We start from the raw sequence: 112,137 nt of genomic DNA on the forward strand, positions 1-112,137 counted from the left end.
ACGGCGGCCGATGAGGGCGGTCGTCGGCTGCGGCTCGACGCCGGTGGCCTCGATGCCGTCGATCGTCGCGGTGCCGAAGTGGTGCTGCACGCGCGTGCGGCCCTGCTCGGCCTGCGGCAGGATCTCGCTGATGATCGAGAGCACGCGTCCGGCGCGCAGGTCGATCACGAGGGAGACCGCCTCGTTCGGCAGGTAGCGGTGGTGGAACTGCACGTAGAACAGGTCGTCGTCGACCTCGATGGCCTCATAGGCGTCGGTGTCGGTCGCGGGCGCCGTCGGGTCGCCCTCACCCGGCGAGTAGGTCCAGGTGACCTCGTCGTCGGCGAAGCGATGCGCGATGCGGGTGCCGTTGGGGGCGGTGACGGTGATCTCGCGCCCGGACAGAGCCGTGGTGTGCGGCGCCTTGTTCGCGTCGAAGCCGGGGGCGAGGCCATCCAGCGGCAACCAGGTCGAGGTGTCGGCGGGGTTCATGGTGGTCATGATGCTCCTTGATGAGGGGTGGTGAAAGTGGATGTCAGCGGTTGCTGAACTGCTCGAGATCGGCGGCGAGGCCGTCGTAGACGGCGGGTCTGGTGCGCTTCAGGTATTGCGCGTAGACGATCCCGCCGACCACCGCCAGCACCAGCAGCAGCGGCAGGAGGTTGATCCAGAGCTCCTCGGATCCGGCCACGATGTTGAAATTGAAGATCGCGAGGATCGAGATCGCCGCGATGCCCAGGAAGCCGATCCCCGGCGCGATGAAGGTGCTCCACCAGCGAGTGTCGTGCTGCCGGCGGAAGTACACGACGATCGACAGCGCCGCCAGGCCCTGCAGGATCAGCACGCTGAGCGTGCCGAAGCCGAGCATGGCCGGGACGACCTGCACGATCGGATCCGCACCGACGACGAAGAAGACCACGGCGACGACGCCTGCGAAGCCGGCCTGCACGATGCCGGCGATCGCCGGAGACCCGCCCGCGCGGGTGCGGGCGAGCGCACGGGGCAGGATGCGGGCGCGGCCGAGCGCGTACAGGTAGCGGCTCGCGGAGTTGTGGAAGGCGAGCATCGCGGCGAACAGGCTGACCAGCAGCAGGATCATCATGACCGTCGTGAGCGGGCCGCCGAGGTAGCGCTGGGCCAGTACGAAGATGAGGTCGCCCGTGGGCAGGTGCTTCACGGCGACAGCCTGCGCGTCCGGCACGCCGATCGCGCTGACGACCGCCCAGGTGGTGACGCCGAGGATGACGCCGATCGCGATGATCGCGGTGTAGGTGGCGCGCGGGATCGTGCGCAGCGGCTGCTTGGCCTCCTCGCTGAACAGCGCCGTTGCCTCGAAGCCGAGGAATCCGGTCGCCGCGAGCAGCATGCCGATCGGGAGCGAGCCGGAGAACACCCATTCGGGGCTGAACGCGGCGAAGGAGAATCCCTTCTGCACGAACACCGACACATCGAAGACGAGCAGCATCGTCGTCTCGAGCACGAGGCAGACGCCGAGCACCTTGGAGGAGAAGTCGACGCCGATGCGGGCGAGCACGAAGCAGACGGCGATCGAGAGCAGGCCCCAGAGGATCCAGCTCATGTCGAAGCCTGTGAGCTCCTTGATGATCGACTGCATGAAGAAGCCGCTCGTGCCGATCGTGCCGACCACGAAGAAGTTGTAGCCGAGGGTGGCGATGAGGCCGGCGATCAGCCCGCCGGTGCGGCCGAGGCCCTTCACGACGAAGGCGTAGAAGCCGCCCGCGTTCACGAGCTGCTTCGACATCTGCGCATAGCCGACGGCGAACAGCAGCAGGATCGCGGCGACGAGGAAGAACGACATCGGCGCGCCGCCGCCGTTGCCCAGCGCGATCGCAAGGGAGGCGACGACGACGATGCCGGTGAGCGGCGCGACGGCGGCGAGCACCAGGAAGACGATCCCGGCGACGCCGAGGGCTCCCTGTCGCAGTGCGGTGTGGGTCTGTTGGTCTTGTTCAGTGGTCACGTCGGCTCCTTCGCTCGGTGACGGCGCGTTCTTCCGGCCAGGGTGGGCGTCGCAGCGCGGACGTGATGCTGCGTGGAAGACGGGCATTCTCGGACTCTGCCGAGTCTGCCCTTCCCGGGTGCGGCGGACTTGCTCATGAGCGAAGGACGATGGTGTCAGCGTGCACACCCGTCCCGCGCCCCTCGATCCCGCTTCGTCGGCGGAGCAGGATGGCGGAACGGAGACGGTCGGCATGACCGGCACCGCACACGGAGGGAGCGGCGATGGAGCTGCAGCTGCAGGGCAGGACCGCCCTGGTCACCGGTGCCGCCGGAGGGATCGGGCGTGCCGTCGCACAGGCGCTCACCGCAGAGGGGGTGCGGGTCGCGCTGCTGGACCGTTCGGCCGAGGGGCTCGCGGAGACCGCCGCGACCTGCCCGGGGTCCGTCCCCGTGGTCGCCGATGTCACGGACGAGATCGCGGTCGGCGCGGCCGTCTCCGATGCCGTCGCTGCCCTCGGCGCCCTGCACACGGTGGTGTGCTGTGCGGGTATCTCCGGCTCGGTCGGATCCGGGATCGACGAGACCTCGCTCGCCGAGTGGCAGGCCGTGTTCGCGGTGAACGTGACCGGGGCTTTCCTCGTGCTCCGGGCCGCGCTGCCGGCGCTGCGCGCGGCGCCCGCGGCCTCGGTCGTGCTGGTGGCCAGTGACTCCGCGTTCGTGGCGTCGCCAGGCATGGCGCCGTACTGCGCGTCCAAGGCCGCCCTCGTGCAGTTCGGGCGCGCGCTCAGCGTCGACCTCGCGGACGATGACGTGCGGGTGACGACGGTGTCGCCGTCGGTCGTCGACACTCCGATGAGCCGGGGCGATCTCGGCGACGAGGCGTTCGCCGCCCCGGCCTTCCCCGTGCAGAGCGCCGAGGAGATCGCGGCGCACGTGGTCTATCTCGCCTCTCCGCGCGCCCGCGCCGTGAACGGATCCGGCATCCTCAGCGACTTCGGATACAGCGCCCGCTCCGGCTTCCCCGCCTGAGCCTCGACATCAATCCGGCCCCTTCTCTCTCGCATCCCCGCTTCCCCGACAGGAGACCCCATGACCACCAACGGATCGACCGGACGCGTCGTCGTCATCACGGGCGGCGGCACCGGCATCGGCGCCGCGATCGCCGCCCGCTACGCCGCGGAGGGCGCGCACGTCGTCGTCGTCGGACGACGCGAGGCGCCGCTGCGCGAGGTCGAGCGCGCGGTCGGCGCGCATCCCGTGATCGCCGACGCCGCCTCGACCGAGGACGCGAAGCGTGCGGTCGCCGAGGTGCTGGCGACGTTCGGCCGCATCGACGTGCTGGTCGCGAATGCGGGCGGGCACGGGTTCGCCCCGGTGGGGGAGACGGACGACGCCGGCTGGGAGGGCGCGATCCGCGCGAACCTCACGACGGCGTTCGTGATGGCGCGCGAGGCGCTCCCCGCGCTCATCGAGGCCAAGGGGCAGATCGTCGTGATCTCGTCGCTCGCGGGACTCTTCGCCGGCCCCTCGGTCGCGGGGTACACCGTCGGCAAGCACGCGCTGATCGGCCTCACTCGCACGCTCGCGCGCGACTACGGCAAGCACGGGGTGCGCGTGAATGCGGTCTGCCCCGGATGGGTGCAGACGCCGATGGCGGACGAGGAGATGGACGAGTTCGCGGAGCACGCCGGCCTCGCGTCGCGGGAGGAGGCGTACGCCACGGTCACCGCGGACGTGCCCCTGCACCGCCCCGCGCAGCCTGCCGAGATCGCGGCCGTCGTGCGGTTCCTGGGATCCAGCGAGTCGTCGTACATGACCGGATCGGTGCTGGTCGTCGACGGCGGCGCGCACATCGTCGACCTGCCCACGACCGCGTTCGAGCACGCCGGGATGTAGGGCGGGTGGATCCGGTCTCTGAGCCTGTCGAAGGGCCCGGATCCGCGTTCGAGGCGTTCAGTTCTTCGACGCGCGCGGATCCGAGCCGTCCGTCTTCGCGGCGGTCGGCGCTGTCGCCGTGGTCGGGGCGGTCGGCGCGGCGCTATCGGCGGCACGCGGGCCTGGATCCGTCCGGGCGAGCACCGTGCGCAGCTCCGCGATCTCGGCGCGCAGCGCATCGACGTGCGCGACCGTGGCGGCCTGGCGACTGGTGTTCTCGGCCGACACCTGCTCGACGATCCATGAGGCGAACGTCGCCGAGACGACACCGAGCAGGGCGATGCCGCTGAGCATGAGACCGACGGCGATCATGCGGCCTTCTCGTGTGACCGGTGAGAGGTCGCCATAGCCGACTGTCGTGATGGTGGTGAACGCCCACCAGATCGCGTCCGGGAACGTGGAGATCGTGCCGCCGCCGGCGCGCTCGGCGTCCAGCACCGCGAGGGAGGCGACATAAACGACGAGCAGTGTCGCGCCGGTCACGTAGATGACGATCTGCCCGCGCACGGCGCGGCCGGCCGTGCGCTGAAGCACGGCGAGCAGGGTGACCACGCGCAGTACGCGCAAGGGGCGGAGCATCGGCAGCACGACGGTCGCGAGGTTGAACAGGTGCGTGAGGAACCAGTGCCAGCGCCGCGGCGCGAGCACGAGGCTCACGATGTAGTCGATGAGGAAGGTTCCCCACGAGACCCAGAGCAGGTCTTCGAGCAGGGCGCCGAGTTCTCCCCGGGGATCCACGATCACCTGGATCGAATAGGTGACGAGGAACAGCACGGACGCGACGATGAGCGGCCCCTCGGTGATCTGCCGCCAGCGCTCCAACGTCATGCGCGCATCGTACGCCCGGACGGGTCGGCACGGGATGGCCGCGCGCGCCCGGATAGGCTGGGCGCCGTGACCCGGAGGACGAGGTGGACGACGATCGTCGTCGTGGTGATCCTCGCCGCGCTCGCGACGCTCGCCGTCGGGAGGGGATGGATCCCTGCTGATCAGCCCGCGGTGGTGGCTCCGTCCACGGCGACCTCAGGACCGGCCGCCGTCGGACCGGCCGCCTCTGGATCTGCCGGCGGAAGCTCCGACGATCCCGTCCGCGCGCTGTTCGATGAGCACCGCAGCGGAGTGGAGGTGCAGGGCGCCGGCGTGGTCTCGCGCGTCTTGGCGGATGACACCGAGGGCTCGCCGCATCAGAAGTTCATCCTCACCACGCCCGGGGGCGTCTCGATCCTCATCGCGCACAACATCGACATCGCCCCGCGGCTTGACGGACTGTCGAAGGGCGACCGTGTCGACTTCCTCGGCGACTACGAGTGGAGCGACAAGGGCGGCACGGTGCATTGGACGCACCATGACCCGTCGGGGCAGCACCAGAGCGGCTGGCTTCGCTGGAACGGCCGCACGTTCTCCTGAGGTCCTGCGCGCGGGGCTTCCGCGACCTGTGCAGGCCCTTGAGACTGCCGTGGTGACGCCGTCGGCGTTCGTTGCGCTGACAGGCCCCGGGGTCTCATCCGTCATGAGCCGGCAGGATGCGTCCCGAATTGACGCGGATCCGCCTACCCGCCCAGATACGCCCGGTGCAGCAGCTGCGGATCCGCGTGCAGGTCCTCGGCGGTTCCCTGGAACGACACACGCCCACCCGCCACGACCACGGCCTCGCGCGCGATGCCGAGCGCGAGCTGGGTGAACTGCTCCACGAGCAGCACGCCCACGCCGGACTCGGCGATCGACTGCACGATCGGCACCAGCCGCATGAACACGACCGGCGCAAGGCCCAGCGACATCTCGTCGATGAGCAGGATCTTCGGTTTCGCGGCGAACGCGCGGGCGAGGACCACCATCTGCTGCTCGCCGCCCGACAGCAGCGCCGTGGCGGAGTCGATCCGCTTCTCCAGCTCGGGGAAGGGCGCGAGCGCCGCCTCGAGCTCGGCCGGGGTGCGCGCGGTGAGCGACAGGTTCTCGCGCACCGTCAGCGACGGGAACACGGCTCTGCCCTGCTCGATGTGCACGATGCCCCTGCGAGCCCGCGACACTCGGGAGAGTTTGTCGATGCGCTCCCCGTCCAGCGTGAGCGAACCCGCGGAATGACCCACGACGCCGGAGATCGACTCGATCAGGCTGGTCTTGCCCGCGCCGTTGGGGCCGACCAGGGCGAGCACCTCGCCGCCGCGCACGGTCAGCGACACGTCCGAGATCACCGGGCCCGCGCCGCGGCTGACGGTGATGCCGTCCAGCACCAGTTCGCTCATGACAGCAGCTCCGTCTCTCCCATGTAGGCCTTGACCACGTCGGGGTTCGCGAGCACCTCGTCCTGCGGCCCGGTGGCGAGCACCGTGCCGAAGTTCAGCACGGTGAGCATCGGGCACACCGAGCGGACCAGATCGAGGTCGTGCTCGATGATGATGAGCGCCGTGCCGTAGCGCTCCGGCAGCTCGCGCAGCCGGGCGGCGAGCGCGAGGTGCTCGTCGTGCGAGAGTCCGGCGGCGGGCTCGTCCAGGATCAGCAGCCGCGGCTGCGAGAGCAGCGCCGCCGCGACCTCGACCAGCCTGCGAGTGCCGACGTCGACGCTCGACAGCCGCGCCCTGGCGGGCGGGCAGCCGAAGAACGCGAGCGTCTCGTCGATGTCGGCGGCGGACAGTCGGCGCCGTGCGACGAACCGCACGTAGCCGCCCACCGTGAGCAGCGGCGGCACCCGGTCCTGCTGGAAGGTGCGGCGCAGCCCGAGCCGGGCGCGGCGCGTGGGGGAGAGACCGGCGAGATCCCGTCCGCCCAGCAGCACGCGTCCGCCGTGCTTGGGCAGGAACCCGCTGATCGCGTCGACGAACGTCGACTTGCCCGCGCCGTTCGGGCCGATCAGACCCATGATCGACGCGGCGGGAACGGAGAACGACACATCATCCAGGGCCTTGAGGGCGCCGAACTGCACGGTGAGGTGCTCGACGGTGAGCACGGGCTCTCCGTTCAGCACCGCGGGGTCGAGCACGGCGGTGGTCGTGGTGCGGATCTCCTCGGCATGCTCGTCCGCGTCCGCCGGCAGCGCCGTGAGCACCGCGGCGGACGCGGACGCGTTCTTGCGGTCCTGCCGCTTCCAGATCGCCGAGCGGATCGTCTGGCCGAGGTTGGATCCGCTCGTGAGGGCCTGCACGCCCAGCACGCCGAAGATCACGAAGCCCCAGTCCTGAGGGATGCCCCATCGCTTCAGCAGCTCGGGGACGAGTACCCAGAGGATGCCGCCGAACACTGCCATGTCGATGAGGTGCGCGCCCGACATGATCGCCAGCACGTACAGCGCGAGCGACTGCAGCGGAGTGAAGCTCGATGCGAACGGCAGCTGCACCTGACCGGCGAGCAGGCCGCCGGAGATGCCGCCGAGCGCGGCTGACACGGCGAAGGCGGTGAGCTTCGCGCTCTGCACGCTCTGCCCGGCTGCGGCGGTGCCGCGCTCGGAGAAGGCGACGGCCTTCCAGCTCGCGCCCCAGCGGCCGCGCTGCAGGAAGAAGACGCCGAGACCGCACACCACCAGCACGATGATCGAGAGGAAGAAGAACTGCTTGTCACTCGTGAAGCCGGCGGGGCGGTCGATCGAGATGCTGTCGGCGGATCCGGGGAACTGGATCTGCACGAGCGTCACGTCCGCCGCAGCCGCGAAGCCGAGCGTGACGACGGCCAGGTTCACGCCGCGGAGGCGCAGGGCGGGCAGACCCACGAGCATGCCGACCAGGCCCGCCGCGATGCCGCCGGCGATGAGCCAGACGATGAAGCCCCCCGGCACGTGCCAGAGGTTGAACAGCGCCACGATCCACGCGCCGACGGCGGCGAAGGTGAGCTGGCACAGCGCGATCATGCCGGCGGAACCGGTCACGATCCCGAGCCCGAGGATCGCGATCGCGGCCGTGACGGCGCTGATCGCGAGGAAGACGAAGTACCCGGAGAGCGTGTTCGAGAGCACGAGGCCCACGAGTACGCAGACGACGGCGACCGCGAACGGCCACGTGTTGCGGAACAGAGGGTTCCCGGTCAGGCCCCGGCTCGGGGCGAGCGGGCGGTCAGCGTGCGGCATCCCACACCTCCTTGCGCTGCGTCCAGAGCAGCAGGATCACGATGAACAGGAACGGCAGGAAGTTGCGCACCAGTGCGACCTGGTTGATCTGCGCGACCAGGCCGCCGAGCACGCCGAGGACGAGCCCGCCCACGACGGTGAGATCGAGGCGCTTGAACCCGCCGAGGAGCGCCGCGGCGGCCGCGGGGATGATCAGCATCGCGAGCCCCGTGGCGTCGTTGGACTGCGAGGGGGCGACGATGATGATCGCGATCGCGCCGATCACGCCGGTCACGAACCAGACCGCGATCGACAGCGGACGGGAGCGGATGCCGAGGAGCTCGGCCGTGGTGGGACGCTCGGACAGTGCGCGCAGCTGCACACCCACCCGGGTGCGGCTGAGCACGAGCTTGACCAGCAGCGCGGTCACGATCGCCATCAGCACGGTCGCGACGGTGACCTGGCTGACCACGACGCCGCCGATCGAGAAGGCGGGGCCGGCGATGATCGGGTCGAACGGCTGGGGCTTGTTGCCGAACAGGATGAACGACAGCGAGATCAGCAGCAGCAGCGGCCCGACGGTCATCGCCGAGCGCGTCGTGGTGGAGGCCTCGGACAGCCAGGTGGCGGCGATCCAGCCGATCGCGACCGCCAGAACTCCGGCGACGAGGACGCCGAGAACCGAACCGAGCCAGATGGGCAGGCCGGCCTGGCGCACCAGCCAGACAGCGGTGAACGCGCCGAACATGCCGGTGGCGGCCTGCGCGAAGTTCACCACCCGCACCAGCCGCGACATCAGGGTGAGGCACACGCCCAGCACCGCGTAGAGGCCGCCGGCGGCGAGGCCGGCGATAGCGCCCTGCAACATGGCGTCGTCCTTTCTGTGTTCCGGTCGCTGAGCTCGTCGAAGCGCCCGGAAAGGGGTAGGCGGATCCGGTCTGCTCGGGCCCTTCGACAGGCTCAGGGACCGAGCAGACCGGATCCTCGGATCACTTGGTCAGGCGCAGCCAGTCGTCCGAGACCTTCTCCCACTTGTGGGTGCCGCTCTTCAGCACGATCGGCCAGCCGGCCGTGTTGTCGACGCCGAAGGTGTACGGCGTGCCGATCATCTTGTCGTCGATCGGCTTCATGCTCTTCAGCGCGGCGCTGACGCTCTCCCGGGTGACGTCGCCCTTGATCGTCTTCAGAACCTCGATGAAGTGCGTGGCGGCGAGGTAGCCGCCCTGGCTGAACGAGGTGAGCGGGATCTTGTTCTTCGTCATCAGGTCGCGCCAGCCCTTGTTGATGGCGTTGTCGTCGGTGAACGGGTAGAACTCGGCGGGCACGTAGACCCCGGCGCCGGCGTTGTCCACCGCCTGGGCGAAGTTGTCGCTGTAGACGCTGGTCAGGTACAGGAACGTGACGTCGTTCCAGCCCTGCGCGTTGGCGGCCTTGATCTGGCCGATCGCGTCCGGCTCGATCGGGTTCACGGCGAGCGCCTTGCAGCCGGCCTGACGGGCCTTCACGATGTACGGCGTGTAGTCGCTCGCGCCGTACGGCAGGGTGTCGTCGACGTACGAGGGCTTCTTGCCGGTCGCCTTGGTCCACTTGTCGATCGCCGCCTGGTAGGTCGGACGAGTGGAGCCGGCGATCTCGAGCAGGACGCAGATGTTGTCGAGGTGCAGCACTTCGGAGCCGTAGGTGAGGGTGAGCGTGAGGTCGTTGTACGGGCCGACGTTGGCGGGCGAGATGCTCTTGCTGTCGAAGCAGCCCGTGTCGACGCCGATGCCGGGGATCGAGAGGATCCCCTCCTGCTCGTAGTACTTCTTGTTCAGGTCGCACTCGATCAGGCTCGCGGAGCCGACCATCGCGACCGCGTTGTCGCTGCCGACGATCTCGCGCGCGTTGGCGGTCGCCGTGGCAGGGTCGCCCTTGTCGTCGAGGGCCTTGTAGTCGATCTTCTGGCCGTTCAAGCCGCCCGCGGCGTTGAACTGGTCGAACACGGCCTTCGCGGCCTGGGACGCCTCGGGGAAGGTCGCAGGACCCGAGATCGTGTTGACGGACCCGACCACGATCGGATCCTTGGATCCGCCTGATCCGCCGGATCCGGAGCAGCCGGCCAGAGCCAGCACACCCGCGGTCAGCAGCGCTGCCGCGGCGGTGATGCGCTTGTTCATGTGATTCCTGTCTTTCGGGTTGCGGGGCGGACCCCCGCGCTGTGGTGCAGGTCTGTGCGAGGCGTTCGTCAGTCGCGGGTGGCGCGGGAGACCATCTCGGTGTCGGTGAACTGCTCGAAGGCCACGACTTCGCCGCCTTCGAGCCGCCACACGTGAGCGACGCGGGCGGCGAAGAAGCGTCCGGTGCTCTTGTTCGTGCCGGAGTAGGTGCCGATCCCGATCACGGTGTCGCCGCCGTCGATGACCTCGTCCACCGCGAGCGTGTAGTCATCCCAGTCGTCCTGGAGACGGGTGAACACGTTCTCCACGATCGCGTCCGCGCCGACGTAGGTGCCGGCGTAGGGGAAGCCGGCAGCCTCGGTCCAGCGCACATCGGCGGCGAGCGGGGCGAGCATGCCGTCGAGGTCGCCGCGATCGCTCGCCTCGTAGTGCGCGCGGATGATGTCGGCGTTGCTCATCGTGTGTGCCCTTTCGCGGTGTCGGATTCTGGAATGGAGGCCCCCGGGGCTCTGGAAGGGAGTCGTGAGCCTCGGGGACCGGTCTGTCAGACGGGCTGGGCGTCGGGGTAGACGACCGCCCCGAGCGGGTAGATGTGGCCACCGGCGCGGGAGTGCTCCGAGGCGCCCTCGCCGTTCAGGCCGAGGAAGATGCCGGTCGTCCTGAGCTGGTAGCCGAGGTCGTGCAGCCAGACGCTCGCGACCGCGATCCGGAACTCCCGGAAGCAGAACAGGTACAGGCCGTCCGCGAACTTCCACACGGTGGAGAGGTCGGTGTCGCCGTGCCCGCGCTGCACGCCCTCGAGGCACTGCCAGGCGTAGCGCTGGCTGGACAGGTACACGTGCTCGTACAGGTGGTGCGGACTGTACCGGTAGACGTTGCGCTTGCCGATCAGGTCGCGGCTCGGACCGGGTGCCTCGCCGCTCGGCTCGCCGCCGTCGGTCGTCGCGGCCCAGAACTCCTGGCCGACCTGCGGGGTGCCCTCGATCGCCTCCGCGGCGATCCGGGAGCGGATCACGGTCGCCCGGTGTGTGGTCGTGGAGTAGACGACGGTGAGCGCCTCGCGTTCGCGGGAGGCGAGCGGCACGTTCACGAAGACGACATCGTCACGTACGGCGACAGCGTCGTAGGGGTCGGCGCCGGAGGAGCCGAGGCCGGACCAGTCGACGGTCCCTGAGCCTGTCGACGGGCCGAACGAGAGCGCCAGTGTCTGGCCGTCGTCCAGCGTGAGGGTCAGCGCCGTCCCGGCGAGGTCGGTGTTCGGCAGGCGGTAGGTGTCGATGCCGGCGGCGAACTCGTCGTAGGTCCGCCACTCGTCGCGCGCCGGATCGGCGGCGGATGCGGTCACATCGTCGGTCACAGTGGGACTCCTTCGACCCAGCCCCGCCGGACTGCGGGGTGAGGCAATGCTCCGCCGTACTCGATCCAGCGCTCAACAACCCGACGCGGATCGCGCACCGAGAGTCAACCGGCGTGCCCCCAGGAGCAAGACGCCGGTCGGGGAGATTGCTTGCTAAAAACAAGTAACGGGATCAGACTGCAACCATGACAGTGAGCGAGCGGAAGCTGATCCTGAGTTACTACGTGTCCGTCGACGGCAAGAGCGTCGGCGCGGAGAACGGGATGCGCGGCGTCATGGAGTCGATCGACGACGACGTGCAGGAGAACGAGTATGTCCGGCAACTCTGGGAGGCGGGGGCCTTCCTGATGGGCCGGGCCTCGTACGACGCGATGAAGGGTTTCTGGCCGGTGGTGGAGCATCCGTCCGCTGCGCCGATGAACGCGATCCCGAAGGTGGTGTTCTCACGCACGCCGGTCTCGGTGGAGGAATGGGGCGAGGCGAGCATCGCCGCAGGAGATCTCGCCGGAGAGATCGCGCGGCTGAAGTCCGAACCCGGCAAGGACCTCTTCGCGATCGCAGGCGACACCTTCCAGCGCGCCCTGATCGCCGCCGACCTCGTCGACGAGTACCGCCTCTGGGTTCTGCCGGCGGCGGCCGGCACGGGCACGGCCCTGTTCCCGGAGCAGAGCGCGCCGCTGCGGCTGCGACTCGTGCAGAGCACGCCGTATCCCAGCGGGATCGTCGAGCTGCGTTACGCGCGCCAGCCGTAGAACGCGACCTCCTCGAGGGGGCGTCGGAGGCGGTGACCGCGAGATCAGTGCGTGGAGCGGTACTCGCTGGGGGAGACGCCGTAGGCGGTCTTGAACGCGCGGCTGAAATGCGCAGCGTCGACGAAGCCCCAGCGGGCGGCGATCGCGGCGACGGGACGATCGGCGAGGATCGGATCCAGCAGATCTCTGCGGCACTGCTCGAGTCGGCGGGTGCGGATCCACGTCGACACGGTGGTGCCCTGCTCCTGGAACAGGCCGTGCAGGTGCCGCGTGGAGATGAAGTGCGCGGCTGCGATCGACGTGGGACCGAGCTCGGTGGATGCGAGGTTGCGGTCGATGTGCCCGCGGATGCGCTGGATGAGGGCGCGGTGCGGGTCGCCGGCCGCCTCGTCGAGTCCCAGCTCGCGGGTGAACACGGTGGAGACGAGGTCGAGGGCGCTGTGCGCGAGGCGCGCTCCCGTGGCGCCGGCGAGCTGGTCGAGGTTCGTGGCGAGCTGACGCAGGTACGGCACGACCATGCCGCCCAGGCCTTCCTGGCCCGAGATGCGCACGGCGGTGAGCTGCCCGACCATCTCCGGCGGCAGGCTCAGCAGGTGCTTCGGGAACATGACGACCATGGTGCGGAAGTCCTCGTCGAACACGAGCGAGTACGGCCGGTCGGTGTCGTAGACGGCGAGGTCGCCGGGGGCCAGGACAGCCTCGCGGTCGTCCTGGATGAGCAGGCCGGTGCCGGCCAGCATCAGGCTCACCTTGAAGTAGGAACGGTCGCCGCGGGCGATGAGCTCGGGCGTGCGCTCGACGACATGGCTCGTGGCGCGCACGTCGGTGACATGCACCTCATCGACCGAGGCGCCCCGGATCATGCCGCGGAACGGGTCGGCTCCGGTGCCGCTCACCTGGAGCGGCACGAACGAGTCGGAGACCGCGGAGCGGAACTCGCTGATGTTGCGCGCGACGAGCGTCGAGACGGACTCTGCGGAAGCGACGGGGACTGCTGCCACGGCTGATCACCTCGGGAAGATGAAGGGTGGATCGACGACTTTGTATACGATCCGTTGAGGCACTCTACCACCGCGGCCCGTCCGGCGGGTGAGTTCCCTCCTGACGGGCCGCGGCGATCGAGGATCCGGCGCTACTCCACGAGCTTCCCGGCGGTGTCCACCTCGCGGATCAGCGCGTCGATCTCCGCCGGGATCGACGGGATCTCCTCGCGTACGACGCCCGTGGACGGCGACCACACCAGGTTCACCTGCAGGGCCGGATCCATCGCGGGGTAGTCGCTGCGGTTGTGGCAACCGCGGGTCTCGCGGCGCTCGAGCGCCGCCTCCAGCGTCGCCCGTGCGGCGAGGACGGAGGAGCGCAGGTCGAACGCGTGCGCGAGATCCTGGAACCCGGCGATGTCGGGGTGGATCCCGATCCGCGTCATCCGCTCCTCGATCGCGTCGAGTTCGGCGAGGCCCGCGACCAGTCCGTCCTCGTTGCGGACGACGCCGGCGTGCGCCGTCATGGTGTCGCGGATCGCCCGCTGCAGGGCTCGCACGTTCTCCGGGCCGTCGGCGGCGAGCATGTCGTCGATCTCCGCCCGCGCACGGCGCACCGCGACGGTCGAGCGGCGCTGCGCGTCGAGTCCGTAGGCGTGCGCGACGGCGGCGCGGCCGGTGATACGGCCGAACACGAGCAGCTCGATGAGCGAGTTGCCGCCGAGCCGGTTCGCGCCGTGCAGACCCGAAGAAGCTTCGCCGATCGCGTACAGCCCGTCCACGTCGGTGCGGTGGTCCTCGGGGCGCACCCAGACTCCGCCCATCGAGTAGTGCGCGGTCGGTGCGATCTCGATCGGGTCCTTCGTGATGTCGAGCATCTGCAGCTCGAGCATCGTCTGGTACACGCGCGGCAGGCGGGTCATGATCGTCTCGCGGGGCAGGTGCGAGACATCCAGCCAGACGCCCCCGTTCCGGGTGCCCCTGCCCTCCGCGATCTCCGTGTACGCGGCCAGCGCCACGCGATCGCGCGTGGAAAGCTCCATCCGCTCCGGGTCGTACTTGCTCATGAAGCGCTCACCGAGGCCGTTGCGCAGAATGCCGCCCTCGCCGCGCGCCGCCTCGGAGACCAGTGTTCCCGCCTCGCTTTCCGGTTCGATAATGCCGGAGGGGTGGAACTGCACCAGCTCGGGGTCGCGGATCCGCCCGCCGGCCTCCACGGCCAGACGGAACGAGTCGCCGGTGTTCTCGTCGCGGCGCGACGACGTGCGCCGCCAGATCCGGTTGTGGCCGCCGGCGGCGAGGATCACGGCGTCGGCGTGGATGAGGTAGCGCTCGCCGGAGACCAGGTCGAAGCCGTAGGCGCCGAAGATGCGGGGCGCGGTGCCGCCGTCGGGTGCGGCGACGTCGTCGACCAGCAGGCGCGTGATGTAGACGGTGTCGAGGATCGGGATCTCGAGCTGTTCGGCGCGGTCGACGAGTGCGCGCTGGATCTCGAGCCCGGTGTAGTCGCCCGCGAACGCGGTGCGGCGAAAGGTGTGCGCGCCGAAGAAGCGCTGCGAGATGCGGCCGTCGTCCTCGCGGGCGAAGCCCATGCCGTAACGCTCGAGGTCGCGGATGCCCTCTTCCGCGCCTCGTGTGACGATCTCGACCGTGCGGGGATCCGCGAGGAAATAGCTCTCCTTGATCGTGTCGGCGGCGTGCTGCTGCCAGCTGTCCTGCGGATCCATGGTGCCGAGGGCGGCGTTGATGCCGCCGGCCGCGAGGGAGGTGTGGGCGTCGTGGCGCGGGCGCTTGCCGACGGCGAGCACGTCGACGCCCTGCTCGGCGACCTCGATGGCCGCGCGCAGTCCGGATCCGCCGGTGCCGATCACGAGCACAGTCGTGGAGACGAGGCGCTCGTGGGTGGTGTTCTCAGTCATGGCTTCCACGCTAGGAATCCGCCGACGATTACTCCAATGCATAATGCCGCTGGACTGAATGCCTCTAGGCTATGGTCATGAACCTCGAGCAGCTCCGCGGATTCGTCGAGATCGCCCGGCTCGGCAACTTCACCCGGGCTGCCGAGGAGCTGCATCTCGCGCAGCCTTCCCTGAGCCGGCAGATCTCGACGCTGGAGCGAGAGCTCGGATCCGAGTTGTTCCATCGCGCGCGCGGGCACATCTCGCTCACAGCCGCGGGCGAGGTGCTGCTGCCGTACGCCCGCCGCATGCTCGCCGATGCCGCCTCGGTGCGCCGGGAGATGGCCGAGATCGCGGGACTGCGCCGGGGACGGGTGCGCCTGGGCGCTCCGCCGTCGCTGTGCGCGAGCATCGTGCCGGAGGTCGTGGGCGCGTTCCGTGCCGCACACCCCGGGATCGAACTGGAGATCACCGAGCGCGGCTCGCGGGGGCTCGTGTCCGCGCTGGCCGAGGGCGCGCTGGACCTTGCGCTCCTCGCCTCCTCGGATGCGGCGGCGGCCTCTCCGGTGAGCCTCACCCGTACCGCGCTGCTGGAAGAGGATCTCGTGGTGATCTCGTCCGCCGCGCAGTCGCCGGTGAGCCACGGCCGGGCGATCGCGCTCGCCGCGGTCGCGGATCTGCCGCTCATCGCCTTCCCGCGCAGCTACGAACTGCGCGCCGCGACCGATGCCGCCTTCGCCGGATCGGGGCTGACCGCGGAGGTGGTCGTGGAGGGGCCGGAGATGGACACCGTGCTGCGCTTCGTGGAGCGCGGAGTGGGCGTCGCCGTCGTCCCCGCCATGGTGGCGCTCGACCGCCCGGGCTTGCGCGCCGTGCCGCTGGCCTCGCCGAAGCTGACCCGCACGGTGAGCCTGGCGCACCGCGCCGACATGGCGCCGACGCGAGCGGCCGCAGCCCTCCGCGACACCATCATCGCCACCGCCGATGCGCTCGTCGGATCCGGCGGCTTCGTCGCGAAGGCGGTCTGAGTCCGCTCCGGCTCGTCCTCTCCGAGCGTCGCGCGGATCAGGATCCGGAGAGCACGTCGCCGAGGACGCGTGCGGCCTCAGGGAAGCGCTCCGGGGCCGCTCCGGAGTAGTTGAGTCGGACGAACGCACCAGACGGCTCTGCGGGGAACCACTCCGACCCCGGCGCGAGGATCACGCCGCGCACCGCGCACTCGCGCACGACCTGCTCGGCGTCTCCGCCCTCGGGCAGGCGCACCCACAGATTGAGCCCGCCGCGCGGCACCGTCTCGACGCTCGCGGTCGGGGCGTGCTCGTGGAGCGCGTCGAGCAGCAGATCCCGGCGGGCCCGCAGCTGCTCCCGCAGGCCGCGCAGATGAGCGCGCCAGGCGGGCTGTGTGACGACGTCGAGCGCCGCGGCCTGCAGCAGCCCGCTGACGTACATGGACTCCGCGGCGCGATCGGCCAGGATGCGCTCCCGCGCAGGCCCGCGGGCGATGACCGCCGCGACGCGCAGGGCGGGCGACACGCTCTTGGTCAGCGAACGGAGGTAGATCACATGGCCGTCGTCGTCCTGGAGGGCGATCGGACGGGGATCCGCGTCGATCGCGAGGTCGTGCGCCCAGTCGTCCTCGATGAGGAACGCGCCGTGCTGTCGCACGATCTCGAGCACGGCGGTCCTCGTCGTCTCGGACCACATCGCGCCCGTCGGGTTCGCGAACGTCGGCTGGGCGTAGAACCCGCGGGCGCCGGTCTCGGCGAAGGCGCGTTCGACGGCATCCGGATCCGGCCCATCCGGACCGGCGGGGACGGGCACGAGCTCGACGCCCGCCTGCGCTGCCGCGAGGATCGCGCCCCAATAGGTGGGTGATTCGATGAGCAGAGGCTGGCCGACGCCGACCACGGCGCGGAAGATCGAGCTGAGCCCGCTCTGGCTGCCGGAGATGATGAGCGCGTCTCGGGCGGACGCCGGGGTCACACCGACCGGAGCGGCAGCGGCGAGCTCCCCGGCGAACCATGCCTGCAGCTCGGGGGATCCCGCCGCGGGGGAGCGCAGCACGGCCGCCTCCAGGCGGGCTGCGCGGGCGAGCGCCTGCCGGACCAGGCGTTCGGGCAGCAGTTCGGGAGCCGGGTAGCCGGAATGCAGTGCGATCGCATCGGGGGCCGCGGAGCGCTGGGTCGAGGAGAGCAGAGGCATCCGCGACGGCAGCGCCCCGAGGGCCGCGGTCTGCCAGGAGTAGTCGGCGGGTCGTGCCGTGCGCATCGCGCGGGCGAACGTGCCGACCCCGGGCCGGGTCTCGATCAGGCTGAGTGCGGACAGTCGGCGCATCGCCTTCTGCACCGTCACCGGGCTGGCCCCGTGCTGGAGCGTCAGCTCCCGATTCGAGGGGAGACGGGCGCCCGGCGCCGCACGTGCGATCCACTCGCGCAGCGCTGTCACGATGCGCTCGGTGCTATCCTGACTCATGAAAGAACAGAGTAGCGTTACTCATCCGCCACGCCAAGCGTTATCCCTCCCTTCTGGGCTCGGCTGGGGTCTTCTCGGGGTCGTGGCGTTCTCGTTCACGGTGCCGTTCACCCGGGTCGCCGTCGGCGGGCTCTCTCCGCTGTTCATCGGCTCCGGCCGTGCCGTGGTCGCCGCTGTCCTCGCCGCGTCCGCCCTCGCTCTCACACGGCAGAAGCGGCCGACGGCGCGGCAGTGGCTGCGCGTGGCGGTCGTCGCCGGCGGCGTCGTCGCGGGCTTCCCCCTGCTCACGTCCTTCGCCCTCACGTCGGTGCCGGCGAGTCACGGTGCGGTCGTCATCGGGTTGCTCCCTGCGGCGACCGCCGTCGCCGCGGTGGTGCGCACGGGGGAGCGCCCCGCCCGGTCGTTCTGGCTCTTCGCCGCCCTGGGCGCCCTGACGGCCATCCTGTTCGCGGCGCTGCAGAACGGAGGCCTCGGTGAGCTGCGGCCGTCCGACCTGCTGCTGTTCGGCGCGGTGCTCGCCGCCGCGATCGGCTACGCGGAGGGCGGGCTGCTCGCGCGGGAGCTGGGGTCCTGGCAGACCGTGTCCTGGGCGCTCGTGCTCTCGGCGCCGCTCATGCTCGTGCTGGCGACGTTCGCGCTCGTGAACCGACCGCCCGACGCGACACCCGTGCAGTGGCTCGCGTTCGCGTACCTCGCGGTGGTGAGCATGTTCCTCGCCTTCTTCGCGTGGTACCGGGGACTCGCGATCGGGCCGATGGCGCAGGTCAGCCAGATCCAGCTCGTGCAGCCCGTGCTGAGCATCCTCTGGGCGGGGATCCTGCTCCGCGAGCAGCTCGGCTGGGCCACCATCCTCGGCGGACTCGCCGTCATCCTGTGCGCCACGCTCGCGGTGCGCACCCGCCTTCGGAAGGACTCCTGATGCGTCACACCCCTCGCTACCTGATGACCGAACCGGACGAGGTCAAGCGGCTGATCCGCGCGCACCCGTGGGCGACGTTCGTCTCGCACACGGCGACCGGGCTCGTCGCCTCGCACTACCCCGTGATCCTGGACGAGGCCGCCTCCGCCGGCGATGAGATCGTGATCGTCAGCCATTTCGGTCGCCCCGACGAGCAGCTGCACGAGCTCGGTGCGCACCAGGTGCTCGTGATCGTGCAGGGTCCGCACGACTACGTCTCGCCGAGCTGGTACGCGCCGGGCGACCTCGTGCCGACCTGGAACCACGTCACGGCGCACCTCTACGGCACGCCGGAGATCCTCTCCGACGAGGAGAACTACGCGATGCTCGGCAGGCTCACCGATCATTTCGAGCAGCACCGGCCTCATGGCCGCAGCCTGTCCGAGGACGAGGAGGGCACCCGCCGGATCGCCCGGGGCACTGTCGGTCTGCGGATGTCCGTCGATCGCTTCGACGCCCGGGCCAAGCTCAGCCAGAACAAGACGCCCGAGGTGCGCGACACGATCGCCGCCCGCCTGGACGAGAGCAACCCCGCCCTCGCCGTCGCGATGCGGCGCCGGCGGGGTTGATCCGTCCGGTCAGTGTCCGCAGGTGCAGGCGTCCCCGCCGCCGCAGCAGGCGGATCCGGATCCGGTCGCGGCGTGCGCCTGCGAAGACTCGGGCACGTCCATGCCCGGGTTCTGATCGAGGAAGCCGTACGGGCGGAACGCGAAGCCGGCGGTGTCGACGGGCATGATCGGCCAGTCCTCGGGGCGCGGGAAATGCGTCAGACCGAAGGTGTGCCAGAGCACCAGGTCGGCGCCCTCCGTGCCGTCGAGCGGGGCATCGCCGGCGGAGTACTCCGGCAGTCCGGATCCGCCCTGGTGCGCGTTCGGGTAGCGGCCGGCCGGCCACAGCTCTCCCTCGCGATGCGCGGTGGCCCAGAGGTGCTTCGTCGCGAACGCCGCGCGCGCGGCCACGGAGGAAGCCGGATCCGCCATGAGCAGCGCGGTCGGCTGCGGCACCAGCTGATAGGCGGTCGCACGGCCCACGGCATTGGTGTGGGAGGCGCTCTGCACCTCCCACACCCGGGCGACCGAGGTGTCGGCCTCGCGCTGCGCGGCGGACTCGGAGGCCAGCACGGTCTCGGTCCAGCTGAACGCGTTGCCGAACGGGTTCTCCGGGCCCATCGGCACGCGCTGGGCATCGACCTCGACGAGGCGGTTGTCGTTGCCGTCGATCGCGACGTCCAGTCGTGCGGAGAAGAGATGCTGGTGCACCGGTGCGAACACACCCGGGGCGAGCTCGGTGGCGTGTCGCTGCGGGATGCCGGGCTCGCCGGCGCCGACGAACACGATGCCGGTGGCCTTGGCGATCACCTCGATCGTGCCGTCCAGGCCGAAGTTCCAGTAGAACCCGTAGTCGTAATTGCCGATCGTGGAGAAGTAGGACACGACGAAGCGGCGGGCGCGGCGCACGTCTGAGCGGCCCTCGAGATTCGTGTGCTTCCAGAGGATCCCGGTGTCCTCCTCGTGCATGCAGATCACGTTCGGGATCCGCACCGGGTGGCCCTGGTCGTCGGCGACGTAGCCGTCGAGGTAGCGGATCACGCCCAGGCAGTCGCAGCCGAGCGCGAGGTGGTTGGCGTTCTTGCCGAGCAGGTACTCGCCGGCGTCGAAGTAGCTGATCCAGAAGCGTCCCGGCGCGGTGTCGCCGTACGGCACGACCATCTCGGGCACGCTCGCGCGGTTCAGCACCGGCCGGCCGTCGAAGCGCACGTCATGCAGCACGAGCCCCTCGCGGGCGTTGAAGCTCACCCGCATCGACCAGTTCTCCCACTCGACGAGGGATCCGGAGACCGAGAAGCTCGGGCCCTCGGGCTGGACGATCTCGATGGGCTTGAGGGACGTGCGCGCTTCGCCCTGCACCTCGGGGTAGTAGTTGCCGTGTCCGGCGGGCACGGGGACGTCGCCGATGTCCTCGACGCGGATCACGCTGTTCGACGTGAGGTCGATGTGCACGATGAGCCCCTCGACCGGGTGCGCCCAGGGCGAGTCGTTCTCGTCGTAGCGCAGGAACGTGAGCGATCGGATCACCCGGCGCCCGACCTCGTCGGCGCGGCCCGTGTAGCCCGGGGCGAGCGGCCCGCAGAAGGCGAGGTCGATGTGCGCGGCGAGTCCGCGGCGCTCCATCGCGGCGCGCCACTCGGGGGAGGCCTTCGCGATCGCCTCGGCGCGCTCGTACTCCTCGAACAGGTACTGCGGCTGGCCGTAGGGCGGGGCGTCGTTGGGTACCCGTTCGGCGCGCAGCACCTCGCCGCGCGTGATCGACACCACGACTTCGGTGGCGACGCCGGTCGTCATGTCGAGCAGGGTCGCGTCGACGCGGCGGTCGATCGGGGCGCCCGGCGTCCACGCCGCGAGCTCCTGGCGGGTGGGCTCGTCGGGCAGCAGCATCGGCACCCGCACGGTGTCGCCGAGCAGGCCCGCTGATGCGAGGATCGCGCGGGCGGCTGCGATCTCGGGCCCGGTGAGGGGATCCAGCGGATGCGGCGTCGGGATGGCGTCGAGCGTGATCGGCTGCGGGGCGTGGTGGGGCATCGTCGACCTCTGCGGTTTAGTTGAGCGATTGCTCAAGAAACTGGTTGGCTCGATGATAGGCCGCGCAGGGGCGCGGGCGCAACGGGCGGATCCGCGCGCCGTCACGGGGTGCAGCGTGTGACGATCGGCACAGCGTGTGGCGATCAGCACACGGATCGGCGCCATTCCTGTGCTGATCGTCACGGAGTGTGCCGATCGTGACACGGCGTGGGCCGGCTGTGGTCCCTCAGGCGCGCCAGGGGTGCAGGATCGCCGCGAGCACGCGCAGGTGCGTGGCAGCGTCCGCCGGCTCGGCGACCTCGACGATCTGCTGCCCGTACGTGATCGCGCGCAGGAGTGCCAGTATGTCGTCGAGTGGCGTGTCCGCCCGCAGTTCGCCGTCGGCGACGGCCTGTTCGAGTGCTTCGGAGGTCTTCGTGCGCCAGAGCGGGATCGTCGGAGCGGACGCCTCGGCGGTGGGCGCGATCGAGGCGAGGCGCCCCCAGAACCCCACGACGACGTGCGCTTCGGTGCGCGTGGTGGCGTCGACCGGCAGAACCTCGCGCATGATCGCCTCCAGGCGTGCGAGCCCGCGCAGGCCTTCGGTCGCCGTGCGGATCCGCTCCTCGGTACGGCGGGTGACTTCGGCCGCTGCGGCGCGGATCACGTCGTCGAAGCCGTCGAAGTAGTGCCACAGGGACCCGACGGCGACGCCCAGCTCGCGCGCCACGGCCCGCGAGTTCACCCCGTCGTGGCCGTCACGGGCGGCGACGGCCAGCAGCGCCGCGGCGATGTCGCGCCGGCGCGCGTCGTGATCGACGACTCTGGGCATGCATCCATCCTGGCGCAGATTCCGCGATGGTCGTCCGCGCATCCGGGTGGCGCCGCGGATGGATCCGGTCTGGCCAGTCACCGATCGGTCGTCGAGATCCGGATGCCTCCCGGGGGTATTGTTTTTGAGCGTTCGATCAATAACACTGTTCGGATGCTCCACATGGCAGCGACGGTGCTGATGATCGGATCCGCGATCGCCGCGGCGGCGTGCTGCCTCGGTGCCGGACGCGTCGTGCCCAGCGCGGTGCCATGGCAGGCGCGGCAGAGCGCCGTGGTGATGGCCCTCGGCATGGTCGCCTTGTGTGCGGGCGGCCACGACGCCCGCATCCTGCTGCTGGTCGCGGTCTCGGGGATCGTCTCCGCGATGCTGGGCGTGGCGGGAACGCGCGGGCGGACGCACGCCGACGCCTGCTTCCACCGCGCGCTCGGCGGCGTGGTGATGGCGGTGTGCGCTCTGGCGATGCTGCGTACCGAGGTCGTCACGGGCGCGAATCCGGGCTCGACCGGCGGCGTCGCCGCGGCGGCGGCCGCGGGTCCTGGGCATGCCGGTCACGGCGGGATCGTGCCGCTGTCCGTGGTGGCGGCGACCGGAGTCACCGTGCTGCTCGGGCTCATGCTCTTCGCGCGGGTGCGGCACCGTACGGTTCTGGGCCGTGCCGCAGCGGTCGGTGCTCGCGCGACAGCGAGCGTCGTGGCTGTCGCCGCCGGTGGCGCGTCTTCCGGTCGCGGGGTGACGCGGGGGAGCGGGGTGCTCAACGGGCGGATCCTGCTCGAGGCGGAGGGCGCGGCGATGGCGGTGTCCATGGTCGTGATGGGCGCGATGGTGCTCGTGATCTGAGGTGCATGCGGCGCCTCGCAGCCCGGCTTCCCGCATATCGTTCGGATCCCGTACATTCTGATGCATGACCTTCTCCGGCACGGCTGCGATCGACCTGGGTAAATCGCTGTGCCGCGCTCGGCTGACGAACGACGGGGACGGGATGCGCCGCGAGGGCGGGGGCGCGCCGGGACTGGCGGCCCGCGACGGTGTGGCGCTGGCTCTGGCCTCGATCCTGCCGCTGCTGGCCGACCTCCGTCCGCAGCGGATCGGCGTGGGTGCGGCGGGAGCGCTATACGCACCGACGGAGGCCGGCGCGCTCGCCCGCGCGATCGCCGACGACCGTGGTGCGCCCGTCGCCGTCACCTCTGACGTGGTCACGGCGCACGTCGGCGCTCTCGGCGGCGAGGCGGGCGTGCTGCTCATCGCCGGCACCGGCGCGGTCGCGCTGGGCGTCACCGCCGACGCGTATCGCAGCGTGGATGGCTGGGGGCCGGACCTGGGCGACTTCGGCAGCGGGTCCTGGCTCGGACGCGAGGGCGTGCGAGCGGTGCTCCGCGCCAGGGACGGGCTGGGGCCGGAGACGGTGCTGACAGACGTGCTGACCCTGCTCATGGGCGAGGAGACGTCGCCCATCGCGTGGCTGGGAGGCGCCGCGGCGCCGGCCCGGTTGCTGGCGACCTTCGCACCCGCCGTGCTCGACGCCGCCGACCAGGGCGACGCAGCCGCGCGCACGATCCGCGACGAGGCCGCCCGGTTGCTCGCCGAGACCGCGCTCGCCGCGTCCGGTGGATCCTCCCTGGTGGCCCTGCACGGTGGCCTGACCTCGCACGACGGATTCCGCGCTGCAGTCTCATCCGCACTCGAGACCCGCGGGCTCGAAGCCGCCCCCGCCCGCGGCGATGCCCTCGACGGCGCCGCCATGATCGCCGAGGGGCGCGCCCCTCTCCACGAAAGGTTCGTGCACCGTGCCGAATGAGAGCCTGCCCGACGAAGCCCTGCCGACCGATGCCGCGGCGACCGACGATGCCCGACTCGCGGCGCTGATCGGGGAGCTGTCGCACCTGTCCACCGAGCAGGCCGACACCTCTCGCGGCGATCTCGATCTGCTGTCGACGCTCGACCTCGTGCGGGCGATGAACGCCGAGGACCGGCGGGTGCCGGAGGCGATCGCCGCCCAGGCCGATCGGATCGTCGAGGCCGTCGACGGCATCACGGAGCGCTTCCGGCGCGGCGGACGGCTGATCTACATCGGGGCGGGGACTGCGGGGCGCGTCGGGGTGCTCGACGCCTCCGAATGCCCGCCCACGTTCGGCACGGATCCGAACATGGTCGTCGGCATCATCGCCGGCGGCGAGACGGCGATCCGCAACGCCGTGGAGAATGCGGAGGACGATGACGCCGCTGCCGCGGAGTCGTTGCGCGCCCTCGGACTGGGCGAGAACGACACCGTCGTCGGGATCTCGGCCTCGGGGCGCACGCCCTACGTGCTCGGCGGACTCAGCTATGCGCGCGAGGTGGGCGCCTTCACCGTCGCGATCGCTGCGAACGCCGGATCCGCCATCGGCGCTGCCGCCGACGTGCCGATCGAAGTCGTCGTCGGCCCCGAGTTCGTGACGGGGTCGACCCGTCTCAAGGCCGGTACGTCGCAGAAGCTCGTGGTGAACATGCTCACTACGCTGTCGATGATCCGCCTCGGCAAGACCTATCGCGGCGTCATGGTCGATCTGCAGGCCACGAACGAGAAGCTGCGGGCCCGGTCGGTGCGAACCCTCATCCAGCTCAGCGGCGCGGCGCAGGACGATGCAGTGCGCGCACTTTCGGAGGCGGGCGGATCCGTCAAGCTCGCCCTGCTGATGCTCTTCACCGGCACGTCCGCAGAGGTCGCCGCCCCTGCGCTCGCCGCGTCGGGCGGCGTGCTGCGCGATGCGATCGCCGCGCTGAGCTGAGCTGAGCTGAGCTTCGGCATTCAGGTCGCAGTTTCTGCGCCAAAACGGGCGTCCAAAGGACCAAAAGTGCGACCTGAACACCCTCGACGGGACGCTGGGGACGCGCAACGGTCGCGAGAGCAAGCGATCTCAGCTCGACCGTCGTGCCGCCGGGCGCACGGCGAACCACGCGATCAACGCCGCCACGAATGCAGCGGCAGCCATCGTGACGCCCATCGTCATCGCGTTCGCACCGCCGATGCCGACGGCGAGCGGTGACAGCAGCGGCCCGACCAGGAACGTCGACATGCCGAGCAGGGCGGAGGCCGTGCCGGCGCGGGCTCCGTGATGCGCGAGCGCGAGGGCCGACGAGTTCGGACCTCCCAGACCCGCACAGAGCATGAATCCGACGAGCGCCGCGGCGAATCCCCAGACACCTGCACCGAGCAGGGCGAGCGTCGCGAGGACGACGGTGGCGATCGCCGTCGCGGTGACGCCCAGCAGGTAGACGCGCAGCGGGCCGGTGCGGCGCACGATCAGCCGGCTCGCCTGGCTGCCCGCGATGTTCGCGAGTGCGCCGAGTGCGAAGGCGAGGCTGAACCCTTGCGGATCCAGCCCGAACTCATCCTGCAGCACGAACGAGGTCATCGACAGGTAGGTGAAGAACGCCACACCGCCGCCGGCCCCCGCGCACAGCACCGCGAGGAACAGGCGATCCCGCAGGACGGCGCCGGTGTGCGCGCCGAGCTCTCGAACACCGCCCGCGTGACGATCGGAGGGTTCGAGCGTCTCGGGCAGCGCGAGGAGCACGACCAGCAGGAGGGCGACGCCGATCCCTGCGAGCACGCCGAAGATCCCGCGCCAGTCCATGATCCGTGCCAGCTGGCCGCCGACGACGGGCGCGACCACCGGGGCGGCCCCGGAGACGAGGAACAGCAGCGACAGCATGCGGCTGAGCTCTGCGCCCGCGAATTGGTCGCGGGCGATGGCGAGGCAGATCACGATGCCGGCGGATCCGGCGAGTCCCTGCAGGAAGCGAGCGATCAGGAGCACTTCGATCCCCGGAGCGACCGCGCACACGAGCGACAGCACCGCGAAGGCCGAGACGCCCACCAGGAGCGGACGGCGCCGGCCGAAGCGGTCGCTGAGCGGCCCTGCAGCGAGCTGGCCGAGTCCGAGACCCACCATGCACGCCGACATCGTGGCCTGCGCCAGCGCGTCGCTCGTGCCGAGTGCTGTGGCGAGCTGCGGCAGCTGCGGCAGGTACAGGTCCATCGACAGCGGGCCGAACGCCTCCAGCAGGCCGAGCACGAGCATCGCGCGCAGCGTGCTCATGCGGGGGCGGGCGAGCACCCCGCTCATCCGTCGAGCCGCAGCACGCGGCGCAGCCAGCTCTCGCGTGCCGCGTTCGCGGCGACCGACACCACGGCGTCGGGGGAGAAGCCGTGGAACCCGTGATAGCCGCCGGCCCAGACGTGCAGTTCGGCCTGCCCGCCGGTGGCCCAGATCCGGGAGGCGTAGTCGACGGCCTCATCGCGGAACGTCTCGGCCGCCCCGACCTCGATGTACGCCGGGGGGAGGCTTGCGAGATCGGTCGCGCGGGCCGGCGCCGTGTACGGCGACACCAGGTCGGTGAACCGGTCCTCGCCGGCGATCGCGGTCCAGGCGGTGTCGTTGTTGTTGCGGTCCCAGGCGCCGATGCCGTCGTACTGCCGAGCGGACACGGTCTCGTTGCGGTCGTCGAGCATGGGGCAGCCCAGCAGCTGGCCGGCGAGCCGCGGGCCGTTGCGGTCGCGGGCGAGAAGGGCCACCGCGGCGGAGAGGCCCCCGCCGGCGCTCTGCCCGGACGCGATGATGCGCGCCGAGTCGATCCCGAGCTCGCCGGCGTGCGCGGCCATCCACTCCAGCGCCGCGTAGCAGTCCTCCGCCTGTGCCGGACCGGGATGCTCCGGGGCGAGGCGGTACTCGACCGCGACGCCCACGACGCCGTGCCGCTCGGCGAGGTCGATGAGCTCGGGCGTGCCGAAGAACCGAGTGCCGAGCACCATGCCGCCGCCGTGGATGGACAGCACGGCGGGGGCCGGGTCCGCCGCGGGGGCCGCGGGGGCCGCGGGGCGCACGATCGTGATCTCGACGTCGGGGGCGCCCGCAGGCCCGGGGATCGACCGGTCCTCGAAGGTCACGGCCCTGCCCTCGGCCTGCACCGCGATCGGCGGGATGATCGTCGCGAAGTGCGCGCGGTTGGCGAGGATCGTGTCGGCGCGCAGCGGGATGATCTCGACGAGGTCGAGGAACGCCGCGAGCCCGTCGACGAGCTCGGGGTCGTAGGGCACGGGGGCGACGGATCCGATCGCGGTCTCGCTCGCGGCCATCATGCGCCCCAGATCCGGCGCAGCCAGCTGGCCCGCGCGGCCAGCGCCGCCCGGGAGATCTCGGCATCGGGCATGTACATGTCGAAGCCGTGCGCGCCGCCGCCCCAGACGTGCAGCTCGGCCTGTCCGCCCGTGGCCCAGATCCGCAGTGCGTACTGGGTGTCCTCGTCGCGGAACATCTCCGCTTCGCCGACCTCGATGAACGCCGGGGCGAGGTGCGAGACGTCGGCGGCGTGGGTCGGCGCCGCGTAGCCGGAGGCCTCGGGACTGAACGCCAGGTCCTCGCCGAGCAGGCACGACCAGGCGAGCAAGTTCGCCTCGCGCTGCCAGGTGCCGATGCCGTCGTACTGCAGGCTCGACACGGTCGTGTTCGTGTTGTCGAGCATCGGGCACAACAGGAGCTGCCCGGCCAGTGCGGGTCCCTGCCGGTCGCGGGCGAGCAGGGCGACGCCGGCGGCGAGGCAGCCGCCCGCGCTGCCGCCGCCGACGATGATCCGGTCGGCGTCGACGCCGAGCTCCGCGGCGTGGGCGTGCAGCCAGAGCAGCGCGGCGTAGCAGTCCTCGAGCCCGGCCGGGGAGGGGTGCTCCGGTGCGAGCCTGTACTCGACGTTGACCGCGACCGCGCCGTGCTCCGCCACGATGTCGACCACGCGGCCGCTCTCCCAGCTGCGGTGTCCGACGATCTGGCCGCCGCCGTGGATGTTGACGAACCCGGGGCGGAGCGATCCGGCCGCGCCACGAGGCCGGAAGATCGTGATCTCGATGTCGGGCGCCCCGGCAGGACCCGGGATCACGCGGTCCTCCCAGTCGATCGGACGCCCGGCGATCACCGTGTCGTTGTCGGGGAACATCGCGTCTGTGCCCTCGCGGGGCAGGGTCTCGCGGGTGAGGGCGGGCGGCGGGTTCAGCGCGATCGCGTCGAGCACGATCTGCACCTCAGGGTCGAACGGGACCGGGGGCACGGTCGGATAGCCGGCGGCGGTGACGGTCATGCGGTGCTGCCTTTCGGTGGATACGGGAAGTTCAGGGACCTTCGGGATCGACGACGTCGCGGTCGGCCCAGAAGGGTTCGACGAGGCGGCGCAGCTCGGCCGATCCGACTCGGTCGACGAGCGCCGCCGCATCGAGGTTCGCGCGCAGCTGCGCGATGCTCGAGGCCCCGAACAAGGTCGTGGTGAGCGCAGGGTGCGTGAGCGTGAAGGCGATGCCGAGCTGCGCCGGCGTCACCTCGAGCGACTCCGCGAGCGTCGTGAACGCCGGGACGTCGTCGACGATGCGCTGCCGGATGCCGCCCGGATCCCGGCCGATCTGCCGCTCGCCGTTCACCTTGCCGGCGAGCACTCCGCCCTCCAGGCAATCCGAGGCCTGCAGGGTCAGCCCCTGCTCCCAGAGCCGCGCGAACGGCTCGCCATCGGGAATGGACCGGCGCGAGACGCTGTACTTCAGCTGAGCGATCTGCGGACCTGCGACTCCCTCCGCGGCGGCGATGTCGATCAGCGCGTGGATGGATCCGGCCGACCAGTTGTTCACGCCCCAGGCGCGGATCAGCCCGCGATCCGCGAGGCCGGCGAGATCGAGCACGAGGTCGCGCAGTTCCAGGTCCTCCCGGCGCAGGTCGCCGAGGATCACCAGATCCGCGTGCTCCGCGCCGACGCGGAACAGGGCGTTCTCGAGCTGCGGGCGGAAGCCGTCCGCGCCGAACGCCTCGAGCCACAGCTTCGACGACAGCAGCCACTCGTCGCGGCGGAGGCCCGCCGCGCGGACCATCGCGCTGAAGATAACGTCGGTGAAGGCGGGCGGCATACCGGGCCCGGTGTAGACGCCGACGTCGAAGAGGTTCACGCCGCGGTCGACGGCCTCGCGGAGCATGGCTGTGGCGTCGCCGAAGTCCATGCGGTCATAGGTGTGCCAGGACCCCAGCGAGAACAGCGAGGCGTGGATGCCGCTGGTGCCGATCTCGCGGCGGGGAAGTGTCGTGGTCATTGTGGTCCTCACAGCCGGGGGTCGATGACGGCCTTGACCTCATCGAGGTGGTGCATGTTCGCGATCTTCTCGGAGGCCTGGGCGAGTCCGACGGGGGTGCTGAACAGCTCGTCCCACGGGTAGCGGTCGGCGAAGGCCTGGAAGAAGTCGATCGAGCGGGCGTAGTCGGCGATGTCGCCGTTGAGCGAGCCGACCATGGTCAGTTCCTTGCCCATGAGCGTGCTGACCGGGAAGGCGTCCCCGACGGGGCCGGTGGATCCGACGATCACGACGGTGCCGCGCTGCGCGGCCATGCCGACGGCGTCCGGCCCCACACTCGGGGCGCCGGCGAAGTCGAACACGTGGTCGGCGCCGCGTCCGTCGGTGAGCTCCATGACCTGGGCGACGACGGGGCCGTCGCGGAAGTCCACGACCGCATCCGCGCCGAACCGCGCCGCGAGTTCGAGCCGCGCAGCCGGTGCGCCGACGGTGATGACACGCCCGGCGCCCGAGATCTTCGCCACGGCGGTCGCGAAGATGCCGAGTGCGCCGGCGCCCTGCACGACGACCGTGGAGCCGGGCCGGATCCTCCCACCGCGTTCGAACGCGCGCAGCACGGTCTTCGCCGCGCAGCCGGCCATCGAGGCCCAGGTGTCCTTGACCGCGTCCGGCAGCAGCAGCTTCGCCGCCCCCGGCGTGACGTAGGCGTACTCGGACAGGCCGGCGGTGGCGAACGGCGGCACGTCGGAGCGCTGCAGGAAACCGTAGCCGCGCCGGGAGCAGTGCACGGGCTCGCGCAGCACGACGCAGCCGTAGCACTCGCCGCAGGTCGACTCGGACCACCCGATCCGGTCGCCGATGTGCAGCGACCGGCCGAGCGCGTCGACGGTGCCGTTGCCGAGGGCGACGATCTCGCCGACCATCTCGTGGCCGAGTACCATCGGCAGCATGCCGGGGAAGGTCATCCTGCCCTCCCAGATCTCGATGTCGGTGCCGCACAGGGTCGACACCGCGATCCGCACCAGCGCGGCGCCGGGCGCGACCTCGGCCGGGAGCGGCAGATCCTGCAGGGTGAGGGGCTGACCGTGCTCCGTGAGCACGGCCGCGCGGGTGGTGGTGGGGATGGTCATGCGGATCCTTCCGGGATCAGGCGCTTCGACAGGCTCAGCGACCATGTTTCAGACGAGCAGCTGGCCGCCGTCGACGGGGACGGAGACGCCGGTGATGTGACTCGCGGCGTCGCCCGCGAGGAAGACGACGAGCGGCGCGACCTGCTCGACCTCGGCGATCGTGCCGAGCGGGATCCGCGCCTCCCAGGCGGCGCGCGCCTCGGGGTCGGTGGCGAAGCCGGCGGTGAGCGGGGTGAGGATCGGTCCGGGTGCGACGGCGTTCACGCGGATGCGGCGTCCCGCGAGCTCGATCGCGGCGGTGCGGGTCATAGCGTCGACGGCGGCCTTGGTCATCTCGTAGTGCCCCATGCCGGGCGTGGGCTGGCGCCCGCCGATCGACGAGGTGTTCACGATCGCGCCGCCGTCGGGCAGGCGCGGGGCGAACTCGCGGAGCATGAGGAACGTGCCGCGGATGTTCACGGCCACGGCGGCGTCGAAGACCTCGAGCGGGACCTGCTGCTGGGTGCCGCCGCCGAGCACGACGCCGGCGTTGTTGACGAGCACGTCGATGGTGCCGAGTGACTCTCCCGCCGCGGCGACCGAGGCGGGATCGGAGATGTCGAGCGCGAGTGCGGTGGCGTCGAGCTCCGCAGCCACCGCGGCCGCGGCGTCGGCGTTCACATCGCCGATGATCACCTCGTCTCCGGCCTCGCGGAAGGCGGCGGCGATGCCGCGGCCGAGCCCGGAGGCTCCTCCGGTGACGAGAATGCGGCGGGGGGAGATGGTCATCTCACGTCCTCTCTGACGGGGCATCTCCGTTATATTCTACAAGCATAGAAAAACGCAACCCGGGATCCCCCTGGTCGTTGAGCGAGGACGGCGAAGCCGCCCGAGACGAAACGCCCTCAGAGCAAGGAGTACTCATGTCAGCGTCGACACTTCCGCACCGCGCCCTCGGCGGGCTCACCGTCCCACCGCTCGCGCTGGGATCCTGGAACACCTGGGATCGGATGGATCCCGACGCTGCCGTCACGATGATTCGCCGTGCCGTCGAGCTCGATGCCGGCTTCTTCGACGTCGCGTACTACAACATGGGGCCGCACGCCGAGAACTCGCGCACCGACATCCTCTTCGGGGAGGCCCTGCGGGCGAGCGGCGTCGCGCGGGACGAGATCGTGCTGTGCGGCAAGCTGTGGCTCTGGGACTGGCCGAACCAGTCCTTCCGCGCCCAGCTCGTCGAGAGTCTGGAGCGCGCGGGACTCGACCGCTTCGACACGCTCGTCGTCGGCGACTACCTCGACGAGCCCGATGTAGCGCGGATTGTGACCGACGTGAACGAGCTCATCGCCGAGGGGCTCGTGGGCGGCTGGGGGATCAACAACTGGCGGATCGGGCACACGCGGACCGCGCTGGCCGCGGCGGCCGACACGGGTCTCGTCGGGCCCTCGTTCGCCCAGCTCAAGTACGGAATCGCCCGGCGCGCCATGGCGGAGGGCGCCGCGTACGGCCCCCTCTTCGCGGACGGGACGCTCGCGTTGCAGGCCTCGGACGTGTTCGAGGGCGGGATCCTCGCGACCGGCCGCGCGCCCCAGCGCAAGATCGGCGCCGACGTCGGCGGCATCCGCGAGCGTATCCTCGCCCTGTACCCGGAGGTCGCCCGCATCGCCGACGACTTCGGGGTGACGCCCGCGGCACTCGGCATCGCGTTCTGCCTCACCCATCCGGCGGCGGCGAACGTGCTGTTCGGCGCCTCACGGATCGGGCAGCTCGAGCAGAACCACGCCGCCCTCGCCCTGGTCGCCGAGCGCGGGGCCGAGGTGCGCGAGGCGCTTGCCGGGCTGCAGGCCGACGTCGACGTGCGCGACGACGGAGCATGGTGAACCCGGTGGCGGGCTCCGCCCACCACCGGGACGAGAACGGGACCGAGGGGCGAGGAGCACGCAGCATGGATGTTCAGGATGAGACGGCGTCGTCCTCCGCCTACCGCGGGTTCGGGGGACGCGTGGGGGAGTTCACGTCGGAGTCGGAGCCGTGGTGGCCGCCGCAGCCGAGCGCGGCACCGGGGGCGCCGAATGTGATCGTGGTCCTCATCGACGATCTCGGCTTCAGCGACCTGGGACCGTTCGGCGGCGAGATCGACACCCCGCACATCGATCGGCTGGCCGAGGAAGGATGGACCTTCACGAACTACCGCACCGCGCCGCTGTGCTCACCCGCACGCGCCGCCCTGCTGACCGGGCTGAACCCGCACCGGGCGGGCTTCGGCCTCGTCGCCCACACGGACCCGGGCTATCCGGGGTTCTCGTGCACGCTGCCCGGGGACGCCCCCACCCTCGCCGAGTCGCTGCGGGCCGGCGGGTACGCGACGTTCATGGTCGGCAAGTGGCATCTCACCGTCGACTCCCGGCTGCACGACGGGGCGGACCGGTCGTCGTGGCCGCTGCAGCGCGGCTTCGACCGCTACTTCGGATCGATGGACGGGTTCACCTCGCTGCACCACCCGCATCGACTCGTGCAGGACAACTCCGTCCTGGACGTGCCGGAGTTCCCCGACGGGTACTTCCTCACCGACGACCTCACCGACCGCGCCATCGGGATGATCGACGACCTGCGCGCGAACGACGCGGCCAAACCGTTCTTCCTCTACTTCGCGCATACGGCCGTGCACGGGCCGATCCAGGCCAAGGAGGCCGACATCGCGAAGTACCGCGGCCGCTACGAGGCCGGGTGGAACGCGCTGCGCGACGAGCGGTTCGCCCGGCAGCGCGAACGCGGCATCGTCGCGGGCGACGCGGCGCTGCCGCAGGGTGCACTCGCGGACGAGGCGCGCATCCCGCGCTGGGACGATCTCGACGACGCGGAGCGGGAGCTGTTCGCGCGGTACATGGAGGTCTACGCCGCGGCCGTGGACGAGGTCGACCAGAGCCTGGGCCGGCTGCTCGCGCACCTCGAGGAGCGCGGTGAGCGCGAGAACACCATCGTCGTGGTCGCGAGCGACAACGGCGGCACCGCGGAGGGCGGTCCGCGCGGGACCCGCAGCTACTTCGCCCAGTTCGGGAGGATGGGGCCGGATCCGGAGGGTTGGGTGCCCGACGAGCCGCGCGAGGTCGACCTGATCGGCGGTCCGCGGCTGTTCGCGCACTATCCCGCCGGCTGGGCGCGTGTCTCGAACACGCCGTTCCGCTCGTTCAAGGGATCGCTCTACGAGGGCGGGGTGCACGCCCCGCTCATCCTGTCCTGGCCCGCCGCGCCGGCGCGGATGGCGGCGGGGCTGCGCGACCAGTTCGTCTTCGTGTCGGACCTCGCCCCGACGATCCTCGACCTGACTGGGACTCCGCGGCTGGACCGCCGGCACGGGAAGGAGTCCGTGCCGAGCGACGGCCGCAGCGTCGTCGACCTACTGAGCGACCCGAGGGCGCCGGGGAGACCGGCCCAGTACTTCGAGTGCTTCGGCAGTCGCGCGCTGATCGACGACGGCTGGAAGGCGATCTCCACGACGCCGCCGACTCGGGAGCAGGGCGCGGCCGGCGGGGCCTGGGAGCTCTACCGCCTCGCGGAGGACCCGACCGAGACGCGCGACCTCACGGCGGAGCACGGGGAGCGCGCTGCACTGCTCGCCGAGCGCTGGCGCGAGGAGGCATGGGCGAACGCGGTCTTCCCGCTCGACGACGACGGATCCCTGCACCGGATCCGACCCGCGACCGAGCGTCCGCTGGGTGATCCCGTCACGCTCTCGCCCTACCGGCCTCCGCTCGAGCGCTACCGGTCGGCCGCGCTGACGGTGCTGAGGTCGTTCGACGTGCGCATCGACGTGCGCACCACGGGCGACTCCGCCGGCGTGCTCCTCGCGCACGGCGACCAGGGCGGCGGATACCTCGTCGCGATCGACGACGGCGCGCCGCTCGTGTCCTACAACGCCTACGGGCGCATGCATCGCGCCCGCGGCGCGGCGCTCGCGCCGGGCGCGCACCGCCTGGTGCTGAGGATGGCGGAGCAGGACGATCTGCGCTGGAGCGTCGAGCTCGAGGTCGACGGCGCGGCCGGCCTGCGGATCCCGTCGGTGCCGATGCTGCTCGGAATGGCACCCTTCACGGGGATCAGCGTGGGATACGACTACGGCGGTCCCGTCGATTGGGAGCTGTACGAGAGGCATCGCAGCTACCGGTTCGACGGGCCCGAGCTCGCCGTCCACTACCTGCCCGGCGCGCGTTCGGCCCACGACGTCACGGAGCTGCGCGAGATCGACCGCGAGGTCGCGCGGGTCGCGGACTGAGCGCGAATCGCCTTCGTCCGAGCCGCACGGGCGACAGCTCTGCGCGCTCGGACAAGGGTGATTCGCGCAGGGTCATGGATCCGGTCCGTCCTGTGAGAAGAACCGCTTGCGTTCTTTTTCCACACATGTAGACTAAACGCAACGACACATCGGAGTGACGTCGGTATGGCTCCCCGGAGCGCGGCCGAAGGCCCTTCGAACCCTTCTTCACCTCAACCCGCACCGAGAGAAGGAACCATGAAACGAGTGCCCCTCGCGATCGCCGCGGCCGTGGCCGCGGCCCTCGCCCTCACCAGCTGCTCCGGCGGCGGAGGCACCACGACGCAGACGAGCGACGCCGCCGCTGCCGCGAACGCCCCCGACGACCTCAACATCGGCAACTTCCTGGACGTCACGTCCTGGGATCCGGCCCTGGCCGACATCGGCTTCGACGGGCCGTACCTGTCCGCGGTCTACGACGCCCTGGTCGCCCTCGACAAGGACGGCAAGCCGGTTCCCGCCCTCGCGGAGAAGTGGGAGGTGGCCTCCGACGACCTCAGCATCACCCTGACCCTGCACAAGGGCGGGACCTTCAGCGACGGCACCCCGGTCGACGCCGACGCGGTCGTGAAGAGCCTCGACTACCTCAAGGCGGGCGCCCGTTCCGGCGAGGCCTACACGAACGTGTCGTCCTTCGAGGCGGTGGACGACCACACGGTCAAGATCAACCTCACGCAGCGCGACGACACGATCCTGTACTTCATGGGGCTCGGCCGCAGCTACGTGATGTCGCCCAAGGCCATCGCCGCGGGCACGCTCGGCAAGCAGCCGGTCGGCTCCGGCCCCTACACGCTGGACGGCGCGAAGAGCGTCGCCGGATCCGAGTACCACTTCACGAAGGTCCCCGGCTACTGGGACGCGAAGGCGTACTCCTTCAAGAACCTCGCGATCTTCCCGATCATGGACGCCACGGCGCGCCAGAACGCCATGCTCAGCGGCCAGATCAACGTGCAGTACGGCGACATCACGAACAAGGACGCGGCCCAGCAGCAGGGCTGGAACACGGTCTCGCGGGTCTCCGGCTGGGCCGGTCTCGTCATCACCGATCACACCGGCGCGAAGAACAAGGCGCTCGGCGACCTCAAGGTCCGTCAGGCGCTGAACTACGCCTTCGACGGCGCCGCGATCCTCAAGGCCGTCGGCAGCGGCGCCGGCGCCGCGACGAACCAGGTGTTCCCGGAGGGCGGCTCGATCAACGACCCTTCGCTCAACAAGCAGTACGCGTACAACGTGGACAAGGCGAAGCAGCTCCTCACCGAGGCCGGCTACCCGAACGGGTTCGACATCTCGATGCCGATGTCGCCGGTGTTCGAGCAGTGGAAGCCCGCCGCGGACCAGGCGCTGACCGCGATCGGCGTCAAGGTCACCTGGGACAACATGCAGATGCCCGACTACCAGCTGAACGCGCCGAACTACCCGATGTTCATCTCCTTCCTCGCGATGGACGGCAACGAGGTGGCGACGGTGGCCCGGCAGGTCACCTCCAAGCAGTGGTTCAACCCGGCACCCGACTACGCGAGCAACGCGGTCCTCGCGCCGCTCGTGAAGAAGGTCCAGGAGACGAAGGGCGCCGACCAGACGGCGGCGATCAAGGACCTGAACAAGGCCCTGGTCGACCAGGCCTGGTGGTCGGTCTGGTACCAGGCGGACAACACCTACTACTCGGTGTCCGGCATCAAGGTCCAGCCCGTCATCGGCATGATGTTCCCGACGCTGCGCTACATCACCAAGGGCTGACGCCCCGGGGGCCCGACCCGTCGTAGGTCGGGCCCCCGTTCCTCCTCACCCCCCGAGAGGTCCTCATGCTCCTGTTCACCGCGAAGCGGCTGCTGTCCGGCATCGTGCTGCTCGTGGTCGTCTCCGTCGCGACGTTCTTCCTCGCGCACCTGGCGATCAAGGATCCGACCGCTGCGCTTTTGGGCACCACCGCGAGCCCCGCGCAGCAGGCCGCGCTGGCGACGAAGATCGGCATCGACCGTCCGCTGCTGGTGCAGTTCTGGGACTGGTTCTCGCACCTCGTCACCGGCGACTTCGGATCCTCCTGGCGCAACTTCCAGCCCGTGGGCGCCCAACTCGCCATCAAGGTCCCGGTGACCCTCTCCGTCGTCACCTTCGCGACGCTCATCACGGCGGTGCTCGGCATCGCCTTCGGGATGATCACGGGTCTGCGCCCCGGGACCTGGTTCGACCGGATCCTCAAGGGCATCTCGGTCGTGCTGTTCGCGCTGCCCGGCTTCTGGGTCAGCCTGGTCCTCGTCCTGTGGTTCGCGGTGCAGCTGAAGTGGTTCCCTGCGGTCGGCTACGTGCAGCCGTCGCAGTCCGTCGACGGATGGATCCGCTCGCTCACGCTCCCCGCGATCTCGCTCGCGCTCGGCGGCGTGGTCGCCGTCTCGGAGCAGCTGCGCAACGCCGTGATCGCGCAGAGCCGTCAGGACTGGGTGCGCACCCTGCGCAGTCGCGGTCTGTCGCCGGCCAGGGTGAACCTGCACATCCTCCGCAACGCCTCACCGGCTGCGCTCACCGTCATCGCCCTCATGTTCGTCGGCCTGCTCAGCGGCGCCATCGTGGTGGAGCAGATCTTCAGCCTCCCCGGCATCGGGCAGCTGACCAATCAGTCCTCGCAGAACGGCGACATCCCGATGCTCCTCGGCATCACCGTGGTGTCGATCGTCTTCGTCGTGATCATCAACCTCCTGCTCGACCTCGTGCTCGGCTGGATCAACCCGAAGGTGCGCGTCGCATGACCACCACCGACATCCGCGTCGCGTTCGATCGCGCCAGGCAGCGGCGTCGCTCGAGCCTGTTCCGCCGGTTCCTCCGTCACCCCGGCGGGTACATCCCGCTCGCGATCTTCGTCCTCATCGTGCTCGTGGGCGTCTTCGCCCCGCTGCTCGCGCCGATGGATCCGAACTTCGTCGACCTCGCCGCCGCCAAGGCCCCGCCGTCTGCCACGCACCTGCTGGGCGCCGACTCGACCGGCCGTGACATCCTCAGCCGGCTCATCTACGGCACCCGGATCACGATCTGGGGTGCGCTCATCACGATCGTCACCGCCGTCGTGATCGGAGTGCCGACCGGCGTCGCCGCCGGCTACTTCCGCGGTCCGTTCGACCGGGTCGCGATGTGGGTGAGTGACGCGCTGCAGTCCATCCCCGGCATGATCATCCTGCTCGTCGTCGCCGCGGGCAGCCGCAACAACTTCGAGCTGCTCATGGTCACGGTCGGCGTGTTCATGGTGCCGGGATACTTCCGCATCGCGCGATCACAGACCCTCAGCGTGCGCGAGGAGCCGTACATCGACGCGGCGCGCGTGTCCGGTCTGTCCGATGCCCGCATCATCTCCCGGCACGTCGTCACCGCCGTCTACCCGCCCGTCATCATCCAGACGGCGCTCACCGCCGGCATGGCGATGGGCATGCAGGCCGGGTTGCAGTTCCTCGGCATCGGAGACTCGAACGTGCCCAGCTGGGGCGCGATGATGCTCGAGGGCTTCCGCCTCATGCTCACCTATCCGCTCATGCTGCTGTGGCCCTCGGTCGCGCTCGGCCTGACGATCGCGGTGCTCGCGATCATGGGTTCCACCCTCGCCGAACTGGCCCAGGTGCGCACCCCGCGGCTGCGCCGCCGCCGCGCTACGGCGATGGACGCCGCGGCCGCCGCCACTCCCGCGACGGGTACCGTGCGGCACGCGGTGGAGGGATCCGCACTGCGCGTGGAGAACCTGCGGGTGAGCCATGCCACCCCGAACGGCGTCGTCGAGGTGGTGCACGGTGTCACGCTCGACGTAGCCCCCGGGGAGGTCGTCGGCATCGTCGGCGAGTCCGGATCCGGCAAGTCGCAGACGGTGTTCTCGGTGCTCGACCTGCTGCCCGCGAGCGGCGCGAGCACGGCCGACGCGATCCGCATCGCCGGTGAGGACGTCACGACGGCGACGCCGAAGCAGCGCCAGGCCCTGCTCGGCCGCGAGCTCGGCTATGTGCCGCAGGAGCCGATGAGCAACCTCGACCCGTCGTACACGATCGGCCACCAGCTCGTGGAGCCGCTGCGCCGCGTGCACGGCATGAGCGCCGCTGATGCGAAGGCCAGGGCGCGCGAGGTGCTGCTGCGGGTGGGGCTGGCGGATCCGGACCGGGTCCTGCGCAGCTATCCGCACCAGGTCTCGGGCGGCATGGCGCAGCGCGTGCTCATCGCCGGCGCGATCTCGGGCCGGCCGTCGATCCTCATCGCCGACGAGCCCACCACCGCGCTCGATGTCACCGTGCAGGCCGAGGTGCTCGAACTGCTGCGCGAGCTTCAGCAGGAGTACGGCATGGCGCTGCTGATCGTCACGCACAACTTCGGCGTCGTCGCCGACATCTGCGACCGCGTGATCGTGATGCGCGGCGGCGAGATCGTCGAGCAGGGCGATGTGGATCCGCTGTTCGCGCACCCGCAGCAGCCCTACACGCGGGAGCTCATCGCGGCATCGCTCGACGACGCCCTGGGGCGAGCGGAGCTCGACGCGGCCGGGCGGGCCGAGCCCGACGCTGGCCGGCGCAGCGCGCTCGACGCGTCGGACCCCGCGGCCGGCGCCACGACGGACACGACGGAGGTGCGCGCATGACCGCGCTGCTCGAGGTGCAGGATCTGGTCGTCGAGTACGGCCGTGGCCGGTCGGCGTTCCGCGCGCTGCACGGCGTCTCGATCGACGTCGCGCCCGGGGAGTGCATGGGTCTCGTCGGCGAATCCGGATCCGGCAAGTCCACCCTCGGCAAGGCGATCCTCGGCCTCGCACCCGTGACCGGCGGCAGCATCCGCTTCGACGGCAGGGACATCACGTCCCTCGGTCGCGCGGAACGACGCGCCCTCGCGGCCGACGTGCAGGTGGTGTTCCAAGATCCGTACGGATCCCTGAACCCGGCGATGACCATCGGCGACATCCTGTCCGAGCCGCTGCTGACCAGCGGACTGGGCGGATCCGAGGCGCGGGCGCGCGTACGGGAGATGCTCGACCGGGTGCGCCTGCCCGAGACCGCGATGGACCGCTATCCGAGCGAGTTCTCCGGCGGTCAGCGTCAGCGCATCGCCATCGCCCGGGCTCTGGTGCGCCGGCCGCGACTGATCGTGTGCGACGAGCCGGTCAGCGCGCTCGACCTCACCACGCAGGCGACCATCCTCGACCTGTTCATCGAGCTGCAGCGCGACACCGGTGTCTCCTACCTGTTCGTCTCGCACGACCTCGGCGTCGTGCGCCGGGTGTGCCACCGTGTCGCGGTGATGTACCACGGCGAGATCGTCGAGACCGGAGCGGGGGAGCAGGTCACGCGCTCGCCGCGGCATCCCTATGCCGAGCGCCTGCGCCTGGCGTCGCCGGTCGCCGACCCCGTCAAGCAGAGGACGCGCCGTGCCGAATGGCTGGCGCTGCGCGAGGCCACGGATGCCCCGGTACGGTAGCAGGCAGCGATTCCGCACGTCCGCACCCCGGTGCGCGCCGCCGGCGGACGCCACGTCGGAAGGAACCCATGCCGAAGATCATCGATCACGATCAGCGTCGTCGGGAGATCGTCGAGGTCGCCAAGGGGATCATCCTCAAGGGCGGGTTCGAGGCGGCGACCATGCGCAGCATCGCCGCCGAGGCGGGCTTCGCGAACGGTGCCCTGAAGCACTACTTCCCTGGCAAGGAGAGCATCGTCGCGGCGACGTTCGAGACGATCCTCGCGCAGATCTCCGAGGGTGTGCAGGAGGCCGGATCCGCCCCGGACGGTGCGGAGGCGGCGCTGCGCAGCTTCCTGGAGGCGACGATCCCGCGAGATCCCGAGCAGATCGCCGCCGGACGGGTGCTGCTCGCGCTCTGGGAGTACGCGATGTCGAACGAGCAGCTCGCAGAGCTGTACCGGAGCCATCTGCGCTCCTGGCGCGCATCGCTCGTGGAGCGGATGGAGGCGGCCCGCGACGAGGGCGCGATCCGCGACCAGGACTTCGCGCCCCTGGCGAACGAATACATCTCTTCCGCCGTGGGAGCGACCGTGATCAACCTCATGTACCCCGACGGCGATCGCATCGCCGACTATCAGGCCTACATCGACCAGTTCCTCGCGCGGCTGCGCTGACCCTGCTCCGGGCGGCCTCCACGCGTCATCGAGAGGAGGGCGCCCGATGACCGGCGCACCCAGGATCGCCCTGTCCGTCGTCCGCTCGGAGGGTGCCGGCCGACCGGCCCTGTTCCTGCACGGCCTCGCCTCGCGCGCCCGGCTCGACTGGCCCTGCGCCGCATGGGAGCCTGCCCTCGCGGATCGACCGGCTCTGCTCGTGGACCTGCCGGCGCACGGCGACAGTCCTGCGGCCGGCGTGCTCTCCACGTCACGCGTGGTCGACCTGCTCGCGCAGACTGTCGCATCGATCGCCTCGGGGGAGGAGATCGACGTCGTCGGCTACTCCCTGGGCGCGCGTCTCGCGTGGGCGCTCGCCGGGCACCCCGAGGTCGCGGTGCGCCGTCTCGTGCTCGGCGGGCTCAGCCCGTGGGAGCCGTTCACGATGGTCGACCTGCCCGCCGCCCGAGCCGCGCTCGCCGGAGGGCCGGCGCCGGCGGATCCGATCACCGGCATGATCCTGGGTATGGCTGCGCTCCCCGGGAACCGCCCCGAGGAGCTGCTCGATCTCATCGAGGGGCTCGCGTCGGAGCCGTTCGACCCGGCCGTCGCCGCGCCGACGCAGCCCGTGCTGCTGCTCGGCGGGACCGAGGACCCGATGTCGGAGGGCATCGACATGCTCGCCGCCGCCGTGGCGGGCTCCCGCGTCGTGCGGGTGCCGGGCGACCACCTCGCGGCGCTGCACGCTCCCGAGTTCCGCACCGCCGTCGTGGAGTTCCTCGCCGAGGACTGAGCCCGGCGCGGTCCCCGAAGCTCCCCTGGACACCCCCTGTCCATTATTTCCTACAATTGTAGAAACATGAAAGGCATGTACATGACCACCACTCCCGACGCCGCGCGGATCCTGGACATCGCGACGGGCTACATGGCCTCGAAGCAGCTCTTCGAGGCCAGCCGGATCGGCCTGTTCCCGGCGATCTCGAATGGCGCCGACACGGTCCCCGCCATCGCCGAGCGCACCGGCGCGAGTGAGCGCATCGTGCGCATCCTCGCCGACGCGATGACGGGCAAGGGGCTGCTGACGCGTACCGAAGGCCGCTATGCGCTCGAGCCGGACGCGGCCGCCTACCTGGCCGGAGACGCCTCGGTCGTGGACCTCGCGCCGTTCCTCACCTTCCTCGGCGAGATCAGCTACCCGCACTGGCTGCAGTTCGCGCACACCGTCGACACGACCGAGCCCGGCGACCTGCAGATGGACGACGCCCGCTGGGGGACCTTCATGGCCGGCGTCATGACCTACAACGCCCTGCACGCGCAGGAGTTCGGCCGTCTCGTCGACCTCTCCGCCGCGACGAACGCGCTGGACTTCGGCGGCCTGTCGGCGGGCTTCGCGCTCGAGGCGATGCGGCGCAACCCGGGCCTGCGCACCACCTTCCTCTACGCGCCCGGGTTCGAGGGCGGCATCGCCGAGGCCGTCGAGGCGGCGGGCGTGGCGGACCGCGCCACGGTCGAGGTCGGCGACACGGCGGGCGCGCAGCCGCAGGGCGCCTACGATGCGGTGCTCGCGAACCACGTGGTTCACCGGTTCTCGGCCGAGGAGAACGCGCAGATCTTCCGCAACCTCAGGGCCGCAGCGGTGCCCGGCGCCACCCTCACCGTGCTCGACTTCTTCCTCGACGACGACGCGCAGCAGCGCGGCATCGACGCGCTGCATGCGGGGGAGTACCTCGTGATCGACGGCACGGTCGTCTACCCCGAGGCGCAGGTCCGCGGCTGGCTGGCCGACGCGGGCTGGGAGGTGCGCGAGAAGATCGCCCTCCCCGCAAGCCCGCGGGTGCTCATCGCCACGGCGGTGTGAGAGCGGCGCGGCCTCGCGCGGCTCCTGTTCCGGGCGAGGCCGCGCGTCAGGATCCGGCTCTCGCGGACGGGACCGGATCCAGGGCGGGCGACGAGCGGACGCGTCGCCCGCCCCGTTCATCCACACGGCTCCGTGGCGAGCGTGAGGCGGCGAGCGGTGTGGTGGTCGCTCGCGCGCCCGCACTACGCCTGTGCGAACACCGTCCTGCCGTCGACGATGGTCCGCGCGATGCCGACATCGCCGAACGGACGACCTGGCGCGGCGGGGTCCTCGTCCAGGACCGTGATGTCCGCGACCTTGCCGACCTCGAGCGATCCCTTCCAGGCTGCGGCGCCGTCCTGGCGCGCCGGATCGATGGTCACGCACCGGAGCAGCTGCTCGCGGATGCCCGCGTCGTCGCGGCCGAGCAGCGCGAGCGAGGCGTCCAGGCCGATGCGCCAGTCCGGCGTCGCGATCGGTGCGTCGCTCGTGATCGTGGTCAGCGCCCCCGAGGCGATCATGTGGCTCAGCGGCCAGGCGGCGGCGATACGGGCCGCGCCGAGCTGTGCGCCCGCCCAGTCCCGGGTGTGCTCCGCGATGAGCGGCTGCACGGCGAAGCCGGCGCCGACGGCGCCCATGCGCTCGATCTGAGCAGGGGTCGCGAGGTCGGCGTGCACGACGTAGTGCGGTGCGGCGGCGGCCCTGGGGTGCGCCTCGAGCACCCGCAGGAACTCCTCGATCGACCGGTCGCCCGTCGCGTGCACCGCGACCTGCTCGCCCCGTTCGACGGCGAGGCCGATCATGCGCCGGTACGCGTGCAGCGCTCCCTCGGCGCCCTGGGGCAGCAGTCCGCCCGACGTGCCGTCGGGGTAGGGCTCGCTGACCCAGGCGGTCGTCATCGGAGGGATCCCGTCGGCGAAGATCTTGACCCCGGTGACGGCGAGCCAGTGCGGATCCGTCTCGGGTTTCGGCGCGCGGATCCCCTGCTCGAAGGCCGCGAGGTCGGCCGAGCCGTCCAGTTCCCCGAACAGACGCAGCAGCGTGACACGGGCGGTCTGGACGCCGGCGCGATGAAGCTCGAGGTAGGTGTCCATCATCGCGGTGCCGAAGCACCCGGTCTCGCCGGCGTCCTCACCTGGGCCGATCCCGGGTTCGGTGTAACTCGTGATGCCGAGTTCGGCGAGCAGACGCCAGGCGTTGCGCAGCGCGGCTCGGCGCTCGACGGCGGTGCGTATGAGCGTGCCAGAGGGCTGCTCGTGCGGTGAGGCGTCGGAGAAGAACAGGTGCGGCCAGCGCGCGCCGAGCCAGGCGGCATGCAGGTGCGCGTCGTTCACGCCGGGGATGGCGGTGCGGCCGTCGAGATCGACGGTTTCGGTCGCGTGGAGCCCGAGCGCCTCCGCACCCAGGGCGATGATGCGGCCCGCTCGAACCGCGAGGGCGTCGGTCGTCGACCCGCCCGGATCGAGCGTGCGGATCCGTCCGCCGCGCAGGAGGAGGTCGGCCTCATCGCCGAGGTGATTCGCGTTCATTATTCCACCAGTGTAGACGAAAGGTGGGAGGGCGTGCGGCGTTGGATGGACCAAGGTGGGCTCCGTGTCCAGGCGCGGGTTCCGGGCTCTTTGCGTTCCCGTGCGCGGACATGTCGGCGCTCGCCTTGAGCGGCAGGGAAAGAACCGCGATTCTTGCACCCCGGATCGGCCGGGCGCGCGTCCTGCGTCCGCCTACCCTGGATACGGGCGGATCCGCCCCTCCCGATCCCGCGCCACTGACCCCTGGCGCATCTGCTTGCAAGGACGCTGATGAACGACTTCGCCGCGCGCCGCGACGACTGGAAGGCCAGAGAAGAACTCGCAGAGCGGATGATCCCGCTGATCGGCGGGCTGAACCGCGATCGTGACGTGGTGACGTCGCTGCACGGACATCGCCTGCTCGGCCTGTCCACCACGGAGATTCTCGAGGTGCACGAGCGCGTCGCCGCGCTCGGTCATGACGAGCTCGCACTCGAGGACACCCTCGCCGTGCTCGAGGCGCTGCGCGAAATCTCGCCCTCCGCCGCATCGCTCGACCTCGGCCGCCTCAGCGAGAGCGTGCAGGGCGACGTCGCAGGGCTGACCGAGCGCCTCCGCGTCGAGCTCGCGCCGGCCCTCGGCGAGGCCTCGCCCGCCGAGCCCACCGACGTGGTGCTGTACGGCTTCGGCCGCATCGGGCGTCTGCTCGCCCGCATCCTCATCGCGCACACCGGCGGCGGCAGCGGGCTGCGCCTGCGGGCCATCGTCGTGCGCAAGGGCGCCGAGAACGACCTGGTCAAGCGCGCGTCGCTGCTGCTGCGCGACTCCGTGCACGGCCGCTTCGAGGGCTCCGTCGACGTCGACGAGGAGAACTCACAGCTCATCGCCAACGGCACCCGGATCCAGGTGATCTACTCGAACGACCCCGCGACGATCGACTACACCGCGTACGGCATCCGCGACGCGATCGTCGTTGACAACACCGGCCGCTGGCGCGATGAGGCCGGCCTCAGCCGTCACCTCGAGTCCACCGGCGTCGCCCGGGTGCTGCTCACCGCCCCGGGCAAGGGCGATCTGAAGAACATCGTGCACGGCATCAACCACGACACCATCGCCGACGACGACCGGATCCTGTCCGCCGCGTCCTGCACCACGAATGCGATCACGCCGGTGCTGAAGGCGGTCGACGAGGCGTACGGCATCGTCCGCGGCCACGTCGAGACGGTGCACTCGTTCACGAACGACCAGAACCTCATCGACAACTTCCACTCCGGAGACCGCCGCGGCCGCTCCGCCGTGCTGAACATGGTCATCACCGAGACCGGAGCCGCGAAGGCCGTCGCCCGGGCTCTGCCGGAACTCGCGGGCAAGCTGACCGGATCCGCGATCCGCGTGCCCACGCCCGATGTGTCGCTCGCGGTGCTGCACCTCACCCTGGAGCGTCCGGCCGAGAAGGCGGAGATCAACGACTACCTGCGCCGCGTGTCGCTGCACTCGAAGCTGCGCCAGCAGATCGACTACGTCGAGTCGCCCGAGGTCGTCTCGACCGACTTCGTCGGCTCGCACCGGGCGGGCATCGTCGATGGCCTCGCGACCATCGCGAACGGCACCGACGTGATCCTTTACGTCTGGTACGACAACGAGTTCGGCTACTCCAGCCAGGTCATCCGCGTGCTCGAGGTCATGGCCGGTTCGCACCCGATCGTGCTTCCGGTGCGCCGCGAGGTCACGCTGCAGGGCTGAGCGAGCTCGAGATTCGGGGCGCGTTCCACGGGATCCACTCCCCGGGGCGCGCCCCGAATCGTGTGCGGCGCACTCCTGTGCAGCGCTTCCTCGGTCTCGTCTTGGAACGGGTGTGGTGCAATCCTGAGGACAGGAGGCCCGCATGATCGACGCCCGGCCGCGACTCCTCTACGTGGAGGACGACGTTGACATCGCCGAGATGACCCTTGAGGTGCTCGGCGAGACGTATGCCGTCGACCACGTGACCGACGGCGCGGTCGCGCTGCGTCGCGCGCTCGACGAGCGCTACGACGTGATGCTCGTCGACCGGCGGCTGCCCGGCATGGACGGTGCGAGCCTCGTCGAGGCGATCCGCACGGCGCGCATCACAACTCCGGTGCTCATGCTGACCGCCCTCGGCGCGGTGCCGGACCGCGTGGAGGGCCTCGACGCGGGCGCGAACGACTACCTCACGAAGCCGTTCGACTTCGACGAGCTGCTTGCCCGGCTGCGCGCGCTGCGCCGCGGCTTTCAGGCCGAGGGGCGACGAAGGGCGATCGGTGACTGGACGTTCATCCCGGATTCCTGGGTGCTGCATTCCCCGACCGGACTGCGGGTGTCGCTGACCGCCACGGAGTCGGCGTTCCTCGAGTTCCTCTCGGCCAGCCCCGAACGCGTGTTCAGCCGCGAGGAGATCCTGCGTGGCGTCTTCTCCTCGGCCGACGGAGTCGGGACCGTCGACACCTATGTGCACTACATCCGGCGCAAGACCACGCCCGAGATGATCGACACCGTGCGCGGGCGGGGCTATCGGGCGGGGGATCCGACGTGAGCGGATCCGCCGATCGTGAGCGGGTGCGGCGCTCGGCGCGCCAGATCGGGCTCTGGACCGGTATCGCGTCCGCGGTCGTGATCACGGCCGGTGTCGGGATCCTCGTCGCCGTGATCCTCGCGACGTCACGGCCGCAGGGTGACGACCGGGGCGCGGCGGGGTCCCGGCCCGGTGGCCTCGCCTTGGACAATCCGGACCACGTCGTCGTCGACGTGGACCGGGTGCTGCCCTGGGTGGTCGTGCTAGGCATCGTCGGTGTCGCGCTGCTCGGGCTCATCGCGTGGTTCACGGCCCGGCGCGCGGTCGCGCCGCTGGAGGTGGCGCTGCAGGCGCAGCGCGACTTCGTCGCCGACGCGAGCCATGAGCTGCGCACTCCGCTCACGGCTCTGTCCAGCCGTGTACAGATCCTCCAGCGTCGAGTGGCGCGCGGCGAGGACATCGGCGATGCCCTCGAGCGGCTGCGCGGCGACACTGCCGCCATGGACGACATCCTGACCGAGCTCCTACTCGCCGCGCAGACGGATCAGGGCCCGGTCGAGGCCGCAGCGGCGGACGCGGCGGACGCGGCAGGGGCTGCGGTGGAGCTGATCCGACCGATCGCGGATGGCGCCGCGGTGGCGCTGCGATCCGATCTCGCCCCCGGGATCGCTGTCGCCGTGCCGGCCGTCACACTGACCCGGCTCTGCACGGCGCTTGTGGACAACGCGATCCAGCACGCGCCGCGAGGGACGATGGTCACGATCACGGCCTCCCGAGGCGTCGGCAGCGGGCGCGGCTTCGCCGAGCTCCGCGTCGCCGATCGCGGGGCCGGCGTGCCCGCGGGGGAGCAGGAGCGGATCTTCACACGTTTCGCCCGGGGAGCCGAGACCGGACGCCGGCGCGGCTTCGGGCTCGGTCTCGCCCTGGTGCGCGACGTGGCGACGCGCTACGGCGGATCCGTCGTCATCGAGGACACGTCGGACGCGGGCACCACGTTCCTGCTGCGCCTTCCCCTCGCGGTCGCGGCCCCCCGGGCTCGTTGAGCGACGACGTGCGCCGCGCGATGGAGTCGAAACGGCGACGTCGCGGGAGACGGCGTTGCGTCTCGCTCCCGCTCCGTGCTCGCTCAACGACCCCCGATGAGGGATCGAGTGACGTCCTCGCCGACGGCGATCTCCACTCCGTGCGCCCAGCGCCGGATGCGGCCGTCCGCCGCGATCAGCATGCCCGAGCAGTCGGGCGCGGCTCGCAGCCAAGTGAGGTCGTCGAAGCCGGCGACCACGGCGATCGTGGCCCACGCGTCGGCATCGCTCAGCCGGTCGGCGATCACGGTCGCCGTGGGGGCGTCGAGCACGGCGCGTCCCGTGCGCGGATCGACGATGTGCGCGCCCCGCTCGGACGGCCCGGAGGTCGCCACGGCGCCCTCCCGCAGCGGCACCTGCGCCCGCACGTCTCCGGGGCGGAGCGGATCCGCGATGCCGACGTTCCAGACCCAGTCCGTGCCGGGCGCGGTGAGCAGCTGCATGTCCCCGCCTGCGGAGAGCCCCGCCGCGATCACGTCGTCCTCGGCGAGCAGCGGCGCGAGATGGCGGGTGGTCGCGCGCTCGACGGCCCAGCCCTTGACGTATCCTGTCGGGTCGAACCAGCCGTGCCTGTTCGCATCGAACCGCCCGCCGCTGTCCGACGCGAGGCGTACGCAGGCTTCTGAGACCTCGAGCATCCGCGGGTCCGCGTCCTCCGGGTGCAGCGATCCCTCGCGCAGCAGCGAGATCTGCGAGTCGGAGCGAAACGGGGAGAACAGCGCATCCATCTCGTGCAGCTCGTCCAGTGCGGCGGCCTGCGCGGCGGCGATCCGTGCGGCGACGTCCGGCGTAGGGAAAGCGGTGCTGGTGAGCACGTGCGCGCTCGCGACCGTGCCCATGAGCTCGGCAGTGACGACATGGCGCCCGGGCCCGGCCGTGCGCACGTCGCTCGGCGACGATCCCGCGGGCGGCGTCGCGATGCTCATGCCTTCGCCTGATCGATCGCGCTCTGCAGCGACTGCGTGTACCCGTCGGACGTGAAGGTTGCCCCCGAGACCATGTCGATCTGCACGGACTGCGCGCTCTTGGTCTCCGAGATGAGGATCGGGATGGCCTGCGCGTTGATCTCCTCATCGCGGCGCTCGGTGTTCGGGTACTGCGGCACGGACACGTCGGTGATCTGCCCTCCGGACACGGTGATCTCGACCTGCACGGCGCCGTAGCGCGTGTCCACGGCCTGCCCCGTGAAGCTGCCGTCCTTGAGGCCGCTGGAGGATGTGGAACCGGAGGACGTCCCGGATCCTGACGCCGTTGAGCCCGACGCCCCGCCGGACGACCCGGACGCGGTTGTAGAGGATGAGCCGCTCGTGCTCGTCCCTGTGGCGGATCCGGTCGTGCTCTTCGTCGGGGTGCCCGTGCCGGTCGCCGCCGCGGGCACGGCTTCGAGCGAGGTGCGGTAACTGAACAGCAGCACGAGCCCCGTGAGCGTGGCAAGGACGGCGTAGACGATCTTCTTCATGATGCTCTCCTGTCGTTCTCGGTTCAGACCGCGAATGCTTCGCTGTGGATGCGGGAGGCGTCGACGCCCGCGGCGCGGAGATCCTTACGGATGCTCTGCATCCACGGGATCGGCCCGCAGAGGTACACGTCGTAGGCGGAGAGGTCTCCCGCAATGCGCTGCAGCAGCTGTGCGCCGTCCCACTGTGCGTGGGTCGCGGGCACCCAGCTCGTGCCGGAGTCGGCGCGGCGGCCGTGCATCGTGTAATGCACGAGCCCGCGGTCGACCACGAGCCGGTCGATCTCCGCGCGCCGCAGTCCGTGCCCGGCCGAGTGGTCGCGTGTCACGAGGACCGCCTCGCCCGGCACGTACGGTTCGGACTCCAGCAGGGCGACGAGCGGGGCTACGCCGGCCCCGGCGCCCAGCATGAGCAGCCGGGATCCGCTCCGGCGCTCGCCGGTCATGTGGCCGTAGGGTCCTTCCACCATGACCCGCGTGCCCGGACGCAGCTCGGACAGCCGGTCCGTCCCGTCTCCGACGCGGCGAGCCGAAATGACCAGCTCGTCGCCGGCCGGATCGGCCGCGAGGGAGAACGGGTGGCCGCGGGTCCAGCCCGGTCCGTCCACGAAGCGCCAGATGAAGAACTGACCGGCGCGGGCACCGAGCCGATGCACGTCGCGACCGGCGACGCGGACCGACACCCCGTCCTGGCCGTCGGGGGACACGGCGACCACGCGCAGCCCGTGCCGGGCGCTGCGGATCAGCGGCACCGCCACGCGGAACCAGAGCACGCACGCGGCGGTAACGGCCCACAGCGCCCACCAGTAGAAGGTCGCACCGGCGGACGCCGTGAAGTCCGCACCGGTCCACAGCATGTGCGGGATCGCGAGGCCGACGCCGAGGTATCCGTACAGGTGCAGCAGATGCCAGGACTCGTAGCGCAACCGGCGACGAGCACGGCGGATCGAGGTGACCACGACGAGGATCAACAGTCCCGTTCCGGCCGTCGCGAGGAGCATCCCGGGGTAGTCCCAGACGAAGCTCCAGGCCTGCACGATCACGTTCGTGTGGGAGGTGACCGCATAGCCCGCCGTGATCAGGACGAGGTGCGCGAGAAGCAGCCAGAACGACCAGAACCCGACGAGGCGGTGCAGCCGGGTGATGCCGTCCCGCCCGAAACCGCGCTCGAACACGGGCACACGGGCCATGAGCAGCACCTGGTACAGCAGCAGGTTCGCCGACACGAGGCCCGTCAGTCGACCCAGCGTCGTGAGTGTGTCGCCGTCGAGGGCGAGGAGCGACTGCACTCCGGCGCCGCCCACCCAGAGCGCGAGCACGAAGAGACTCGTCGCCCAGATCAGCGTCACGGCGGCCATGCGCCAGAACGTGGGGCGCAACCGGCGGACCGGCGCGGCGACGAGTCGCGGCACCGGGGCGAGGGAGGTGAGCGTTGCCATGGCACCATCGTCGGCGCGGGTTTGACAGAGAAGCCCAAGAATCGGCCGTCTTGAGCGTCGTCATAGGAAACTCATCGGATCCGACCGGATCGCGCCCGCGGCGCCCGGGCAGGGGAAGCATGCGAGGCGTCTGATCGCGGAGCCCGGCCTGTGTCCGGGCCTCACGGCATGATGGGTCCATGACGGCTCTCCTGAGCGAACGCCTCCGTTCGCATCGGCTCACCGCCCCCGCGCGCACCCCGGTCGCCGCCGCCCGGCACATGCTCGCCGTGCAGGGGCAGGAGTTCGTCGCCGGCCGCTGGGCGCTCGGGCTCCGTTCGTCCGGTGCGCCGACTCTCGCCTCGGTCGACGCGGCTTTCGACCGCGGCGAGCTCGTGCGCACCCACACCATGCGCGGCACGCTGCACGTGATCCCCTCGGAGGACCTGCGCTGGGTGCTGTCGGTGACCGGCCAGCGGCAGCTCCGCCAGGACGCGACGCGTCAGCGCCAGCTCGGTATCGACGATGCCCTCGTCGCCCGGGTCGAGTCGGCGTTCCGCGAGCGCCTGGCCGATGGTGGGCGCACGAGGGCGCAGCTGTTCGACGACCTCGCGGAGATCGGCATCGATCCGGCGGGCCAACGCGGCGTGCACCTCATCTATGCACTCAATGTGCGCGGCATCCTGGTCCAGGGACCGGTCGTGCACCGCGACGACGCGGTCTCGCGCGAGCAGCTGTTCATGCTCGCGGAGGAATGGATCCCCGAGACCCCTGCCCCGGCGGATCCACTCGTCGAGCTCTTCGTCCGCTACATCGATGGGCACGGTCCCGCGACGGTCGACGATTTCGCTTGGTGGTCGGGTCTGCCGATCACCGCCGCGCGCGAGGCCGTGGAGCGCGGGAGCGCGCGGGTGACGGAGACGAGTGCGGGCGCGTTCGTCAGTGCAGTACGTCCGCGCCGCGCCGCCGGTGCGGACGACGCCGTCACGCTCGCCCTGCCGATGTTCGACGAGTACTACATCTCCTACGCCGACCGCTCAGCGGTGGCGTCACCCGAGAGCATGGCGCTCATCGGCCCGGGCAAGAACGGCATGGTGCGGGCGAGCCTGCTCGCGGCGGGCCGCATCGCCGGCGCCTGGACGCACTCCGCCGCGGTCGGCCGGCACCGGGACGATCCGATTGCGGAGCTCTTCGACGCAGAGCCTGCGCCGGATCCCGCCGCCGTCGCGCCAGCCCTGCGCCGCTACGCCGCCTTCGTGTCTGCGCACTGAGCCCGAGGGGAAGGGCAACCCCTACTGGGCGGCGTGGCGGTCCAGGAAGGAGTACACCTCGTTGTCGTCGACGCCGGGGAACGCGCCGCGGGGGAGCGGCGAGAACATGTGCGTGTGCACGCGGGCGCTCGGCCAGGCCTTGTTGTTCCAGCGCTCCGCGATCCCGACCGGAGGGCGGCGGCAGCACGCCTCGTCGGGGCAGGTCGACTGCGCACGATCGGTGGTCTCCCGCCCGCGCCACCAGCGGGCGTCGTCGAACGGCACGCCGACCGTGATCGAGAAGCCGCCGCCGTCGGTGGATCCGGTCTGCGTCGAGCACCAGAACGTTCCGGACGGGGTGTCCGTGTACTGGTAGTGCTCCGTGGTGCGATTGCGCTGGCTGAAGGCGGCGCGCGCCGAGAACTTGCGGCACACGGTGAGACCCTCGACGGATCCGGTGACGTCCATCGGCAGCGGCAGGTCGTCGTTCTCGTACACACGGGTGAGCGCGCCCGACTCGTCCACGCGCAGGAAGTGCAGTCGCATGTCGAGGTGCTTCGTCATGAGGTTGGTCATCCGCATGCCGGCGGCCTCGTGGGTCACGCCGAACGCGTCGCGGAAGTCCTCCACGGCGAGGTTGCGGTCCTTCTTCGCCTGCTGCAGGAAGGCGACGCCCGCGGTCTCGGGGATGAGGCAGCACGCGGCGAAGTAGTTGATCTCCACCCGCTGCTGCAGGAAGTCGGCGTAGTCGGTCGGGGGAGTGTGCCCGAGCAGGCGGTGCGCCATCGCCTGCAGCGCCATCGAGCGCAGGCCGTGGCCGCCGGGGATCGATGCCGGCGGGAGGTAGATCCGCCCGTGCTCAAGATCCGTGACCGAGCGCGTGGAGTGCGGCAGGTCGTCGACGTACAGCAGCTCGAACCCGAGCTGCTCGGCCATGATGCTCACGGTGCGGTGCGTGAGAGCTCCGGAGGAGTGCCCTGCCGCCTTCAGCTGCTTCTCGGCGAGCGCCTCGATCTCTGGCAGATGGTTGTCCAGCGCACGCATTTTCAGACGCAGCTCGGTGTTGGCCCGCCGCGCCTCCTCCGGCGTGGCGATCGCCTCGCGCTCACGGCGATGCAGCTCGCGGTGCAGGCCCAGGATCGACTCGATCGTCTCGTCGGGCATGCCCTTGCTCACCCGCACCGGGGCGATCCCGAGCTGACGGAACACCGAGCTGGACTGCGCGCGGTCGAGTTCGATCTCCAGCGCAGCGCGCCGGTTCGGCGGCTCGCCGGAGATGAGGTCGCTCACCTCGGTGCCGGTCGCGTCGGCGATGGCCTGCAGCAGCGAGAGCTTCGGCTCCCGCTTGCCGTTCTCGATGAGGCTGAGCTGGGAGCCTGCGACACCGACGGCGGCGCCGAGCTCGTCCAGGGTCATGCCGCTGCGCGTGCGGTGGTGTCGGATGCGATGTCCGAGGGTGGTGAGCTCGAGTCCGGAGGCCATGGAATTGATCATAGCGAAAGAATCAATATTCTTGAAGCCAACAACGCCCCGAAGAGTGCCGAATACTGGCGCAGAATGGTCACATCGCCCCAGGCTTTAAGGAGCAGACAATGGCTATCGCCGAGACGTTCACCCCGCGGACCTCCCCCCTCGCTGCTGTGCGCGAGTACGGTGCGGCTCCCGAGTACGACACCCCGGCCTTCGCCGCGCTCAGCGCGTGGGTCGACGAGATCAGCGCCCTGACCCAGCCCGACCGCGTGCACTGGATCGACGGATCCGCCGCGGAGAACGACGCCCTGCTGCACGAGCTCGTCGACGAGGGCAAGCTCATCAAGCTGAACCCGGAGTGGCGTCCCGGCTCCTACCTGGCGCGTTCGCACCCCAGTGACGTCGCCCGCACGGAGGGACGCACCTTCATCGCCTCGGCGAAGGAGATCGACGCCGGCCCCACGAACAACTGGGAGAATCCCGCCGAGATGCACGCGAAGATGAACGAGATCTTCGAGGGCTCGATGCGCGGTCGCACGATGTACGTCGTGCCGTTCTCGATGGGCCCGGTCGGCGGACCGATCTCGCAGATCGGCGTGCAGGTCACCGACAGCGCCTACGCCGTCGCCTCGATCGGCATCATGACCCGCGTCGGCGAGGCCGTGGTCCGCGAGATCGCGAACGGCGCTCAGTGGGTGCGCACCGTGCACTCCGTCGGGGCCCCGCTGGCCCCCGGTGAAGCCGATACCACCTGGCCCTGCAACGACGAGAAATGGATCGTGCACTTCCCAGACACGCTCGAGGTGTACTCCTTCGGCTCCGGCTACGGCGGCAACGCGATCCTCGCGAAGAAGTGCTTCGCGCTGCGCATCGCCTCGGTGCTCGCCCGCGACGAGGGCTGGATGGCCGAGCACATGCTGCTCATCCGCGTCATCTCGCCCCAGGGCAAGGCCTACCATGTGGCCGCAGCGTTCCCGTCGGCGTGCGGCAAGACCAACCTCGCGATGCTCCGCCCCACGATCCCGGGCTGGAAGGTCGAGACGCTCGGCGACGACATCACCTGGATCCGCCCGGGTGCTGACGGCCGCATGCGGGCGATCAACCCCGAGGCCGGCTTCTTCGGCGTCGCGCCGGGCACCGGCGAGTCCACCAACGTCACCGCGGTCGAGACGCTCTGGGGCAACACGATCTTCACGAACGTGGCGCTGCGCCCCGACGGCGATGTGTGGTGGGAGGGCCTGACCGATGAGGCTCCCGCGAACCTCATCGACTGGGAGGGCAACGCGTGGACTCCGGAATCCGGCCGTCCCGCCGCGCACCCGAACTCGCGCTTCACCGTGTCGGCGGCGCAGTGCCCGCAGATCGCGGAGGACTGGGAGGACCCGGAGGGCGTGGCTCTCGACGTGATCCTCTTCGGTGGCCGCCGCGCCACCAACGTCCCGCTCGTCGTCGAGGCGACGGACTGGAGCCACGGCGTGTTCCTGGGCGCGACCATCTCGTCCGAGCGCACGGCGGCGGCGGAGGGCACGCTCGGCGAGCTGCGCCGCGACCCGTTCGCGATGCTGCCGTTCTGCGGTTACAACATGGGCGACTACTTCGCGCACTGGCTGAAGATGGGCCGTGCCGTCCGCTTCGACAAGGCTCCGCGCATCTTCCAGGTGAACTGGTTCCGCCGCGGCTCCGACGGCCGGTTCCTGTGGCCCGGCTTCGGCGACAACGCCCGCGTGCTCGACTGGATCATCCGTCGCATCGAGGGCGAGGTCGACGCCGTCGACAGCCCGATCGGACGCCTGCCCAGGATCGAGGACCTCAACCTCGAGGGTGCGGATGTCGCCGACGAGGATCTCGCCGAGCTGTTCAGCGTCGACACCGCGTCGTGGACCCGCGAGGCCGACTCGACCGAGGAGTTCTTCGCAACGTTCGGCGACCGCCTCCCGGCGGCGCTCACCACCGAGCTCGCCTCGCTGCGCTACCGCCTCGCGAGCGCATAAGACGTGATCCGGTTCCTCCGCCCGTGTGAACGGCCGGGGGACCGGATCCACCAGGACCCGCGGCGGCGGGATGCCGGAGACAGACCCATGGCTGAGTGGTCTCCGGCATCCTGCCGCCGCGTTCGCGGTATAGCGGGGATCCGACCGTCTCGTGTGTGCGGCGTCCATGCGTGAGGCGGCGCGGCGGAGTAGCGTCGCGGCATGGACGTCATCGATTACCTGATGGACTCCGATCCCGCGATCCGCTGGCAGGTCCTGCGCGACCTGACGGGTGCGTCTCCGGAGGAGGTCGCGACGGAGCGCGCCCGCGTGGCCGCCGAGGGATGGGGAGCTCGCCTGCTCGCACTGCAGGCGGAGGACGGGCTGTGGGACGGCGGGGTGTACCGGCCCGGCTGGGTCGATGAGAGCCGTCCTATGTATGACGCGTGGACCGCCACGCACTTCAGCCTGCAGCAGCTGGTCGACTTCGGCCCCGACCCTGCGGACGAGCGGGTGCGCAGGGCGGTCACGCGGGTGCGCGAGGGCGTGCGCTGGGACCAGGAGAACGCCCCGCGGTACTTCGACGGCGAGACGGAGCCGTGCATCAATGGGGTGGTCCTCTCGAACGCCGCGTATTTCGGGGAGCCCGGCGACGCCGTCGTCCGCACTCTCCTCGCCGGGCAGCTGGCGGACGGCGGGTGGAACTGCTGGGCGGAGTACGGCGCCACGACCTCGTCGCTGCACTCCACGATCTGCGTGCTCGAGGGGCTCCTCGCCTGGGAGCGGGCGACCGGCGGCACCGAGGTGTCGCGGACCGCGCGGCTGGCCGCGGAGGAGTATCTGCTGGCGCGCCGGCTGTTCCTGCGACGCAGCACGGGGGCGGTCATCGACCCGCGCTTCACGATGGCCTCGTACCCGGTGCGCTGGTACTACGACGTGCTGCGCGGCCTGGACTACCTGCGCCGGGCGCGCCCCGAGGGCGATCCGCGCTGCGCCGACGCGATCGAGCTGTTGCGCTCCCAGCGGGGCGCGGATGGCCTGTGGCGACTGGAGAACACGCACGAGGGGCCGACGCCGTTCGCCATGGAGGGCGAGTCCGAGGGGTTCCCGAGTCGCTGGGTCACTCTCAGGGTGCTGCGGGTGCTGCGCTGGGCGGGGGACGACGTCGTCTGACGGGGGAATCCGCGCCCTTAGGCTGAAGCGATGCTCCTTCCGCCCAAGGCCAGACCAGGCGACCGCATCGCCGTGCTCTCCCCGGCATTCGCCGCACCTGCCGTCTCGCTGCCCGTGCACGAGCAGGCGATGCGCCGACTGGAGGAGGTCACAGGGCTGATTCCGGTCGAATACCCGACGACGCGGCAGCTCGGCGCGTCCGCCGAGGCCCGCGCGGCCGACGTGAATGCGGCCTTTGCGGACCCGTCGATCCGAGCCGTCATCGCGACGATCGGCGGAGACGATCAGATCCTCGTGACGTCGCATCTCGACGCTGCCGCTGTGCAGGCGGACCCCAAGCCGTTCCTGGGATACAGCGACAACACCAACATCCTGAACTGGCTGTGGCGGCAGGGGATCGCGGGCTACTACGGCGGCTCGACGCAGGTGCATCTCGGCCCAGGCCCCATGGTCGACGAGATCCACGCCCGCTCGCTGCGCGCGGCGCTGCTCGATGGCGGCACGATCGAACTCGACGAACCGGGGGAGTCGGAAGACTTCGGGCAGCGTTGGGAGCACCCGGACGCACTCACTCGGTTCGGCGAGCGGGAACCGACCGAGCCGTGGGTATGGGCAGGGAGTGCCGTTCACGTGGCGGGACCGACCTGGGGCGGGTGCATCGAGGTGCTCGCTCAGCTCGCGCTCGCAGGACGCTTTCCCCGGGAGGAGCGACTCGACGGTGCGATCCTGCTCCTCGAGACGAGCGAGCGGCTCACCCCGGCGCCCATGGTGGCGGAGCAGCTCCGCGCCTACGGGGAGCGGGGATTGCTTGCGCGGGTCTCGGGGGTCGTGGTCGCGCGGCCGCCTGTCAGCACCCACGAGGTCGTCCCCTCGGCGGAGGAGCGCGCCACCGCCCGTGCTGCTCAGCGCGATGCCGTTCTCGCTGCGATGACCCGCTACAACCCGGACGCGGTGGTGTGCGTGGGAGTGCCGTTCGGGCACACCAGGCCGCAGTGGATCGTGCCGTACGGTGGCATGCTCGTGCTGGACGGCGCCGCGCGCCGGGTCGTGGCCGACTACGCCTGACGGCGCACGCCGATGTCAGCGCCGCCCGAACCGGCGGTGCGCCGCCTGCCGGGTCGTGCCCAGTGCGCTGGCGATCGCCTGCCAGGAGTAGCCGGCGGCGCGCGCGCGGCGCACCTGCACCTCCTCGGCGCGGGCGATGTCGCGACGCACCTCGACCAGTCGGTGCAGTTCGGCGAGAGGTTCGCCCTGCGGATCCGTCGCCTGCGCGGTCTTCATGATTCTCTCGCCTCCATGATGAAGTCTTCTCGCGTCAATGCTGGTTGACGCGAGGGAGGCGTGTCAAGGGATGTTGACGGGATCCGCTCAGCCCTGAGCGGACAGCTCGCCCGCCCGACGGCGGTTCCGCACCCCGATCGCGAGGACGGCGCCCATGACCAGCGCGAGCTCGAGCGCATTGAGGCCGAGCGCCGCACTGTGCAAGGCGTCGAGCGGCGTCGCCTCCTGCGCGAGGCCATGCGTGTGCCCGCCCATTCCGGTGCCCCCCGACCACACGTGCAGCAGCAGCATCGCGGCCGCCATCGCCATCGCCGCACCCCACGCCGCGTCGGGAAGGGCCGCGCGACGAGGGCGCAGGCAGAGCGCACAGGTCGCCGCGAGCAGCACCATCGCCGCCGCGAGCACGGACGGGCCGCTCAGCAGCATCGCCGCGTGCACTGCGACGCAGGCGACGGTCGTCAGCAGCGTCGCGAGCTGAAGCACGGCCCAGCGCGGGTGGATCATCGTCGTCCTTCTCATCCGTGCTGGAACCAGGTCGTCTTCCAGTCGGTGTAGTTGTCCAGCGCATGCCGCGACAGGTCTCGGCCGAAGCCCGACTGCCGGAACCCGCCGAACGGCGTCGTGAGGCCCAGCGCATCGACCGTGTTGACCGAGACGGTGCCGGCGACGAGCCGCTCCGAGACCCGGTGCGCGCGGCCGAAGTCGGTCGTCCACAGCGAGGCCGCGAGGCCGTACTCGGTGTCGTTCGCGAGGCGGACCGCTTCGTCCTCGTCGTCGAAACCGAGTACCGCCACGAGGGGGCCGAACACCTCGACGTGGTGCAGGTCATGGTCCGCGCCGAGGCCGGTGACGATCGCGGGGTTGAGGTACGCGTCGGATCCGGTGATCGTCACGCGATCGCCACCCGCGACCAGGCCGCCGTCCGCAGCCGCCTGGGCGATCGTGGCGGAGACCTCGTCGGCGTGCGCGCGGCTGATCAGACTGCCGTTCCCATCGCTGCCCGCAAGCGGGTCGCTGGGAGCGTAGCCCCGTGCGGCGGCGGCGAGCAGGGCGACGAACTCGTCGTGCACCGACCGCTGCACCAGGATCCGCGAGTTCGCGGAGCACACCTGGCCCTGGTTGTAGAACGCGCCGAACGCGGCCTTCGCGGCCGCGGCCTCGAGGTCGGCATCCGCGAACACGAGGTTCGAGCTCTTCCCGCCGGCCTCGAGCGCGACCCGCTTCATGTTCGAGTTCCCGGCGCTCACCATGAGGCGCTTGGCGACGGCCGTCGAGCCGGTGAAGGCGAGCACATCGATGTCCGGGTGCAGCGCGATGCGCTCGCCGACGACGGATCCGCGCCCCGGCACGACATTGAGCACACCCGCGGGGATCCCCGCCTCGAGCGCCAGATCCGCGAGCCGCAGTGCGGTCAGCGAGGTCTCGGTCGCGGGCTTGTGAACGACACTGTTTCCGCTCGCGAGCGCCGGCGCGAGCTTCCACGCGGCGATCTCGAGAGGGTAGTTCCACGGCGTGATCGCGCCGACCACGCCGAGCGGCACGCGCTGGACGAGCGCGGTCGAGCCGGGTGGGGTGGCCGGGATCTCGTCGAACCGCTTGTCGGCCAGCTCGCCGTACCAGCGGAACGTCTCGGCGGTGCCGGGCACGTCGACGGTCAGTGTCTGTGCGATCGGCTTGCCGGAGTCGAGGGTCTCGAGCAGTGCGAGCTCCTCGAGGTTCGCCATGATCAGGTCGGCGAGACGGATCAGCGCCCGGCCGCGGTCGGCGGCGCTGCGCCGGCTCCACGAGCCCTCCTCGAACGCGCGCCGGGCGATTGCGACCGCGCGGTCGACGTCGTCCGCTGTGCCGGCGGCGAGATCGGCGAGGTGCGCGAGTGATCCGGGGCTCTGCACCGCGATCGTCGCAGCGTCCGACGCGTCGACGCGACGTCCGTCGATCACGGCACGGCCGTCGATCGCGAGCGCGCGGCTGCGTGCGGTCCAGTCGATGGGGGTCATGAGGCACTCTCCTTCAGAGCATTCTCGGGGATCGGAGCGTCCGCGCGGGCGGTGGCGACGTCGATCACGGTCCACGCCATGAGGACCGCGGCATCGAGCAGCGCCTTCTCCGCGACGGGGCCGACGCACGCGGCGGCGAACTCCTTCTGGTGGTTGCCGTACGGCAGCGAGCCGACCCCGATGTACGGGTGGATCGCGGGGACGAGCTGGGACACGTTGCCCATGTCGGTGGACGCCCGGTTCATCCGCCCGGCGACCTCCGGATCCGCGAACACACGCCCGCGTGCGATCGCGTTGGCCCGATAGAACGCGAGGGCGCGGTCGTCGGTGCGGAACTCGGAGTACGGCTTGCTCTCGGGCGTGACGCGCAGGGTGGCGCCCGAGGCGAGCGCCCCGGCCTCGAAGCAGCGGTTCACGCGCTCCTCGAGGACCTCCAGCTCCGCGAGCGAGTTCGCGCGCACGTACCAGCGGCCCTCGGTGCGCTCCGGGATCGCGTTCGGGGCGTGGCCGCCGACCGTCTGCACGCCGTGCACACGGGTGTCGGCAGGCAGCTGCTGGCGGAGCAGCCCGATCGCGACCTGTGCGACGAGGAACGCGTCGTTCGCGTTGACGCCCTGATCCGGATAGGCGGCGGCGTGCGCCGACACCCCGTCGTAGGCGATATGGCTGTGCGAGACGGCGAACGGCCGGGCCTCGGCGACATCGACGGGCGCGGGGTGCACCATCATCGCGAGGTCGAGGTCCCGGAACGCGCCGGCCTCGATCAGCTCGATCTTGCCGCCGCCGCCCTCCTCCGCGGGGGTGCCGTAGACGCGTACGGTGAGGCCGAGCTCGTCGGCGAGCGGCGCGAGCGCGAGCCCGGCGCCCACGGCACCGGCGGCGATGAGGTTGTGGCCGCATGCGTGCCCGAGCCCGGGCAGTGCGTCGTACTCGGCCATGATCCCGATCACCGTGGGGCCGGATCCGGTCTCGGCGAGCAGGGCCGTCTCCAGACCCAGATACGCCGGAGTGACCTGGAAGCCGGCCGCGGTCAGCGCCTCGCCGACCCAGCCGGCGGCGCGGTGCTCCTGCCAGGCCGTCTCCGGGTTCGCGTGCAGCGTCTCGGACAGCCGGATCAGGTCTGTGGCGGCCGCGGCGACGCTCGCGTCCGCGGCGGCCTTGAGCGCGGCGACGTCGGCGGGCGACCCGGCCGCGGGGGCCTCGGGGTGGACGGCGGCGTCACTCATCGCCGGGCACCCCGTAGCTCGGCGCGGCGGACGGGTCCATCCCGCGCGTGATGTACGCGTCGCGCTGCGGCAGCCAGACCTCGAGCAGCTCGCCCAGCTCGGCGATCGGGTCGCTCTCGGTCCAGTCCACGCGCAGATCCGTGACGCGCCAGCCGGCGTCATGCACGACAGAGAGCCCGGCCGAGTGCACCGGGCCCTCCTCGCCGCCCGCGGTGACGGCGGCCTGCATGGCCGCGAGCAGGCGCCGCTCGAGCTCGCCTTCGGCGGCGGCGAACGCGTCGACCATGAGCTGCGGGATGTCCGTCGAGGCGAGCATGTTGCCGCCCGCGGCGACCCCCGCGCCGGTGGCGGCGCCGACGTTGCCGAGCGCGCGCTCGCCCGAGTACACCGCCGCGCGGCCCTGCGCGTCGACGGCCAGCAGCTGCCGGAACGCGATGTGCTCGGTCCCTGCGGTCACGGCGTCCAGCGCCTCTTCGGCCGAGGCGCCGTCGCGCAGAGCGGCGAGCAGGATCGGGCCGAGGCGCGGATCCGTGATGTTCTGCGAGTTCACCGCGCCGACGCCGTCGGCCAGGTGCACGCAGCGCGCAGCGACCGCGGGGGAGGACGACGAGATCGCGGATCCGAAGGCGCCGGTCTCGTCGCGCGCGACGATCGAGAACGTCATCGCGCCGCCTCGTCGTCGGCGGCGGGCCCACGATCGGCCGCGCTGCTGATCACAGCGGTCGCGTCGATCTCGACGAGCCACTCAGGGCGGGCCAGCGCGCTCACCACGAGACCGGTCGAGACCGGGAAGACGCCGGTGAGCCAGCGGCCCATCACGCGGTAGACGGTCTCCCGGTAGCGCGGGTCGATGAGGTAGACGACGACCTTGACGATGTCGTCGAGGGAGGATCCGGCCTCTTCCAGCAGCATCGCGATGTTCGCCATCGCCTTCTCGGCCTGCGCCTCGACGTCGCCGATCCCGACCGACTCGCGGGTCTCCAGATCCTGACCGATCTGGCCGCGCAGGTACACGACGCCGTTCGCGACGACTGCCTGGCAGAGGTCGTTGTCGAGGTTCTGCTCGGGGTAGGTGACCTTGGTGTTGAACGGGCGGATGCGGGCGTGCGTGGGCATCATGCGACTCCTGTCTGTGCGAGGGCGGGGACAGACCGGGTGACGTCGGCCTGGGCGCTGGCGGTGGCGCCGGTCGCGGCGGGGTAGGCCGCATAGCCGCGCTGGATGCCGATCTGATCGGCGATGTAGCGCGCGTCGTGCCACACGCCCCAGAGGAAGCTGGAGCCGCGGCGGGACTGCCAGGGCAGCCCGAGGAAGTAGATCCCGGGCTCCGCGGAGACGCCGCGCTGGTGGATCGGCCGACCGCGCTCGTCGAAGGCCTCAGGGTCGATCTGCAGCCAGGAGTAGTCCAGCGCGAAGCCGGTGGCCCACACGATCGAGGTGATGCCGGCGTCCTTCAGGTCGAGCGAGAGGATCGGGTGCGTGAGGCTCTCCGGATCCGGTCCGATCACATGCGCCTCGGGCTCCTCCGGCAGGTCCAGCCCGTTGCGCAGCACGTAGGCGTCGGCTTCGTCGAGCACCGAGAGGTAATTCGCGTCTCCCGCGGCGATGTTGGCGCGCAGATCGGGCGCGATGGCGAGCACGCCGTCCTCGTAGTCGCCGGCGCGGCCGAGCAGCGTGACCCCGGTCGCGGCCAGCGCGCGGAAGTCGACGGTGTGCCCACCGCGCGCGCCGCTCACGGCGATCGTGACGTGCTCCGCGCCCACGGGAGGAGCGGCCATGTCCCACTTGCCGAGCACGCCCAGCCACCAGCAGAAGTCGCGGCCGCGGTAGCGGCGCGGCGGCCGGTCGTGCGGGCCCACCGCGAGGTAGACCTCGCGGCCCGAACGGCGCAGCTCATCGGCGATCTGCACGCCCGAGGATCCGGCGCCGACCACGAGCACGGCGCCCTCTGGCAGCTGCGCCGGGTTGCGGTACTGGTTGGAGTGGATCTGGTGGATCCCCGCGTCGTCCGGCACGACGGCCGGGATGATCGGACGCTGGAACGGCCCGGTCGCGGCGACCACGTAGCGGGCGTCGATCGTGCCCTCATCCGTCTCCACCCGGAAGCCGGGGCGGTTCACGTGCCGGCGCACGGACTGCACCTCGACGCCGGTGCGGATCGGTGCGTGGAACTTCTCGGCGTACGCAACGAGATACTCGGCGACCTGCTCCTTGCCCGCGAAGGCGTCCGGATCCACGTCGAACTCCAGGCCGGGGAAGCGGTCGTGCCAGGCCGGGCCGTTGGCGACCAGCGAGTCCCACCGCCAGGAGCGCCAGCGCTCCGCGATCCGATCCCGTTCCACGACGAGGTGCTCCACGCCCGCCCGGCTCAGGTGCTCGCTCATCGCGATGCCCGCCTGGCCGGCGCCGACGACCAGCACCTCCACGTCTTCGTGCGACATCCGTTCCTCCACTGCGCCGTTCCTCTACTGCCTCGGGTACTGCTGCTCCTCCATGCTCCCGAGGAGAGCGGCATCTGTACACTTCACAGATTCGAAGACCTGCATCTGATCTATTGATACTCTTTCGCCATGGCCAGACTGCAGAGCGCCGACATGACCCTCGTCCAGCTGAGGTACTTCGTCACGGCGGCGACGCATCGCTCGATGACCGAGGCATCGATCGACCTGCACGTCGCTCAGTCCGCCGTGTCGACCGCGATCGCGCAGCTCGAGCGCTCGCTCGGCGTGCAGTTGTTCGTGCGGCAGCGCAGCAAGGGGCTCGCGCTGACGGAGGCAGGGGAGCAGCTGCTGCATGACGCGCAGTCGGTGCTCGCCCAGGTCGAGGAGATGACCGACACCGTCCGCGGACATCACCACCAGGTGCGCGGCACGCTGCGGCTGGCGTGCTTCGTCACGCTCGCGCCGTTCGTGCTGCCACGACTGATCTCCCGCGTCGAGCAGGAGCACCCGGAGCTGCGGATCGAGATCATCGAGGCCGACATGGAGGGCACCACCGACCTGCTGCTGTCCGGCGCGGTCGAGGGCGGGATCGTCTATGACTTCGGCCGGGTGCACGACCTTGCGTTCGATCCGCTGTTCTCCGCGCCGCCGCACGTGATCCTCGCGGCCGATCATCCTCTCGCGACGCGTGAGGAGGTCGCGCTCACCGAACTCGCCGACTCCGAGCTGGTGCTGCTGGATCTGGCGCAGTCGCGCGAGTACTTCCTGGGGATGCTGGAGGGCGCGGGCGTGATTCCGCGAGTGCGGTACAGCTCGCACAGCTACGAGACCGTGCGCTCCCTGGTCGCCCGCGGGCACGGCTACTCGATACTGAACCAGGTGCCGCTCGCGCCGCTCACGTACGACGGGGGAGAGTTGCGGGCGCTCCGGATCGCGGGGGATGCGCCTGCCCTCGAGGTGTGCTTCGCCCGCGTGGCGCGGGTGCGGCCGACGGCCAGGACGCGCGCCGTGGCAGCCCTGGCCCGCGAGCTCTTCGGCACAGCGTGAGGCTCGCGGGCTGAGGTTCGTCCGTCAGCAGTGGCACTCGCCCTCGGCGCAGTGCGCGCAGGCGTGGCCGCTCGGCGACGGCGGCACGTCGAGCGCCGGGTTCTGGTCGAAGAAGCCGGTCGGCTTGAGCGTGAAGCCGGTGTAGTCCACCGGCATGATCGGCCAGTCCTCGGTGCGCGGGAAGTGCGTCAGGCCGAAGCTGTGCCAGAGCACGATGTCCTCGCCGTCGATCCCGCGGTCCGCCTTCTGGTACTCCGGGAGGCCGGGGGATCCGACGCTCTGGTTCACGAAGTCGCCGGCGGGGTAGCGCTCGCCCTCCGCGTAGCGGGTGACCCAGAGGTGCTCGGTCGCGAAGGCCGCGCGCTTGCTGATCGAGGATCCGTCGGCCGCCGCCAGGGTCGGCTGACCCTCGGGGAACAGCGTGTACGCGACGGGCTCGCCGACGTGGTTGTGCTTCTCGGTGTTGACGATCTCCCACACTCGGCCGAGCGATCCGTCCGCGCGCAGGCGCCCCTCGGACTCTCGCCCGATCACGCGACGGGAGCGGCTGAACGCATTGCCGTGCGGGTTGCCCTCGCCCTGCGGAACGCGCTTCAGGTCGAGCTCGTGCACGGCGTTGCTCTCGCCGTCGACCGACATGTCGAGCCGCGCGCAGAACAGGTGCTGGTGGAACGGTGCGGCGAGGCCCGGCGCGATCTGAGATGCGTACGGGTAGCCCTCGCCGGGGTAGCGCGCGGTGAACACGATGCCCGTTGCCTTGGCCTCGAACTGGATCGTGCCGTCCAGGTAGAAGTACCAGTAGAAGCCATAGTCGTAGTTGCCGACGGTCGTGAAGAAGCTCACCACGAGGCGACGCTGCCGCCGCGAGGAGCGGTGCTGCGCCCACTCGTCGGTGTGCTTCCAGAGCAGGCCGAAGTCCTCCTCATGGACGCAGATGCCCTGGGAGATCTCCCGCGGGTTGCCGAAGTCGTCCGCGACGACGGGGGAGAGGTAGGTGATCTCGCCGAGGCAGTCGCAGCCGAGCTCGAGCGAGTTCGCGTCGCGTCCGACGAGGTACTCGCCGGTGTCGAAGTAGTTCTGCCAGGAGCGGTAGGGAGCCGGATCTCCGTAGGGAACGACCATCTCGGCGATCGAGGCGCGCTCGACGATGGAGCGGCGCACACCGTGGTCGTCGAAGCCGATCTGGCCGAGGATCAGTCCCTCGCGGGCGTCGAAGCCCACGTGCAGGTCCCACTTCTGCCAGCGCAGCACGTTGCCCTCGAGCGTGAAGCTCGGCCCCTCGGGCTGCACGATGTGCAGCGGCTTGAGGTCGGTGCGGAGCGCGCCGGTGAGCTCCGGGCTCTCGAAGTTGCCGTTCGTCAGCGGGTCGTCGCTCGGGCCGTCGTCGATGATCCGGACGACTTTGCGCTCGATCATGTCGACGAACGCGACCAGCTGGTCGACCGGGTGGCCCCAGGCGTAGTCGTGCTCGTCGCGCTGCACGAACGCGAGTCCGCGGAGCAGGCGCTTGCCCTCCTCGCCCTCGTAGTCGAAGATGCCCGCGCTCAGCGGCGCGACGCGCACGCCGTCCGGCGTGAGTCCGCGGGAGGCGAGGGCTGCCTGCCAGCCCGGATCGGCTTTCAGGATCCCCTCGATCGCCTCGAACTCCTCGATCAGCACGGGAGCCTGGCCGCTCAGCGCCGGATCGACGTCGACGGCCGAGAGCGTGCTCGCGGTGGCGAGGTCGATCAGAACATCAGTGGTCGCGCCCGTGGCCGTGTCGAGCAGGATCGCGCGCGCCTCGCGCGGAATCGCTCCGCCGGCGCGGAGCGCGGCCTTGGCCGGCTCGTGGAGTGAGAGGTACGCAACCCGCACGGTCTCGCCGAGGCGGCCCTCGGCGACCAGGTGGTCGCGCGCCGCGGTGATCTCGGCGGCGCTGAGCGGATCCAGCGGGTGTGCCGGCGGGGTGTTCAGAGGGGTGCTCACGGTATCTCCTTCGGGGCGAGCCGCGGCGGGCTCGGGGCGACGGTTCTGGTCTGCGGGGGTCGGCGCGTCCGACCTCTTCGGTCAGGCTTCGCGGGCCTGGGCGGCGACGGATTCGAGATCAGCCGCGGATGCGGTGGCCGGGTCCTCGGGAGCGTATCCGGGGCGGCGCCGCTCGTACAGGTAGCCGACGACGGCGAGCACGGTGATCACGACGAGGGTGCCGATCGTGAAGGTCTCGAACGTGCCGCGGTCCACACCCCAGGTGTCGACGAAGTCGTACTTCACGCCGAGCACTCCCTCGAGGGTGCCGGGGAACACGGCGACCCAGGAGCCGAGCACGACCCAGGCGTAGATCACGACCGTGCAGACCCACAGCCCCGCACGTCCGCCCGGGACGCGGAACGGACGATGCACGTCCGGGTACTTCTTCCGCAGCGCGATGACGGTCGGGAAGATCACCAGGTAGGACAGCAGCAGCGTCGAGATCGCGACCGTCAGCACGACCGTGAAGACGTCGGCGCTGCCGCCCTTCAGCAACAGGGTCGCGGCGACGCAGAAGACGGTCGCGATGATGCCGGAGAGCAGATTCATCCGCACCGGGGTGCCGAGGCGCGGGGAGAACTTCCCGAAGTAGCGGAAGAACGCGCCGTCGGCGCCGGCCGCGGCCTGCACCCGATCGGAGGCGATCATCCAGGCGCTGGCCTGGGTCAGCACGACGAACACGAACAGCAGCGCGGCGATGAACATCAGCGGTCCGGACGCGGCGCCGTAGACGGTGAAGACCTCCTTGAACGCGTCCAGCAGGCCGCTCGCACCCTGCACCTTCTCGGCGGGCAGCACCGCGAGGATCGCAAAGATCGGCACGAGGTAGCACAGGATCGAGACCAGGCCCGAGGTGGCGACGGCACGGGGGACGTCCTTCTGCGGGTCGCGCATCTCCTCGGCGGCGCCGTTCGGGGCCTCGAAGCCGACGACGGCGAACAGGATCACGGGCGTAACGGCGAGGAAGCCGCCGACGGTGGGGGAGAAGTCGCCCACCGCGTAGCCGTGCACGCCGTTCTTCGCCGCGTAGACGACCACCGTGACGACGAAGATCACGAGCAGCGCGACCTTGACGATGCCGCCCGCGGCGACGATGTGCTTGCCGTACTGCAGGCCGACGATCGCGGTCGCGATCGCGATCCAGATGAACGCGACCTTGAACAGCAGGTCGACCGGCGATCCGTCCGGGAGCGGGGAGATGTAGGCGTTCCAGGTCGCGGCGGAGATGAACACGAGCGACCCGCCCATCCACAGCGGGTTGGTGATCCAGTAGAACATCGTCGAGATCGCCGCGGCGAGCTTGCCGTACGCGAGGCGCACCCACACGAAGGGGCCGCCCTCCTCGTGGAAGGCGCTGCCGAGCTCGGCGACCACGAGCGCGTACGGCAGCAGGAACGTGATGCCGATCACGAGGGTCCAGGTGAACGCCTCCGCGCCGCCGCCGGCCGCGATCTGCGCGACGGTGTCGATCGCGATGATCGCGCTGATCGACAGCAGGACGATGTCCAGTCGCCCCAGCGTCTTTCGGAAGTTCTGGGTGCGAATCGCGGATGTGGCGATCTCAACGCTCATCGGGGACTCCTCTGTCCGAGCCATGGCTGGTCCTCGCTGCCCCGATCGCGGGATGCGACAGGAGCCCTTTTCGGGTAGTGGTCTCAGTCAAGCGGGTGGATTCGAATCACGCCAATACACAGATACGCGGCGCTGCATCAAGGGAAATGATGCAACGCCGCGCTCTGACGGGTGCCGGATCAGGGCAGGGTGGGCACGCCCAGATCGTCCTCGTAGGCGTGATCCTTGGTCTCGGGGATCAGGATCAGCGCGATGAGGGTGAGCACCGCCATCGACGACAGGTAGATGCCGACCAGGACGGGCGAGCCGTCCGCGAGCTGCCACAGCCACACCGCGATGAGCGGGGCCACGGCGGCGCCGAGGATGGACGACACGTTGTACGCGACCGCCGAGCCCGTGTAGCGCACGTTGGTGGGGAACAGCTCGGGCAGCAAGGCGCCCATCGGGCCGAATGTCGTGCCCATGAGCAGGAAGCCGAGGATCAGGAACGACTGGGTCAGCATTACGGCGAACGGCTCGCCGGCGTGCTGTCCGAGGAACAGCGGGAACGTGAAGCCGAACAGGATGATCGCGATCGTCGTCCAGATCAGTAGTTTGCGGCGGCCGATCCGATCGGCCCAGGGGCCGGAGAGCAGTGTGAAGATTCCGAAGAAGACGACGCCTATGATCTGCATCACCACGAAGTCGGTGTAGCCGAAGCCCTGGCCGGGGTAGAACTGCGCCGCGAACGCGGCGGGGTCGAACGGGGCGCCCTTCGCCTCTGCGGCCTTCTGTGCCGCGGCGGACGCGATCTCCACCGACCACGGCTTGGTGCCGAACGAGAGGGTGAAGTTCGTCATCAGGTAGAACAGCACATACGTGGCGAGCATCACGAAGGTGCCGAGGATGAGGTGCTTCCAGTGGTGGCGGAACACCGTGGCGAGCGGCAGCTTGCGGATCGTGCCCTTGTCCTCGGCGCGCTTGAAGGTCTCGGACTCCACGAGCTTGAGACGCACCCACAGCCCGATGATCACCATCACGGCGGAGAACAGGAACGGCACGCGCCAGGCCCAGCTGAGGAACGCCTCCGACTTCAGCGTCGGGTCGGAGGCGTGCGGCAGCAGCGCATTGATGGTCAGGAACAGGCCGTTCGCGATGATGAAGCCGAGCGGGGCGCCGAGCTGGGGGAAGGATCCGTACCAGGCGCGCTTTCCCTCGGGGGCGTTCTCGGTGGCGACCAGCGCCGCCCCCGACCACTCGCCGCCCAGCGCGAAGCCCTGCGCCAGGCGCAGGATCAGCAGCAGCAGCGCCGCCCACCAGTTGATCTGCTGAAACGTCGGCAGCAGGCCGATGAGGAAGGTGGCGATGCCCATCGTGAGCAGAGAGGCGACGAGGGTGGCTTTGCGTCCGTACCGATCGCCGAAGTGGCCGAACACCATCGCGCCGATCGGGCGAGCGATCATCGCCGCACCGAACACGCCGAATGACGCGAGCAACGCGGTCGTGTCGTTCCCGGTCGGGAAGAACAGGATCGGGAAGACGAGCACCGCGGCGGTCGCGTAGACGTAGAAGTCGTAGAACTCGATCGTCGTGCCGATGAGGCTCGCGAGGATCACCCGCGATCGGGGGTTGGCGGGTGCGGTCGTGGCGGTGCTCATGCAGTCCTCCGGTCGGTGCGTCGAATGCGCTTGCCGTGTACCCCAGACGTGCGGCGAGCACCGGGGAGTCTACGCCCGGCATTCAGCGAATCCACAGGTGGACACGCGAGCACGGCGGAGTGTGACGGCGACACGCGTCGGATCCGGTCGGGTCCCCTCCGACCGGATCGGAGATGCGCCTGTCAGTGCGACAGCCAGGCCTTGTATTCGATCACCGATCCGGGCGCGACCTTCAGCTTCATCGTGGACCCGCCCGCGTAGATGGTGTCGGCGGCGATGATCTCGTGCGTCGACGTGTCGAGCACCAGAGTCGCGGTGAACTGCGGTCGCTTCGTCGAGGCGATCTTCAGAGCGATTCCCGGGCGGCCGAGTCGGTCCGTCACCGAACCCAGCACGCTGACACCGCCCGCGTCGCGCACCAGTTGCAGCGCCGCGGCCTGCTGCGCCGGGCTCAGCGCCCAGCTGTCCCGGATCGAGCTCACGACACCCCAGATCGCGAGCGCGTCGGCGCTCCCGGACGGCCCGACCCGATCCTCGATGTAGGCCCTCAGGCCCGCCGCGTCAGAGGGAGGTTCGGCGAAGAAGAGGTTGGAACTGTGATGCCCGGTGCCCGGCAGGGGCGAACCCTCCTTCGGAGCTTCCCCGGCGGGCGGGACGATCGTGCCGTCCTTCGTGACGGAGTAAGGCGCGCCGGTCCGCGACTCGAGATGGCCGGTGCCATCCGCATCCCACACCCATTCCTGCCACTCCGGCACGATCACCGGATCGGGCTTGCCATCGTCGCGCATCGCCCAGCGCACCACCAGGGCGTCGCGCGTAGCGGTGCGTTCCTGTGCCGCTTGCAGCGCGGCGATCGACGTCGCGAGCACCTCGTCCGCGGTCTGGGTGATCGGCTGCGCCACGAGCGCGGGCGGCGTGACCGCGTAAGCGGGCGCAGCGGTCAGCGGTCCGATGGCGAGCCCGATCGCGAGGACGGCGGCGAGCGCCGGGACCGCCCACGCGGCGCGCAGCGCGATCCGGAGGGGAAGGGAAGCACGGGCGCGCCGGCGCAGTGCCGCGACACGGTCGCCGATGGTTGCCCGCCGCGGCGAGCCCGTGGGAGACGTCTGGGTGGCGTCCTCGAGCATCAGACGCAGGCGGGCCCAGTCCGCGGCGGTCGGCTCGAGGCCGATCGGCGTCGATGCAGGATCCGCCTCGCGGATCAGTATTTCGAGCAGGTCGTCAGTCAGCGGCATACGTCATCACCCCTTCCCCGGGCGTCGGTGCGGATGGTCTTCGGTCGGATCCGGGATCCCGATCCAACCGTGGCGGGGGAACCGCCGCGGGCTCCTGCAGGAGGATCCGCAGGGCCGCCCGTGCGCGGCTCAGCCGCTTCCAGGCAGTCGCCGTGCGACAGCCGACGACCTCGGCGATCTCGTCGGCGCTGAGGCCGTCCCAGTAGTGGAGCTCGAGCACCTCGCGGTCGCCGCGGCGCAACAGGGACAGCGCGTGGCGCAGCTCCAGGTGCGCGAGGTCGTCGCTCGGCCGTGCCGCGGTGGCGAGATCCCGCAGGCCCTCGCGCTCGCGGTCGCGCTTGCGATACGCGTCGCCGACGAGGTTTCGTGCGGTCTGCAGCAACCAGGGCCGGCGGTACGGCTCGCGCTCGTCGAACCGTCGCCAGGCGATCTCGAAGCAGTCCATCGTCAGTTCTCTGGCGTGTTCGCGGTCGTCGACGCGTCGTTCGACATAGCGCAGCACCGCTGTGTGGTGCTCGGCGAAGAGCGCCTCGAAGGCGGCCCGACGCGCGACGGCCGGGGTTCCCGGAGGAACTGCGCCCGGAGGATTCGCATGCATGTTTGGGAGTTCCCGTCGGATCCGGATCAGTGCAGCGGCGGGTTGTCGGCGATGATCTGCCGGGCCTGGGCGATAAGCGCGTCACCCTCGGTCTTCATCTTTCGAAGTTGGTCAGCATGGTTGCGGACGACCTCGACATTGGCGTTCCACATCGCGTCGTAGACTGCCTTGGTCCATCCGCTGGACTCGCGGCAGGTCGCATCCGCGATGGCAAGATCGAACTCCGCGGGCGTCGGCGCGGGCCGCTCCGAATCCGGATCCGCTTCGGTGTCGCCCCAGGTGCCACCGTCCATCCGCGGCGGCCTCGTCGGCTGCGGCGTGTACAGCCCGATCTCCTCGCCGAGCTTCTGTGTAGGCATCGCGTCGCCCTCGCCATATGGCGCCGAGATGTCGACCTGATACCCGGCATCGGCGAGACACCGCTTCCATGTCGCACCGGACTTCCGCACAGCCGAATCTTGATTGATGCCCTTCTCCGCCTCGCTGCGCCACATGTTGAAGGTGTTGTAGATGTCACCGGCCTTCGTATCGTCGAAAACCTTCCGGCTGCTAGCGAGACAGGCATGGAAGACCGGCTCGAACCCGGGCTGGGATTCCGCGATCCGATTCAGTTTCGTAAAGTTCTTGCGGCCGTCGGGCAGCCAGACCCCCGGCATGTAGTTGGCCCGATACCCGTACTGCCTTGCAACGTCCACGGTGAGTGCGGGGAACGAGGACAAGTTCTTCGGGAACGCGAGATAACTCGCGTCATCGGTCGGCTCGACGGGAATCGGCCATGTGAAACCCTCCATGGTCATGCACGTCTCCATCTGCCGGTTCGATGCGTAGTTCGGCAGGTGGTCGAGCGTGGGCGATGTGAACTGATCGGTCGGCATCACCCAGTGCGTGATGTCCTTCTCCGGGAGATCGGGCACCGGCCCGTTCGCGCTCGCGGGGGGCGTCGCGCACCCCGCGATCGGCGCGACCAGCGCGGCGACGGCGAGGACGGTGATCGTGCGGCGGTGACGCTTCGTCGCGATTCGGGTCATGCGGAGCCCTCTCTTCCCGAGCCGTTCTCGACTCTCACCGTAGAGGTTGGTCCGCGGGCCGGATCCTGACATCGCGGATCCGGAAACGCGAGAACGCGGGACCCGACGGCTCGGATCCCGCGTTCTCGATGGCTGTCAGGAGGTCAGCGCGGCGTCACCAGATGGCGGCGATACCGGCGTTCGCGGCGGTCAGGATGCCGACGAGCCAGAACATCGCCGGCGGGACGGCCTGGCCGCGCTTCTGCCGGGCCGAGCCGATGCCGATCAACGCGCCGATGATCAGCAGGATCACGAGCTTGGTGCCGATCTTGGCGTAGTTCATGCCCACGCCCTCGGGCAGTCCCCACGGGGCGGCGAGCACGAGCCCGGCGACGCCGGCGATCGCGAGACCGGTGTTCATCAGGCCGGTCATCTGCTTCTTGCCGCCGAAGGCCTGCACGGCCCATGCGCCGAACAGCGTCGCGAAGCCGATCAGATGGACGAACAGCACGATGTGGCGCAGGGTTTCCATGACCTCAGGCTAGGCCTGGGATCGCTCCGGCACCAGGAAGGCGCACCTCATCGCGCGTTCAGCCAGAGCAGTCGTCCGAGTGTGGATGCCGTGGGCGTTCCGTGTCGCGGCGATCAGCCCCGCAACGACCGGATGACCTGAGCGGTGCGCAAGGCGGCGTCGGCCGCCTCTGCGCCCTTGTCCTCCTTCGAGTCCTCGAGGCCGGCACGCTCCAGACCCTGCTGCTCATCGTCCAGCGTCAGCACGCCGAAGCCGACGGGCTTGCCGGCGTCGAGCGCGACCCGAGTGAGGCCATCGGTGGTGGCCGCCGAGACGTACTCGAAGTGCGGGGTGCCGCCGCGGATGATCACGCCGAGCGCGACCACCGCGTCCGCACCGCCCGCGAAGGCGGCCTGCGCGGCCACGGCCAGTTCGAATGAGCCGGGGACGCGCACCAGACGGTGGTTCGCCCCTGTCTCCTCGAGCACGCGCTGGGCACCCGCGATGAGGCCGTCCGTGATCGTCTCGTGCCAGGTGCCGGCGACGATCACGACATTGAGCCCGGTCGCGTCGATTCCGCCGGTGGTGGGTGCTCCTGCGCCGCTCATTCGTCGTCCCTTCCGTTCTCCGCACCATTGGCGGCCAGGGCGGCGGCGAGCTCGGACTCGCCGATGATGTGGCCCATGCGGTCGCGCTTGGTCTCGAGGTACTGGTGGTTGTTGGGGCCGACTCCGACGATCAGCGGCACCTGCTCGATGACATCGAGCCCCAGTTCGCGCAGCTGCGCGACCTTGTCCGTGTTGTTCGTCAGAAGGCGCACCTTCCTCACACCGAGGTCGGTGAGGATCCCGGCCGCCGCGGCGTAGTCGCGGGCGTCGGCGGGGAGGCCCAGCGCGAGGTTGGCATCGACCGTGTCGAGGCCCTCCTCCTGCAGGGCGTACGCGCGCAGCTTGTTGATCAGGCCGATGCCGCGTCCCTCGTGGCCTCGCATGTAGATGACGATGCCACCCTCCTGCTCGATCGCGTCGAGGGCCGCCTCCAGCTGCGGGCCGCATTCGCACTTGAGGGATCCGAACGCCTCGCCCGTCAGGCACTCCGAGTGCACCCGCACCAGCGCCGTCTCCGTCGGCTCGCCCGAGACGACCGCGATGTGGTCGGTGCCGGTGATGCGGTCCTTGTAGGCGAGGAAACGGAACACGCCGTGCGTCGTGGGCACGGTGGCGTCGGCGCGCAGGCTCACCCGGCGACGGGTGTTGTTGGCGACGCAGTCGGCCTCGTCCCGTGGGTCGACCTCGTTGAGATGCGCGATCAGCTGCTCGATCGTGATCACGGGGATCCCGTCGCGCTCGCCGAGCTCCATCAGTCCGGGCAGACGCATCATGCTGCCGTCCTCGGCGACGACCTCAGCGATCGCGCCGACCGGGCGCAGACCGGCCAGCCGCATCAGCTCGACGGCCGCCTCGGTGTGTCCGCCGCGCTGGCGCACCCCGCCGTCGACCGCACGCAGGGGCAGCACGTGCCCCGGACGGATGAGGTCGTTCGGCAGGGACGCCGCGTCGGCCAGCACGTTCAAAGTGCGGGCACGGTCGGCGGCGCTGATGCCGGTGGTGACGCCGGAGGCTGCGTCGACGCTGATCGTGTACGCGGTGCTGCGCGCGTCCTCGTTGGCCTCGACCATCGGGGGCAGGTTCAGCGCGTCGGCGATGTCGGCGGGCATGGGTGCGCACAGGTACCCGGAGGTCCAGCGCACGGTCCATGCGATCCACTCGGGGGTCGCGAGCTCGGCCGAGAGGATGACGTCGCCTTCGTTCTCGCGGTTCTCGTCATCCGCGACGAGCACGGGGCGGCCGGCGCGGAGCGACTCCAGCGCCTCGGCGATCGTGGAAAGGCTCATCGCGAGCCTCCTTCCGGTGTGGCGGCGCGGTCGGCGCCGGCGTCTGCGGCACGGAACGCGAGCAGCCGCTCGACGTGCCGGGCGAGGATGTCGGTCTCCAGGTTCACCCGGTCGCCGACGGCGCGGGATCCGAGCGTGGTCGCCGCGAGGGTCTCGGGGATGAGCGAAACCTCGAACCAGTCCTGTGGGGTTGAATCGGTCCCTGAGCCTGTCGAAGGGGGCTCGCTGACTGCGCTCACGGTCAGCGATGTGCCGTCGACCGAGATGGATCCCTTGTCCACGACGAGCGGGGCGAGGTCGTGCGGCAGCGAGATGCGCAGCACGCTCCACTGTGCACCGGGCCGCACCTCGAGCACTTCACCGACGCCGTCGACGTGGCCCTGCACGATGTGGCCGCCGAGGCGGGCGCCGACCGGCATCGCCTTCTCGATGTTCACCCGCGTGCCCACCGTCGCGCTGCCGATCGCGGCGACATCGAGCGTCTGCTTCATGACGTCGGTGTCGAAGGTGTCGGAGGTGGATCCGACCACGGTGAGGCACACGCCGCTCACGGCGATGGACTCGCCGTGCACCGCGTCGGACGCGGCCTTCGGGGCGCGCACGGTCAGGCGCCAGCCGTCGCCGGCGGGCGTGATCGCAGTGATCTCGCCGATCTCCTCGATGATTCCGGTGAACATCAGGCTTCTCCTTCGCTCCGGGAGGGGTCGTTCCGGGAGGTGTTCTCGTCTGCGGGGACGGCGTTCACCGTCGCGTCGTTTTCGGCGGCGGCCGGCCGGGCGATCGCCAGCAGATCCGGGCCGAGCGGCAGCCACTCATCGACGACCAGGCGCCGGGCTTCACCGATCGAGGACACGCCGATGTCGCCGAGGGCCAGCTTCGGTCCGCCGATCAGCACGGGGGCCAGGTAGGCCAGGACCTCGTCCATCAGCCCTTCGGCGAGGAACGCACTGGCCAGGGTCGGCCCGCCTTCCACGAAGACGCGCTGGATCCCACGATCGCGGAGATCCGCGAGGATCGTGGTGAGGTCGTGCTCGGTGTAGAACAGCGGCGCGTGCGGATGGCGGCGCACGGCGGCCTCGGCGGGAGTCTCCCTCGCGCCGATGACCACGGGGACGGGCTGGCGGGGGAGCAGGGCATCGCCGTCGCGGGCGGTGAGGGCAGGGTCGTCGGCCAGCACCGTGCCGGTGCCCACGATGATCGCGTCGGCCGCGGCACGACGGCGGTGCACGTCGGCGCGGGCCGCGGGGCCGGTGATCCATTGGCTGGATCCGTCCGCCGCGGCGGCGCGGCCGTCCAGGCTCTGCGCCCACTTCACCGTCACATGCGGACGGCCGAGGCGCTGCACCGTGAGCCAGTCGCCGATCAGAGCCTCGGCGGCGTCGGCCTGCTCACCGGCGACGACGTCGAGGCCGGCGGCGCGCATCCGCTCCGCGCCGCCGCCGGATCGCACGCCAGGATCGTCGAGCGCGTAGACGACGCGGGCCACGCCGGCGTCGATGAGTGCCTGGGCGCACGGACCGGTGCGGCCGGTGTGATTGCACGGTTCGAGCGTCACCACGGCGGTCGCGCCGCGGAGCTGGGCCGGTGCGAGCTTCGAGAGCGCATCGACCTCGGCGTGCGGGGTTCCCGCACCACGGTGCCAGCCCTCGGCGAGCACGTCGCCGGTGGGGGAGAGGATCACGGCGCCGACCTGCGGGTTCAGCCCGCGCGGTCCGCGGCGCGCGATCTCGAGCGCGTGCGTCATCGCCGCCCGCTCCGCCGCTGTCGCCGTCATGTCGCCTTCTTCATCCTGGTCCAGATCACCGGGGTCGGGGCGCACGTCGATCGTGCGTGCTGCCTCTCATCCGGACTCGCGAGCCTTCGCTCGCATCACCGTCGGTCCCGGAATTGCACCGGATCGGCCTCGGATCCGTGTCGGATCCTCGGTTCGCGGACTGTCACCGCCGGTTCGGATTCTCACCGACCCCGGAGCACGTTGTGTTGCTCTCAGCTTAGTCAACGCGCGGATGCCGGTTTCATTCCGGCGGATGCATCTGTGACTCCCCATGTCGTTCCGGCTCACTTCAGCAGCCGCGACAGCCGACGGTCCGCGAGCACCTTGCCGCCGGTCTGGCAGGTGGGGCAGTACTCCAGCGATCTGTCGGCGAAGAACACACTGCGCACCGTGTCGCCGCACACCGGGCAGGGTTCCCCCCTGCGGGCGTGCACCTGCATCCCTCGTCGTTTCGCGTCCTTGAGTTCGGCGGGCGGCTTGCCGCTCGCCTCTGCCACGGCCTCACGCAACGTCGACTGCATCGCGTCGTACAGTCCGGTGACCTCTGCCTTGTCAAGACCGCCGGCGGGCGCGTACGGCGACATCCGAGCAACATGCAGGATCTCGTCCGAGTAGGCGTTGCCGATGCCGCCGATCACCGCCTGGTCCCGCAACAGGCCCTTGATCTGCGTGCGCCGGCCCTCGAGCAGCGCCGCGAAGACGTCGCGGGTGAAGGACGGATCCAACGGATCAGGCCCCAGTCGTGCGATGCCGGGAACGTCGGCCGGATCGCGGACGACGTACACGGCAAGGGACTTCTTCGTGCCCGCCTCGGTGAGGTCGAAGCCGCTGCCGTCGTCGAACGCGATCCGCAACGCGATCGGCGACTTGCCCGGGCGGATCAGCGTGGTGGGGAGGGCGTCGTACCAGCGCAGCCATCCGGCCTTGGCGAGGTGGAAGACGAGGTGCAGGTGCGGTTCGGTGTCGCTCTTCAGCGTCAGATCCACGAATTTTCCGTGGCGTGCTGCACCGTCGATCTGTGACCCCGCCAGTGCGGTCACGGGCGGGTCGAAGGTCTTCAGCGCCGCGATCGCCGACACCGAGGCGCGGGTGATGGTGAGCCCGACCGCGCGCTCCGCGAGGAAGTCGACCAGCCCCTGCACCTCAGGCATCTCCGGCATGGGATCATCCTGCCACCCCGGTGCGACATCGGGGGCAGGGCGGTCCGGATGACGGTCGCCGACGCGCTCAGGGGAGGGCTCAGCCGAGGTCGATCGGCCAGTCCACGGGAGCGCGGTCGTCGGTGCGCAGCAGTGCGCCGCTCCATCCATCGTCCCGCCCTCGCGGCCCCGGCAGCCCCTGCCGCAGGAGGCCTTCGTAGCGGAACCCGAGCGCCCGGGCGCTCCGCGCCGACGGCACGTTGCCGACCACGGCGCGCCACCGGATGCGGGCGAGACCCAGCTCGGCGAATCCCCAGTCGATCACGGCGCGGGCGGCCTCGGTGAGGTATCCGCGTCCGCGCGCAGGCGCGGCCACCCAGTAGCCGAGCTCGGCGTCGCCGCCCGTCGGGTGCTCGACGATGTGATGCAGTCCGATCGATGCGATCAGCGTGCCGTCGGCGTATGCCGCCCACACCGTCTGGGATCCGTCCTCCCACCACTCGCCGACGAGCCGGACGTAGTCTTCGGCGTCCGCGCGACCGTAGGGGCTCGGCACAGTGGTCCAGCGCGGGATCTCCGGGTCCTGGCACGCCTCCGAGATCGCGTCGACGTCGGCGGAAGTCGGGGCGCGCAGCACCAGTCGCTCCGTACGGAGGGTCACCGGGCGCATCCGTGTCGCCTAGAGGGCGATGCGGCGGAGCAGGCCGACCTTGTCGTACACCTGGGCGAGGGTCCGGTCGGCGACTTCGTCGGCGCGGGCGGCGTTGGCGGCGAGGATCCGGTCCAGCTCGGCGGGATCCGCGAGCAGCTCGTTCGCGCGGTCGCGCACCGGGCCGAACTCGTTCACGACGACCTCGGCGAGCCCCTTCTTGAAGTCGCCATAGCCGCGGCCCGCGTACTCGTCCTCGATGGACGCGATCTGACGGCCGGTGAGGGCTGCGTAGATCGTCAGCAGGTTGGAGACGCCGGGCTTGTCCTCGCGGTCGTACCGGACGGATCCTTCGTTGTCGGTCACGGCGCGCATGATCTTCTTCGCCGACTTGGCCGGGTCGTCCAGCAGCCACAGCACGCCGGCGTCCGACTCGGCCGACTTCGACATCTTCGAGGTGGGGCTCTGCAGGTCGTAGATGCGCGCGGTGTCCTTCTGGATCACCGGGATCGGCACCACGAACGTCTCGCCGTAGCGCGCGTTGAACCGCTCCGCGAGGTCGCGGGTCAGCTCGACGTGCTGCTTCTGATCGTCGCCCACCGGCACGACATCCGTCTGGTAGAGCAGGATGTCGGCGGCCATCAGCACCGGGTACGTGAACAGGCCTACCGAGGTCGCGTCGGTGCCGTACCGTGCCGACTTGTCCTTGAACTGGGTCATGCGACCGGCCTCGCCGAACCCGGTAATGGTCGACAGGATCCACGCGAGCTCGGCATGCGCGCGCACATGCGACTGCACGTACAGCGTCGACTTCGACGGCTCGATCCCCGCCGCGATGTACTGGGCGGCGGTGCGGCGGGTCTTCTCCCGGAGCTCCGCCGGGTCGTTCGGCTGGGTCAGCGCGTGCAGGTCGACCACGGAGAAGAACGCGTCGTAGGAGTTCTGCAGGTCCCGCCACTGCAGCAGCGCCCCGATGTAGTTGCCGGCCTGGAGGGAGTCGGCGGAGGGCTGCATTCCGGAGTAGAGGCGGGGTTTCGTCACAGAACAATCCTATGGGGACGGGATCGAGCGCCCGACCGTGCGTTCGGAGCCTCGACCACAGCGCGGCGACGCACCGGGCGGCAGCTCAGTACGTGTAGTCGACGATGACCGGAGTGTGGTCGCTCCAGCGCTCGGCGTAGGTGGCGGCGCGCGCGACGCGGTAGTTCGTCGCCCGTGCCGCGAGAGGTGCCGTGGCGAGGTGGTAGTCGATGCGCCAGCCGGAGTCGTTGTCGAAGGCCTGGCCGCGCATGGTCCACCAGGTGTACGGGCCGGCGACCTCGCCCGCAGCGACGCGTCCCACATCGACCCAGCCGAGGCCCTTGCCGTCGCCCTCTGCCACGAAGGGGCGCGTGTCGCTGAGCTGGCCCACCATTCCCCGGCCGATGCCCTCCTGACCGATCGCAGGTTCCCCCGCGGCGCCGAGGAAACGGTCGAAGTACGCACGCTCGCGCGCGAGGAAGCCGGCCTTCTTGACGTTGCCCTTCCAGTTCAGGATGTCGAGGGGCCGATGCCCGACGTTGAGATCGCCCGTGACGAGCGAGAGGGCGTCGTCTGCACCCAGCTCGCCCATGCGCGTGGTCATCGCGTCGAGGAACTTCCACTTCTCGTCCTGCTTGGGGGTGTCCGCCTCACCGCTGTGCACGTAGGCGCTGACGACCGTGAGCGGGACGCCACCGAGATCGAAGTCGGCCTCGAGCCAGCGGCCCTTCGAGTCGAAATCCTCGGGTCCGAGCGCAGTCCGCGATGCGGTCGCCGGGATCCGGCTGAGCACGGCGACGCCGGCGCGGCCCTTCGCCGTGGCTTCGTCGTGCAGGATCGACCAGCCGGGGAACGCCTGCTCCAGGTGCTCGTCCTGCGCGCGCACCTCCTGCAGGGTGAGGACATCGACGTCGGCGGCGTCGAGCCAGCCATGCATTCCGTTGCGGACCGCGGCGCGGATCCCGTTGACGTTGACCGTGGCGATACGCAGGTGGGGCATGGTCTCCAGCCTAACGAGCGCCTCCGACATCGGGTTCCGGTCCGGTTGCGGTGAGCGCGCGCAGGCGCCGCGCCACCAGGGTCTCCGCGCGGGCGGCGCGCTCCGCCTCGGCCTCGGCGTGACGGCGGGTGGCGAGCGCCAGATCGTCCTCGGCGTCCTGCAGCGCGCGGGCCGCGCGTCGGCGCCGGTACCACGGAGCGGCGTGCAGCACCGCTGTCGCCTCGCGCACGCGGATCGCGGCGTCGGCCTGCGCATCCGCCAGCTCCGCGACGCGGAGCGCGAACTCGTCCTCCGGCACCAGCGCCTGATCACGGTCCGATGCGGACACCGCGATCCAGGCGGCGGCGACGAGGATCACGATGGCGACGAGGCGGAACCACAGCAGGAAGCCGACGATGACCGAGAATGTGGCCAGCAGCGGGTTCGTGGGGGAGTAGAGGAAGAGGAGCCCGGCGCCGGCCTGCAGCACCGCCAGCGCCGCACCGCCCAGAATCGCGCCCGGCCAGATCGTGCGCCACGGCAGCCTGGTTCCGGTGAGGAAGCGCACCAGCATCGCGAGTGCCGCGGCGTTCACGCCGAAGGACAGCAGCAGCGAACCCGCCTGGCTGACCACGTTCACCCATATCGACGCATCGCCCGCGCCGAGGAGCTGCAGGATCCGCCGCAGCGCGCCGGTGCCGATCACGCCGAGCGCGGCCGCGAGCACCTGGGCCAGGCCGAACAGCAGCGCCGCGACCAGGTCTCGCGCCTTCAGCAGCACGTAGTTGCGTCCGTCGAACGGCAGCCCGAAGATGTCGCGCACCGCCCGGCGGGCGAAGGTGACGAATCCGATCGCGGTCCACAGTGCGACGATCAGGGCTGCCCCTCCGGTCGCGAGCAGCACGCTCGCGTTCTCGGTGGCTATGTCGGCGACCGCGTCAGGGGTGGCGAGGCCGTTCTCGCTGATGAGGTGAGGGATCGCGCCGTTGATCAGATCGATCATGCGCGCGATGGCCTCATCGCTGGCGCCGAGCCAGAGTCCCACGATCGCGAACGCGGTGTACAGCACCGCGAACATCGTGAACAGCGACTGATAGCTCAGACTGGCGGCCAGCAGGAAGCCGTTGTTCTGCAGGAAGTGCCGCCACACCCGGATCGGGAAGGCGCGCATCGTGCGTCGGGTGATCTCGGCGGCTCGGCCGATCGGCGCTTCGAGACGCGCGCGCAGATCGGGCCCGGAATCCACCACGCTCTCACCCTATCGACTACGTTCACGGAGCGATGTCTGCTCCCGCTCGAGGGTTTCGGCGACGAACGTCGCTCCCCGAAGGTATGGATGCACCCGCCGACACGACGACGGCCGCCTCGCGGATGCGGGCCGCCACGCACTCACCCTAGCGACCGGCTGACACGCGAAGAGGCGCCACCCGCAAGGGGTGGCGCCTCTTCGACAGGCTCGGGGGCCGGCGGATCAAGGACGGCCGCGCAGGACCGCCTGCTTGACCTCGGCGATCGCCTTGGTGACCTCGATGCCGCGGGGGCATGCCTCGGTGCAGTTGAAGGTTGTGCGGCAGCGCCACACGCCCTCCTTGTCGTTGAGGATGTCGAGGCGCACGTCGGCGGCGTCGTCGCGGGAGTCGAAGATGAAGCGGTGCGCGTTCACGATCGCGGCCGGGCCGAAGTACTGCCCGTCGGTCCAGAACACGGGGCACGACGAGGTGCACGCGGCGCACAGGATGCACTTGGTGGTGTCGTCGAAGATCGCGCGGTCGGCGATCGACTGCACGCGCTCCTTGCCCTTCTCCGGCTCGCTGGTCGCGAGCAGGAACGGCTTCACCTCGCGGTACGCCGCGAAGAACGGATCCATGTCGACGACGAGGTCCTTCTCCAGCGGCAGGCCCTTGATCGCCTCGACGTAGATCGGCTTGGAGATGTCCAGGTCCTTGATCAGCGTCTTGCAGGCGAGGCGGTTGCGGCCGTTGATGCGCATCGCGTCGGATCCGCAGATGCCGTGCGCACAGGAGCGGCGGAACGTGAGGGATCCGTCGACCTCCCACTTGATCTTGTGCAGCGCGTCGAGCACGCGGTCGGTGGAGTACAGCTCCACGTCGTAGTCGACCCAGTGCGGCTCGCTGTCGACCTCGGGGTCGAAGCGGCGGATGTTGAACGTGACGAGGAAGGACTGCACGCCCGTGTCTTCGACGACGGCCTCTGCGGCGGTTTCCGTGGCGACGGCGGACATCAGTACTTCCTCTCCATCGGCGGGTAGTTCAACTCGCCCTGCTCGTTCTTGGTGAACACGACCGGCTTCCAGTCGAGCTTGATGTGGTCGCTCGGCGTCGACGAGTGCGGGTCGCCGGTCAGGTACGCCATCGTGTGCTGCATGTAGTTCTCGTCATCGCGCTTCGGGAAGTCGTCGCGCATGTGACCGCCGCGGCTCTCCTCGCGGTTCTGCGCGGCGTAGACGACGACCTCGGCGATGTCGAGGAGGAAGCCCAGCTCGACGGCCTCCAGCAGGTCGGTGTTGAACCGGCTGCCCTTGTCGTCGACGTGCACGTTCTTGTAGCGCTCGCGGAGCTCGGCGATCACGCCGAGCACGTGCTCGAGGGACTCGTGCGTGCGGAACACCTGCGCGCCCTTGTCCATCTCCTCCTGGAGCTTCTTGCGCAGGACTGCGATGCGCTCGGTGCCGGCGTTGTTGCGCAGGCCCTCGAGCATCTCCTTGACCGCGGTCTCCGGGGCCTCGGGGAGGGGCAGGAAGTCGGCGGTCTTGACGTACTCGACGGCGTTGCGTCCGCTGCGCTTGCCGAACACGTTGATGTCGAGCAGGGAGTTCGTGCCGAGGCGGTTCGCGCCGTGCACCGACACGCACGCGCACTCGCCGGCCGCGTACAGGCCCGGGACGATCGTGTCGTTGTCGGCGAGCACCTCGCCGTTGTTGTTGGTCGGGATGCCGCCCATGGCGTAGTGCGCCGTCGGCATCACGGGGACCGGCTCGACGACCGGGTCGACGCCGAGGTAGGTGCGCGCGAACTCCGTGATGTCGGGGAGCTTCGTCTCCAGGACCTCGGCACCGAGGTGCGTGCAGTCCAGCAGCACGTAGTCCTTGTGCGGGCCGGCGCCGCGGCCCTCCGCGACCTCCTGCACCATGCAGCGGGCGACGATGTCGCGCGGCGCGAGGTCCTTGATCGTGGGGGCGTAGCGCTCCATGAAGCGCTCGCCCGAGGCATTGCGCAGGATCGCGCCTTCACCGCGCGCGCCCTCGGTGAGCAGGATGCCGAGGCCGGCCAGGCCGGTCGGGTGGAACTGGAAGAACTCCAGGTCCTCGAGCGGCAGGCCCTTGCGCCACACGATCCCGACGCCGTCGCCGGTCAGGGTATGCGCGTTCGAGGTGGTCTTGAAGATCTTGCCGAAGCCGCCGGTCGCGAAGATCACGGCCTTGGCGTGGAAGACGTGCAGCTCGCCCGTGGACAGGTCGTAGGCGACGACGCCGGCGATGCCGGTCTTGCCCGCCTCGTCCTTCACCGTGATGAGGTCGAGCACGTAGAACTCGTTGAAGAAGTTGATGCCGAGCTTCACGCAGTTCTGGAACAGCGTCTGCAGGATCATGTGGCCGGTGCGGTCGGCGGCGTAGCAGGCCCGGCGCACGGGCGTCTTGCCGTGCTCGGCCGTGTGTCCGCCGAAGCGGCGCTGGTCGATCTTGCCCTCGGGCGTCCGGTTGAACGGCAGGCCCATGTTCTCGAGGTCGATGACTGCGTCGATGGCCTCCTTGGCGAGGATCTCCGCCGCGTCCTGGTCGACGAGGTAGTCGCCGCCCTTGACGGTGTCGAAGGTGTGCCACTCCCAGCTGTCCTCCTCGACGTTCGCGAGCGCCGCGGCCATGCCGCCCTGCGCCGCTCCCGTGTGGGAGCGGGTCGGGTAGAGCTTCGAGATCACCGCGGTCTTCGCGCCGGGGCCGGCCTCGATCGCCGCCCGCATGCCGGCGCCGCCGGCGCCGACGATCACGATGTCGAACTGATGGTGGTGCACGCCGTTCTTGACGACGGAATCCTGGGTCTCAGTGGTCACTGGTTCTGCCTATTCTCTGAGCTTGGTCGCCGCTGCCGCGGGGGAGCTGGTCTCGCCGTGGTCGCCGGGCTATTTGCCCAGCGCCTTGCAGGTGTCCCACATGGCGCCGCTCTCGAACACGCCGTTGCAGGGGTCGAAGGTGAACACGACGAGGGTGCCGAGCAGGACGAGGAGGGCGGTGGCCAGGCCGAGCACGACCAGCAGGGTCTTGCGGATGCCCGTGTGGCCGACGTAGTCGTTCACGACGGTGCGCATGCCGTTGGCGCCGTGGATGAGGGCCAGCCACAGCATCAGCACGTCCCACCACTGCCAGAACGGCGTGGCGTACTTGCCGGCGACGAAGGCGAAGTCCAGCGCGTGGATGCCCTCGCCGAGCATGAGGTTGACGAAGAGGTGGCCGAAGATCAGCACGACGAGCATGACGCCCGAGACGCGCATGTAGATCCAGCCCCACTTCTCGAGGTTGACGCCCTTGCTGCGGCGCGGGGCCGCCATGTGCTGGGTGGTGAAGACGTCCGCGGCCATCAGCTCGCACCTCCCACGTGAGAGAACACGTTGATCAGGTGGCGCGGCACGAAGCCGGCCAGCAGCACCAGCCAGAGGCCGATCACGACCCAGAACATCTGCTTCTGGTACTGGGCGCCCTTCGACCACACGTCGATGAGGATGATCCGCAGCCCGTTCAGCGCGTGGAAAACGATCGCGGCGACGAGCACAGTCTCGCCGAGCCCCATGATCGGGTTCTTGTACGTGCCGAGGACCGCGTCGTATGCCTCCGGCGAGACCCGGATGAGCGACGTGTCGAGCACGTGCACCAGGAGGAAGAAGAAGATGGAGATTCCGGTGATGCGATGCAGAACCCAGGACCACATGCCCTCGCGACCCCGGTAGAGGGTGCCGCGCGGCGTCTTGGACGTGGTTTCCGCAATCGAAGGTGTCAAGCGCGTGCTTGCGGACACAGTCGTCCTCCCTGATCGATAGCGAAGGATCGCGGCGCGCAGGCGTCCGATCCCCCTCATCCTATTCCTGTCAGATGGCTGGGAGCGACGAAGGCGACCCTTAGCGATCATGCGGTTCTGCGATCGGAACCATGCATGGATGCGATCGTGGGCACGGCGACCGACGTCCTACCGTGAGGGCATGAGCATTCGCTTCCCGAACGGCGCCATCGTCCCGAGCATCGGCATCGGCACCTGGAACGTCGGCGACGATCCGGCGCGACGGGACGAGGAGATCGCGGCGATCCAGGTGGGGCTCGACGCCGGTCTGCGCGTCGTCGACACGGCGGAGATGTATGGATCCGGCCGCTCCGAACGACGGGTGGGGGAGGCGATCCGCGGGCGGCGCGACGACGCGTTCCTGGTGAGCAAGGTGCTCCCGCATCACGCCGACGCGGCCGGGATCCGTCGAGCGGCGCACGACAGCCTCGCCCGGCTCGGCACCGACCGGCTCGACCTGTACCTGCTGCACTGGCGCGGGCCGGTGCCGCTCGAGGAGACCGTCGCCGCGTTCGAGGACCTGCGCGACGCCGGCGACATCCTGGACTGGGGCGTGAGCAACCTGGATCCGGACGACCTCGCCGAGCTTCCCGCGGGAGCCGCGACCGATCAGATCCTCTACAACCCGTCCCGCCGCGGGCCCGAGCTCGATCTGCTCCCGTTGCTGCGCCGCCGCGGGATTCCGGCGATGGCGTACTCGCCGCTCGAGCAGGCGCGTGTGCTCGGCGATCCCGTGCTCGCGGAGCTGGCTTCATCGATCGGGCTGACGGTGGCGCAACTGGTGCTCGCCTGGGTGATCCGCTCCGGAGACGTGCTGGCGATACCCAAGGCGGGCGACGTCGCGCACGCGCGGGACAACGCCGCGGCAATCGATGTCGAGCTGCCTGCGGAGGTGCTCTCGGCGATCGATGCACGCTTCCCCGCCCCTGCCCGTCCGGTGCCGCTGGAGATGCTCTGAGCAGGTGGCGACGGGGCCCTCGCTACGCTGGATCCCATGCGCGAGCCGATCCCTGACTTCTACGCCGTCATCCCCGCCGGAGGCATCGGGAGCCGGCTGTGGCCACTGTCCCGGGCCGATGCGCCGAAGTTCCTGCACGATCTGACCGGATCCGGACAGTCGCTGCTGCGCGACACCTGGGACCGGCTGGAGCCGCTGACCGGCCCCGACCGGATCGCGGTGGTGACCGGGCGCGCGCACCGCGCTGCGGTGGAGGCGCAACTGCCGGGCATCGCCGACAAGAACGTGTTCCTGGAGTCTGAGCCGCGCGAGTCGGCGGCGGCGATCGGGCTCGCGGCAGCGATTCTGCACCGACGCGACCCAGATGTGATCATCGGATCCTTCAGCGCGGATCATGTCATCCGCGGCACCCGCGTGTTCGAGTTCGCCGTGCGTGACGCCGTCGAGGTCGCGCGAGAGGGGTACATCGTCACGATCGGCATCACGCCGACAGAGCCGGCGGTCGGCTTCGGTTACATCAAGCAGGGGACGGAGCTCGAGATCGAGGGTGCGCGAGAGGCCGCCCTGGTGGAGCGGTTCGTGGAGAAGCCCGACCTCGCCACGGCAAGGAAGTACGTCGCCGACCGCAGCTACCTCTGGAACGCGGGCATGTTCATCGCAAGGGCCGACGTGCTTCTGGCGGAGATCGAACTGCACCAGCCCGCCCTGTACGCCGGTCTCATGGAGCTCGCCGAGGCGTGGGACGACCGGGAGCGACGCGGACCCGCGGTGGATCGGGTGTGGCCGGCGCTGCCGAAGATCGCGATCGACTACGCGGTCGCCGAGCCGGCGGCCGAGCGCGGCCGGCTGGCCGTGGTGCCGGGCCACTTCGATTGGGACGACGTGGGGGACTTCGCCTCGCTCACCAAGCTCATCCTTAACGGCCGCAAGAACGATCTCGCCGTGCTCGGCGCTTCCGCCCGAGTGCTGTCGGACGCGGCGAGCGGGATCCTGGTCAGCCAGACGTCGCGGGTGATCAGCCTGGTCGGCGTTCAGGACATCGTGGTGGTGGACACCCCGGACGCGCTGCTCGTGACGACCATCGAGCACGCGCAGCGGGTGAAAGGCGTGGTCGAGTCGCTCAAGCTCACCGGGCGCGGCGACGTGCTCTGAGGCCCCCGCGATCATCCGCAGATGCGCACGGGCCTGCACGAAAGCGGGGATGACCCGGGTGCTCTGCTCATATGAGCATGGACGAGCGCATGTGATCTCATGTTTGTAACCATTGACTCCAGCGACACGGACGAGGATGCCCGATCTTCGTCATAGTCGGTAACTTTCAAGTGACCCGCGATGGCCGCGGGCTCGTTTTCTGGAGGCCCGTGTGACCATCACCAAGAAGCTGATCGGCGCGACCATCGCCGCCGGTGTCATCGTCGCCCTCGCAGGTTGCGGATCCGCTCCTGCTCCGGCGAGCTCGAGCGGCGGTGCCAAGCCGGCCGACGCGAACTTCAAGCCCTGCCTCGTCTCCGACAGCGGCGGCTTCAACGACAAGTCCTTCAACGAGTCGGCCAAGATCGGCATGGACAAGGCGGCCAAGACCCTCGGCGTGAAGGCCCTCGAGGTCGAGTCGAAGTCGGACAACGACTACAAGAGCAACATCGACTCGCTGATCTCCGGCAAGTGCACCATGATCATCGGCGTCGGCTTCAAGCTCGACGCCGCGATCTCCACCGCCGCGCAGGCGAACCCGAAGATCAACTTCGGCATCATCGACTCGCTGGCCGACACCAACAACGACGGCAAGCCGGACGCGCCGAACATCAAGCCGATCCTCTTCGACACCGCCCAGGCCGCGTACCTCGGCGGCTACGCCGCAGCGGCATGGTCGGCGCAGGAGGGCGCCAACAAGGTCGGCACCTTCGGCGGAATGAAGATCCCGCCGGTGACGATCTTCATGGACGGCTTCGTCGACGGCGTCAAGAAGTACGACGAGGACAAGGGCGGAAACGTCGCCTCGGTCGGCTGGGACAAGGCCGCGCAGGACGGTTCGTTCACCGGCGCCTTCGCCGCGAACGACACCGCCAAGCAGACCGCGAACTCGATCCTGGGTCAGGGCGTCGACGTGATCTTCCCGGTCGGCGGTCCGATCTACCTCTCGGCCAGCGCTGCGATCAAGGACAGCGGCAAGAAGACGGTCATGCTCGGCGTCGACTCCGACCTCGCCGCGGCTGACCCGTCCGTCGCCGACCAGATCCTGGTCTCGGTCATGAAGCGCATCGACGACGCGGTCAACACCACGGTCCTCGACGCTGCCAAGGGCAGCTTCGACCCGACCCCGTACGTCGGCACGCTCCAGAACAACGGCGTGGGCCTGTCCTCGTTCCACGACTTCGAGAGCAAGCTCCCGAAGGGCCTGACCGACGAGCTGAAGGCGCTGCAGGACAAGATCATCAAGGGCGACATCAAGGTCGAATCGGCCGCGTCCCCGAAGTAACCCCCTCTGACGCGGGGCGCTCCGATCCCGCCATCGTCGCCGACCGGCGCGATGGCGGGATCCGGCGCCCCGCGCTCTTCTTGAGTCCCCCCTTCCCGGATAGGGTCACAGTTATGAAGCTCGAGCTCCGCGGCATCACCAAGCGCTTCGGATCCCTGGTCGCCAACGACCACATCGACGTGGTCGTCGAACCTGGCGAGATCCACGCCCTGCTGGGCGAGAACGGGGCCGGCAAGTCGACCCTGATGAACGTCCTCTACGGCCTGTATCAGGCCGACGAGGGCGAGATCCTGCTCGACGGCGTGCCGCAGCACTTCCGCGGCCCCGGCGATGCGATGGCGGCCGGCATCGGCATGGTGCACCAGCACTTCATGCTCATCCCGGTGTTCACCGTCGCAGAGAACGTCATGCTCGGGCACGAGCAGTCCAAGGCGCTCGGCGTGCTGGACATCGCGGCGGCGCGCGATCACGTGCGCGAGGTCGCCTCGCGGTTCGGGTTCGAGGTCGATCCGGACGCGATCGTGGGGGACCTGCCGGTCGGCGTGCAGCAGCGCGTGGAGATCATCAAGGCTCTGAGCCGTGACGCGAAGGTGCTCGTGTTCGACGAGCCGACCGCGGTGCTCACCCCTCAAGAGACCGACGAGCTCATGGAGATCATGAAGCAGCTGCGCGACGAGGGCACAGCGATCGTGTTCATCACGCACAAGCTTCGCGAGGTTCGCGCGATCGCCGACAAGATCACCGTGATCCGTCTGGGCCGGGTGGTCGGCGAGGCCGACCCGAAGTCCTCGAACACCGAGCTCGCCTCGATGATGGTGGGGCGCGCGGTCGAGTTGACGGTGCACAAGGATCCGCCCAAGATCGGCGAAGGCGGGCTGCACGTCAAGGGCCTGCGTGTGATCGCGCCGGACGGCGTCGTCGTGGTCGACGACATCAGCTTCGATGTGCGCCCGGGCGAGGTGCTGGCCGTCGCCGGCGTGCAGGGCAACGGGCAGACCGAGCTGGCCGAGGCGATCATGGGACTGGGTGCGCGCTCTACCGGATCCATCTCGCTCGACGGCATGGAGCTGATCGGCCGCAACGTGCACCAGGTGCTCGAGGCCGGCGTCGGGTTCGTCCCGGAGGACCGCAACGAGGATGGTCTCGTGGGCGCATTCTCCGTCGCGGAGAACCTCATCCTCGACCGCTCCGATGACCCCGCTTTCACCCGCTTCGGGACCATCATGCGCGGCGTGCTCGACACGTTCGCGAAGGAGCGCATCGTGGAGTTCGACATCCGCACGCAGGGACCGGGCCAGGCGGCTGGATCCCTGTCGGGCGGCAACCAGCAGAAGGTCGTCATCGCGCGCGAGCTCAACCGCGACCTCAAGCTGCTGCTCGCCTCGCAGCCCACGCGCGGCGTGGACGTCGGATCCATCGAGTTCATCCACAAGCGCATCGTCGAGACCCGCGACTCCGGCATCCCGGTGATCGTGGTGTCGACCGAACTGGACGAGGTCACCGCCCTCGCCGACCGCATCGCGGTCATGTACCGCGGCCGCATCGTCGGCATCGTCCCGGGGGACACCCCGCGCGACGTGCTCGGCCTGATGATGGCCGGCGAGAACCCCACGGAGGCAGCCGCATGAGCAACGAATCCGCGCCCACCTCCGGCACGCCGGCACCCGAGCCCGCGCCCAGCGCGGACGGCGGTCCGGTCGCGCCCGCACCTCAACCGCCGATGACCCGCAACATCCAGGAGATCCCGGTCTCGAACCGTGTGCTCCGGGAGATCCTGCGCGGGAGCGCGGTCACCACGGTGCTGGCGATCCTCCTGGCGCTCATCGTCGGCGGGGTGCTGATCGCCGTCACCAACCCCGATGTGCAGGCGGCGGCCGGGTACTTCTTCGCGCGTCCCACCGACACGCTGGGCGCCGCCTGGAGCGCAGTGATCGGCGCCTATTCCGCGCTGTTCAACGGATCGATCATCGACTTCGGAGCCAGCGACTTCTGGTCCGCCGTGAGGCCGCTCGGCAACACGATCTCCTTCGCCGCGCCGCTCATCGCCGCCGGCCTCGGCATCGCGGTGGCGTTCCGCGTCGGCCTGTTCAACATCGGCGCCCGCGGCCAGATGCTCATCGCCTGCGCGGCGGCGGCGCTCGTGACGTTCCAGCTGAACCTGCCTGCGATCATCCAGATCCCGCTCACCCTGATCGTCGGCATCGCCGCTGGGGCGCTCTGGGGCGGGCTCGTGGGCCTGCTGAAGGCACGCACCGGTGCGCACGAGGTCATCCTCACGATCATGCTCAATTACGTCGCGTTCTACTTCGTGACGTGGATGGTGCAGGTGCCGCAGCTGCTGCAGCGGCCTGGTCAGATTCAGCCGATCTCCCGACCCACCCCTCCGAGCGCGATTCTGCCCAAGCTCCCCGGACTCGACCTGATCGACTGGGGCTTCCCGATCGTGATCGTCGCGACGCTGTTCGTGTGGTGGTTGGTCGAGCGGTCCGGTCTCGGCTTCCGGATGCGCGCCGTGGGGGAGAACCCCAATGCGGCACGGGCCGCGGGGATCAGCGTCCCGCGCGTCTACATCTACGCGATGCTGTTCTCCGGGGGACTTGCCGGCCTGGCCGGCATGTTCCAGATCCAGAGCACGATCACGAGCGGCTTCGACGGCGGCATCGACGCCGGTATCGGCTTCACCGCCATCACGGTGGCGCTGCTCGGGCGCAGCCGTGCGTGGGGCACGTTCTGGGCCGGACTGCTGTTCGGCGCGCTGAAGGCGGGTTCGTTCCCGATGCAGGCGCTCCAGTCGATCCCCGTCGACATCGTGCTCGTGGTGCAGTCGCTGATCGTGCTGTTCATCGCGGCGCCGCCGCTGATCCGCACCATCTTCTTCCTGCCCAAGGACGACTCGGAGCGCTCGCAGCGTTCCAAGGCGCGGATCGCGCGCCGGGCGGCCAAGAACTCCGATTCCTCCGACACGAAGGCGGCGGCAGCATGAGCACCTCCCTCACCTCGGCACCCGTGCTCGACGCGCCCACCGTCGTCAAGGTCCGCTCGCTGAAGGTCCCGATCACGCTGCTGGCGATCGTCGCCCTGCTTGGGTTGCTGTTCCTGTTCGTGCCCCGCTACGGGACCACGACGTTCCGCCTGTCCGAGGCGAGCGCAGTGATCCGCCTCGGCGACGTCGCCGTCCCCGCGGGACCGGTGCTCTGGACCACGTGGGTGATCGCAGTAGGACTCGGCGTGCTGGCACTGATCGCCGCGCTGCAGTACCGGAAGATCCCCCTGTGGGTGCCGATCGTGTACGCGGTGCTCGCGATGACCGCGTTCCTCACCTGGGCGGGTGCGGGTGCAGCGGGCGCGATTACGCTCACCGGCCTGCTCGGAGGATCCATCTCGCTCGCGGTGCCGCTCGTCTTCGGTGCCCTCGCCGGGGTGATCGGCGAGCGCGCCGGTGTCGTCAACGTCGCGATCGAGGGACAGTTCCTGCTCGGCGCATTCACGGCGACGATCCTCGGCTCTCTCACGCACAACCCGTTCGTGGGTCTCATCGGTGCGATGCTGGGCGGCATCCTGATCTCGCTCGTGCTGGGCGCGTTCGCGATCAAGTACCTCGTCGACCAGGTCATCGTCGGCGTGGTCCTCAACGTCTTCGCCTCGGGCCTGACCGGCTTCCTGTATCAGGGCGTGCTCGCGCCGAACGCGCAGACGCTGAACAGCCCTACCCGGTTCTCGCTGATCAAGATCCCGGTCCTGGGCGATATCCCCGTGATCGGCCCTGCTCTGTTCAACCAGACCTTCCTCGTCTACCTGATGTACGTCGTGGTCGCGCTGGTGGCCTGGGGCATGTACCGCACCCGCTGGGGCCTGCGCGTGCGCGCCGTCGGCGAGCACCCGCACGCGGCGGACACCGTCGGTATCAAGGTGAACCCGACGCGGTTCTGGAACCTGCAGCTCGCCGGAGCGATCGCCGGCATCGGCGGCGCCTACTTCACCCTGGTCTCGGTGCCGCAGTTCACCAAGGACATGACGGCGGGGCTCGGTTTCATCGCGCTCGCCGCGGTGATCTTCGGGCGCTGGGATCCGGTGCGCGCGGCGCTCGCTGCGCTGCTGTTCGGTTTCGCGACGAACCTGCAGAACCTGCTCGCGGTGCTGCGCACGCCCATCCCCGGCGAGTTCATGCTGATGCTGCCGTACGTGGTGACGATCCTCGCGGTCGTCGGGTTCGTGGGGCAGATCAAGGCCCCCGCGGCCGACGGCAAGCCGTACATCAAGTCCTAGGAGGGCGTTTCATGGACATCGACTGGGATGAGCTGCGCCGCGTCGCCGACGAAGCACAGCACAAGGCTTACGCGCCGTACTCGCACTACCGCGTGGGCGCTGCCGCGCTCGTCGACGACGGACGGATCGTCTCCGGCTGCAACGTCGAGAACGCCTCCTACGGCGTCACCCTGTGCGCCGAGTGCGCGATGGTGGGCGATCTGTTCATGTCGGGCGGAGGACGCCTCGTCGCGTTCCTCTGCGTGAACGGCGAGGGCGACACGATCATGCCGTGCGGCCGCTGCCGGCAGCTGCTGTACGAGCACTCCGCGCCGGGGATGCTGCTGGAGACCGTGTCCGGGATCAGGACCATCGACGAAGTGCTGCCCGACGCGTTCGGGCCGAGAGATCTGGAGAACGTCCGATGAGTGCGGTCGAGCCTTTCGACGCGGTGGATGTCATCCGTGCCAAGCGCGACGGCGGGACCGTGCCCGAGCCGGCACTGCGCTGGATGGTCGACGCCTACACGCGCGGCTACGTCACGGATCCGCAGATGGCCTCGTTCGCGATGGCGGTCTTCCAGCGCGGCATGGAGCGCGACGAGATCCGCGTGCTCACCGACGCCATGATCGCGTCCGGGGAGCGGATGAGCTTCGCCGCCCTCGGCAAGAAGACCGTCGACAAGCACTCCACGGGCGGCGTGGGAGACAAGATCACGCTCCCGCTGGCCCCGCTCGTGGCCTGCTTCGGCGTGGCGGTGCCGCAGCTGAGCGGCCGTGGGCTCGGCCACACCGGCGGCACCCTGGACAAGCTCGAATCGATCCCCGGCTGGCGTGCCGCACTCAGCAACGAGGAGATGTTCGCGCAGCTGCAGGGTGACGTGGGCGCGGTGATCTGCGCGGCCGGATCCGGTCTCGCTCCTGCCGACAAGAAGCTCTATGCGCTGCGCGACGTCACCGGCACGGTCGAGGCGATCCCGCTGATCGCCTCGAGCATCATGTCCAAGAAGATCGCCGAGGGCACCGACGCGCTGGTGCTGGACGTGAAGTTCGGATCCGGCGCCTTCATGCAGGACATCGATCGCGCTCGCGAACTCGCCCGCACCATGGTGGCGCTCGGCACCGACTCCGGTGTGCAGACCACCGCGCTCCTCACGGACATGAACGTGCCGCTGGGCCTCGCGATCGGCAATGCGAACGAGGTCCGCGAATCGGTCGAGGTGCTCGCCGGAGGCGGCCCCGCGGACATCCGGGAGCTCACGATCGCGCTCGCCCGGGAGATGCTGGCGCTCAGCGGACAGCCCGACGCCGACGTGGAGAAGGCGCTGGACGACGGCCGCGCGATGGACTCGTGGAAGGCCATGATCCGGGCGCAGGACGGCGACCCCGACGCGGCTCTGCCGACCCCACGCGAGACGCACACCGTGACCGCCGCATCGGACGGATTCGTGACCCGCATGGACGCGCTGCCGTTCGGCATCGGCGCCTGGCGCCTGGGAGCGGGCCGCGCCCGCGCGGAGGATGCGGTGGTGTTCGCCGCGGGCATCGACCTGCACGTGAAGCCCGGCGATGCCGTGCGCGCCGGCGACCCGGTGTTCACGCTGTCCGCCGACGACGCGGCGCGGTTCGACCGTGCGCTGGAGGCGGTCGACGGCGCGTGGGAGATCGGCGCAGAGCACATCGAGCGCGCGCCCCTCGTGCGCGAGCGCATCACGGCCTAGGCTGATTCCGGGCGCGGCGTCTGCGCGGCGCCCTGTCCGGTTCCTCTCGGAACATCCCTGACGATTCCCATCGATCGACCGCTGAGGAAGGATCTGTCATGCCCATCGACGCGAACGGCGACCTGGAGGTCGAGGGTCTGTCCCTCCGGAGCCTCCCCAAGGTCTCGCTGCACGATCACCTCGACGGCGGAGTGCGCCCCGCCACGATCATCGAACTCGCCGACGCGGCGGGGATCGAACTGCCGCACACCGACCCGACCGGGCTCGCGATGTGGTTCCGCACCCAGGCGTCGGCCGGATCCCTGGTCGACTACCTGAAGACGTTCGATGTCTCCCTCTCCGTGATGCAGAGCGCCGAGAACCTGCGCCGCATCTCGCGCGAGTTCGTCGAGGACCTGGTGCGCGACGGCGTCGTGTACGGCGAGGTGCGCTGGGCGCCCGAGCTGCACCTCGCGAACGGACTCAGCCTGCAGCAGGCGGTCGACGCCGTGCAGGACGGCATCGACGAGGCGGAGGACGCCGCGGAGAGCCGCGGCAAGAGCATCCGGGTGGGACAGCTGCTCTCCGCGATGCGTCAGACCGAGCGTGTGCGCGAGATCGCCGAACTCGCCGTCGCCAACAGGGATCGCGGCGTGGTCGGCTTCGACACCGCGGGCCCCGAGGCGGGGTACCCGTCCTCGCGCTACCGGGAGACCTTCGAGTACCTGGCCGGGCAGATGTTCCCCACGACCGTGCACGCGGGCGAGGCTGCGGGACCGGACTCGATCCGCTCCGCGCTGGTCGACGGCCGCGCGCTGCGCCTCGGTCACGGCGTGCGGATCGCCGAGGATCTGGAGATCGTCAACCGCGACGGCGAGGAGGTGCAGGTCCGCTTCGGCGATCTGGCGCGCTGGGTGCGCGACCGGGAGATTCCGCTCGAGCTCTCGCCGTCGTCCAACCTGCAGACCGGCGCGATCGCCGCCTGGGGGACCGAGTTCGCGGACCATCCGTTCGATCTGCTCTACCAGCTGGGCTTCGCGGTGACCGTGAACGTCGACAACCGCACGATGAGCGCGACCTCGCTGACGCGGGAGATGGCGCTGCTCGTCGACGCGTTCGGCTACGACCTCGAGGACCTCGAGTCCTTCCAGTTCAACGCCGCCGCCGGTGCGTTCCTCCCCGTCGAGGAGCGGGAGGAGCTGGTCGAGCTGATCGCCGAGGGCTTCGATGAGTGAAGCCCCCGATGCGGGGCGGGTCGCCGTCGTCGGGGCGGTGTCGTGGAACACGATCGTGCTGCTGGACCGGCTGCCGGAGCCGACGCCGCACATGCAGTTCGCGGAGGCGGACTGGCAGACAGTCGGCGGAACGAGCGCCGGCAAGGCGCTGAGTCTGCACGGACTCGGGCGCGCCGTGTCCCTGCGCGCGCGGGTCGGCCGCGACGCGGCGGGACTGCGGATCCGCGATGCGCTCGGAAGAGCCGGGGTGCCCCTGCTGGGCCTCCGCGAGGCCACCGTCTCCGAACGCCATCTGAACCTCATGACGGATGCCGGCGAGCGGGTCTCGGTGTTCCTGTCATCGCCCGAGCTCGCCCCGGGGTGGGAGGACCTCGCCGGCGATGAGCCCGCGCTCGCCGGCGCCGCCGCGATCGTGCTCGACCTCTCCGCCGAGGGGCTCGCCGCGATCGACGAGGCGCGCACGGCCGGGGCCCCGATCTGGGTCGATCTGCACGACTACGACGGAACCGCGACGTTCCACCGGCCATTCGTCGCCGCTGCGGACGTGATCTTCTGCAACGCCGACCGGCTTTCGGATCCCGAGGGCTTCCTGCGCGACTGCATCGACGCGGGGGCCTCCCTCGCCGTCTGCACGCTCGGGGCCGACGGCGCGATCGCCGTCGATGGCGAAGGCGCGCTGCATCGCGTGGCGGCGGTGCCGGTCGACGTCGTCGACACCAATGGCGCCGGCGATGCCTTCTTCGCCGGCGTGCTCGATGCGACGCTGGCGGGCCATGCGGTGGACGACGCGCTGGCGGCCGGCGCCGCGAACGCCGCGCGGACGCTGCGCTCCCGGCATCTGCACCCGCTGCTCGACGATGTCCTCGCCTGAGCCGGCGGGCCAGGCCCCTGATGCCGGGGCCGGTGGTCGTCACCTGCCCAGCGCCTGGCCGCCCCTGCTGCTCGCGATCGTGTTGGAGGTCAGTGCGACGCTCAGCCTGCGAGCGGTGTCGACGGGCGGATCCTGGTGGTGGCTGTGCGTGGTCGTGCTCGGGTACGGCGGGTCGTTCTGGCTGCTCGGGATCGTGCTCACCCGCGGCATGCCCGTGGGCGTGGCCTACGGCATCTGGTCCGCGATCGGCGTGGCGCTCACCGCGCTCGCTGCGGCGGCGCTGTTCGCCGAGGCGCTGAGCCCGCTCTCCCTCGTCGGGCTCGGGGTGATCATCGCCGGCGTGCTGCTCGCCGAGTTGGGCACCAGGCACGCCCGCGGAGATACCGGGAGCGCCTCATGACCTGGCTGCTGCTGCTCGGCGCGATCGCCTCCGAAGTGACCGCCACCCTGAGCCTGCGCGCCTCCGAGGGCTTCCGCCGCCGTCGCCACATCCCGGCCATCGTCCTGGGCTACCTGGCCTCTTACGTGCTGCTGGGTGCGGTGCTGGCGCTGGGCATGCCGGTCGGCATCGCGTACGCGGTCTGGGCGGCGCTCGGCGTCGCCGCCACCGCCGTCCTCGGGCGCGTCCTGTTCCGCGATCACATCTCGGTCATGACCGCGATCGGTCTCGCCGTGATCGTCGGCGGCGTGATCCTGGTCGAAGCCGGCGCGCACTGACGCCGGGGCCCACGGACCGGGCGGCGTAGAGTGCGAGGCATGGCCATCCGCATGGACAACGTCGGCATCGCCGTCCGGGACCTCGAAGCGACCATCTCCTTCTTCACCGACCTCGGCCTCACCGTGCTGGGACGCGACACCGTGTCGGGCGATTGGGCAGACATCGCCGTCGGGCTCGACGGCAATCGCGCGAGGATCGCGGTGCTGCAGACGCCGGACGGGAACGGGCGCGTGGAGCTGTTCGAGTACATCCGCCCCGACGCGATCGAGACCGAGCCGACGCTCCCGAACGAGATCGGCATGCACCGCATCGCGTTCGCCGTCGACGACATCGACGAGGCGCTCGCGATCGCCGCCCGGCACGGCTGCTTCCCGCTGCGGGGCGTGGCGAACTATCAGGACGTGTACAAGCTGACCTACCTCCGCGGACCCAGCGGCATCCTGGTGATGTTCGCCCAGGACCTGCGGGCATCCTGACAAGTGGCGGAAGTCGACGGGAACGAATCGGTCTCAGCACGCGGTGACATCTTGCCCCGTGTGTTCCGCGCTCGCTAGCCTCACCGAGGGGGGTCGCGAGAAGAGGAGCGGCATGGCGCCCGCAAGGAACAGGACCGGTGCTGCGCGCCGGGGATCGCCGTTGATCGCCGCCTCGGTGACACTGCTGATGGTCGGTGCCGTGGCGGGATGCTCGGCGCCGCCGCAGGGCGGACAGTCGGTGCACGTGCAGACCGGGGCGGCGCCGAACCAGGACGTGATGCCGCTGTACACCGATCGCGCGACCGCCGTCGCCGCCGCACTGAAGAAGCTCCCGGCGCACGTCGCCGACGCGCTCAAGCGCACCGGTGTCCCCGGCGCCACGGTCGCCGTGGTCTCGAAGGGGAAGACCGTGTATGAGGGGGCGTTCGGAGTGCGTGACAAGCGCACCGGAGCCCCGGTCGACGTCAACACACTGTTCATGATCGCGTCGATGTCGAAGCCGATCTCGGCCACGATCGTCGCGCGGGCGATGACCGAGGATCCGAGCATCACCTGGAGCACCCCGATCAAGGATCTGATGCCGTCTATGACGTTCAACGATCCGTACGTCACGGCGAACGCGACGATCGGCGACGCCTTCGCGCACCGCACCGGCATCCCGACCGGCGGCGGCGACGAGCTCGAAGATCTCGGCTTCGACCGCGACTACATCCTGGCGCACCTGAACCAGATCCCGCTCGCGCCCTTCCGCACGACGTACCAGTACTCGAACTTCGGGCTCACCACCGGCGCGGTGGCCGTCGCCGCCTCCCGGCACGAGACCTGGGAGCAGACGGCGAAGGAGCTGCTGTTCGACCCGCTCGGGATGACCTCCACCACCTCCTCGCATGCCGAGTTCCTCGCCACGCGCGACCGGGCCGTGCAGCACGCGCGGATCGGGGCGGGCGACTTCGAACCGCTGTTCGACCGCGACCCCGATGCGGAGGCGCCGGCCGGCGGCGTGGCGTCGACGGCGGGGGACGTGGCCAAGTGGATGGCGGTGGTCCTGGACGACGGCAAACTCGCCGGAAAGGACTTCATCGATCCCGCGCCGCTCACCCAGGCGTTCTCGGCGCAGATCGTGAACTCCCGGAACAGCGCGCTCGACCAGCGGCCCGGGCACTACGGATTCGGCAGCAACGTCGGGTCGGGCGCCGGCGGACGGGTCGTGCTGAGCCACTCCGGCGGGTTCGAGCTCGGTACCGCGACCGCCGAGGCGATGGTCCCGGATCTCGACCTGGGCATCGTCGTGCTCACGAACGGGGCGCCCATCGGCGTGCCGGAGGCGGTGAACCAGCAGTTCCTCGACGATGTGCTCTACGGCGCGCAGACGCGCGACTGGGTGAAGGCGTACGGTGGCGTCTTCGCGCATTACAACGCTCCTGTCGGCGACCTGGCCGGCGAGAAGCCGCCGGCCGGCGCTGCGCCGCAGGCACCGGACGCCGACTATGTCGGCACCTACACGAGCCCGTACCTCGGCACCCTCACGATCACGTCCTCCGGCGGAAAGCTGCACGGGGCGATGGGGCCCACGGGCGGTTACACGTTCGACATCGACCCGTGGGACGGAGACACCCTGTCGTTCGCGCCGACAGGGGAGGGCGCGCCTCCGGGATCCCTCTCCTCGGCCGTGTTCACGCGTGCGGGCGGGGCCGTGCACGGCGTGACGCTGGCGTACTTCGACAAGTTCGCGCAGGTGCCGCAGCCGTCGGGCCTCGGGGTGTTCACGAAGACCGGCTGAAGGGCCGCCGCGTGGTGACGGTCAGCCGGTGTGCACGACGTCCGGGTGCGTGCGCAGGTACTCCTCGAACGCCTCGGCCGAGGTGAGTCGCGGCGTGTAGCCGAACTCGTGCTTCAGGCGATCGTTGCGCAGCACCGGCCGGTATCGCAGGAAGCGGATCTTCTCCGGACCGTGCTGCGTCAGACGCAGGGCGCTGCCGACCGCGAGGGCTATCGCCAGAAGCGGCGCCGGGATCGTCAGCAGCGGCTTGCGCAGCCGACGAGCGATCTGCGGCACGGTCAGAGCCCCGTCGCCCGCCACGTTGTAGATGCCGGCGGGCCCGTCGCCCAGCGCCGCACGCACCATCGCCGCGGCCACGTCGTCGACCCAGACGAACACGAAGGGGGAGTCGGATCCGGCGATGTGCAGGATCCGCTTCGCATCCCACAGTGCGGTGATCTGGTTGCGCACGGTGGGTCCCAGGATCGTGCCGATCCGGAAGACGACCTGCTCCAGCGCCGGATGCGTGGTGCGTGCAGCCGCGAGCATCTCCTCGACCATGCGCTTGTGCCGCGAATAGGGGAACTCGTCGTTGCCGCGCAGCGCGTCGGTCTCGTCGATCCAGTCCGGATTGTCGGGATGGTACCCGTACGCGGCGCCCGAGCTCGAGACCACGAGGCGGCGCACACCGGACTCCACGCATGCGGCCAGCACATTGGAGGAGCCCTGGACGTCGACGCGGAACTCGCCCTGCACGTCGCGGCCGGGGTTGACGATCGCGGCCAGGTGCACGACCGTGTCGACGCGATGCCGGCGCAGCAGTTCGGGCAGCCCGAGCGGATCCGTGACGTCCACGGAGACCGAGACGACACCCGGCACCTCGGATTCGCGGAGGTCGCCGCAGATCACGACGTCGACATCCGGGTGGTCGGTGAGGAGGCTGGTGACCCTGGTGCCGAGGAAGCCGGCGCCGCCGGTGACCATGACGCGTCTCATCACTCTCCTGCCCGGACGGCTCGGCGGGAGGCATCGCCGGTGCGCGATCCCGTGCGGCGCGTGGTGTGCATGCCCCAGAGCGTAGCGACACATTCGAAGGTCATCGCCTTGCTCTCCCCGATGCCGTCGGCGCCGGGCCGTCGGCCAGGGCGGCCTTCTCGGTGCGCACGGCGCGCCGGTAGGCGTCCTTGTTGACGTAATACGACATGCGCGCGAGTCCGAGGTAGCGGTATCCGCCGGTGAGGTCGGGCCAGGAGCCGGTCGCGACCCGCTCCCGGAACGCCGCAGCGCGGGCCGGATCCGCGCTCTCCGCGGCGAGGTACGCGGCGATCAGCTCGGCCTGCTCGTAGCGGCCCTGCCAGCCGATGCCGCTGGCCTCGATCATGCCCATCATGTACAGGCCGTTGAACGACGGCGGGAACACGTTCAGGAACAGCCGGGGCGAGGCACCCCTCCAGTTCAGGTGCTCCCGGTCGACGAACGGGTAGTCCAGGGCGTAGCCGGTCGCGAGCAGGACGAGGTCGTAGTCGCCTGCCGTGCCGTCGCGAAAGCGCACGGTGCGGCCGTCGAAGCGATCGACGTCTGCGCGGATCCGCAGATCGCCCTGACCGAGATGGTTCAGCACGAGGGTGTTCACGATGGGGTGCGACTCGTAGATGCGGTAGTCGGGCTTGGGGAAGCCGAAGCGCACGGGGTCGCCGGTGAACGCCCGCAGCACCCGGGAGTCGATCGCCTGCTTGAGGCGTGCCGGCAGCGGCCTGCCCTGGTTGAGGGTGTCGCTGGGGCGGCCGAAGAGGTAGCGCGGCACGAAGTAGTAGCCGCGACGCACGCTCATGTCGACGCCGGCCGCGTGGTGCACGGCGTCCACCGCGATGTCGCAGCCGGAGTTGCCGGCGCCGATGATGAGCACCCGCCTGCCAGCGAGTTGCGCCGGATCCTTGTAGGCGCTGGTGTGCATGATCTCGCCCGTGAACTCTCCGGGGAAGGCCGGGACGTTCGGTGCGGCGAGCGTGCCGTTCGCGAGGATGACGCCGTCGTGGCGCCGGACGACGGACTCGGTCCCGCCGTCGTCGCCCCGTGCCGTGGCGTGCAGGATCCAGCCGTCGCCGTCGCGCTCTAGTCGGTCCACCCTGATGCCGAACCGGAACCGCTCACGCAACCCGAAGGCGTCGGCGTACTCGTCGAAGTACCGCTTGAGCACGCGATGGCCGGGGTAGTCGACGTCGCTGTCCATCGGGAATTCGGTGAACTCCGTCGTGGTGCGTGACGAGATCAGGTGCGCCGAGGAGTACACCGTGCTGCGAGGGTTCGTGATGTCCCAGAGCCCGCCGACGCCATGTGAGGCCTCGTATCCTGTGGCGTCGATACCGGTCTTCTGCAGCGCGCGCATGACGGCGAGTCCGGAGGGGCCGGCGCCGATCACGGCATATGACTTCGTCGTCATGCTCTCCTCATTCGCGCGCGGCGTGCCGGGTGCTCAGCGCCGACGATCGAGCCGCGCGTCGAGGCTGTTGCGGACCGCGGGCCACTCGTGGGGGAGGATCGAGTACACCACCGTGTCGCGGAAGGCGCCGTCGGCCCCAATGCGGTGGTTGCGCAGGATCCCGTCCAGCTTCGCCCCGAGCCGCTCGATCGCCGCGCGGGACTGCCGGTTGTGGAAGTGCGTGCAGAACTGCACGCGGATCGCGTCGCAGTGCTCGAAGGCGTGCCCCAGCAGCAGGCGCTTGGCGGAGGGGTTCACGGCCGTGCCGTGCACCTCGGGCGACAGCCACGTGTAGCCGATCTCGACGGTGCGGTTCGGCTGGTCGATGTCGCAGAACGTCGTCATGCCGACCGCGCGCCCGGTGTCCAGCCGCACGATCGCGAACGGGTTCATGGCGCCCTCGGCGGCCAGCGCACGGCGACGGGCGATCTCCGTGGGCACGCCTTCGGCGGACGGAACGGAGGTATACCAGCGGTCCTCGAGCCCTGCGGTCGCGGCGGCGAGATCGTCGGCGTGCTCGGGGGCGAGCGGCTCCAGTCGGACGAAGTCGTTCTCGAGGGTGACGGGGGCGAGGAAGTCCATGGCTCGAGCGTATCCGGCGGCGAGATCTGTCCCGGACTGCAGGGCGCTGTTGCTACCGGTCCTGGTGACGGGCGACCTCGTCGCGCACGGCTGCGAACAACGGATGCCCGGCGTCGAGACCGGTCACCTCGACGCTGAAAGCGTCGGCGTCCAGGGTGCGCAGCAGCTCCTGCAGCCGAACGGCCTCCTCGTCCTCGGGCGCGTCGAAGGAGAGCGCGGCGCCGACCGCGGCGACGAGCGCCGCCGTGCCGAGGCCACGCTCGGCGGCCTGTGCCGCCGGGCCGATGAACCGCTCGTGCCGGGAGAGCTTGCGCAGCGGCTGCCGGCCGACCCGGCGCACCGTATCGGGGAGGACGGGGTTGCGGAACCGGTCCAGGATCTTCGCGCGGTACTCGGCGAGCTCGGCCGGATCCAGCCCGTGCACCGTGGACAGCACGCTCGACGTCTCCTGCAGCGCCGCCTCGACGGCCGCTGCGGTCGCGGGATCCTCGAGTGCCTCGGCGATCGTGATCGCGCCGGCGCGCTCGCCGAAGTACGCGGTCGCGGCGTGACCCGTGTTGACGGTGAACAGTTTGCGCTCGATGTACGGGGCGAGATCGGCCACGAGATGGGCGCCCGGGATGTGCGGCGGGTCGTCGCCGAACGGCCCGCTCTCGATGGCCCACTCGAAGTAGGGCTCGACCGTCACGTCCACGCCCTGACCGGGCGCCTGCGCCGGGACGATCCTGTCGACGGCGGTGTTCGCGAAGACCGCGCGGGCGAGGAGGGCGGGTGCGTCCTCGCCCGCCGCGGTGGCGATCTCCGTGCGCAGCAGATCGGTGGCGCCGATCGCGTTCTCGCACGCCATGATCTGCAGCGGAGCCCGGCCCGCGTCGCGCAGTCGCAGCCCCGCCACGATCGTCGGCGCTACGAACCGCAGTACGGTCACCCCGACCGCGGTCGTGACGACGTCGGCGGTCGCGACGGCGGAGGCCGCCGCCTCGGGATCGGTGCGGCTGTCGACCGCACGGTAGCCCGTGACGACGTGGTCGACGCCCCCGGGACCCGCCTCGTGCACGGTGTACTCCGGCGCCGCGTTGATCGCGTTCACGAGATCGGCGGCCACGTCCGAGAACACCAGGTCGTACCCGCCCTCGTGCAGCAGCAGGCCGACGAAGCCGCGGCCGATGTTGCCCGCGCCGAAGTGCACCGCGACGGGCATCAGCCGTTCACCTCCGCGAGCATGCCGTACAGCTCTTCTGCGGACCCTGCGGCGGTGAGGCGGGCGACGTCATCCTCGTCGGAGAACAGGATCGCGATCTGCGACAGGATCTCCAGGTGCTCGTCGCCGCGCCCGGCGATGCCGATCACGAACGTCGCGGGGTCTCCTGCCCAGTCCACGCCGCCGTCGTAGCGCACGACGCAGAGCGCGGAGGCGAGGATCTCGTTCTTGGCCTCGTTCGTGCCGTGCGGGATGGCGAGTCCGTTGCCCATGTACGTCGACACGGTCTGCTCGCGCTGCCGCATGGCGTCGAGGTAGGCGGGCGTCACCGCGCCGGCCGCGACCAGGAGGCCCGCCGCCTCCTGCAGCGCCTCCTCCTGGGTGGCGGAACCGGTGTGGATACGGACGCGATCGGGGGTCAGGATGCTCATCTCGGGATTCCTCTCGTTCGGTTCTCGCGGTCGGGATCAGGCGTCGCCGTCGTGCTGCTTGCGGACGAGCTCGACGACCTCGTCGTACTTCGGCGAGTTCATGAAGTTGTCGACGGAGACGTGCGTCGCCTCGCCGTTGCGCGCCCTGGCGCGGTCGGTCAGCTGCTGCTGGGTGACGATGAGGTCCTCCGTGCCGTCGAGGTTCGCGATGGCCTTGTTCGTGACATCGACGTCGGCGATGCCGGCCTTCTTGAACTTGTTGCGCAGCACGCTCGCGCCCATCGCGGAGGAGCCCATGCCGGCGTCGCACGCGAAGACGATGGTGGAGATCCGGCGATTCGTGGCGACGGCGGACGGCGCGGACGCGGTCTGCTGGCGCAGTCCCGCGAGCGCTGCCGACTCCTTGCCCTTGTTCGCCTCGGTCTGCGCGATCGCCGCGGCGAGATCGCCGGCGCCCTCGGTGGCGAGATCACGACGACGGGTGCGCAGCAGGAACACGGCCGAGACCAGGAACGAGACCGTGGCCGCGAGCACGACGGACAGATACACGACGAGCAGATTCCCGACCCCGGCCGGAGCGGCGGCGAGCGTGACGGCGATGATCGATCCCGGTGCGGCGGGGAACTTCAGACCGCCGCCGAAGATCGCGTTCGTCGCCACGCCGGTCATGCCTCCGGCGATCGCGGCCACGAGCAGGATCGGCTTCATGAGCACGTACGGGAAGTAGATCTCGTGGATGCCGCCGAAGAACTGGATGATGATCGCGCCCGGCGCGGTCGCCTTCGCCTCGCCGATGCCGAAGAAGGTGAAGGCCAGCAGGATGCCGAGTCCCGGGCCGGGGTTCGCCTCGATGAGGAACAGGATCGACTTCCCGGCCTGGCTCGCCTGCTGGATCCCCAGCGGCGTGAACACACCGTGGTTGATCGCGTTGTTCAGGAACAGCACCTTGGCGGGCTCGACGATGATCGAGAGCAGGGGGAGCAGGCCGTTCGCGACCAGCCAGGCCACGATCGTTCCGAGGAACGCGCTGACCGCGGAGATCACGGGACCGAATCCGAAGAAGCCGGCGATTGCGAGGATCATGCCGAGGATGCCCGCCGAGAAGTTGTTCACGAGCATCTCGAATCCGGGCCGGATTTTGCCGTCCCAGAGCCGGTCCATCTGCTTGGTGATCCAGCCGGCCAGCGGCCCCATGATCATCGCGCCGAGGAACATCGGGATCGTGGTGCCCACGATCACGCCCATGGTCGCGATCGTGGCGACCACGCCGCCGCGCTCGCGGTAGACCATCCGTCCGCCGGTGTTGGCGATCAGCAGCGGCAGCAGGTAGGTGATCATCGGCCCCACCAGACCCACGTACTGGCTGAACGTCTTGCCGTCGGGATCCTGCGCGAGGGTGGTCATCGCATGCTGCCAGCCGACCTTGCTGACGTCTCCGAATCCACCGAGCATGTCGGCGACGGGATGCCAGTTGCCCAGCCAGCCCACGGCGATGAAGAACGAGGTGATGAAGCCCCACGCGATGAACGCGGGGATGTTCGGCATGATCATGCCGGAGAGGAAGGTGCCGAAGCGCTGGACCGCGACGCGCGCGGATCCCGGCTGCTTGGCAGTTGTTGACGTCGTCGTCATGATGTGACTTTCTGTGTGTGTGTGTGTGGGGATTGCTGCGGGAGGGGTTCAGCCTGCGGCGTGAGCGGCCGCACGAGCGGATGTCGCGTCGTCCGCGGCCAGGGCGGCTGCGGCGATGCGCCGGGCGTCGTCGAGCGTCCGCTCTGCCAGGGCGCGGCGGACATCGGCGAGTGCCGAGGGCGCCATCGACAGGGATCCGACGCCGAGGCCGACGAGCACCACGGCGAGCAGGGGGTCGGCGGCGGCCTCGCCGCAGACCCCGACGGGCTTTCCGAGCTCGCGGCCGGCGCGGCCGACCTCGGCGACGAGGCGCAGTACGGCAGGGTGCCAGGGATCCTGGAACGAGGCCACGGAGCCGAGCAGGCGATCGGCGGCCATCGTGTACTGCGTCAGGTCGTTCGTCCCGATGGAGGCGAAGTCCGCGTGGGCGAGCAGACGGTCGGCGAGGAGCGCGGAGGAGGGGACCTCGACCATGATGCCAGCGGTGCGAAGGCCGTACTCGCGGGCGAGCGCCGTGAAGTACGCGGTCTCCTCGACAGTCGCGACCATCGGGGCCATGACCCAGAGATCCGCCTCGGTCTCGGCGTCCGCCTCCGCGAGGGCGGTCAGCTGCTCGCGCAGGATGTCCTCGCTGGCGCGGAGTGCGCGAAGCCCCCTGAGGCCGAGGGCCGGGTTCTCCTCGTGCGCGTCGTTGAGGAAGGGCAGAGGCTTGTCCGCACCTGCATCGAGCACGCGCACGACGACCTTGCGACCCGGGAAGGCCGCGAGGAGCTCGCGGTAGGCCTCTCGCTGCACCGATACGGTGGGCGCGTGCGTCGCCGAGAGGAACAGGAACTCGGTGCGGAACAGGCCGACCCCCTCCGCGCCCCTGGCCGCAGCGTCCACGGCGTCGCCGGGCTTTCCGAGGTTCGCGAGCAGTGCGATCGGGGTGCCGTCGGCGAGTGCGCCGGGCGAGGCCGGTGCAGCATCCACGGCCTTCCGCTCGGCCGCGCGCTCGGCGGCGCGCGCGAGCTCCTCCGCACTCGGGCCGGTGACCACCGTGCCCGCCGCGGCATCCACGATCACCGTCTCGTCGTCGGCGAGGGAGACCGCGTCGACCGCACCGACGAGGGCGACGATGCCCTTCTCGCGGGCCAGGATCGCGGTGTGCGAGGTCGGGCCGCCATCCGTCGTGATGAGCGCGAGCACCTGGTCCAGGTCGAGCAGCGCCGTATCGGCAGGGGCGAGGTCGCGCGCGACGAGGACGAAGGGGTGACCGGGTTCCGGGACGCCGGGGGCCGGGACCCCGCGCAGGCGCGCCAGAACGCGCTGGGCGATGTCGTCGAGGTCGGCGGCGCGTTCGCCGAGGTAGCCGCCGACAGCCTCGAGCGAGGCGCGGAAGCCCGCGAACGCATCGTGCACGGCCCACTCGGCAGTGGCTCCTGCAGCGACCCGCTCCTCGACCTCGTCGGCGAGCGTCGGATCCTCGGCGATCATCGCCTGCGCCTCGAGAACCTCGCGCGCGGTGCCGTCGACGGCCTCGGCGCGCCGGTTCAGATCGGCGGCGACGTACGAGATCGCCTCTGCGACCCTGGCGCGCTCGACCTCGGCGCCGACGCCGCTCGGCGTGTTCTCCGGGGCGGGCAGGGGCTCGGCCATCCGTCGGACGGGGCCCGTCGCGACGCCCTGGCCGATCCCGACCCCGCGGAGGGCGGCCATCAGATCGTGCCCTCGTCGTGGTCGGTGACGAGCAGCTCGGCGAGCCTGTCGAGGGCGGCCTCCGCGCCATCGCCTTCGGCGGAGAGGGTGGCATAGTCGCCCTGCTCGAGGCCGAGTGCGATGACGCCGAGGATGCTGGCGGCGTTGACCGCTTTGCCGGCGTCTTTCGCGATCGTCACCGGAATGCCGGTCTCCTTCGCGGCCTGCGCGAAGATCTTCGCGGGACGGGCGTGCAGCCCGTGTGAGGAGCCGATGCGGACGGTGCGGGACAGAGCGGTCATGGCGTTCCTTTCGGTGCGGAGTCGGCGGCGACCACGAACGCGTGGATGCGGCTGCCGTCGAGGTCGGTGAAGGCGTCCTCGGGAAGCACGACGACCCGGGCGCGGGGCGCCCTCCGGCCGATCTCCTCCGCGAGCGCGGCGATGTGAGGTCCCAACAGGATGAGGTCGGCGAACGGATCCGCGCCGTCGACGGGCGCCGCGGCGACCTCCCAACCGGAGCCCGCGGCGAGTGCCGCGCGGCGGAGTCGTGCGGCCACGAAGGTACTGGATGCACCCGCGCCGCAGATGACCTGGATCCTCATCGATTCGTTCCTCCTGCCGTCATTGTTCGACGCGGGCTAGAACCGCCGCCACCAGGATCTCTTCCGCCCGGGCGGAACGAGGGCACCCGAGCCCGACGGTCCCGATGCTGGCATCATGAGGATGACCGTGCGGTGCGCGGGGGACGGTGAAGGGACAACGGGTGTCTACTCGACGGCAGGACCGGCTGCTGAGTGTGCTGCTGCGCGAGGACTCGTGGATGACCGGTCCGAGACTGGCCGATCTGCTCGGCGTCACGCCCCGCAGCATCCGCGCGTACGTGACCGCCCTCAATGCGCGTGTGCCGGACGGCGATGCCGTCATCTCGGGTGCGGCGGGCTACCGTGCCGGCGCCTCGGCGCGGGCTGCACTCGCCGCCAAGGCGGGGGCGGACTCGACGCCGCGGGCGCGGTTGCATGGACTGGTCCGCGCGCTGCTCGACGACGAGGCCGGGATCGACGTCTTCGACACCGCCGATCGTCTGCACGTCAGCGAGGCGACGCTCGAGGCCGACCTGGTCCGGGTCCGCTCGCTGCTGGAGGGGACGCGCCTGACCCTGGAGCGCGACAGGGACGTCGTGCGGCTGCGGGGTGCGGAGCGCGACCAGCGCCGGCTGCTGAGCAGGCTCGCGCACGACGAGATGGACGCGGCGGACTTCCCGGTGGACCCGTTCCGCCTCGCGCTCGCCGGGGGCGCCATCCCGCCGGAGTCGGTGGCCCCCTTCAAGGACGCGCTGGTCGCGGCGCTGGGCGGACTCGGCTACTACGTCAACGAGCTTGCGATCGCGGATGTGCTGCTGCACATCGCCATCGCCGCGGATCGCGTCGCCTCGGGTCGTGAGCTGGAGGGGGCGGACCGCGCGGACGCCGCCGATTCCGCGATGTGGACCGTCTCGGACGCGATCCAGAGGCTGTCGCGTGAACAGCTCGGGATCGCGCTGGGCGCGGGGGATCTCACGCACCTCGCCCGCCTCGTGCTCACCCGGATCGTCACGCCGGGCGGCGCGGATCTGGCGAATCTCGCGCGCGCAGGGCTCGACGCGGAGGTCGAGGCGGCGGTGCGCGCCGAGGTCGTGCAGGCGTCGTCGGACTATCAGGTGGACCTGGTGGACGACGCGTTCATCCTGCGCCTCGCCCTGCACGTGCAGAACCTGCTCCGGCGCGCGCAGGAGGAGTCGCGTGCGCGCAACCCCCTGACCCGGTCGTTGAAGGCGGCGTACCCGATGATCTTCGACGTCGCCGTCTCGGTGGTCAGCGGGCTGCAGGAACGACTCGGACTCCGTGCCGACGACGACGAGATCGCATACGTGGCGATGCACATCGGCGGCCGGCTGGAGCGCAGTCGCCGGGCGGAGACCCTCCTGACGGCAACGATCGTCTGTCCCGGCTACTACGAGCTGCACGAGGTGCTGCGCTCCCGCGTCGACCACTCGCTCGGTCAGGGGATCGAGGTGGTGCGGGTGATCACGGCGGTGGATCCGCGTGAATCCGAGATCGACAGCGATCTGGTGCTCAGCACCGTTCCGCTCCCGGCGGCGGCCGATCGGGTGGTGCTGATCCAGCCGTTCCTCACGGAGACCGATGTGGAGCGCGTGCAGCAGGCGGCCGCGCGGCTGCGGCGCGCGCGTCGGCTGGCGCGCCTCCGCGAAGAGCTGTCCCGCTACTTCTCCGAGGATGCATATGTGCATCCTCTGCCGGACACCGGAGAGGAGGCGATCATCCGGCTGTTGGGCGGCCGGCTGGTCGATGCGGGCCTGATCGGCGAGGACTACATCGAGAACACGATCCAGCGGGAGAGGCTCTCATCGACCGCGTTCAGCGATGCGCTCGCGGTTCCCCACGCCCTGCAGATGACCGCGCAGCGCACTGCGATCGCGGTCGGCGTCGCCGCGGGCTCGGTCGCATGGGGGAGCGGGCGGGTGCAGGTCGTCGCGCTCGCCGCGTTCAGCGAGCAGGACCGCGACGCGTTCCAGACCGTGTTCGAGCAACTCGTCGAGGTGTTCGGCGAGGGCGACAGCGTGCAGCGGATCGTCCGAAGGGGAGGGTCTTTCGCGGGCTTCCTGGATGAGCTCGTCGCGGTGATCGACGGCTGAACCGATATCGGCGTTCAGCCGTCGACCACCGAGCGCGGTCAGCTGAGCCGGGCCAGCAGGTCGCGGATCGCGGCATCGAGACCCGCCACCGCGTCGCGGGCGGCATCGGCGGAGTCCGCCCGAGCGTCGATGTAGACCTTGAGCTTGGGCTCGGTGCCGCTCGGGCGCACGATCACGCGGGAGCCGTCGGCAAGGCGGTAGCGCAGCACATCGCCGGCGGGAGCGCCCTCGGCGGCCGTGAGAAGGTCCTCGACCGACGAGATCGCGGTCTCGCCGAAGGCGGTGGGCGGATCCTGCCGCAGCGCGGCCATGATCCGGCCGATCACGGCGACGTCATCGACGCGGATCGAGACCTGACCGCTGGCGTAATGACCCACCTCGGCCGCCACCTCCTCCAGCAGGTCGGCGAGTGTCGCCTCGCGTCCGCGCGCCTCCGCGGCGAGGCCGAGCAGAGCCACCGCGGCGGAGATGCCGTCCTTGTCGCGCACCGTCTCGGGGTTCACGAGGTAGCCCAGGGCCTCCTCGTAGCCGAACGCGATGCCCGGGGCGCGCGAGATCCACTTGAAACCGGTGAGCGTCTCGTGGAAGTCCAGTCCGTAGTGCGCCGCGACCGCGCCGAGTGCGGGGGAGGACACGAGCGAGCACGCCAGTGATGTCCCCGGGGCGGCCGGACCCTCCGCCGTGGCGGCGCGAGCGGCACGCCAGCCCAGCAGCAGACCGACTTCGTTGCCGGTGAGGCGGCGCCAGCCGCCCTCGGCAGCCGGGTCCGGGATGCCGACGGCCAGCCGGTCCGCATCGGGGTCGTTCGCGATCACGAGCTCGGCGCCCAGCGTGCGCGCCTTCGCGAACGCGAGGTCCATGGCGCCGGGCTCCTCCGGGTTGGGGAAGGAGACCGTGCGGAACGTCGGATCAGGATCGCGCTGTTCGCTCACGGTCCACGGCGCCGGGTAGCCCGCTTCGCCGATGATGCGGGAGAACGTCTCCCAGCCCACCCCGTGCATCGCGGTGTAGACCCAGCGCAGTCCCGCGGTGCCGACCGGAGCAGGGGCCACCGCGGCGGTCGCGGCGACGTACGCGTCGAGGATCCCCTCACCGGCGGTCTCGTATGCCGTGGAGCGCGGGATGCTCAGGGCATCGCCTCGATCCGCCACCTGCTGGATGTGCGCGGCGATCTCGGCGTCGGCCGGCGAGACGATCTGCGAGCCCTGGTCCGCGCCGCCGAGGTAGACCTTGTAGCCGTTGTCATTGGGGGGATTGTGGCTCGCGGTCACCATGACACCGGCGTCGGCGCCGAGGTGGCGCACGGCGAACGCGAGCACCGGGGTCGGCAGCAAGCGTGGCAGCAGGATCGCGCGCAGCCCTGCGCCGGCGAAGATCTCGGCCGAGTCCTTCGCGAAGACGCGCGAGTTCTTGCGTCCGTCGTACCCGATCACGACGGTGGGTGCCGTGCCGGGCGCCTTTTCCCGCAGATACGCGGCGAAGCCGGCGGCGGCCTGCGCCACGAGCACGCGGTTCATCCGGTTGGAGCCCGCGGCGAGCTCGCCGCGCAGGCCCGCGGTGCCGAATGCGAGACGCGCCGAGAAGCGGTCGGCGAGGTCGCCGAGCGCCGCCTCGTCACCGGATCCGGCACGCGTGATCAGGCCGGCCAGCTCGTCGCGGGTCTCCGGATCCGGATCCTGGCGCAGCCAGGCGCGCGCCTGCGTGAGCAGCGCCGCCTCCTGCCCGCTCACAGCGCCCCGATCACGCGGGCCAGCAGATCCGAGATGACGGGCTCGGCCTCGCGGC

Annotated in this window: 105 protein-coding genes and 1 riboswitch (2 of these 106 running past the window's edge); of the genes, 42 read left to right on the plus strand and 63 right to left on the minus strand. The window is 70.3% G+C overall.

The window, feature by feature from the left end; all coding sequences use genetic code 11:
* Together AC1DCT_RS15850 and AC1DCT_RS15855 are read right to left on the minus strand one after the other, a co-directional pair.
* On the minus strand, positions 1-480 hold the 5' portion of the coding sequence (locus tag AC1DCT_RS15850; protein WP_441977301.1) for a molybdenum cofactor biosynthesis F family protein. Its footprint begins 384 nt before the window's first position; the window shows 480 of its 864 coding nt (coding positions 1-480); its start codon is at positions 478-480; the stop codon falls past the left edge of the window.
* A 34-nt stretch (positions 481-514) separates the two neighbouring features.
* Entirely contained in the window at positions 515-1,960 is a 1,446-nt protein-coding gene (locus tag AC1DCT_RS15855; protein WP_440733427.1) for an APC family permease, read from the minus strand.
* A 263-nt stretch (positions 1,961-2,223) separates the two neighbouring features.
* Between AC1DCT_RS15855 and AC1DCT_RS15860 the strand changes: the two genes are divergently transcribed.
* Positions 2,224-2,970, plus strand: a complete 747-nt coding sequence (locus tag AC1DCT_RS15860; RefSeq protein WP_441977300.1) for an SDR family NAD(P)-dependent oxidoreductase — start codon at positions 2,224-2,226, stop codon at positions 2,968-2,970.
* Positions 2,971-3,030: 60 nt separating this feature from the next.
* Entirely contained in the window at positions 3,031-3,837 is an 807-nt protein-coding gene (locus AC1DCT_RS15865; protein ID WP_233312560.1) for an SDR family NAD(P)-dependent oxidoreductase, read from the plus strand.
* 57 nt (positions 3,838-3,894) lie between these two features.
* On the opposite strand, the gene AC1DCT_RS15870 is transcribed toward AC1DCT_RS15865, so the two are convergent.
* On the minus strand, positions 3,895-4,704 hold the full coding sequence (locus AC1DCT_RS15870) for a potassium channel family protein (protein WP_477430305.1): 810 nt from the start codon (positions 4,702-4,704) through the stop codon (positions 3,895-3,897).
* 66 nt (positions 4,705-4,770) lie between these two features.
* Between AC1DCT_RS15870 and AC1DCT_RS15875 the strand changes: the two genes are divergently transcribed.
* Positions 4,771-5,283, plus strand: a complete 513-nt coding sequence (locus tag AC1DCT_RS15875) for a DUF3465 domain-containing protein (RefSeq protein ID WP_477430306.1) — start codon at positions 4,771-4,773, stop codon at positions 5,281-5,283.
* A gap of 143 nt (positions 5,284-5,426) precedes the next feature.
* Here AC1DCT_RS15875 and AC1DCT_RS15880 read toward each other — a convergent pair whose 3' ends face one another.
* From AC1DCT_RS15880 to AC1DCT_RS15905, 6 genes are all read right to left on the minus strand, one after another.
* On the minus strand, positions 5,427-6,119 hold the full coding sequence (locus tag AC1DCT_RS15880; protein ID WP_477430307.1) for an ABC transporter ATP-binding protein: 693 nt from the start codon (positions 6,117-6,119) through the stop codon (positions 5,427-5,429).
* Positions 6,116-7,930 (minus strand): branched-chain amino acid ABC transporter ATP-binding protein/permease, encoded by a 1,815-nt coding sequence (locus tag AC1DCT_RS15885; protein WP_477230924.1) that lies wholly within the window; start codon positions 7,928-7,930, stop codon positions 6,116-6,118. Before AC1DCT_RS15885 ends, AC1DCT_RS15880 begins: the two co-directional genes overlap by 4 nt.
* Positions 7,917-8,777, minus strand: a complete 861-nt coding sequence (locus AC1DCT_RS15890; protein WP_440733421.1) for an ABC transporter permease subunit — start codon at positions 8,775-8,777, stop codon at positions 7,917-7,919. Before AC1DCT_RS15890 ends, AC1DCT_RS15885 begins: the two co-directional genes overlap by 14 nt.
* 121 nt (positions 8,778-8,898) lie before the next feature.
* Positions 8,899-10,065: an ABC transporter substrate-binding protein gene (locus tag AC1DCT_RS15895; RefSeq protein ID WP_477430308.1), complete on the minus strand. Its 1,167-nt coding sequence runs from the start codon at positions 10,063-10,065 to the stop codon at positions 8,899-8,901.
* Positions 10,066-10,133: 68 nt separating this feature from the next.
* The gene (locus AC1DCT_RS15900) at positions 10,134-10,523 is read right to left on the minus strand and encodes a nuclear transport factor 2 family protein (protein ID WP_441977294.1); all 390 of its coding nucleotides are present in this window, start codon (positions 10,521-10,523) and stop codon (positions 10,134-10,136) included.
* 86 nt (positions 10,524-10,609) lie between these two features.
* Complete coding sequence (locus tag AC1DCT_RS15905) at positions 10,610-11,422, minus strand: MoaF C-terminal domain-containing protein (protein WP_441977293.1); 813 nt, start codon at positions 11,420-11,422, stop codon at positions 10,610-10,612.
* A 185-nt stretch (positions 11,423-11,607) separates the two neighbouring features.
* Here AC1DCT_RS15905 and AC1DCT_RS15910 point away from each other — a divergent pair, with 185 nt between their 5' ends.
* Positions 11,608-12,174, plus strand: a complete 567-nt coding sequence (locus AC1DCT_RS15910; protein ID WP_441977292.1) for a dihydrofolate reductase family protein — start codon at positions 11,608-11,610, stop codon at positions 12,172-12,174.
* 44 nt (positions 12,175-12,218) lie between these two features.
* Here the strand turns inward: AC1DCT_RS15910 and AC1DCT_RS15915 are convergent, their stop codons facing one another.
* Positions 12,219-13,175, minus strand: coding sequence for an AraC-like ligand-binding domain-containing protein (locus AC1DCT_RS15915; RefSeq protein ID WP_477430309.1), 957 nt, complete (start codon positions 13,173-13,175; stop codon positions 12,219-12,221).
* Between the two features lie 131 nt (positions 13,176-13,306).
* Positions 13,307-15,073 carry an FAD-binding protein gene (locus AC1DCT_RS15920; RefSeq protein ID WP_477430310.1) on the minus strand — a complete coding sequence of 589 codons (1,767 nt, stop codon included), beginning with the start codon at positions 15,071-15,073 and terminating at the stop codon, positions 13,307-13,309.
* Positions 15,074-15,150: 77 nt separating this feature from the next.
* Between AC1DCT_RS15920 and AC1DCT_RS15925 the strand changes: the two genes are divergently transcribed.
* A complete protein-coding gene (locus AC1DCT_RS15925) occupies positions 15,151-16,080 on the plus strand; it encodes a LysR family transcriptional regulator (RefSeq protein WP_440733414.1) in 930 nt (309 codons plus the stop codon).
* Positions 16,081-16,117: 37 nt separating this feature from the next.
* Here the strand turns inward: AC1DCT_RS15925 and AC1DCT_RS15930 are convergent, their stop codons facing one another.
* On the minus strand, positions 16,118-17,524 hold the full coding sequence (locus AC1DCT_RS15930) for an aminotransferase-like domain-containing protein (RefSeq protein ID WP_477430311.1): 1,407 nt from the start codon (positions 17,522-17,524) through the stop codon (positions 16,118-16,120).
* On the opposite strand from AC1DCT_RS15930, the gene AC1DCT_RS15935 reads away from it, so the two are divergent.
* Entirely contained in the window at positions 17,523-18,443 is a 921-nt protein-coding gene (locus tag AC1DCT_RS15935; RefSeq protein ID WP_477430312.1) for a DMT family transporter, read from the plus strand. The genes AC1DCT_RS15930 and AC1DCT_RS15935 overlap by 2 nt on opposite strands.
* A complete protein-coding gene (locus tag AC1DCT_RS15940; protein WP_477430313.1) occupies positions 18,443-19,051 on the plus strand; it encodes an FMN-binding negative transcriptional regulator in 609 nt (202 codons plus the stop codon). Before AC1DCT_RS15935 ends, AC1DCT_RS15940 begins: the two co-directional genes overlap by 1 nt.
* A gap of 9 nt (positions 19,052-19,060) precedes the next feature.
* On the opposite strand, the gene AC1DCT_RS15945 is transcribed toward AC1DCT_RS15940, so the two are convergent.
* Complete coding sequence (locus AC1DCT_RS15945) at positions 19,061-21,061, minus strand: primary-amine oxidase (RefSeq protein WP_477430314.1); 2,001 nt, start codon at positions 21,059-21,061, stop codon at positions 19,061-19,063.
* Positions 21,062-21,287: 226 nt separating this feature from the next.
* Positions 21,288-21,872, minus strand: coding sequence for a TetR/AcrR family transcriptional regulator (locus tag AC1DCT_RS15950; protein WP_477430315.1), 585 nt, complete (start codon positions 21,870-21,872; stop codon positions 21,288-21,290).
* A gap of 153 nt (positions 21,873-22,025) precedes the next feature.
* Between AC1DCT_RS15950 and AC1DCT_RS15955 the strand changes: the two genes are divergently transcribed.
* From AC1DCT_RS15955 to murQ, 3 genes are all read left to right on the plus strand, one after another.
* Positions 22,026-22,712 (plus strand): hypothetical protein, encoded by a 687-nt coding sequence (locus tag AC1DCT_RS15955; protein WP_441977284.1) that lies wholly within the window; start codon positions 22,026-22,028, stop codon positions 22,710-22,712.
* A gap of 64 nt (positions 22,713-22,776) precedes the next feature.
* Positions 22,777-23,670, plus strand: a complete 894-nt coding sequence (locus tag AC1DCT_RS15960; protein WP_477430316.1) for an N-acetylglucosamine kinase — start codon at positions 22,777-22,779, stop codon at positions 23,668-23,670.
* Entirely contained in the window at positions 23,660-24,640 is a 981-nt protein-coding gene (gene murQ / locus AC1DCT_RS15965) for an N-acetylmuramic acid 6-phosphate etherase (RefSeq protein ID WP_441977282.1), read from the plus strand. The genes AC1DCT_RS15960 and murQ overlap by 11 nt, the downstream gene beginning before the upstream one ends.
* Positions 24,641-24,769: 129 nt before the next feature.
* Here the strand turns inward: murQ and AC1DCT_RS15970 are convergent, their stop codons facing one another.
* The 6 genes from AC1DCT_RS15970 to AC1DCT_RS15995 are packed head-to-tail and all read right to left on the minus strand — an operon-like array spanning position 24,770 to position 30,851.
* A complete protein-coding gene (locus tag AC1DCT_RS15970; RefSeq protein WP_441977281.1) occupies positions 24,770-25,981 on the minus strand; it encodes a multidrug effflux MFS transporter in 1,212 nt (403 codons plus the stop codon).
* Positions 25,978-26,994 (minus strand): alpha/beta hydrolase, encoded by a 1,017-nt coding sequence (locus tag AC1DCT_RS15975; RefSeq protein ID WP_477430317.1) that lies wholly within the window; start codon positions 26,992-26,994, stop codon positions 25,978-25,980. The genes AC1DCT_RS15970 and AC1DCT_RS15975 overlap by 4 nt, the downstream gene beginning before the upstream one ends.
* On the minus strand, positions 26,991-27,983 hold the full coding sequence (locus tag AC1DCT_RS15980) for an alpha/beta hydrolase (RefSeq protein WP_441977279.1): 993 nt from the start codon (positions 27,981-27,983) through the stop codon (positions 26,991-26,993). The genes AC1DCT_RS15975 and AC1DCT_RS15980 overlap by 4 nt, the downstream gene beginning before the upstream one ends.
* 31 nt (positions 27,984-28,014) lie before the next feature.
* Positions 28,015-28,974: an aldo/keto reductase gene (locus AC1DCT_RS15985; protein WP_441977278.1), complete on the minus strand. Its 960-nt coding sequence runs from the start codon at positions 28,972-28,974 to the stop codon at positions 28,015-28,017.
* An 8-nt stretch (positions 28,975-28,982) separates the two neighbouring features.
* Positions 28,983-30,083 carry a zinc-binding dehydrogenase gene (locus tag AC1DCT_RS15990; RefSeq protein WP_477430318.1) on the minus strand — a complete coding sequence of 367 codons (1,101 nt, stop codon included), beginning with the start codon at positions 30,081-30,083 and terminating at the stop codon, positions 28,983-28,985.
* Between the two features lie 48 nt (positions 30,084-30,131).
* A complete protein-coding gene (locus AC1DCT_RS15995) occupies positions 30,132-30,851 on the minus strand; it encodes an SDR family NAD(P)-dependent oxidoreductase (protein ID WP_441977276.1) in 720 nt (239 codons plus the stop codon).
* A 134-nt stretch (positions 30,852-30,985) separates the two neighbouring features.
* On the opposite strand from AC1DCT_RS15995, the gene AC1DCT_RS16000 reads away from it, so the two are divergent.
* The 9 genes from AC1DCT_RS16000 to AC1DCT_RS16040 all read left to right on the plus strand — a co-directional run bounded on the left by AC1DCT_RS16000 (position 30,986) and on the right by AC1DCT_RS16040 (position 42,300).
* Positions 30,986-31,942 (plus strand): aldo/keto reductase, encoded by a 957-nt coding sequence (locus AC1DCT_RS16000; RefSeq protein WP_477430319.1) that lies wholly within the window; start codon positions 30,986-30,988, stop codon positions 31,940-31,942.
* 65 nt (positions 31,943-32,007) lie between these two features.
* On the plus strand, positions 32,008-34,335 hold the full coding sequence (locus AC1DCT_RS16005; protein ID WP_441977274.1) for an arylsulfatase: 2,328 nt from the start codon (positions 32,008-32,010) through the stop codon (positions 34,333-34,335).
* A gap of 237 nt (positions 34,336-34,572) precedes the next feature.
* Positions 34,573-36,111 (plus strand): ABC transporter substrate-binding protein, encoded by a 1,539-nt coding sequence (locus tag AC1DCT_RS16010; RefSeq protein WP_441977273.1) that lies wholly within the window; start codon positions 34,573-34,575, stop codon positions 36,109-36,111.
* Positions 36,112-36,176: 65 nt separating this feature from the next.
* On the plus strand, positions 36,177-37,118 hold the full coding sequence (locus AC1DCT_RS16015; RefSeq protein WP_441977272.1) for an ABC transporter permease: 942 nt from the start codon (positions 36,177-36,179) through the stop codon (positions 37,116-37,118).
* A complete protein-coding gene (locus tag AC1DCT_RS16020; protein ID WP_477430320.1) occupies positions 37,115-38,977 on the plus strand; it encodes a dipeptide/oligopeptide/nickel ABC transporter permease/ATP-binding protein in 1,863 nt (620 codons plus the stop codon). The genes AC1DCT_RS16015 and AC1DCT_RS16020 overlap by 4 nt, the downstream gene beginning before the upstream one ends.
* On the plus strand, positions 38,974-39,807 hold the full coding sequence (locus AC1DCT_RS16025) for an ATP-binding cassette domain-containing protein (RefSeq protein WP_441977270.1): 834 nt from the start codon (positions 38,974-38,976) through the stop codon (positions 39,805-39,807). Before AC1DCT_RS16020 ends, AC1DCT_RS16025 begins: the two co-directional genes overlap by 4 nt.
* Positions 39,808-39,875: 68 nt before the next feature.
* Positions 39,876-40,463 carry a TetR/AcrR family transcriptional regulator gene (locus AC1DCT_RS16030; protein WP_440733394.1) on the plus strand — a complete coding sequence of 196 codons (588 nt, stop codon included), beginning with the start codon at positions 39,876-39,878 and terminating at the stop codon, positions 40,461-40,463.
* 46 nt (positions 40,464-40,509) lie between these two features.
* Positions 40,510-41,235, plus strand: coding sequence for an alpha/beta fold hydrolase (locus AC1DCT_RS16035; RefSeq protein ID WP_477430321.1), 726 nt, complete (start codon positions 40,510-40,512; stop codon positions 41,233-41,235).
* 81 nt (positions 41,236-41,316) lie between these two features.
* Positions 41,317-42,300: a methyltransferase family protein gene (locus AC1DCT_RS16040; protein WP_477430322.1), complete on the plus strand. Its 984-nt coding sequence runs from the start codon at positions 41,317-41,319 to the stop codon at positions 42,298-42,300.
* Positions 42,301-42,482: 182 nt separating this feature from the next.
* Here the strand turns inward: AC1DCT_RS16040 and AC1DCT_RS16045 are convergent, their stop codons facing one another.
* Positions 42,483-43,808, minus strand: coding sequence for an amidohydrolase (locus AC1DCT_RS16045; RefSeq protein ID WP_441977267.1), 1,326 nt, complete (start codon positions 43,806-43,808; stop codon positions 42,483-42,485).
* A 270-nt stretch (positions 43,809-44,078) separates the two neighbouring features.
* Between AC1DCT_RS16045 and AC1DCT_RS16050 the strand changes: the two genes are divergently transcribed.
* The 3 genes from AC1DCT_RS16050 to AC1DCT_RS16060 all read left to right on the plus strand — a co-directional run bounded on the left by AC1DCT_RS16050 (position 44,079) and on the right by AC1DCT_RS16060 (position 47,363).
* Positions 44,079-45,530 (plus strand): glyceraldehyde-3-phosphate dehydrogenase, encoded by a 1,452-nt coding sequence (locus tag AC1DCT_RS16050; protein ID WP_441977266.1) that lies wholly within the window; start codon positions 44,079-44,081, stop codon positions 45,528-45,530.
* A 142-nt stretch (positions 45,531-45,672) separates the two neighbouring features.
* Complete coding sequence (locus AC1DCT_RS16055; protein WP_477430323.1) at positions 45,673-46,341, plus strand: response regulator transcription factor; 669 nt, start codon at positions 45,673-45,675, stop codon at positions 46,339-46,341.
* On the plus strand, positions 46,338-47,363 hold the full coding sequence (locus AC1DCT_RS16060) for a sensor histidine kinase (RefSeq protein ID WP_477430324.1): 1,026 nt from the start codon (positions 46,338-46,340) through the stop codon (positions 47,361-47,363). Before AC1DCT_RS16055 ends, AC1DCT_RS16060 begins: the two co-directional genes overlap by 4 nt.
* 83 nt (positions 47,364-47,446) lie before the next feature.
* On the opposite strand, the gene AC1DCT_RS16065 is transcribed toward AC1DCT_RS16060, so the two are convergent.
* Genes AC1DCT_RS16065 through AC1DCT_RS16075 form a run of 3 tightly spaced genes read right to left on the minus strand, consistent with a single transcriptional unit; the run spans position 47,447 to position 50,297 of the window.
* Positions 47,447-48,328, minus strand: coding sequence for an FAD:protein FMN transferase (locus AC1DCT_RS16065; protein ID WP_477430325.1), 882 nt, complete (start codon positions 48,326-48,328; stop codon positions 47,447-47,449).
* A complete protein-coding gene (locus AC1DCT_RS16070; RefSeq protein ID WP_477430326.1) occupies positions 48,325-48,861 on the minus strand; it encodes an FMN-binding protein in 537 nt (178 codons plus the stop codon). The genes AC1DCT_RS16065 and AC1DCT_RS16070 overlap by 4 nt, the downstream gene beginning before the upstream one ends.
* Positions 48,862-48,884: 23 nt before the next feature.
* On the minus strand, positions 48,885-50,297 hold the full coding sequence (locus AC1DCT_RS16075) for a ferredoxin reductase family protein (RefSeq protein ID WP_477430327.1): 1,413 nt from the start codon (positions 50,295-50,297) through the stop codon (positions 48,885-48,887).
* A gap of 179 nt (positions 50,298-50,476) precedes the next feature.
* Here AC1DCT_RS16075 and AC1DCT_RS16080 point away from each other — a divergent pair, with 179 nt between their 5' ends.
* Positions 50,477-51,547, plus strand: a complete 1,071-nt coding sequence (locus AC1DCT_RS16080) for a winged helix DNA-binding domain-containing protein (RefSeq protein ID WP_477430328.1) — start codon at positions 50,477-50,479, stop codon at positions 51,545-51,547.
* A 21-nt stretch (positions 51,548-51,568) separates the two neighbouring features.
* Here the strand turns inward: AC1DCT_RS16080 and AC1DCT_RS16085 are convergent, their stop codons facing one another.
* Complete coding sequence (locus AC1DCT_RS16085) at positions 51,569-53,008, minus strand: helix-turn-helix domain-containing protein (RefSeq protein ID WP_477430329.1); 1,440 nt, start codon at positions 53,006-53,008, stop codon at positions 51,569-51,571.
* Between the two features lie 110 nt (positions 53,009-53,118).
* On the opposite strand from AC1DCT_RS16085, the gene AC1DCT_RS16090 reads away from it, so the two are divergent.
* The 3 genes from AC1DCT_RS16090 to AC1DCT_RS16100 all read left to right on the plus strand — a co-directional run bounded on the left by AC1DCT_RS16090 (position 53,119) and on the right by AC1DCT_RS16100 (position 57,204).
* On the plus strand, positions 53,119-54,987 hold the full coding sequence (locus tag AC1DCT_RS16090) for a phosphoenolpyruvate carboxykinase (GTP) (RefSeq protein WP_477430330.1): 1,869 nt from the start codon (positions 53,119-53,121) through the stop codon (positions 54,985-54,987).
* A gap of 201 nt (positions 54,988-55,188) precedes the next feature.
* Positions 55,189-56,139, plus strand: coding sequence for a hypothetical protein (locus tag AC1DCT_RS16095; RefSeq protein WP_477430331.1), 951 nt, complete (start codon positions 55,189-55,191; stop codon positions 56,137-56,139).
* A gap of 30 nt (positions 56,140-56,169) precedes the next feature.
* Positions 56,170-57,204, plus strand: coding sequence for a S66 family peptidase (locus tag AC1DCT_RS16100; protein ID WP_477430332.1), 1,035 nt, complete (start codon positions 56,170-56,172; stop codon positions 57,202-57,204).
* 15 nt (positions 57,205-57,219) lie between these two features.
* Here the strand turns inward: AC1DCT_RS16100 and AC1DCT_RS16105 are convergent, their stop codons facing one another.
* The 7 genes from AC1DCT_RS16105 to AC1DCT_RS16135 all read right to left on the minus strand — a co-directional run bounded on the left by AC1DCT_RS16105 (position 57,220) and on the right by AC1DCT_RS16135 (position 63,084).
* A complete protein-coding gene (locus AC1DCT_RS16105) occupies positions 57,220-57,420 on the minus strand; it encodes an AsnC family protein (RefSeq protein WP_440733369.1) in 201 nt (66 codons plus the stop codon).
* Between the two features lie 87 nt (positions 57,421-57,507).
* Positions 57,508-57,924, minus strand: a complete 417-nt coding sequence (locus AC1DCT_RS16110) for a hypothetical protein (RefSeq protein ID WP_477230891.1) — start codon at positions 57,922-57,924, stop codon at positions 57,508-57,510.
* Between the two features lie 11 nt (positions 57,925-57,935).
* Positions 57,936-59,417: an aldehyde dehydrogenase family protein gene (locus AC1DCT_RS16115; protein ID WP_477430333.1), complete on the minus strand. Its 1,482-nt coding sequence runs from the start codon at positions 59,415-59,417 to the stop codon at positions 57,936-57,938.
* The gene (locus tag AC1DCT_RS16120; protein ID WP_477430334.1) at positions 59,414-60,643 is read right to left on the minus strand and encodes an amidohydrolase; all 1,230 of its coding nucleotides are present in this window, start codon (positions 60,641-60,643) and stop codon (positions 59,414-59,416) included. The genes AC1DCT_RS16115 and AC1DCT_RS16120 overlap by 4 nt, the downstream gene beginning before the upstream one ends.
* The gene (locus tag AC1DCT_RS16125; RefSeq protein WP_477230888.1) at positions 60,636-61,307 is read right to left on the minus strand and encodes a DUF1028 domain-containing protein; all 672 of its coding nucleotides are present in this window, start codon (positions 61,305-61,307) and stop codon (positions 60,636-60,638) included. Before AC1DCT_RS16125 ends, AC1DCT_RS16120 begins: the two co-directional genes overlap by 8 nt.
* Positions 61,304-61,759: a RidA family protein gene (locus AC1DCT_RS16130; protein WP_477430509.1), complete on the minus strand. Its 456-nt coding sequence runs from the start codon at positions 61,757-61,759 to the stop codon at positions 61,304-61,306. The genes AC1DCT_RS16125 and AC1DCT_RS16130 overlap by 4 nt, the downstream gene beginning before the upstream one ends.
* The gene (locus tag AC1DCT_RS16135) at positions 61,759-63,084 is read right to left on the minus strand and encodes a flavin-containing monooxygenase (RefSeq protein WP_477430335.1); all 1,326 of its coding nucleotides are present in this window, start codon (positions 63,082-63,084) and stop codon (positions 61,759-61,761) included. The genes AC1DCT_RS16130 and AC1DCT_RS16135 overlap by 1 nt, the downstream gene beginning before the upstream one ends.
* Before the next feature lie 129 nt (positions 63,085-63,213).
* On the opposite strand from AC1DCT_RS16135, the gene AC1DCT_RS16140 reads away from it, so the two are divergent.
* A complete protein-coding gene (locus tag AC1DCT_RS16140) occupies positions 63,214-64,131 on the plus strand; it encodes a LysR substrate-binding domain-containing protein (protein WP_441977248.1) in 918 nt (305 codons plus the stop codon).
* Between the two features lie 24 nt (positions 64,132-64,155).
* Here the strand turns inward: AC1DCT_RS16140 and AC1DCT_RS16145 are convergent, their stop codons facing one another.
* From AC1DCT_RS16145 to sdhC, 20 genes are all read right to left on the minus strand, one after another.
* Positions 64,156-66,096, minus strand: coding sequence for a primary-amine oxidase (locus AC1DCT_RS16145; RefSeq protein WP_477430336.1), 1,941 nt, complete (start codon positions 66,094-66,096; stop codon positions 64,156-64,158).
* Between the two features lie 81 nt (positions 66,097-66,177).
* A complete protein-coding gene (locus AC1DCT_RS16150) occupies positions 66,178-67,710 on the minus strand; it encodes an APC family permease (RefSeq protein WP_477430337.1) in 1,533 nt (510 codons plus the stop codon).
* Between the two features lie 179 nt (positions 67,711-67,889).
* Positions 67,890-69,347 (minus strand): MFS transporter, encoded by a 1,458-nt coding sequence (locus AC1DCT_RS16155; protein WP_477430338.1) that lies wholly within the window; start codon positions 69,345-69,347, stop codon positions 67,890-67,892.
* A gap of 182 nt (positions 69,348-69,529) precedes the next feature.
* On the minus strand, positions 69,530-70,582 hold the full coding sequence (locus AC1DCT_RS16160; protein ID WP_477430339.1) for a hypothetical protein: 1,053 nt from the start codon (positions 70,580-70,582) through the stop codon (positions 69,530-69,532).
* A complete protein-coding gene (locus tag AC1DCT_RS16165; RefSeq protein ID WP_477230882.1) occupies positions 70,569-71,180 on the minus strand; it encodes an RNA polymerase sigma factor in 612 nt (203 codons plus the stop codon). The genes AC1DCT_RS16160 and AC1DCT_RS16165 overlap by 14 nt, the downstream gene beginning before the upstream one ends.
* 26 nt (positions 71,181-71,206) lie before the next feature.
* Complete coding sequence (locus AC1DCT_RS16170) at positions 71,207-72,208, minus strand: hypothetical protein (protein ID WP_477430340.1); 1,002 nt, start codon at positions 72,206-72,208, stop codon at positions 71,207-71,209.
* Between the two features lie 154 nt (positions 72,209-72,362).
* Positions 72,363-72,719 (minus strand): Fe-S protein, encoded by a 357-nt coding sequence (locus AC1DCT_RS16175; RefSeq protein WP_477430341.1) that lies wholly within the window; start codon positions 72,717-72,719, stop codon positions 72,363-72,365.
* A 113-nt stretch (positions 72,720-72,832) separates the two neighbouring features.
* Positions 72,833-73,306, minus strand: coding sequence for a 6,7-dimethyl-8-ribityllumazine synthase (gene ribH / locus AC1DCT_RS16180; protein WP_440733357.1), 474 nt, complete (start codon positions 73,304-73,306; stop codon positions 72,833-72,835).
* The gene (gene ribA, locus AC1DCT_RS16185) at positions 73,303-74,592 is read right to left on the minus strand and encodes a GTP cyclohydrolase II (RefSeq protein WP_440733356.1); all 1,290 of its coding nucleotides are present in this window, start codon (positions 74,590-74,592) and stop codon (positions 73,303-73,305) included. Before ribA ends, ribH begins: the two co-directional genes overlap by 4 nt.
* The gene (locus AC1DCT_RS16190; RefSeq protein WP_441977241.1) at positions 74,589-75,269 is read right to left on the minus strand and encodes a riboflavin synthase; all 681 of its coding nucleotides are present in this window, start codon (positions 75,267-75,269) and stop codon (positions 74,589-74,591) included. Before AC1DCT_RS16190 ends, ribA begins: the two co-directional genes overlap by 4 nt.
* Entirely contained in the window at positions 75,269-76,366 is a 1,098-nt protein-coding gene (gene ribD / locus AC1DCT_RS16195; RefSeq protein WP_477430342.1) for a bifunctional diaminohydroxyphosphoribosylaminopyrimidine deaminase/5-amino-6-(5-phosphoribosylamino)uracil reductase RibD, read from the minus strand. Before ribD ends, AC1DCT_RS16190 begins: the two co-directional genes overlap by 1 nt.
* 53 nt (positions 76,367-76,419) lie before the next feature.
* Positions 76,420-76,569: riboswitch (FMN riboswitch) on the minus strand.
* A gap of 81 nt (positions 76,570-76,650) precedes the next feature.
* A complete protein-coding gene (locus AC1DCT_RS16200) occupies positions 76,651-77,526 on the minus strand; it encodes an Fpg/Nei family DNA glycosylase (protein WP_477430343.1) in 876 nt (291 codons plus the stop codon).
* 79 nt (positions 77,527-77,605) lie between these two features.
* On the minus strand, positions 77,606-78,175 hold the full coding sequence (locus AC1DCT_RS16205; RefSeq protein WP_477430344.1) for a GNAT family N-acetyltransferase: 570 nt from the start codon (positions 78,173-78,175) through the stop codon (positions 77,606-77,608).
* Positions 78,176-78,184: 9 nt separating this feature from the next.
* On the minus strand, positions 78,185-79,195 hold the full coding sequence (trpS, locus tag AC1DCT_RS16210; protein ID WP_477430345.1) for a tryptophan--tRNA ligase: 1,011 nt from the start codon (positions 79,193-79,195) through the stop codon (positions 78,185-78,187).
* Positions 79,196-79,280: 85 nt separating this feature from the next.
* On the minus strand, positions 79,281-80,174 hold the full coding sequence (locus tag AC1DCT_RS16215) for an exodeoxyribonuclease III (RefSeq protein ID WP_440733349.1): 894 nt from the start codon (positions 80,172-80,174) through the stop codon (positions 79,281-79,283).
* Positions 80,175-80,184: 10 nt separating this feature from the next.
* Complete coding sequence (locus AC1DCT_RS16220; RefSeq protein ID WP_441977235.1) at positions 80,185-81,402, minus strand: YihY/virulence factor BrkB family protein; 1,218 nt, start codon at positions 81,400-81,402, stop codon at positions 80,185-80,187.
* Between the two features lie 222 nt (positions 81,403-81,624).
* Complete coding sequence (locus AC1DCT_RS16225; protein WP_440733347.1) at positions 81,625-82,395, minus strand: succinate dehydrogenase iron-sulfur subunit; 771 nt, start codon at positions 82,393-82,395, stop codon at positions 81,625-81,627.
* Complete coding sequence (gene sdhA, locus AC1DCT_RS16230) at positions 82,395-84,221, minus strand: succinate dehydrogenase flavoprotein subunit (protein ID WP_440733346.1); 1,827 nt, start codon at positions 84,219-84,221, stop codon at positions 82,395-82,397. Before sdhA ends, AC1DCT_RS16225 begins: the two co-directional genes overlap by 1 nt.
* Positions 84,222-84,290: 69 nt before the next feature.
* Positions 84,291-84,746: a succinate dehydrogenase hydrophobic membrane anchor subunit gene (locus AC1DCT_RS16235; RefSeq protein ID WP_477430346.1), complete on the minus strand. Its 456-nt coding sequence runs from the start codon at positions 84,744-84,746 to the stop codon at positions 84,291-84,293.
* Positions 84,746-85,180 carry a succinate dehydrogenase, cytochrome b556 subunit gene (gene sdhC, locus AC1DCT_RS16240; protein WP_440733344.1) on the minus strand — a complete coding sequence of 145 codons (435 nt, stop codon included), beginning with the start codon at positions 85,178-85,180 and terminating at the stop codon, positions 84,746-84,748. Before sdhC ends, AC1DCT_RS16235 begins: the two co-directional genes overlap by 1 nt.
* 181 nt (positions 85,181-85,361) lie before the next feature.
* Here sdhC and AC1DCT_RS16245 point away from each other — a divergent pair, with 181 nt between their 5' ends.
* From AC1DCT_RS16245 to AC1DCT_RS16310, 14 genes are all read left to right on the plus strand, one after another.
* Entirely contained in the window at positions 85,362-86,177 is an 816-nt protein-coding gene (locus AC1DCT_RS16245; RefSeq protein WP_441977234.1) for an aldo/keto reductase, read from the plus strand.
* Between the two features lie 36 nt (positions 86,178-86,213).
* Complete coding sequence (locus AC1DCT_RS16250; protein ID WP_477430347.1) at positions 86,214-87,329, plus strand: mannose-1-phosphate guanylyltransferase; 1,116 nt, start codon at positions 86,214-86,216, stop codon at positions 87,327-87,329.
* Positions 87,330-87,540: 211 nt separating this feature from the next.
* Positions 87,541-88,653 (plus strand): BMP family lipoprotein, encoded by a 1,113-nt coding sequence (locus AC1DCT_RS16255; RefSeq protein WP_440733341.1) that lies wholly within the window; start codon positions 87,541-87,543, stop codon positions 88,651-88,653.
* A gap of 113 nt (positions 88,654-88,766) precedes the next feature.
* Positions 88,767-90,281, plus strand: a complete 1,515-nt coding sequence (locus AC1DCT_RS16260; RefSeq protein ID WP_477230871.1) for an ABC transporter ATP-binding protein — start codon at positions 88,767-88,769, stop codon at positions 90,279-90,281.
* Entirely contained in the window at positions 90,278-91,636 is a 1,359-nt protein-coding gene (locus AC1DCT_RS16265) for an ABC transporter permease (RefSeq protein WP_477230870.1), read from the plus strand. The genes AC1DCT_RS16260 and AC1DCT_RS16265 overlap by 4 nt, the downstream gene beginning before the upstream one ends.
* Positions 91,633-92,919: an ABC transporter permease gene (locus AC1DCT_RS16270; protein WP_440733338.1), complete on the plus strand. Its 1,287-nt coding sequence runs from the start codon at positions 91,633-91,635 to the stop codon at positions 92,917-92,919. Before AC1DCT_RS16265 ends, AC1DCT_RS16270 begins: the two co-directional genes overlap by 4 nt.
* 11 nt (positions 92,920-92,930) lie before the next feature.
* On the plus strand, positions 92,931-93,326 hold the full coding sequence (locus tag AC1DCT_RS16275; protein WP_440733337.1) for a cytidine deaminase: 396 nt from the start codon (positions 92,931-92,933) through the stop codon (positions 93,324-93,326).
* Positions 93,323-94,618, plus strand: coding sequence for a thymidine phosphorylase (locus tag AC1DCT_RS16280; protein ID WP_477430348.1), 1,296 nt, complete (start codon positions 93,323-93,325; stop codon positions 94,616-94,618). The genes AC1DCT_RS16275 and AC1DCT_RS16280 overlap by 4 nt, the downstream gene beginning before the upstream one ends.
* A 98-nt stretch (positions 94,619-94,716) precedes the next feature.
* Positions 94,717-95,832, plus strand: a complete 1,116-nt coding sequence (locus tag AC1DCT_RS16285) for an adenosine deaminase (protein WP_440733335.1) — start codon at positions 94,717-94,719, stop codon at positions 95,830-95,832.
* Entirely contained in the window at positions 95,825-96,703 is an 879-nt protein-coding gene (locus tag AC1DCT_RS16290; RefSeq protein ID WP_441977230.1) for a carbohydrate kinase family protein, read from the plus strand. The genes AC1DCT_RS16285 and AC1DCT_RS16290 overlap by 8 nt, the downstream gene beginning before the upstream one ends.
* Positions 96,690-97,103: a DMT family transporter gene (locus AC1DCT_RS16295; RefSeq protein ID WP_440733333.1), complete on the plus strand. Its 414-nt coding sequence runs from the start codon at positions 96,690-96,692 to the stop codon at positions 97,101-97,103. Before AC1DCT_RS16290 ends, AC1DCT_RS16295 begins: the two co-directional genes overlap by 14 nt.
* Complete coding sequence (locus AC1DCT_RS16300; protein WP_440733332.1) at positions 97,100-97,420, plus strand: DMT family transporter; 321 nt, start codon at positions 97,100-97,102, stop codon at positions 97,418-97,420. The genes AC1DCT_RS16295 and AC1DCT_RS16300 overlap by 4 nt, the downstream gene beginning before the upstream one ends.
* A 39-nt stretch (positions 97,421-97,459) precedes the next feature.
* On the plus strand, positions 97,460-97,897 hold the full coding sequence (locus AC1DCT_RS16305) for a VOC family protein (protein WP_477430349.1): 438 nt from the start codon (positions 97,460-97,462) through the stop codon (positions 97,895-97,897).
* 112 nt (positions 97,898-98,009) lie between these two features.
* Entirely contained in the window at positions 98,010-99,677 is a 1,668-nt protein-coding gene (locus tag AC1DCT_RS16310; protein WP_477430350.1) for a serine hydrolase, read from the plus strand.
* Positions 99,678-99,698: 21 nt separating this feature from the next.
* On the opposite strand, the gene AC1DCT_RS16315 is transcribed toward AC1DCT_RS16310, so the two are convergent.
* The 9 genes from AC1DCT_RS16315 to AC1DCT_RS16355 all read right to left on the minus strand — a co-directional run bounded on the left by AC1DCT_RS16315 (position 99,699) and on the right by AC1DCT_RS16355 (position 108,262).
* Positions 99,699-100,652, minus strand: coding sequence for an NAD-dependent epimerase/dehydratase family protein (locus tag AC1DCT_RS16315; protein WP_477430351.1), 954 nt, complete (start codon positions 100,650-100,652; stop codon positions 99,699-99,701).
* A 100-nt stretch (positions 100,653-100,752) separates the two neighbouring features.
* Positions 100,753-102,096 (minus strand): flavin-containing monooxygenase, encoded by a 1,344-nt coding sequence (locus tag AC1DCT_RS16320; protein ID WP_477430352.1) that lies wholly within the window; start codon positions 102,094-102,096, stop codon positions 100,753-100,755.
* Positions 102,097-102,129: 33 nt separating this feature from the next.
* Positions 102,130-102,717, minus strand: a complete 588-nt coding sequence (locus AC1DCT_RS16325) for a GNAT family N-acetyltransferase (RefSeq protein ID WP_477430353.1) — start codon at positions 102,715-102,717, stop codon at positions 102,130-102,132.
* Between the two features lie 52 nt (positions 102,718-102,769).
* Positions 102,770-103,918 carry a mannitol-1-phosphate 5-dehydrogenase gene (locus AC1DCT_RS16330; RefSeq protein WP_477430354.1) on the minus strand — a complete coding sequence of 383 codons (1,149 nt, stop codon included), beginning with the start codon at positions 103,916-103,918 and terminating at the stop codon, positions 102,770-102,772.
* The gene (locus AC1DCT_RS16335; protein ID WP_441977223.1) at positions 103,918-104,349 is read right to left on the minus strand and encodes a PTS mannitol transporter subunit IIA; all 432 of its coding nucleotides are present in this window, start codon (positions 104,347-104,349) and stop codon (positions 103,918-103,920) included. The genes AC1DCT_RS16330 and AC1DCT_RS16335 overlap by 1 nt, the downstream gene beginning before the upstream one ends.
* 36 nt (positions 104,350-104,385) lie before the next feature.
* On the minus strand, positions 104,386-105,981 hold the full coding sequence (locus tag AC1DCT_RS16340) for a PTS mannitol transporter subunit IIBC (RefSeq protein ID WP_440733324.1): 1,596 nt from the start codon (positions 105,979-105,981) through the stop codon (positions 104,386-104,388).
* 48 nt (positions 105,982-106,029) lie between these two features.
* Complete coding sequence (ptsP, locus tag AC1DCT_RS16345) at positions 106,030-107,679, minus strand: phosphoenolpyruvate--protein phosphotransferase (protein ID WP_477430355.1); 1,650 nt, start codon at positions 107,677-107,679, stop codon at positions 106,030-106,032.
* Positions 107,679-107,960: an HPr family phosphocarrier protein gene (locus AC1DCT_RS16350; RefSeq protein WP_440733322.1), complete on the minus strand. Its 282-nt coding sequence runs from the start codon at positions 107,958-107,960 to the stop codon at positions 107,679-107,681. Before AC1DCT_RS16350 ends, ptsP begins: the two co-directional genes overlap by 1 nt.
* On the minus strand, positions 107,957-108,262 hold the full coding sequence (locus tag AC1DCT_RS16355) for a PTS sugar transporter subunit IIB (RefSeq protein ID WP_440733321.1): 306 nt from the start codon (positions 108,260-108,262) through the stop codon (positions 107,957-107,959). The genes AC1DCT_RS16350 and AC1DCT_RS16355 overlap by 4 nt, the downstream gene beginning before the upstream one ends.
* Before the next feature lie 161 nt (positions 108,263-108,423).
* Between AC1DCT_RS16355 and AC1DCT_RS16360 the strand changes: the two genes are divergently transcribed.
* Positions 108,424-110,352, plus strand: coding sequence for a BglG family transcription antiterminator (locus tag AC1DCT_RS16360; protein ID WP_477430356.1), 1,929 nt, complete (start codon positions 108,424-108,426; stop codon positions 110,350-110,352).
* A gap of 38 nt (positions 110,353-110,390) precedes the next feature.
* Here AC1DCT_RS16360 and AC1DCT_RS16365 read toward each other — a convergent pair whose 3' ends face one another.
* Together AC1DCT_RS16365 and AC1DCT_RS16370 are read right to left on the minus strand one after the other, a co-directional pair.
* Complete coding sequence (locus tag AC1DCT_RS16365; protein ID WP_477230860.1) at positions 110,391-112,082, minus strand: phospho-sugar mutase; 1,692 nt, start codon at positions 112,080-112,082, stop codon at positions 110,391-110,393.
* Positions 112,079-112,137, minus strand: partial view of a purine-nucleoside phosphorylase gene (locus AC1DCT_RS16370; protein WP_441977219.1) — the 3' portion only. It continues 772 nt past the right edge of the window; 59 of the gene's 831 nt are visible here — the last part of the coding sequence; its start codon lies beyond the right edge, outside the window; its stop codon occupies positions 112,079-112,081. Before AC1DCT_RS16370 ends, AC1DCT_RS16365 begins: the two co-directional genes overlap by 4 nt.

It is taken from the genome of Microbacterium sp. 10L49 (genome assembly GCF_056395125.1).

Excerpts from the sequence above, each read along its gene's own strand:
- AC1DCT_RS16165 (WP_477230882.1), bottom strand. The coding sequence starts at position 71,180 with ATGCATGCGAATCCTCCGGGCGCAGTTCCTCCGGGAACCCCGGCCGTC.
- AC1DCT_RS16055 (WP_477430323.1), top strand. The coding sequence starts at position 45,673 with ATGATCGACGCCCGGCCGCGACTCCTCTACGTGGAGGACGACGTTGAC.
- AC1DCT_RS15945 (WP_477430314.1), bottom strand. The coding sequence starts at position 21,061 with ATGCCCCACCACGCCCCGCAGCCGATCACGCTCGACGCCATCCCGACG.
- AC1DCT_RS16150 (WP_477430337.1), bottom strand. The coding sequence starts at position 67,710 with ATGAGCGTTGAGATCGCCACATCCGCGATTCGCACCCAGAACTTCCGA.
- AC1DCT_RS16010 (WP_441977273.1), top strand. The coding sequence starts at position 34,573 with ATGAAACGAGTGCCCCTCGCGATCGCCGCGGCCGTGGCCGCGGCCCTC.
- AC1DCT_RS15935 (WP_477430312.1), top strand. The coding sequence starts at position 17,523 with ATGAAAGAACAGAGTAGCGTTACTCATCCGCCACGCCAAGCGTTATCC.
- AC1DCT_RS16205 (WP_477430344.1), bottom strand. The coding sequence starts at position 78,175 with ATGCGCCCGGTGACCCTCCGTACGGAGCGACTGGTGCTGCGCGCCCCG.
- AC1DCT_RS16290 (WP_441977230.1), top strand. The coding sequence starts at position 95,825 with ATGAGTGAAGCCCCCGATGCGGGGCGGGTCGCCGTCGTCGGGGCGGTG.
- AC1DCT_RS16020 (WP_477430320.1), top strand. The coding sequence starts at position 37,115 with ATGACCACCACCGACATCCGCGTCGCGTTCGATCGCGCCAGGCAGCGG.
- AC1DCT_RS15885 (WP_477230924.1), bottom strand. The coding sequence starts at position 7,930 with ATGCCGCACGCTGACCGCCCGCTCGCCCCGAGCCGGGGCCTGACCGGG.
- AC1DCT_RS15960 (WP_477430316.1), top strand. The coding sequence starts at position 22,777 with ATGACCTTCTCCGGCACGGCTGCGATCGACCTGGGTAAATCGCTGTGC.
- AC1DCT_RS16140 (WP_441977248.1), top strand. The coding sequence starts at position 63,214 with ATGGCCAGACTGCAGAGCGCCGACATGACCCTCGTCCAGCTGAGGTAC.
- AC1DCT_RS16305 (WP_477430349.1), top strand. The coding sequence starts at position 97,460 with ATGGCCATCCGCATGGACAACGTCGGCATCGCCGTCCGGGACCTCGAA.
- AC1DCT_RS16260 (WP_477230871.1), top strand. The coding sequence starts at position 88,767 with ATGAAGCTCGAGCTCCGCGGCATCACCAAGCGCTTCGGATCCCTGGTC.
- AC1DCT_RS16340 (WP_440733324.1), bottom strand. The coding sequence starts at position 105,981 with ATGACGACGACGTCAACAACTGCCAAGCAGCCGGGATCCGCGCGCGTC.
- AC1DCT_RS16040 (WP_477430322.1), top strand. The coding sequence starts at position 41,317 with ATGACCACCACTCCCGACGCCGCGCGGATCCTGGACATCGCGACGGGC.
- AC1DCT_RS16000 (WP_477430319.1), top strand. The coding sequence starts at position 30,986 with ATGTCAGCGTCGACACTTCCGCACCGCGCCCTCGGCGGGCTCACCGTC.
- AC1DCT_RS16175 (WP_477430341.1), bottom strand. The coding sequence starts at position 72,719 with ATGGAAACCCTGCGCCACATCGTGCTGTTCGTCCATCTGATCGGCTTC.
- AC1DCT_RS16085 (WP_477430329.1), bottom strand. The coding sequence starts at position 53,008 with ATGGCCTCCGGACTCGAGCTCACCACCCTCGGACATCGCATCCGACAC.
- AC1DCT_RS16280 (WP_477430348.1), top strand. The coding sequence starts at position 93,323 with ATGAGTGCGGTCGAGCCTTTCGACGCGGTGGATGTCATCCGTGCCAAG.
- AC1DCT_RS15900 (WP_441977294.1), bottom strand. The coding sequence starts at position 10,523 with ATGAGCAACGCCGACATCATCCGCGCGCACTACGAGGCGAGCGATCGC.
- AC1DCT_RS16215 (WP_440733349.1), bottom strand. The coding sequence starts at position 80,174 with ATGCCCCACCTGCGTATCGCCACGGTCAACGTCAACGGGATCCGCGCC.
- AC1DCT_RS16095 (WP_477430331.1), top strand. The coding sequence starts at position 55,189 with ATGGACGTCATCGATTACCTGATGGACTCCGATCCCGCGATCCGCTGG.
- AC1DCT_RS16130 (WP_477430509.1), bottom strand. The coding sequence starts at position 61,759 with ATGCCCACGCACGCCCGCATCCGCCCGTTCAACACCAAGGTCACCTAC.
- AC1DCT_RS15980 (WP_441977279.1), bottom strand. The coding sequence starts at position 27,983 with ATGACCGTCACCGCCGCCGGCTATCCGACCGTGCCCCCGGTCCCGTTC.
- AC1DCT_RS16035 (WP_477430321.1), top strand. The coding sequence starts at position 40,510 with ATGACCGGCGCACCCAGGATCGCCCTGTCCGTCGTCCGCTCGGAGGGT.
- AC1DCT_RS16315 (WP_477430351.1), bottom strand. The coding sequence starts at position 100,652 with ATGAGACGCGTCATGGTCACCGGCGGCGCCGGCTTCCTCGGCACCAGG.
- AC1DCT_RS15930 (WP_477430311.1), bottom strand. The coding sequence starts at position 17,524 with ATGAGTCAGGATAGCACCGAGCGCATCGTGACAGCGCTGCGCGAGTGG.
- AC1DCT_RS15970 (WP_441977281.1), bottom strand. The coding sequence starts at position 25,981 with ATGAGCGGGGTGCTCGCCCGCCCCCGCATGAGCACGCTGCGCGCGATG.
- AC1DCT_RS15880 (WP_477430307.1), bottom strand. The coding sequence starts at position 6,119 with ATGAGCGAACTGGTGCTGGACGGCATCACCGTCAGCCGCGGCGCGGGC.
- ribA (WP_440733356.1), bottom strand. The coding sequence starts at position 74,592 with ATGAGCCTTTCCACGATCGCCGAGGCGCTGGAGTCGCTCCGCGCCGGC.
- AC1DCT_RS16350 (WP_440733322.1), bottom strand. The coding sequence starts at position 107,960 with ATGACCGCTCTGTCCCGCACCGTCCGCATCGGCTCCTCACACGGGCTG.
- AC1DCT_RS16160 (WP_477430339.1), bottom strand. The coding sequence starts at position 70,582 with ATGCCGCTGACTGACGACCTGCTCGAAATACTGATCCGCGAGGCGGAT.
- AC1DCT_RS16355 (WP_440733321.1), bottom strand. The coding sequence starts at position 108,262 with ATGAGGATCCAGGTCATCTGCGGCGCGGGTGCATCCAGTACCTTCGTG.
- AC1DCT_RS16270 (WP_440733338.1), top strand. The coding sequence starts at position 91,633 with ATGAGCACCTCCCTCACCTCGGCACCCGTGCTCGACGCGCCCACCGTC.
- AC1DCT_RS15910 (WP_441977292.1), top strand. The coding sequence starts at position 11,608 with ATGACAGTGAGCGAGCGGAAGCTGATCCTGAGTTACTACGTGTCCGTC.
- AC1DCT_RS16300 (WP_440733332.1), top strand. The coding sequence starts at position 97,100 with ATGACCTGGCTGCTGCTGCTCGGCGCGATCGCCTCCGAAGTGACCGCC.
- ribD (WP_477430342.1), bottom strand. The coding sequence starts at position 76,366 with ATGACGGCGACAGCGGCGGAGCGGGCGGCGATGACGCACGCGCTCGAG.
- AC1DCT_RS16135 (WP_477430335.1), bottom strand. The coding sequence starts at position 63,084 with ATGTCGCACGAAGACGTGGAGGTGCTGGTCGTCGGCGCCGGCCAGGCG.
- AC1DCT_RS15890 (WP_440733421.1), bottom strand. The coding sequence starts at position 8,777 with ATGTTGCAGGGCGCTATCGCCGGCCTCGCCGCCGGCGGCCTCTACGCG.
- AC1DCT_RS16285 (WP_440733335.1), top strand. The coding sequence starts at position 94,717 with ATGCCCATCGACGCGAACGGCGACCTGGAGGTCGAGGGTCTGTCCCTC.
- AC1DCT_RS16005 (WP_441977274.1), top strand. The coding sequence starts at position 32,008 with ATGGATGTTCAGGATGAGACGGCGTCGTCCTCCGCCTACCGCGGGTTC.
- AC1DCT_RS15925 (WP_440733414.1), top strand. The coding sequence starts at position 15,151 with ATGAACCTCGAGCAGCTCCGCGGATTCGTCGAGATCGCCCGGCTCGGC.
- AC1DCT_RS15895 (WP_477430308.1), bottom strand. The coding sequence starts at position 10,065 with ATGAACAAGCGCATCACCGCCGCGGCAGCGCTGCTGACCGCGGGTGTG.
- ribH (WP_440733357.1), bottom strand. The coding sequence starts at position 73,306 with ATGAGCGGCGCAGGAGCACCCACCACCGGCGGAATCGACGCGACCGGG.
- AC1DCT_RS15985 (WP_441977278.1), bottom strand. The coding sequence starts at position 28,974 with ATGACCACGACACTTCCCCGCCGCGAGATCGGCACCAGCGGCATCCAC.
- AC1DCT_RS16310 (WP_477430350.1), top strand. The coding sequence starts at position 98,010 with ATGGCGCCCGCAAGGAACAGGACCGGTGCTGCGCGCCGGGGATCGCCG.
- AC1DCT_RS16275 (WP_440733337.1), top strand. The coding sequence starts at position 92,931 with ATGGACATCGACTGGGATGAGCTGCGCCGCGTCGCCGACGAAGCACAG.
- AC1DCT_RS15940 (WP_477430313.1), top strand. The coding sequence starts at position 18,443 with ATGCGTCACACCCCTCGCTACCTGATGACCGAACCGGACGAGGTCAAG.
- AC1DCT_RS16295 (WP_440733333.1), top strand. The coding sequence starts at position 96,690 with ATGTCCTCGCCTGAGCCGGCGGGCCAGGCCCCTGATGCCGGGGCCGGT.
- AC1DCT_RS15950 (WP_477430315.1), bottom strand. The coding sequence starts at position 21,872 with ATGCCCAGAGTCGTCGATCACGACGCGCGCCGGCGCGACATCGCCGCG.
- AC1DCT_RS16030 (WP_440733394.1), top strand. The coding sequence starts at position 39,876 with ATGCCGAAGATCATCGATCACGATCAGCGTCGTCGGGAGATCGTCGAG.
- AC1DCT_RS16015 (WP_441977272.1), top strand. The coding sequence starts at position 36,177 with ATGCTCCTGTTCACCGCGAAGCGGCTGCTGTCCGGCATCGTGCTGCTC.
- AC1DCT_RS15995 (WP_441977276.1), bottom strand. The coding sequence starts at position 30,851 with ATGACCATCTCCCCCCGCCGCATTCTCGTCACCGGAGGAGCCTCCGGG.
- AC1DCT_RS16325 (WP_477430353.1), bottom strand. The coding sequence starts at position 102,717 with ATGGACTTCCTCGCCCCCGTCACCCTCGAGAACGACTTCGTCCGACTG.
- AC1DCT_RS16250 (WP_477430347.1), top strand. The coding sequence starts at position 86,214 with ATGCGCGAGCCGATCCCTGACTTCTACGCCGTCATCCCCGCCGGAGGC.
- AC1DCT_RS16115 (WP_477430333.1), bottom strand. The coding sequence starts at position 59,417 with ATGACCCCCATCGACTGGACCGCACGCAGCCGCGCGCTCGCGATCGAC.
- AC1DCT_RS15870 (WP_477430305.1), bottom strand. The coding sequence starts at position 4,704 with ATGACGTTGGAGCGCTGGCGGCAGATCACCGAGGGGCCGCTCATCGTC.
- AC1DCT_RS16170 (WP_477430340.1), bottom strand. The coding sequence starts at position 72,208 with ATGACCCGAATCGCGACGAAGCGTCACCGCCGCACGATCACCGTCCTC.
- AC1DCT_RS15865 (WP_233312560.1), top strand. The coding sequence starts at position 3,031 with ATGACCACCAACGGATCGACCGGACGCGTCGTCGTCATCACGGGCGGC.
- AC1DCT_RS16235 (WP_477430346.1), bottom strand. The coding sequence starts at position 84,746 with ATGGCCGCGGACGTCTTCACCACCCAGCACATGGCGGCCCCGCGCCGC.
- AC1DCT_RS16155 (WP_477430338.1), bottom strand. The coding sequence starts at position 69,347 with ATGAGCACCGCCACGACCGCACCCGCCAACCCCCGATCGCGGGTGATC.
- AC1DCT_RS16090 (WP_477430330.1), top strand. The coding sequence starts at position 53,119 with ATGGCTATCGCCGAGACGTTCACCCCGCGGACCTCCCCCCTCGCTGCT.
- AC1DCT_RS16080 (WP_477430328.1), top strand. The coding sequence starts at position 50,477 with ATGACGGCTCTCCTGAGCGAACGCCTCCGTTCGCATCGGCTCACCGCC.
- AC1DCT_RS16200 (WP_477430343.1), bottom strand. The coding sequence starts at position 77,526 with ATGCCGGAGATGCCTGAGGTGCAGGGGCTGGTCGACTTCCTCGCGGAG.
- AC1DCT_RS15955 (WP_441977284.1), top strand. The coding sequence starts at position 22,026 with ATGCTCCACATGGCAGCGACGGTGCTGATGATCGGATCCGCGATCGCC.
- AC1DCT_RS15860 (WP_441977300.1), top strand. The coding sequence starts at position 2,224 with ATGGAGCTGCAGCTGCAGGGCAGGACCGCCCTGGTCACCGGTGCCGCC.
- AC1DCT_RS16025 (WP_441977270.1), top strand. The coding sequence starts at position 38,974 with ATGACCGCGCTGCTCGAGGTGCAGGATCTGGTCGTCGAGTACGGCCGT.
- AC1DCT_RS16050 (WP_441977266.1), top strand. The coding sequence starts at position 44,079 with ATGAACGACTTCGCCGCGCGCCGCGACGACTGGAAGGCCAGAGAAGAA.
- AC1DCT_RS16120 (WP_477430334.1), bottom strand. The coding sequence starts at position 60,643 with ATGAGTGACGCCGCCGTCCACCCCGAGGCCCCCGCGGCCGGGTCGCCC.
- AC1DCT_RS15990 (WP_477430318.1), bottom strand. The coding sequence starts at position 30,083 with ATGACCATCCCCACCACCACCCGCGCGGCCGTGCTCACGGAGCACGGT.
- AC1DCT_RS16330 (WP_477430354.1), bottom strand. The coding sequence starts at position 103,918 with ATGCCCGTCGCGGTGCACTTCGGCGCGGGCAACATCGGCCGCGGCTTC.
- AC1DCT_RS16075 (WP_477430327.1), bottom strand. The coding sequence starts at position 50,297 with ATGGCAACGCTCACCTCCCTCGCCCCGGTGCCGCGACTCGTCGCCGCG.
- AC1DCT_RS16045 (WP_441977267.1), bottom strand. The coding sequence starts at position 43,808 with ATGAACGCGAATCACCTCGGCGATGAGGCCGACCTCCTCCTGCGCGGC.
- AC1DCT_RS16125 (WP_477230888.1), bottom strand. The coding sequence starts at position 61,307 with ATGACGTTCTCGATCGTCGCGCGCGACGAGACCGGCGCCTTCGGATCC.
- AC1DCT_RS16335 (WP_441977223.1), bottom strand. The coding sequence starts at position 104,349 with ATGAGCATCCTGACCCCCGATCGCGTCCGTATCCACACCGGTTCCGCC.
- AC1DCT_RS16070 (WP_477430326.1), bottom strand. The coding sequence starts at position 48,861 with ATGAAGAAGATCGTCTACGCCGTCCTTGCCACGCTCACGGGGCTCGTG.
- AC1DCT_RS15975 (WP_477430317.1), bottom strand. The coding sequence starts at position 26,994 with ATGATGGCCGCGAGCGAGACCGCGATCGGATCCGTCGCCCCCGTGCCC.
- AC1DCT_RS16105 (WP_440733369.1), bottom strand. The coding sequence starts at position 57,420 with ATGAAGACCGCGCAGGCGACGGATCCGCAGGGCGAACCTCTCGCCGAA.
- ptsP (WP_477430355.1), bottom strand. The coding sequence starts at position 107,679 with ATGGCCGCCCTCCGCGGGGTCGGGATCGGCCAGGGCGTCGCGACGGGC.
- AC1DCT_RS16065 (WP_477430325.1), bottom strand. The coding sequence starts at position 48,328 with ATGAGCATCGCGACGCCGCCCGCGGGATCGTCGCCGAGCGACGTGCGC.
- AC1DCT_RS16225 (WP_440733347.1), bottom strand. The coding sequence starts at position 82,395 with ATGTCCGCCGTCGCCACGGAAACCGCCGCAGAGGCCGTCGTCGAAGAC.
- AC1DCT_RS16100 (WP_477430332.1), top strand. The coding sequence starts at position 56,170 with ATGCTCCTTCCGCCCAAGGCCAGACCAGGCGACCGCATCGCCGTGCTC.
- AC1DCT_RS16245 (WP_441977234.1), top strand. The coding sequence starts at position 85,362 with ATGAGCATTCGCTTCCCGAACGGCGCCATCGTCCCGAGCATCGGCATC.
- AC1DCT_RS16110 (WP_477230891.1), bottom strand. The coding sequence starts at position 57,924 with ATGATCCACCCGCGCTGGGCCGTGCTTCAGCTCGCGACGCTGCTGACG.
- AC1DCT_RS15920 (WP_477430310.1), bottom strand. The coding sequence starts at position 15,073 with ATGACTGAGAACACCACCCACGAGCGCCTCGTCTCCACGACTGTGCTC.
- AC1DCT_RS16320 (WP_477430352.1), bottom strand. The coding sequence starts at position 102,096 with ATGACGACGAAGTCATATGCCGTGATCGGCGCCGGCCCCTCCGGACTC.
- AC1DCT_RS16190 (WP_441977241.1), bottom strand. The coding sequence starts at position 75,269 with ATGTTCACCGGAATCATCGAGGAGATCGGCGAGATCACTGCGATCACG.
- AC1DCT_RS16265 (WP_477230870.1), top strand. The coding sequence starts at position 90,278 with ATGAGCAACGAATCCGCGCCCACCTCCGGCACGCCGGCACCCGAGCCC.